Source organism: Acrocarpospora macrocephala, assembly GCF_009687865.1.
Taxonomy (GTDB): domain Bacteria; phylum Actinomycetota; class Actinomycetes; order Streptosporangiales; family Streptosporangiaceae; genus Acrocarpospora; species Acrocarpospora macrocephala.
This window is the reverse complement of record NZ_BLAE01000012.1, coordinates 2502-117844: the sequence shown is the minus strand read 5'-3', so window position 1 is coordinate 117844 and position 115343 is coordinate 2502. Positions and strand designations below refer to the sequence as shown.

General features: G+C 68.1%; 81 protein-coding genes and 1 CRISPR repeat array (1 of these 82 only partly in view). Of the genes, 52 read left to right on the top strand and 29 right to left on the bottom strand.

Annotated elements, in window-relative coordinates:
- Both Amac_RS12050 and Amac_RS54440 read left to right on the top strand, forming a co-directional pair.
- Positions 1-12812: the 3' portion of a hemopexin repeat-containing protein gene (locus tag Amac_RS12050; RefSeq protein ID WP_155354435.1), read on the top strand. It extends 187 nt beyond the left edge of the window; 12812 of the gene's 12999 nt are visible here — the last part of the coding sequence; the start codon falls outside the window, past its left edge; its stop codon occupies positions 12810-12812.
- 717 nt (positions 12813-13529) lie between these two features.
- Entirely contained in the window at positions 13530-14723 is a 1194-nt protein-coding gene (locus Amac_RS54440; RefSeq protein WP_155354434.1) for a T3SS effector HopA1 family protein, read from the top strand.
- 92 nt (positions 14724-14815) lie between these two features.
- On the opposite strand, the gene Amac_RS57270 is transcribed toward Amac_RS54440, so the two are convergent.
- Both Amac_RS57270 and Amac_RS12040 read right to left on the bottom strand, forming a co-directional pair.
- Entirely contained in the window at positions 14816-14947 is a 132-nt protein-coding gene (locus tag Amac_RS57270; RefSeq protein ID WP_281356272.1) for a hypothetical protein, read from the bottom strand.
- 40 nt (positions 14948-14987) lie between these two features.
- Complete coding sequence (locus Amac_RS12040; protein ID WP_281356271.1) at positions 14988-16187, bottom strand: caspase, EACC1-associated type; 1200 nt, start codon at positions 16185-16187, stop codon at positions 14988-14990.
- 470 nt (positions 16188-16657) lie between these two features.
- On the opposite strand from Amac_RS12040, the gene Amac_RS12035 reads away from it, so the two are divergent.
- The 3 genes from Amac_RS12035 (at position 16658) to Amac_RS12025 (ending at position 24884) form a co-directional block, all read left to right on the top strand.
- Positions 16658-18829, top strand: coding sequence for a DEAD/DEAH box helicase (locus tag Amac_RS12035; RefSeq protein ID WP_155354432.1), 2172 nt, complete (start codon positions 16658-16660; stop codon positions 18827-18829).
- Between the two features lie 66 nt (positions 18830-18895).
- Entirely contained in the window at positions 18896-20311 is a 1416-nt protein-coding gene (locus Amac_RS12030; protein WP_155354431.1) for a WGR domain-containing protein, read from the top strand.
- A gap of 235 nt (positions 20312-20546) precedes the next feature.
- Positions 20547-24884, top strand: coding sequence for a galactose-binding domain-containing protein (locus tag Amac_RS12025; RefSeq protein ID WP_246268266.1), 4338 nt, complete (start codon positions 20547-20549; stop codon positions 24882-24884).
- A 100-nt stretch (positions 24885-24984) separates the two neighbouring features.
- Here the strand turns inward: Amac_RS12025 and Amac_RS12020 are convergent, their stop codons facing one another.
- A complete protein-coding gene (locus Amac_RS12020; protein ID WP_155354430.1) occupies positions 24985-25194 on the bottom strand; it encodes a hypothetical protein in 210 nt (69 codons plus the stop codon).
- Positions 25191-25937 (bottom strand): COG4280 domain-containing protein, encoded by a 747-nt coding sequence (locus tag Amac_RS12015; RefSeq protein WP_218041029.1) that lies wholly within the window; start codon positions 25935-25937, stop codon positions 25191-25193. The genes Amac_RS12020 and Amac_RS12015 overlap by 4 nt, the downstream gene beginning before the upstream one ends.
- Positions 25938-26053: 116 nt before the next feature.
- Between Amac_RS12015 and Amac_RS12010 the strand changes: the two genes are divergently transcribed.
- Positions 26054-26614, top strand: coding sequence for a Chromate resistance protein ChrB (locus Amac_RS12010; RefSeq protein ID WP_155354428.1), 561 nt, complete (start codon positions 26054-26056; stop codon positions 26612-26614).
- Between the two features lie 134 nt (positions 26615-26748).
- Here Amac_RS12010 and Amac_RS12005 read toward each other — a convergent pair whose 3' ends face one another.
- A complete protein-coding gene (locus tag Amac_RS12005) occupies positions 26749-27426 on the bottom strand; it encodes a TetR/AcrR family transcriptional regulator (RefSeq protein WP_155354427.1) in 678 nt (225 codons plus the stop codon).
- A 109-nt stretch (positions 27427-27535) separates the two neighbouring features.
- On the opposite strand from Amac_RS12005, the gene Amac_RS12000 reads away from it, so the two are divergent.
- Entirely contained in the window at positions 27536-28468 is a 933-nt protein-coding gene (locus Amac_RS12000) for an ATP-binding cassette domain-containing protein (protein ID WP_155354426.1), read from the top strand.
- Complete coding sequence (locus Amac_RS11995; RefSeq protein ID WP_155354425.1) at positions 28465-29256, top strand: ABC transporter permease; 792 nt, start codon at positions 28465-28467, stop codon at positions 29254-29256. Before Amac_RS12000 ends, Amac_RS11995 begins: the two co-directional genes overlap by 4 nt.
- Positions 29257-29262: 6 nt before the next feature.
- On the opposite strand, the gene Amac_RS58365 is transcribed toward Amac_RS11995, so the two are convergent.
- The 7 genes from Amac_RS58365 to Amac_RS11960 form a co-directional block, all read right to left on the bottom strand.
- Positions 29263-31431, bottom strand: coding sequence for a helicase-associated domain-containing protein (locus Amac_RS58365; protein WP_155354424.1), 2169 nt, complete (start codon positions 31429-31431; stop codon positions 29263-29265).
- 100 nt (positions 31432-31531) lie between these two features.
- Positions 31532-33835: a tetratricopeptide repeat protein gene (locus tag Amac_RS11985; protein WP_155354423.1), complete on the bottom strand. Its 2304-nt coding sequence runs from the start codon at positions 33833-33835 to the stop codon at positions 31532-31534.
- 154 nt (positions 33836-33989) lie between these two features.
- Positions 33990-35210 carry a serine hydrolase domain-containing protein gene (locus tag Amac_RS11980; protein ID WP_170322450.1) on the bottom strand — a complete coding sequence of 407 codons (1221 nt, stop codon included), beginning with the start codon at positions 35208-35210 and terminating at the stop codon, positions 33990-33992.
- Between the two features lie 4 nt (positions 35211-35214).
- Positions 35215-36231: an iron-siderophore ABC transporter substrate-binding protein gene (locus Amac_RS11975; protein ID WP_174900160.1), complete on the bottom strand. Its 1017-nt coding sequence runs from the start codon at positions 36229-36231 to the stop codon at positions 35215-35217.
- Positions 36228-37064: an ABC transporter ATP-binding protein gene (locus tag Amac_RS11970; protein WP_155354421.1), complete on the bottom strand. Its 837-nt coding sequence runs from the start codon at positions 37062-37064 to the stop codon at positions 36228-36230. Before Amac_RS11970 ends, Amac_RS11975 begins: the two co-directional genes overlap by 4 nt.
- A complete protein-coding gene (locus tag Amac_RS11965) occupies positions 37064-38080 on the bottom strand; it encodes a FecCD family ABC transporter permease (RefSeq protein WP_155354420.1) in 1017 nt (338 codons plus the stop codon). Before Amac_RS11965 ends, Amac_RS11970 begins: the two co-directional genes overlap by 1 nt.
- Entirely contained in the window at positions 38080-39102 is a 1023-nt protein-coding gene (locus Amac_RS11960; protein ID WP_155354419.1) for a FecCD family ABC transporter permease, read from the bottom strand. The genes Amac_RS11965 and Amac_RS11960 overlap by 1 nt, the downstream gene beginning before the upstream one ends.
- 211 nt (positions 39103-39313) lie before the next feature.
- Between Amac_RS11960 and Amac_RS11955 the strand changes: the two genes are divergently transcribed.
- The 15 genes from Amac_RS11955 (at position 39314) to Amac_RS11885 (ending at position 56787) form a co-directional block, all read left to right on the top strand.
- Entirely contained in the window at positions 39314-40255 is a 942-nt protein-coding gene (locus Amac_RS11955) for a P1 family peptidase (protein WP_170322449.1), read from the top strand.
- Positions 40252-41331, top strand: coding sequence for a C45 family autoproteolytic acyltransferase/hydrolase (locus Amac_RS11950; RefSeq protein ID WP_155354417.1), 1080 nt, complete (start codon positions 40252-40254; stop codon positions 41329-41331). Before Amac_RS11955 ends, Amac_RS11950 begins: the two co-directional genes overlap by 4 nt.
- Positions 41332-41340: 9 nt before the next feature.
- The gene (locus Amac_RS11945; RefSeq protein ID WP_155354416.1) at positions 41341-42564 is read left to right on the top strand and encodes a serine hydrolase domain-containing protein; all 1224 of its coding nucleotides are present in this window, start codon (positions 41341-41343) and stop codon (positions 42562-42564) included.
- Positions 42565-42579: 15 nt separating this feature from the next.
- On the top strand, positions 42580-43614 hold the full coding sequence (locus Amac_RS11940) for a LacI family DNA-binding transcriptional regulator (RefSeq protein ID WP_155354415.1): 1035 nt from the start codon (positions 42580-42582) through the stop codon (positions 43612-43614).
- 192 nt (positions 43615-43806) lie between these two features.
- Entirely contained in the window at positions 43807-45525 is a 1719-nt protein-coding gene (locus tag Amac_RS11935) for an MOSC domain-containing protein (RefSeq protein ID WP_170322448.1), read from the top strand.
- A gap of 346 nt (positions 45526-45871) precedes the next feature.
- A complete protein-coding gene (locus tag Amac_RS11930; protein WP_155354413.1) occupies positions 45872-46585 on the top strand; it encodes a VIT1/CCC1 transporter family protein in 714 nt (237 codons plus the stop codon).
- Positions 46586-46611: 26 nt separating this feature from the next.
- The gene (locus Amac_RS11925; protein WP_155354412.1) at positions 46612-46986 is read left to right on the top strand and encodes a BlaI/MecI/CopY family transcriptional regulator; all 375 of its coding nucleotides are present in this window, start codon (positions 46612-46614) and stop codon (positions 46984-46986) included.
- Entirely contained in the window at positions 46976-47863 is an 888-nt protein-coding gene (locus Amac_RS11920) for a M56 family metallopeptidase (RefSeq protein ID WP_155354411.1), read from the top strand. The genes Amac_RS11925 and Amac_RS11920 overlap by 11 nt, the downstream gene beginning before the upstream one ends.
- Positions 47864-47975: 112 nt before the next feature.
- A complete protein-coding gene (locus tag Amac_RS11915; RefSeq protein WP_155354410.1) occupies positions 47976-49031 on the top strand; it encodes an iron ABC transporter substrate-binding protein in 1056 nt (351 codons plus the stop codon).
- A gap of 2 nt (positions 49032-49033) precedes the next feature.
- On the top strand, positions 49034-50584 hold the full coding sequence (locus Amac_RS11910; protein WP_218041028.1) for an ABC transporter permease: 1551 nt from the start codon (positions 49034-49036) through the stop codon (positions 50582-50584).
- Positions 50581-51624, top strand: a complete 1044-nt coding sequence (locus Amac_RS11905) for an ABC transporter ATP-binding protein (protein ID WP_155354409.1) — start codon at positions 50581-50583, stop codon at positions 51622-51624. The genes Amac_RS11910 and Amac_RS11905 overlap by 4 nt, the downstream gene beginning before the upstream one ends.
- A gap of 41 nt (positions 51625-51665) precedes the next feature.
- The gene (locus Amac_RS11900) at positions 51666-53375 is read left to right on the top strand and encodes an RNA/DNA-binding domain-containing protein (RefSeq protein ID WP_155354408.1); all 1710 of its coding nucleotides are present in this window, start codon (positions 51666-51668) and stop codon (positions 53373-53375) included.
- 87 nt (positions 53376-53462) lie between these two features.
- Positions 53463-54596, top strand: a complete 1134-nt coding sequence (locus Amac_RS11895; RefSeq protein ID WP_307729722.1) for an amidohydrolase family protein — start codon at positions 53463-53465, stop codon at positions 54594-54596.
- Between the two features lie 14 nt (positions 54597-54610).
- Complete coding sequence (locus Amac_RS11890) at positions 54611-55735, top strand: Gfo/Idh/MocA family protein (RefSeq protein ID WP_218041027.1); 1125 nt, start codon at positions 54611-54613, stop codon at positions 55733-55735.
- Positions 55732-56787 (top strand): Gfo/Idh/MocA family protein, encoded by a 1056-nt coding sequence (locus Amac_RS11885; RefSeq protein ID WP_155354405.1) that lies wholly within the window; start codon positions 55732-55734, stop codon positions 56785-56787. The genes Amac_RS11890 and Amac_RS11885 overlap by 4 nt, the downstream gene beginning before the upstream one ends.
- Positions 56788-57085: 298 nt before the next feature.
- On the opposite strand, the gene Amac_RS11880 is transcribed toward Amac_RS11885, so the two are convergent.
- Positions 57086-58153: an amidohydrolase family protein gene (locus Amac_RS11880; protein ID WP_170322446.1), complete on the bottom strand. Its 1068-nt coding sequence runs from the start codon at positions 58151-58153 to the stop codon at positions 57086-57088.
- On the opposite strand from Amac_RS11880, the gene Amac_RS11875 reads away from it, so the two are divergent.
- Together Amac_RS11875 and Amac_RS11870 are read left to right on the top strand one after the other, a co-directional pair.
- A complete protein-coding gene (locus tag Amac_RS11875) occupies positions 58152-59246 on the top strand; it encodes an Ldh family oxidoreductase (protein ID WP_155354403.1) in 1095 nt (364 codons plus the stop codon). The two genes, Amac_RS11880 and Amac_RS11875, sit on opposite strands and share 2 nt — an antisense overlap.
- Before the next feature lie 10 nt (positions 59247-59256).
- A complete protein-coding gene (locus Amac_RS11870; RefSeq protein WP_155354402.1) occupies positions 59257-60132 on the top strand; it encodes a fumarylacetoacetate hydrolase family protein in 876 nt (291 codons plus the stop codon).
- 253 nt (positions 60133-60385) lie between these two features.
- Positions 60386-60964: a CRISPR direct-repeat array (repeat unit 30 nt; unit sequence AGGGACCATCCCCGCGTGCGCGGGGAGCAT).
- Between the two features lie 243 nt (positions 60965-61207).
- Here the strand turns inward: Amac_RS11870 and Amac_RS11865 are convergent.
- From Amac_RS11865 to Amac_RS11850, 4 genes are read right to left on the bottom strand one after another with little or no spacing between them, the layout of a single operon-like run.
- Positions 61208-61951: an ABC transporter ATP-binding protein gene (locus Amac_RS11865; RefSeq protein WP_155354401.1), complete on the bottom strand. Its 744-nt coding sequence runs from the start codon at positions 61949-61951 to the stop codon at positions 61208-61210.
- Positions 61944-62813 carry an ABC transporter permease gene (locus Amac_RS11860; protein WP_155354400.1) on the bottom strand — a complete coding sequence of 290 codons (870 nt, stop codon included), beginning with the start codon at positions 62811-62813 and terminating at the stop codon, positions 61944-61946. Before Amac_RS11860 ends, Amac_RS11865 begins: the two co-directional genes overlap by 8 nt.
- A 14-nt stretch (positions 62814-62827) precedes the next feature.
- The gene (locus Amac_RS11855) at positions 62828-63667 is read right to left on the bottom strand and encodes an ABC transporter permease (protein WP_155354399.1); all 840 of its coding nucleotides are present in this window, start codon (positions 63665-63667) and stop codon (positions 62828-62830) included.
- A gap of 9 nt (positions 63668-63676) precedes the next feature.
- Entirely contained in the window at positions 63677-64735 is a 1059-nt protein-coding gene (locus Amac_RS11850; protein WP_155354398.1) for a substrate-binding domain-containing protein, read from the bottom strand.
- Positions 64736-65073: 338 nt separating this feature from the next.
- Here Amac_RS11850 and Amac_RS11845 point away from each other — a divergent pair, with 338 nt between their 5' ends.
- Genes Amac_RS11845 through Amac_RS11835 form a run of 3 tightly spaced genes read left to right on the top strand, consistent with a single transcriptional unit; the run spans position 65074 to position 67414 of the window.
- Positions 65074-66174, top strand: a complete 1101-nt coding sequence (locus Amac_RS11845) for an LLM class flavin-dependent oxidoreductase (protein WP_155354397.1) — start codon at positions 65074-65076, stop codon at positions 66172-66174.
- Positions 66171-66719 (top strand): carboxymuconolactone decarboxylase family protein, encoded by a 549-nt coding sequence (locus Amac_RS11840; protein WP_155354396.1) that lies wholly within the window; start codon positions 66171-66173, stop codon positions 66717-66719. Before Amac_RS11845 ends, Amac_RS11840 begins: the two co-directional genes overlap by 4 nt.
- Before the next feature lie 14 nt (positions 66720-66733).
- Positions 66734-67414, top strand: a complete 681-nt coding sequence (locus tag Amac_RS11835) for an alpha/beta fold hydrolase (RefSeq protein WP_170322444.1) — start codon at positions 66734-66736, stop codon at positions 67412-67414.
- Here the strand turns inward: Amac_RS11835 and Amac_RS11830 are convergent.
- Positions 67361-68683 carry a PucR family transcriptional regulator gene (locus Amac_RS11830; RefSeq protein WP_155354394.1) on the bottom strand — a complete coding sequence of 441 codons (1323 nt, stop codon included), beginning with the start codon at positions 68681-68683 and terminating at the stop codon, positions 67361-67363. The two genes, Amac_RS11835 and Amac_RS11830, sit on opposite strands and share 54 nt — an antisense overlap.
- 39 nt (positions 68684-68722) lie before the next feature.
- Positions 68723-69715, bottom strand: a complete 993-nt coding sequence (locus Amac_RS11825) for a Gfo/Idh/MocA family protein (RefSeq protein WP_155354393.1) — start codon at positions 69713-69715, stop codon at positions 68723-68725.
- 216 nt (positions 69716-69931) lie between these two features.
- Here Amac_RS11825 and Amac_RS11820 point away from each other — a divergent pair, with 216 nt between their 5' ends.
- Complete coding sequence (locus Amac_RS11820) at positions 69932-71068, top strand: flavin reductase (protein ID WP_155354392.1); 1137 nt, start codon at positions 69932-69934, stop codon at positions 71066-71068.
- 248 nt (positions 71069-71316) lie between these two features.
- Positions 71317-72438, top strand: coding sequence for an AbrB family transcriptional regulator (locus Amac_RS11815; protein WP_218041026.1), 1122 nt, complete (start codon positions 71317-71319; stop codon positions 72436-72438).
- On the opposite strand, the gene Amac_RS11810 is transcribed toward Amac_RS11815, so the two are convergent.
- Together Amac_RS11810 and Amac_RS11805 are read right to left on the bottom strand one after the other, a co-directional pair.
- Positions 72404-72775 carry a hypothetical protein gene (locus tag Amac_RS11810; protein ID WP_155354391.1) on the bottom strand — a complete coding sequence of 124 codons (372 nt, stop codon included), beginning with the start codon at positions 72773-72775 and terminating at the stop codon, positions 72404-72406. The genes Amac_RS11815 and Amac_RS11810 overlap by 35 nt on opposite strands.
- A 142-nt stretch (positions 72776-72917) precedes the next feature.
- Positions 72918-74111: an epoxide hydrolase family protein gene (locus tag Amac_RS11805; RefSeq protein WP_155354390.1), complete on the bottom strand. Its 1194-nt coding sequence runs from the start codon at positions 74109-74111 to the stop codon at positions 72918-72920.
- Between the two features lie 63 nt (positions 74112-74174).
- On the opposite strand from Amac_RS11805, the gene Amac_RS11800 reads away from it, so the two are divergent.
- On the top strand, positions 74175-75140 hold the full coding sequence (locus tag Amac_RS11800) for a helix-turn-helix transcriptional regulator (RefSeq protein WP_155354389.1): 966 nt from the start codon (positions 74175-74177) through the stop codon (positions 75138-75140).
- Positions 75141-75203: 63 nt separating this feature from the next.
- On the opposite strand, the gene Amac_RS11795 is transcribed toward Amac_RS11800, so the two are convergent.
- A complete protein-coding gene (locus tag Amac_RS11795) occupies positions 75204-75623 on the bottom strand; it encodes a hypothetical protein (protein ID WP_155352125.1) in 420 nt (139 codons plus the stop codon).
- A gap of 227 nt (positions 75624-75850) precedes the next feature.
- On the opposite strand from Amac_RS11795, the gene Amac_RS11790 reads away from it, so the two are divergent.
- From Amac_RS11790 to Amac_RS11770, 5 genes are all read left to right on the top strand, one after another.
- Positions 75851-76579: a helix-turn-helix domain-containing protein gene (locus Amac_RS11790; protein ID WP_155354388.1), complete on the top strand. Its 729-nt coding sequence runs from the start codon at positions 75851-75853 to the stop codon at positions 76577-76579.
- A 108-nt stretch (positions 76580-76687) separates the two neighbouring features.
- Positions 76688-77215 (top strand): cysteine hydrolase family protein, encoded by a 528-nt coding sequence (locus Amac_RS11785; RefSeq protein WP_155354387.1) that lies wholly within the window; start codon positions 76688-76690, stop codon positions 77213-77215.
- On the top strand, positions 77212-78117 hold the full coding sequence (locus Amac_RS11780; RefSeq protein ID WP_155354386.1) for a GlxA family transcriptional regulator: 906 nt from the start codon (positions 77212-77214) through the stop codon (positions 78115-78117). Before Amac_RS11785 ends, Amac_RS11780 begins: the two co-directional genes overlap by 4 nt.
- A gap of 404 nt (positions 78118-78521) precedes the next feature.
- The gene (locus Amac_RS11775; RefSeq protein WP_307729721.1) at positions 78522-79583 is read left to right on the top strand and encodes a multicopper oxidase domain-containing protein; all 1062 of its coding nucleotides are present in this window, start codon (positions 78522-78524) and stop codon (positions 79581-79583) included.
- Between the two features lies 1 nt (position 79584).
- Positions 79585-80733, top strand: coding sequence for a ZIP family metal transporter (locus Amac_RS11770; RefSeq protein ID WP_155354384.1), 1149 nt, complete (start codon positions 79585-79587; stop codon positions 80731-80733).
- A gap of 42 nt (positions 80734-80775) precedes the next feature.
- Here the strand turns inward: Amac_RS11770 and Amac_RS11765 are convergent, their stop codons facing one another.
- Both Amac_RS11765 and Amac_RS11760 read right to left on the bottom strand, forming a co-directional pair.
- Complete coding sequence (locus tag Amac_RS11765; RefSeq protein ID WP_155354383.1) at positions 80776-81933, bottom strand: oxalate decarboxylase family bicupin; 1158 nt, start codon at positions 81931-81933, stop codon at positions 80776-80778.
- Positions 81930-82232 (bottom strand): hypothetical protein, encoded by a 303-nt coding sequence (locus Amac_RS11760; protein WP_155354382.1) that lies wholly within the window; start codon positions 82230-82232, stop codon positions 81930-81932. Before Amac_RS11760 ends, Amac_RS11765 begins: the two co-directional genes overlap by 4 nt.
- A 498-nt stretch (positions 82233-82730) precedes the next feature.
- Here Amac_RS11760 and Amac_RS11755 point away from each other — a divergent pair, with 498 nt between their 5' ends.
- On the top strand, positions 82731-83471 hold the full coding sequence (locus Amac_RS11755) for an isocitrate lyase/PEP mutase family protein (RefSeq protein WP_155354381.1): 741 nt from the start codon (positions 82731-82733) through the stop codon (positions 83469-83471).
- A gap of 231 nt (positions 83472-83702) precedes the next feature.
- On the opposite strand, the gene Amac_RS11750 is transcribed toward Amac_RS11755, so the two are convergent.
- Together Amac_RS11750 and Amac_RS11745 are read right to left on the bottom strand one after the other, a co-directional pair.
- Positions 83703-86249 (bottom strand): DUF7824 domain-containing protein, encoded by a 2547-nt coding sequence (locus Amac_RS11750; protein WP_155354380.1) that lies wholly within the window; start codon positions 86247-86249, stop codon positions 83703-83705.
- A complete protein-coding gene (locus Amac_RS11745) occupies positions 86246-87580 on the bottom strand; it encodes an SWIM zinc finger family protein (protein WP_155354379.1) in 1335 nt (444 codons plus the stop codon). The genes Amac_RS11750 and Amac_RS11745 overlap by 4 nt, the downstream gene beginning before the upstream one ends.
- A 164-nt stretch (positions 87581-87744) precedes the next feature.
- Here Amac_RS11745 and Amac_RS11740 point away from each other — a divergent pair, with 164 nt between their 5' ends.
- From Amac_RS11740 to Amac_RS11730, 3 genes are read left to right on the top strand one after another with little or no spacing between them, the layout of a single operon-like run.
- A complete protein-coding gene (locus tag Amac_RS11740) occupies positions 87745-88056 on the top strand; it encodes a UBP-type zinc finger domain-containing protein (protein ID WP_155354378.1) in 312 nt (103 codons plus the stop codon).
- Positions 88057-88075: 19 nt separating this feature from the next.
- A complete protein-coding gene (locus Amac_RS11735) occupies positions 88076-89050 on the top strand; it encodes an acyl-CoA desaturase (RefSeq protein ID WP_155354377.1) in 975 nt (324 codons plus the stop codon).
- A 32-nt stretch (positions 89051-89082) separates the two neighbouring features.
- Positions 89083-89919 carry an alpha/beta hydrolase gene (locus tag Amac_RS11730; RefSeq protein ID WP_155354376.1) on the top strand — a complete coding sequence of 279 codons (837 nt, stop codon included), beginning with the start codon at positions 89083-89085 and terminating at the stop codon, positions 89917-89919.
- Here the strand turns inward: Amac_RS11730 and Amac_RS11725 are convergent.
- On the bottom strand, positions 89913-90860 hold the full coding sequence (locus Amac_RS11725) for a LysR family transcriptional regulator (RefSeq protein WP_155354375.1): 948 nt from the start codon (positions 90858-90860) through the stop codon (positions 89913-89915). The genes Amac_RS11730 and Amac_RS11725 overlap by 7 nt on opposite strands.
- Before the next feature lie 305 nt (positions 90861-91165).
- Between Amac_RS11725 and Amac_RS11720 the strand changes: the two genes are divergently transcribed.
- The 12 genes from Amac_RS11720 to Amac_RS11670 all read left to right on the top strand — a co-directional run bounded on the left by Amac_RS11720 (position 91166) and on the right by Amac_RS11670 (position 112865).
- Positions 91166-93049 (top strand): hypothetical protein, encoded by a 1884-nt coding sequence (locus Amac_RS11720; protein ID WP_155354374.1) that lies wholly within the window; start codon positions 91166-91168, stop codon positions 93047-93049.
- The gene (locus tag Amac_RS53590; protein ID WP_170322443.1) at positions 93046-93975 is read left to right on the top strand and encodes a TRAFAC clade GTPase domain-containing protein; all 930 of its coding nucleotides are present in this window, start codon (positions 93046-93048) and stop codon (positions 93973-93975) included. The genes Amac_RS11720 and Amac_RS53590 overlap by 4 nt, the downstream gene beginning before the upstream one ends.
- The gene (locus Amac_RS11715; RefSeq protein WP_170322442.1) at positions 93972-95558 is read left to right on the top strand and encodes a vWA domain-containing protein; all 1587 of its coding nucleotides are present in this window, start codon (positions 93972-93974) and stop codon (positions 95556-95558) included. The genes Amac_RS53590 and Amac_RS11715 overlap by 4 nt, the downstream gene beginning before the upstream one ends.
- Complete coding sequence (locus Amac_RS11710; RefSeq protein ID WP_155354372.1) at positions 95558-97021, top strand: GTPase; 1464 nt, start codon at positions 95558-95560, stop codon at positions 97019-97021. Before Amac_RS11715 ends, Amac_RS11710 begins: the two co-directional genes overlap by 1 nt.
- Complete coding sequence (locus Amac_RS11705) at positions 97018-99093, top strand: outer membrane protein assembly factor BamB family protein (protein WP_170322441.1); 2076 nt, start codon at positions 97018-97020, stop codon at positions 99091-99093. The genes Amac_RS11710 and Amac_RS11705 overlap by 4 nt, the downstream gene beginning before the upstream one ends.
- The gene (locus tag Amac_RS11700) at positions 99083-100846 is read left to right on the top strand and encodes a dynamin family protein (RefSeq protein ID WP_155354370.1); all 1764 of its coding nucleotides are present in this window, start codon (positions 99083-99085) and stop codon (positions 100844-100846) included. The genes Amac_RS11705 and Amac_RS11700 overlap by 11 nt, the downstream gene beginning before the upstream one ends.
- Positions 100847-101031: 185 nt before the next feature.
- Complete coding sequence (locus tag Amac_RS11695) at positions 101032-103206, top strand: vWA domain-containing protein (protein WP_170322440.1); 2175 nt, start codon at positions 101032-101034, stop codon at positions 103204-103206.
- A 31-nt stretch (positions 103207-103237) separates the two neighbouring features.
- Positions 103238-106378: a tubulin-like doman-containing protein gene (locus tag Amac_RS11690; protein ID WP_155354368.1), complete on the top strand. Its 3141-nt coding sequence runs from the start codon at positions 103238-103240 to the stop codon at positions 106376-106378.
- On the top strand, positions 106369-108747 hold the full coding sequence (locus Amac_RS11685; RefSeq protein WP_155354367.1) for a hypothetical protein: 2379 nt from the start codon (positions 106369-106371) through the stop codon (positions 108745-108747). The genes Amac_RS11690 and Amac_RS11685 overlap by 10 nt, the downstream gene beginning before the upstream one ends.
- Positions 108740-109861 carry a serine/threonine-protein kinase gene (locus tag Amac_RS11680; RefSeq protein WP_155354366.1) on the top strand — a complete coding sequence of 374 codons (1122 nt, stop codon included), beginning with the start codon at positions 108740-108742 and terminating at the stop codon, positions 109859-109861. Before Amac_RS11685 ends, Amac_RS11680 begins: the two co-directional genes overlap by 8 nt.
- On the top strand, positions 109858-110928 hold the full coding sequence (locus tag Amac_RS11675) for a hypothetical protein (protein WP_155354365.1): 1071 nt from the start codon (positions 109858-109860) through the stop codon (positions 110926-110928). The genes Amac_RS11680 and Amac_RS11675 overlap by 4 nt, the downstream gene beginning before the upstream one ends.
- A 176-nt stretch (positions 110929-111104) precedes the next feature.
- Positions 111105-112865, top strand: coding sequence for a hypothetical protein (locus Amac_RS11670; RefSeq protein ID WP_155354364.1), 1761 nt, complete (start codon positions 111105-111107; stop codon positions 112863-112865).
- Here Amac_RS11670 and Amac_RS11665 read toward each other — a convergent pair.
- Complete coding sequence (locus tag Amac_RS11665) at positions 112854-114602, bottom strand: aminotransferase class V-fold PLP-dependent enzyme (RefSeq protein ID WP_155354363.1); 1749 nt, start codon at positions 114600-114602, stop codon at positions 112854-112856. The genes Amac_RS11670 and Amac_RS11665 overlap by 12 nt on opposite strands.
- Before the next feature lie 56 nt (positions 114603-114658).
- On the bottom strand, positions 114659-115120 hold the full coding sequence (locus Amac_RS11660; RefSeq protein WP_246268276.1) for a GntR family transcriptional regulator: 462 nt from the start codon (positions 115118-115120) through the stop codon (positions 114659-114661).
- Positions 115121-115343: the final 223 nt, after the last annotated feature.

Genomic DNA, 115343 nt, shown 5'->3' with positions numbered 1-115343 from the left:
TGGACGCGGAGAACACCTTCACGCTCACCGCGTACCTGGACATCGTCAACGAGGTGCTGGAGGCGCTCGTCGGCGACGCGCCGTACGAGAAGCTGAACGAACTGAAGCACCCGTTCGGGTTGCCGTTCTCGCTGAAGAACGCGCGGCTGGCCACCTACCTGCGCCACCTGGACATCGACCCTGTCCAGTTCTACCGGCTGTTCGCGGCGCGGGTGGACCGGGACACGGTCGCCCGCGAGTATCTCGGGCTGACGCCGGGGGACGTCGAGGTGGTCACCACCGTACGCGCCGATGACCTCGCGGGGGTCTACGGCCTCGCGCCGGGGGAGACCACGGCCGTGCTCGCCGACGTGGAGCGGTTCCTGGCCGCCACCTCGATGACCGGCGCAGAACTGCGCGAACTGCTCTACCAGGATCCGCTTCTGGAGCGTTCCCCTGCGACGTTCTTCGTGCACCAGGGCGGTCAGGTCGTGACTGTCGCCGCCGACGACCGCACCCTCGTCTGGTCCGGCGGGCCGATCCCGGCCGCGTGGTTCGACCGCGCCAACCGTTTCGTACGGCTGGCCCGCCGCACCGGCCTCTCCTTCACCGACCTGGACCTCATCCTCACCTCCTGCTGCGGCAACACCCTCGACACCGCCGCCCTGCGCGCCGTGGCCGCGGCCGTGCACCTGCACCGCGTTCACGACCTGCCCTTCGACACGATCGCCGCGCTGACCGCCCGCACGCTGCCGGTGACCGTGGACGACCTGCCCATCCCGCCCGGCGACCTCCAGAATCCGGACTATCGGCGTCATTTGGCACGATCCATCGACATGGCCGAGGCCGACATCGCCGAGGTCGTCCGGCGTTTCCGCGACCGCTACGCCGACCCGAACGAGACCAGCCCCTTCGACCGGCAACTCGGCCAGGAGGGGCTCTCGCTGCTGCACCGCGTCGGCCGCCTGGTCGACGCGCTCGGCATCTCGGTATCCGAGCTCTTCGGCGTGCTGGCCGCGCTGGAGGCCGACCCGTCGATCCAGCGCTACACGACCTTCCCCGTCCTGCCGGTGATCGAGCCCGGCACCCACGACTGCCATCGCATTCTGGAGGGCACCGACGCCGCCTCCAGCCTGTGGCTGGCCCAGACCCTGCTGGCCGTTGTCGGCTGGATGCGGACCTGGGGTTTCAGCGGCCAGGAGCTGACCGAGATCCTCGGCGAGCCGGCCAAGGCGGAGGCCGAGGACGAGCAGCTCGCGGTGCTGGCCGGGATCAGGGACCGGTTCGAGACGGCCGCGCTGTCGCCCGAGCTGTTCGTCTCCGACCGGTTCGACGAGCGGGCCGCGCAGGTCATCCACGACGTGCTCATCTCCTACGAGGACGGTGTCGTCTCGCCGCGCGACGCCCGGCTGCTCCGGCTCGACCGGGCGAAGGCGACGGCCGCGGCCTATGACGCGGTCGCCGATCTCGCCGTGCTGACCCGGGAGGACTTCCTGGGGCTGGGCCTCGACGAGCGGCTGGCCACGAAGATCTTCACCAACCTGGTCATCTCCGGGCTTCTGCAGGCGGACGGCCTGCTCACCGTCGACAGCGTGCCCGACGGGCTGGTGCTCTCCAGCGACTTCGACGCGCTGGCAGCCGACCTGTTCGCGGCTCTGGCCGGGCTCGACGGCGGGTTCTACCCCTCCGACCTGGCGACCCTCATGCCCGACCTGTCCGAGGCCGAGCAGGCCGAGCTGTACGACAACCTGATCTACCACGGCTACCTCGACGAATCCGGCGAGATGCTCGACCCGGACTACTTCGCCGACCCCGGCAACATCGAGCTGTTCACCTCCAGCGCCGCCCTCGACGACGTGACGGCCGACGTGCTGGCCGTGCTCCAGGAGCGTATCGACGGCTTCCGGCAGGCCGACATCCCGCTCGACCCGGGGATCTTCGCGGAGCTGCGGCTGACCGAGACCCAGCTGGCCGCGCTGACCGAAAGCCTGCGCTTCAACGGCATCCTGGACCAGCACGACAAGATCGTCATCACGGCGCTGGACGTGGCCGAGATCGGTGTCGCGCTGGAGTTCTACCCGATGCGGCGCCCCATCCTGGACGCGCTGAAAGGCCAGGTCGCGGCCACCAAGGCGGAGCTGTACACGCTAACCCCCGGCGACTTCGCCGCGGTCGCCGACGACGTGATGGGGCAGCGGGTCGCCGCCCGGCTCGACGGCACGGTCACCGAGGGAGGCCGGATCCGCGAGGAGGTCAGGGAGCTCTTCACCGACCCGGAGGGCTGGCTCGACCTCGGCGACGGCTTTACCGCGAACGACGGCACGCTCGTGTACCGGCGGATCGTGTCGATCATGGCCGGGCAGGCGCCGTACCGGCTGGATCTGGCGGCGGTCACCGAGTTGGGCTTCGACGACGAGGAGCGGGCCCTGCTCGTCGGCATGCTCGTGGACGCCGGGCATCTCGACGAGGCGCTGGCCGTGCCGGAGGACCGGCTGGCCTACTTCCGGACCATCACCAACGCGCTCGACTTCACGCTGCCCGGCGTCGAGGACTACAACAAGGATGTCTTCTTCCTGCTGCACGCCGTCGCGAAGGAATTCGCCGCCGGCGTCGCCGAGGTCGTCGACCGGCTCGACGAGCTGGCCGCCCGGCAGCGCCGGGCCGTGCTCGCGGTGCTGCAGGACGTGTTCGGCGTGTCCGCCCCCGCCCTCGAAGCCATCTGTACGGCGGTCACGCCGGACGCCCTCGACATCCTCGTGGCCCCCGCGCTCGCCGAATCCGCCATCGCCGACGACCCGCACTTCCGCCGCTCCTACCGGCGGATCCGCCGATTCGCCCGGCTGGCCGGAAAGTTCGGCCTGGACCCCACCGAGATCCGGGTGGCCTTCCACGATCAGGATCTGGCGGGCAAGTTCCCCGAGCCGCTGGCCCTGCCGCCTGGCGTCGACCGTTTCGACGCCCTGCTGACCGGCTGGGACAGCAAGATCTACCTGTTCCAGGGCCAGAGCTACTGGGTCTACTCGGCGACCACATACGCGCTGGCGGATCCCCGGCCGAAGCCGCTCCTCGAGCTGTCCCCCCGGTTCGCGGGGCTGGCCGGGGTCGATGCCGCATTCGTCCAGCCCGAGGGCGCCGAGTGGATCGTCGGCCGGAGCATCGACGGGATCTCCCGGGCGTTCGTCCGGCTCCCCAAAGAGACCCGCTGGGCGGCCAAGGAGCAGGTCTGGGGCAAGGTCAGGAACAACTTCGCCGAGCCCAAACGGATCGACAGCGCCTTCGTCGACGTCGAAGGCCGGACCTACCTGTTCTGCGGCGACCAGTACCTGCGTTACTCGGGATCGGACTATTCGGTCGCCGACGAGGGGTATCCGCGCGCGATCACCGAGTGGTGGGAGGGCGACACGCCGCTGCCCGACGCGTTCCGCAAGGCGGTGGACGCGTCGTTCCAGGGCCGCGACGGCCGTACCCACCTGTTCACCGGCGAAAGGTGGGTTTCGGTCGGCGACGCCGAGCAGCCCCTGGTCGAGCGGTGGGGAAGGCTGCGGAACACGTTCGCGACCGCGGAACGCATCGACGCGGCCTACGCCGACGGATCGGGTTACCTGCTGTTCGCCGGGAACCAGGTCGTCCGCTACACCGACAGCCTGGAGAACGACGGAGTCCGGGTCGCCGACGGCTACCCGAAGCGGATCGAGGCGTGGCGGCCGGACGTGCCGGTCGAGTTCGAAGGCGCGGTCGAAGCCGCGTTCGCGGACGCTTCCGGGACCGTGCACCTGTTCAAGGACGGCAAGACGGTCGCGCTGGGCGTGACCGGCGGCTCTGTCGGGCCGACCGCCGAGCGGTGGGGAGTGCTCGCGCCCGTTCTGCCGAGCGGCACGGTCGACGCCGCGTTCGTCGGGCTGGACGGTAAGACCTACCTGTTCAGCGGCGACCGCTACCTGCGTTACTCCACGGCCGACTATTCGGTCGTGGATCTCGGCTACCCGCGCGGGATCGCCGGGGACTGGGGCGGCCTCGACCGGGTGGACGCCGCGTTCGTGATGGACGGCGCGACCCACCTGTTCGGCCCGGTCGGCCAGATCCTCGACCTGCCCGCCGACTACGAGGCCGAACTCGCGACAGGGCGGCTGTCGGCCGCGCTGCGCCGCCGCCTCGCCGAGCACGGCGTCACCGTCGCCGCCGACGCGCCCGTGACCGGCCAGTCGCCGCAGTGGCAGGTCACCGCCGACGGGCCGATCCAGCTCACCATCCGCCGCGCCGGCGAGCGCATCAAGGTGTACGGCGACGACACTCCCTTCTACGTGCGCTATTCGACCAGGAACTACACGGTTCCGGACCTGGGGTACCCGAAGCCGCTGGCCGACAACTGGTGGAGCCTGCCGGTGACGCTGGCCGACGACCCCGGCTTCGCCCGGATCGACGCGGTGTTCACCGGCCGCGACAACCAGACGTACCTGTTCTCCGGGGACCGTTTCGTGGTGTTCGACACCCGGCACCGCTGGTGGTCGGAGCCGCGCACGCTGCGGGATCGCTGGGACAGCATCCCGTTCACGAAGGTGGACGCCGCGTTCGTCGGCAAGGACGGCAAGACCTATGTGTTCTCGGGGGAGCGGTATGTCCGCTACTCCACCGCCGACTACACCGAAGTGGATGATCGTTACCCGGCGACCGTGGCCGCGTTCTGGGGCAATGTCGTCAACGCCATCACCAGGACCGGGCGGGTCGACGCGACGCTGGTCATGGACGCGATCGAGCTCGTCGACGGCGTCGAGGTGACCCGGACCTACACGTACCTGTTCTCGGGTGACCAGTATGTCCGTTACCAGGGCCACGACTACACGACCGTCGAGAACGGCTACCCGCGTGCGATCTCGACGCTGTCCGGGGAGCCGAGGATGGCCGCGCTCACGACGCCGCTGGATGGTGTCGACGCGGCGTTCGCGGATCGGCGCAACGTCTACCTGTTCCGTGGCGGGCAGTGGCATGTCGTCTCCGACACGCTTTACCGGAAATATGCCGACCTGGATCTGGCTGGGATCTCGTGTGCGTACGTCGAGAACGGCGCGGTCCTCGTCGAAGGCCCCGGCGGATGGCGCAGGCAGTCCGCGCTGGAAGGGCTCGCCGGGTCCACGCCGGTACGGCCGCTGGCGTTGCGTACGGTGCCCGCCGAGTTCCGGTCCGGCCTGGACGCGGTGCTGACCGGCGCGGACGGCACGACATACCTGTTCAAGGGCCCGTCCTGCTACAACACGCGCATCAACCGCGACTACCCGCTCACCGAGGAGTGGGGCCGACCGCGTAACACGATTTATCAGGACAACGTGGTGGACGCCGCGTTTGTGGGCCGGGATGGGAAGACCTATCTGTTCAGTGGCGACCAGTTCGTCACGTACAGCACAAGCGCCGACACCATCGACGGCGAACCGCGGCCGATCAGCGAGCATTGGGGCGGGCTCGAGAGCGTCACGCTCGCCTACGTCAGAAACGGCGTCACTTACCTCTTCGAGCACGCCGACGAGACCGGCATGATGCGACATGTCGTCTACACCGGCGAAGACGGCCCCTACGTGGAGCCCGACCCCGGCTATCCCGCCGCGGCCGACGAGACGTTCTGGAAGGCCCCCGACGGTTTCCCCACGCCCGACGCCGTGCTGTTCGAGGGCGACACGATGCTCCTGCTCAGCGGCGAACGCTGCGTGCAGTTCAGCGAGGCCACCGGCCAGTGGTCCTACCCGCGCCCGATCGAGCGCATCTGGCGTGGCTTCGGAAGGGGCCTGGAGCCCGGCGACGGCCTGCGCGCCGCGTTCACGGCTCTCGACGGCGCGACGTATTTCTTCTTCGCCGAGCAGTACGCCCGCTACGCCGACCGAGCATTCGGCCCACTAACTCCAATCCGGGAACGCTGGGGCAGGTCCGTTAACCCCTTCGTCCCCGACGACGGCACCGGCACGGTCGACGCCGCGATCGTCTTCGGCGACAACACCACGTTCCTGTTCTCAGGCAGCCAGTACGTCCGATACACCGGCACCGAATACCGCTTCGTGGACCCCGGCTACCCGAAGGCGATCGCGGCCAACCTGCGCGCGGAACCCGCGTTCGCCAACCTGACCGAGGCGTTCGAGGACGCCGTCGCCGACCGGGGCACCGGCAAGGTGCTGGACGCGGCGGTCGCCAACGGCCGCACGGCCTACCTGGTGGTGGGCGGCGCACTCCATGTCGTCTCGCGTACTCCGACGGCGACATACGGGATCGAGATCGTCGGCCGGGTCCGCAACACGATCGCCGACAGCAAGAAAGTCGACGCCGCGCTGGTCCGCGACAAGTACACGTTCCTGTTCTCCGGCGACCAGTACGTGCGGTATTCGGGCACCGAGTACACCTACGTGGACGAGGGTTACCCGCGCACGATCGCCCCTTCCCTGGCGGCCGAACTCGGTCTCACCACATTGCCCGAAGAGTTCGAGGACGGCCTCGACGCGGCCTTCCGCGCCGCCGACGGACGGGTCTACCTGTTCAAAGGCACCCGATTCCTCGTCGGCGATTCCGTCCAACCGGTGACCTCACTCTGGGGAAAGATCCGCAACGAGTTCACCGCAAGCCCCACCATCGACGCCGCCTTCGTCTCCCCCACCGGCGAGCTGTACGCCTTCCGCGCCGGCCAGTACATCCGCTACCGCCCAGGCGTGCTCGACCTAGTCGAAGAGGGATACCCCCGAACCATCAAGGACGACTGGGGCGACCTACCCGCCTCCTTCGAAGCCGGAATCACCGGGGCCTTCGTCCTGGAAGGCGCCACCTACCTCACCAAGGACGATCAGTACGTCCGTTACACCAGCCGCTACGACGTCCTGGACCGGACCTTCCCGCAGGCATTCCGCCACCGCTGGTCCGACACCGCCGACTACCGCCTGAGCGACGTGCACGCGATCGTCCGGTTCGCCGACCTGGCCAGAACCCGGCCAGGGCTGGCCGCTTTGCTCGGGGAGGGCGCCGCGGACCCGTACGAGCGACTGGCCGGCCTCTTCGGCTGGGACGTAAACGAGCTGCGCTGGGTCAAGCGCAACGCGGGGGTGCTCACCGAGTTCCCGCTGGAAGAAGAGCGCTTCGAGATCGAGTTCGTGCTCAAGCTGGTCGAGGTGTTCGCGCTCGCCGCGAAGGCGGGAACCGGGCCATCCCTGCTCTATCCGGATGTGTGGACCCGCGTGTGGTCCCGTACCGACCTGGACGGAGCGGCAGACGCGCTCCTGCGGCTGCTCGAACGCAAACACAGCCCAGAGGACTGGCTGATCGTCTCCAAGACCATCCACGACGAGCTCAACCTGCTCAAACGCGACGCCCTCCTCCCCGCCGCGCTGCACCTGCACCCCGACATCCAAACAGCCAGAGAGCTCTACGAGCACCTGCTCGTCGACGTCGAGATGGGCGCGGTCGCCACCACCTCGCGCGTCCGCGAGGCCATCGCCGCCACCCAGCTCTACCTGCACCGCTACCTGCTCGACCTGGAACAGGTGACCCCGCCGTTCGGCGTGGACGAGGAGGAGATCAGGCAGAAGATCAGAACCTGGTGGTCGTGGCTGAAGAACTACCGGATCTGGGAGGCCAACCGAAAGGTCTTCCTCTACCCCGAAAACTATATTCGCCCCGAACTCCGCGACACCAAGACCCCGGCGTTCGAGGAGCTGGAGAACGACCTGCTCCAGGGCGAGATCAACGCCGAGTCGGTGCAGCGCGCCTACAAGCGTTACCTCGACGAGTACACCGAGGTCTCCCGGCTGGCCATCGCCGGCGCCTACGTCTACAGCGAGGACGGCGCCCCCGCCAACACCCGCCGCCTGGTGCTGTTCGGCCGGACCAGGACCGAGCCGCGCCGCTACTACTACCGGGAAGCCGAGTTCCGCGACGGCGAGCGGCTGTCCGCGACATGGGAGCCGTGGCTGAAGGTCGACACCCAGATCGAGGCCGAGCGGGTCGACCCCGTGCACGCGTTCGGCCGGGTGTTCGCCTTCTGGACCGTCGTCGAGACCATCCCGCCGGAGAACACCGGCGCCACCACCATCGTCACCAAGGTGGACGGCAACAAGCAGAACGTCGCCGCGCCGCCGCCCAAATACCGGGTCCGGATCTCCTACACCTTCTACAACCTGAACCAGGAATGGGTGGCCGCCCAGGTGCTGCCCCTCGGCCCGACGGAGGAAGGACCGATCACCGGCGTACGCCTGTTCGTGCAGGCGTCGGCCACCCTCTCCGGCGACACCCACGACTCCATCGTGGTCACCTGCAGCTACACGGTGACCACCCCGACCGGCCCGGTCCTCCGCCAGGTCGCGTTCGCGCTCACCCCCGAGCTGTACGCGGTGCCGGTGCCCCCCGCCGTCGAACCGCCCAGGATCGTCGAACTGTCGAGGATCTTCAAGGAGCCGGTCGAGGACAAGACCCTGGTCCGCTTCAATACCCCCGCCAAGTCCACCGACGGCCCGTGGTTCAGCGTCGACCACAAGGGCGGCAGCCTGCTCTGCCGGCCGATCCTCGTCAACCCGAACGACGACCCGCCCGTGCTGGAACTGAAGGGCAACAGCCACCGCTTGCCCGCCTGGGAACGCGTCGACGCCGCCTTCGAACTCCCGGACGGCACCCGCTACTTCTTCGACAACCTCGCCCAGCAGTTCCTGGTCACCAAGACCAAGGGCAAGCTGAACACCACCAAGGAGTCCACCCCGGCCCGGTGGGGCGTCCTCAGCAACGCGCTGACCTCGACCGGAATCGTCGACGCGGTACTGGTACGCAAGGACTTCACCTACCTCTTCTCCGGCCACGAGTACTACCGCTACCGGGGACGGCCGTTCGGTCCGGTCGACCCGGGCTACCCGAAGGCCATCGAATCCAACACCGAGGACCTGCCGCGCTGGTCCAGGATCGACGCCGCGTTCACGGCGGCCAACGGCACCGAGTACTTCTTCTCCCACGAACGCGACGGCTACGTCGAGTCGGGCGCGCTCGACCAGCTCAAGCCGGTTAAGGACAAGTGGGCGGTTCCCCCCAAATCCCGCGTCGACGCCGTGCTCGTGCGGCGCAACCAGCTGTTCGTGTTCTTCGGCGAGCACTACCTGCGCTACTCGGCTGAGAACCGCGCCGACGAGGGCTACCCGAAACGGCTCGCCGACAACGAAGACGGGCTGCCACGCTGGCAGCGCATGGGCGCGGCCGTCAACTACCGCAACACTCCTTACTACTTCGACAACTCCGACGGCAGCTACGTCGTGCAGGGGTCCGGCGGTCTCGAACGGCCACAATCAAGCCGCGAGCTCGGCCGCATCCCGACCGCGATCACGCGCACCGGGTCTGTCGACGCCGCCTACCTCTCCAACGGGCACCTCTACCTGACCAGCGGCGAGGAGTATGTCCGCTACACGATCGGCGGCGACGGAGTCATCCCTGACGCCATCGACGGCGGCTATCCCAAGTCACTGACCCGCCGGGTTAAGGCCGTCTTCCAGCGCGGTGACGTCCGGTATGTGTTCAGCGGCGGTCACTACGCGATGCTCGAAGGGTCCCAGGAACTCGACACGCTGAAGCCACAGTCGTTCATCGGCATCGGCGACAACTGGCGGGGACTGCCTCCCGACTTCCTGACCCGCTTCACGGGCGCGCTGGACGCCCCTGGCGAGCTCTACCTGTTCCTCGGCGATCGTTACGTGGCCAACTCCAAGGGCGCGTCGGTCCCCCGGCCATACGAATTCGCCACCCTGCCGCACGAGATCGTGCGGCTCACCTCCAGCACGGCCTTCGAGCTCAACAGGAAGCTGCTCACGCGCGGGGTTCCCGCGCTCCTCGCCCCCGAGACACAGGAGATCAACGAACTGCCCGCGTTCCGGCGGACCGGAGTCGCCGACGCCACCACGATCCTGGTCCAGCCCTGGGTCGCGGACGTCCCCGCCAGCTCCCACCTCGACTTCCAGAGCCCGAGCGGACGCTACTACTGGGAGATCTTCTTCCACGCGCCGCTGTTGATCGCGCAGGCGCTCAACGCGGCGCAGCGCTTCGAGGACGCCCGGCAATGGTACGAGTACGTCTTCGACCCCACCGAGCAGGACAGATACTGGCGCTTCCTGCCGTTCCTCGCGGTCGACGTCCGCGCGCTGGTCGCGGCGTGCAGGGCTGATTTGGAGGCGCTCGGTGGGCAGGCCGCCTCCGTCGCCGGAGTCCTGACCGAGGTGCTGAACGAGGTGGAGGCGGTCGCTCCGGCGTTCGAGCAGGCCCGCCCGCTCACCTCGCAGGAAGCCACGATGCTCGCCACGCTGGCCACGACCAGGCTGAACACCATCGAGGCCCCGCTCGCCGCCCTGCCCGCTTTGCAGGAAAAGGTCAGCATGCTGGGCCGGCTCTACCGGCAGTACGAGCTGATGGGGGACCGGGAGGCGCTGCTCAAGGCGTACCTGGACGATCCGTTCGATCCGCACGCGATCGCCGAGCTGCGGCCGACGGCTTACCGGCGGGCGGTCGTGATGGCCTACATCGACAATCTGCTCGACTGGGGCGACATGCTCTTCCGGCAGTACACGATGGAGAGCATCGACGAGGCGCGGATGCTCTACATCTTCGCCTACGACCTGCTGGGGCAACGCCCGGAGGGCATCGGGACGCGTACGCTGCCCGCCACCCTCACCTACGACGAGCTGTGCCGCTGGGAAGGCGGGGAGAACCCCTACGCGGAACGGGTGAGCGCGGGCGGGACCATGCTCGACGGCATGGGCGCCATCCACGGCAGCGTCGCCAACTCCTACTTCTACATCCCCGACAACACCCTGCTGGAGGACTACTGGACCCGGGTCGAGGACCGGCTGCGCAAGATCAGGCAGTCGCTCAACATCCTGGGTGTCAGCCAGCCGCTGCCGCTGTTCGAGCCGCCGGTGGACGTGATGGCGCTGGTGCGGGGCGCGGCCGCCGGGCTCAGCCCCGACCAGGTCACGGCCGGACTGGCGGTGGCGGTGCCGCACTACCGGTTCTCGTTCCTGCACCGGAAGGCGCAGGACCTGGTCGACCGGCTGCGCCAGTTCGGCAACGATCTGCTCGGCGTGCTGGAACGGCGGGACAACGAGGAGCTCACCCTGCTCCAGAACCGGCAGGAAGGGACGATCTACACGCTGACCCGCGGGATCAGGGAGGCGCAGGTCAAGGTCGCCACCGAGAACCTGGCGGAGGCGGAGACGTCGCTGGAGCAGGCGAAGTCGCGGGCTCGCTACTACGAGGATCTGATCGCGGCCGGGATCACGCCGCTGCAGCAGGCCCAGATCGACACGATGACCGCTGCCGCGATCTCGCACTTCGTCTCCAGCGGCCTCAAGATCGGCTCGGCGATCGCGTTCGCGCTGCCGCAGGTCCTGGCGGGGCCGTTCATCATGGGCACCGAGATCGGCGGCGAGCAGGTGGGCGAGGCGCTCGACAAGGGCGCCGAGGTCGCCGAATCACTCGGTGAGGCGCTCAGCGTCCTGGGTGAGCTGTACGGCGTGCGGGTCGAGCAGGAGCGGCAGGAAGGCGACTGGAAATATCAGCTCATGATGGCCGAGTCCGACATCGTGCAGCTCGGGCATCAGGTCGCCGGGGCCGGACACCAGGTCGCCATCGCGCAGCGCGAACTGGAGATCATCAACCAGGAGATCGCCCACAACAAGGCGGTCGCCTCGTTCCTCACCGACAAGTTCACCAACGCCCAGCTGTATCAGTGGATGTCCGGGCGGTTGTCGGGGCTGTTCTTCCAGTCGTACAACATGGCCCACGAGATGGCGAAGTCCGCCGAACGCGCGTACCAGTACGAGCGGGGTGTCAACGACGCCTTCATCCAGCCGGTCTACTGGGAGAGCCGCCGCAACGGCCTGCTCGCGGGCGAGACCCTCAGCGTCGACCTGGAACGGCTCGGCAAGGCCTACGTCGACAACGACAGCCGGGGACTGGAGATCACCAAGCGGGTGTCGCTGCTGCAACTCGACCCGCTCGCCGTGCTCGCCCTCAGGAACGAGGGCCGCTGCGAGTTCGCGTTCACCGAGGCGCTGTTCGCCCGCGACTTCCCCGGGCACTACCGGCGCAGGATCAGGACCCTGTCGGTCACCTTCGACGGCTACGAAGGACCGCTCGGCGTCAATGCCACCCTCACCCAGCTCGGCCACAAGACGGTCCTGTCGGCCGACCCGAAGGCCGTCAAGTTCCTGCTCGACGCGAAAGGCACCCCACCCGCGTCGGTACGCGCCGACTGGCGGCCCACTCAGCAGATCGCCCTGTCCGACCTGGAGGAAGGCCGGGACAACAACGGGCTGTTCGAACTCCGCTACGACGACGACAGGTATCTGCCGTTCGAAGGAACCGGGGCGGTGTCCACCTGGCGGCTGGAGGCGGCGGGGCGGCATCCCGACCTGTTCGACGTCACCATCGTCGTCAAGTACACGGCGGAGCAGGGGGGCGAGGTGTTCGGGAACGCGGTGAAGGGGATGCTGAAGCCGTACTCGGCGGCGCGGTATGTCGACGTCGCAGGGGAGTTCCCGCAGGAATGGCAGGAGTTCCTCGAAAGCGAGGACGGGATGCTGGTCCTGCCGCTGGTGCCCGAGATGTTCGCCAACATGAGCGGGCGGCAGATCACGGGCATCTACCCGACGTACGAGCTGGTCGAGGGCGGTACGGCCCGGTTCCTGCTCAACGGGGACCAGCGCCTGGCCCTCGACGACGGCAAGCTGCTCCGCACGCCCGGCCTCAGCGTCGGCGGACCGACCTGGGCTCTGGTCGTGGAAGGCGATCGGGAAGCCCTCGTCAATGTCGGCCTGATTCTCCAGTACCGCGCGCAATAGGCGGCCGATATGTATAAACCGAAGCCAAAGCCGAAGTCGAAGCCGGTCGAGAAGACGGACGAAGCGGATACGTCCAAAGAGAAGGACGAGTCCGCGGCGACCACCACAACCACGATTCCGGCGAAGAAGACACCCCCCAAGATCCCGCCGAAGCTCCCCAAGAAGACGGTCTCCACGACGACGGTCCCTCGGATCGCGCCGAAGCTGCCGCCGAAGCCCGTGCAAAAGCAAACGACCGTCCCGCCGAGCGAGGGGACCGGCGTGGCGCGAACGCCCACGCAGTCCAGCTCGACCGTCAAGCCCACGACCGTCGCCGGGTCCACCGCGCCGCCGCCCGGCGCTTCCAAGACGTCGGCGTTGGTGATCCCTCGTAAGCCACTGCCTATCGTGCCTGCTCACACTCAGACGGGGACACTCCCCCGCAAGCCTCTTCCACCCATACCGGCCCCCGCGAAGACTCCGGCCACGACCCTGGTCTCGGCCAAGCTGACGGTCGTCGAACCGCCGGTACCCAAGGGAGATCCGATTCCTCCGGTCAAGGCCACCATTACCGGGGGCACCGTGCTCAAGGCGCCTGCCAAGCTGGACACACCGCCGCCGCTCAGCCGGACACTCGTGCCGAGGATCACGATCCCCACCCAACGATTCACCTCCGATCGGGCGGCCTCTCCGACCGGAGCCTCAGCACTGTCCAAGACCAAACGCGGCCAGGGCTTCGTGGACGACGCGGTGCGCCGCAGGCTCAACGACGAACGCGACATGCTCTTCTTCGTCGATCTCTACAACCGCTGGTACGGCGTTGACGGAAACCTCAAGCCGCCCGACAAGAACAGCACGCGACAGAAAGACATCTACGCCATGATGGGCTTAGGCGGTGTCGGCTATCTGGAGGATGCGATCACGCTCCAGGATTTCCGCCAATTCGTCAACGGGGCCAAAGGAAATTACTCGGTCCGGCAGCAGAGTACAGAAAAGTACCCGCAATGGCGTGACGCGCTGACGGCGGGAGACTACTTCTATGTCGACAACCGGAAGTACCTCCCGAAATGGGATGATCTCGCATGGGTTGAGGGCATCAAGAAGCGGACGCGGCGCCTCATCGTCAATGTGCGGTCGCAGGACGCGGGGCTGCGTGCCGCAGGCGCCCTGACCAGGTTGCTCAGTGACCCGGTCGTCGGTCCCCACTTCTACCAGTTCAAGGTCTTCCTCTCCACCACGTCCCAACCCGAGCGCGACATCAAGAACGACAAGCTGGTGGTCTACTACATTGTCGGCCCCGACAGTGCGGACGGCGCCGACGTCGTGGGCGACCAGCTCGTGGCCGCCATCACCAGCGTGCTCGAGGCAGATGACGCCGACCCGGCCACCAGCCCGTTCTACTCAACGGTGACCACTCCCATCTCCTGGGCGGAGGAGGCGGAGGACTACCTCACTGGCTACACCGGGAAGAGCTTCACCCAAACCCGCTCCATGATCATCGCCGACGTGATCAACAACACCCCTCGCGTCGGCGACGCTGCCGAACTGGCCTATCGCATCCTCCTCGCGTTCGAAGACAAGGGCGTCAGCGCCCCAAGCCGCCACCGCCACACCGGCCGAACCGGCCCCACCGGCCCCACGGGAATCACTGGACTCGGTGAAACCACCGGAACACTGACCATCCCGACCACGGGAAGCTTCGGCACGACGACGTCAGATCCAACCGACACACTCACCACCACAACCACGACGACGCCGCCCCCGAGAACCACCACCACAACGACGACGCCGCCCCCGACAACCACCACCACAACGACGTCGAGCTCCCCGACAACCACCACGACAACCACCACGACCCCGCAGTCCGGCACCGATGTCGCGCCGACGCCGACGCCGACCACGTCCGAAGTTCTGACCGAATCCGGCGTCTGACGTCCAGGCTGACCGGACATGATCGCCTACGCACTGCGCCGGGGCGGCCAGGTTCGGCCGTCCCGGTTAGCCCAGCCCGATGAGGTGGGTGATCATGCGGCGCCAGATGTGGCCGGGGGATCCCGGCCACCGCGGATCATCCTGCCGGGGGGCACGTTGCCCTCGAAGTCGAGGTAGGTGGCCACCCGGGCGAGCAACGTGTTCAGATTGAGGTCGGTGACCACCGAAGCCGATATCACACAGCCGAATCAGGCCGGTCGGTGATTAATCCCGCCACCAATCTGATTCGTTCTGCGGGGTAATTGCCGCCGCCTCGTTCGGCTCTTCGTTGAGTAGCGCGCGCAGCTGCCCCAGATGGTCGGATATGCTGTCGCGCTGGCGGCTCAATTCTTCGACCTGACGTTGCCTCTCCCGGAGCAGATCCTCGGTTTCGGACAGCTGAGCAGATAATTCGGAGCCGGCCTGCTGCTCGGAATCGGCAAGGATGCTTTGGGCCACACTCGCGACCTTGGCAATGTCCGTGCTGGAGATCTGCTCAAGTTCTTTCCGAGCCGTGTACATCTGCTCGGGATCTCCGCTGAGTAACCATCCCGCCAGCACGTTGATGGCGCCGACGCGCACTTCGGGGTACGGATTGGTCAGCGCGGAATACAGCGCGTCCGGCAATTTTATCGGGGTGATGGGAATACCGACAGGATTGCGCGCCAAATAGATCGAGCCTTCGGCTCCGAAAAGCCAGCGCTGCGGTGTCTGCGCGGCACCATGCCGTTGGACATATTTATAGGCATAGTCATAGGAGTCTTCGACCGAAATATAACCATCTTTGTCCTGATCGGCGGAACCAGATCGAATCCCCTCGATCAACCCTGTCGTGAAGACTGATCCGGTAGCCCCCTGGTCGAGTGGTTCGCCTTCGAATGAGTACTCGCCCGCACGGGACGCGGTAAGGACCGCCCTGCCTCGGCCATGGCCCACGAGGTGCCGCCGAAGGTCGATCTCGGTTTCACCTTTGGCCCGCCCGGCGAAGGCGCCGCTGAAGCAGCAGTCCAGAATCAGAACCTGGCGCCGGGCTCGGCATTCGTCCAGCTGGTCGAGCAGCCAGCTTGACTCGATCCCCGTGGACGCCAAATGGCTCTTGTGGGTGTCCGTGGCGGCGAAGTAGAGGCGACCGCGCGCATCGAGAACACCATGGCAGGAGAGGTAGAGCAACAACAAATCATCGAGGCCGCAGCTCGACAAAAGATCATCTATGCTCCGCCGGATGTCTTGAGCGGATCGGTCCACAAGCGAGGAAACAGAAAATCCCCCGATCTCGGGGTCGCCGAGCACGTCGGCCAGGTTGACCGCGTCCTCGGCCGGAGCCCGGAGCCCGCTGAACGCAGGATCCGCATATGTCATCGTCGCGATAGCGAGAGCTCGGCGTGGGCCGGGCGGAAGCTTGGGCGCCGGTTGTATCGCAGACAAGCCAAACCTCGATGATCAGTCCTGGAGAGCCAATGTCGCACTCATTATTTTGCCGGACGAATCATAGATCCCGCATGCCCTGGATACCCATGCCAGCACCTTTCCGTACACGGATTGTCATCCACTCCTGCCCGAATGTCTGGTCGCCCTGGCGTTTCCTGCATTCCACCTGGATCCCGACTGGGAGTTCGACCCCACGTCATTTCGACCGCGGCTCGATCGCCGCCAGTCTCGCCGGGGTCGAACTCACCGAGGCGCTGAGAGCCTCGACCACTCAGCGCCCCACGTCACCGCCGGAGGCTGACCCGGCCCAGTAGTCCTCCTGCGTGCCGATCACGCGGGTCGGGGGAGCGAGACTCCCAGACGTCAAACTTGCCTCATCCTGGGCACCGGCGCGGTTGGCGTTGACTACAATTCACGAATTCTGTGGATATAACGCTGGACGTTGCGGCGCTGGTGAGGGGCGGGACGTGGACGGCTCAGGGGAGGAGGGAGCGGCCTTCACCACCCGGGATGTCAGGGACATTCTCGCCAGGGCGGTGGCCTTACGGGGAATCACTCAGACCTTTCTTGCCGACCATAACCAGGCCCGTGACGATGTCCAGAAGGCGCTGTCGGTGGTTCGCACGGAAGCCGCTCAGCAGGAATTGGGCGCGATTCCGTTAAGCCGGTTGAAGGACGTGACGGAAGGCCGCCTTCGGCTGGGGGCGGTCGAGCAGGCGGGCTACGCGTCGGTGCGGGACGTGCTGCGGGTGACGCCCTACACGTTGCAGCTGATCCCCGGGGTCGGCCAGCGTTCGGCGCGGCAGATCTACGCCGCCGCCCAGCAGATCGAGCGCGCGGTCGCGGACGCTGTCAGCATAAGGATCGACATCGATCGGCAGGACGCGCCCACCACCGACCTGCTCAAGGCGCTGAAACGGCTGGTGAACGCCGGTCCGAGCCTGGAACGCGCGCATCGGCTGGCCGGGTCGACCGAGGCACGACTGGCCGCGGCTCTGCCCGTCGCGCGTCCCGCGCGCAGTCGTCTTCGGATGTGGTTCGCCGGTGCGGAAGGCCGTCGCCGGGCCCGCGAAGCCGTCCACGAGATCTCGTCGCTCCTTTCCGAAGCCACCGCGGCCGACGCGCGCACCCTCTTCGCGCAGGCCTCCGTCGATCTGCTCCGTCCGGTGGCCAGCGATTTCGAAGCCTGGACGGACTATGAGATCCAGTCGCCGGAATATCAGGGTCTGCTCGCCGAGATCGGAGGAATAGAACCCGACCGGCCGGCCGCCGAAGGTTTCCTGTCCGACGACATCGCCGAGCGCGTCAAAGCCCAGGAACTCGACGACACGCACCGGACGGTTTCATTACGCGGATACCAGGCCTTCGGCGCCCGCTACGCGCTGGCCCAGCGCCGCGTGATCATCGGCGATGAGATGGGATTGGGCAAGACGATCGTCGCCATCGCCGCACTCGCTCACCTGAAGGCCGGCGGCGGTAAACATTTCGTCGTCGTCTGCCCCGCCAGCGTCCTCATCAACTGGTTACGGGAGATCGAGCGCCGGAGCACCCTCAAGGCGTACCCCATTCACGGCCGGGACCGCGCCGCCGCCACCGCGGAATGGACCCGCCTCGGGGGCGTCGGGGTGACCACGTTCGCCATGCTCGACCAGCTCGAACTCCCGGCCGAGGTGGCCGTGGAGATGCTCGTGGTGGACGAGGCGCACTACATCAAGAATCCCAGCGCCAAACGTTCGCTGGCCGTCGCCGAGTGGTGCGGGCGCACCGAACGCGTGCTCTTCCTTTCTGGTACGCCCATGGAAAATCGGGTCGAGGAGTTCCGCAACCTGGTCGCGTACCTCCAACCTGAATTGCTTTCCAAGCTTCGGATCGGCGACGGCGTGGCCGGGGCCACCGCGTTCCGCAAGGCGGTCGCGCCCGTCTACCTCCGCAGAAATCAGCGCGACGTTCTGGATGAGCTTCCCCAGATCGTCCACGTCGACGAGTGGGAGGAGATGAGCGAGGCGGACCTGGCCGCCTACCGGAGCGCCGTGCTGGCCGGGAAATGGATGGCCATGCGCCGCGCCGCCTATGCGGTCCCCGCCGAGTCGGCCAAACTCGAACGGCTCACGGAGATTGTCAAAGAAGCCGAGGAAAACGACCTCAAAGTCATCGTCTTCTCCTACTTCAAGGATGTCCTCGCGGCGGTGCGCGAAGCCCTCGGACCACAGATCCACGGCCCGATCACGGGAGGACTCTCGGCGGCACGTCGCCAGAAGGTTGTCGACACATTCTCGTCGGCACCCGGTCATGCGGTCCTGCTCAGCCAGATCGAAGCCGGTGGAACCGGCCTGAACCTCCAGGCCGCGTCGGTCGTGATCATCTGTGAACCCCAGGTCAAGCCGACCATGGAAGCCCAGGCCATCGCCCGCGCCCACCGGATGGGCCAGGTCCGTACGGTTCAGGCGCACCGGCTGCTCACCGTGGACAGCGTCGACGAGCGACTGCTCCACATCCTGGAGGCCAAGGCCGAGCTCTTCGACGCGTACGCCCGGCGGAGCGAGGTCGCCGAAGGCCTGACCGACGCGGTCGACATCTCCGACGCCTCCCTCGCCCGTCAGATCGTCGAAGAGGAGCAACGCCGCCTGGCACTGCTCTGATCTTCGGAAAAATGTCGTTGACCTCCCATACGCTCTCGCCAGTTGATCACAAGACCGGGAGGCGTCATGACATATCTGGAACTGTCCGAGGACAGCGGTAGCGCGCACAAGTACTACGAGGTCATCGTCTCCGGCACCGACGTGTCGATCAGCTACGGCCGGATCGGCGTGCCGGGGCAGACCAAGGTGTCCTCCTTCGCCACGGCCGAGAAAGCCCAGGCCGCCGCCCAGAAGAAGATCGACGAGAAGCTGCGCAAGGGCTACGCCCCGGCCGTCCGCGGCGTACGGCAACGCCGCGCGGTCACCCACCGGCCGACCGTCAGCCGGGCCTCCACCGCCCGCCGGGCCCCGGTGTTATGGCGGTTCGCCAGCGGCTCCGCCGCGTTCGGCATCTTCGTGGACCAGGAGCGCTGCTGGGTCGGCAACCAGCGCGGCGACGTCTACAAGGTGACCCACGACGGCTCGGTGGTCGGCCAGTTCAGGCTGCCCGACGGCGTCAAGTGCATCGTCGCCGACGACTTCTGGATCTACGCGGGCGCCGACGACGGCCGCGTCTACGACCTTTCCGGCAAGGTCCCCCGGGTGGCGTACGAGATCGCCGAAGACGTGGACATCTACTGGCTCGACATCTACGACGGCGTGCTCGGCGTCTCCGACGTGGCCGGGCGGATCACCGCCATCGATCACGAGGACGAGTTCCAGTGGGAGCGCAAGAGCAACGGAAGCTCCGGCTGGATGGTCCGCTGCGACGGCGACGCCGTCTACCACGGCCACTCCGGCGGGGTCGCCCGCTACGACGCCGGCGACGGCACCCCCGTCTGGCAGCGTGGCATTCCCGGCTCGGTCCTGTTCGGCTGGCAGGAGGAACGTTCGGTCTACGCCGGGACCAGCGCCGACCGCGTGGTCCGGCTGGCCAAGTCCGACGGCAGGATCGAAGCCACCTACCACTGCGACGACACGATCTACTCCTGCGCCACCGCCCCCGGCGGCCGCTACGTCTTCGCCGGAGACTCCTCCTCCTCGGTCTACTGCTTCGACGAGGACGGCACCCGCCTGTGGAAACTCGGCACCGGCTGCGGCTCCGCCCTCTCGATGCAGTACCTGGACGAGCGCCTCTACATCGTCACCGGCCAGGGCACGCTGGCCTGCATCGACGCCACCGAACAGGCGATCCTCGCCGCCCAGTCCGGCACCGTCCCGGAGCCGGTCGATGTGAAGGCCGCCGCCGGCCTGGTCGCGGTCGAACCGACCCTCGTCCTGGAAACCGCCACCCACTCCGACGAGGGCATCACGGTGGAATGTTTCACCGAGGGCGACCGCCTCCGGGTCCGCGTCCTGTCCCCCGGCTACGACCAGGGCTGGAACGTGCAGTTTCCCAAGGGCATCCGCGAGGCCGGCGCCCGCTACCTGGTGGAGGGCATCCGGACCGCGACCAGCGGCGGCTTCTACCGCGCGTACGGCGAGATCCGCCGCCTCCGCTGAAATTCACGGCCGCCCTGACATCCGGTGTTTCTCACCCGTTGACGGGACTGTTTCGCCTATGTAACATCCGATCAGCTCTGCGCAAAAATCTTGCAAGCTAGCGTCCGTTTTCTCGCTGTTCCTCGCAACTTCAGGGATGCACTGCGTCCGTGCACCTGCCCCGCATCTACGTGCGGCGAAGGCGCATGCCTTCAGACCCGGTCCAGTCGTGCCTGACGAGAGAAGAAGAACGCGAATGAGGAAGCTGAACATGCCGTTACGGCTGGTGGCGACGGTGGTCGCCGCCGGGCTGCTCGTGTGGGGGTCGGTCGTGCCGGCCTCCGCCGCGGGCGGGCCCAACCTGTCGCTGGGAAAGGCGACCCTGGCCAGTAGCGCCACCGGCGGACACGCGGTGTCGGCCGTCAACGACGGCAACCAGGCCACCTACTGGGAGAGCACCAACAACGTCTTCCCGCAGTGGGCGCGGATCGATCTCGGCGCCGCCACCAGTGTCGACCAGATCGTGCTGAAGGTGCCGGGCGATCCCGCCTGGCAGACGCGTAACCAGACGCTTTCCGTGCAGGGCGGTGCCGACGGGAACACCTTCAGCACGGTCGTGGCCTCGGCGAGCTACACGTTCAACCCGGCGACCGGGAACACGGTCACGATCAACTTCGCGGCCGCGAGTCACCGGTACTGGCGGGTCAACGTCACCGCCAACACCGGCTGGCCCGCCGCGCAGATCTCCGAGTTCGAGATCTACGGCGCCGGCGGCGGTGGCGGCAACCTCGCCTCCGGCCGGACCATGACCGGCAGCAGCGTCTCGCAGAGCTATGTCGCGAGCAACGCCAACGACGGCAACCAGGCCACCTACTGGGAGAGCATCAACAACGTCTTCCCCGAGTGGCTGCAGGTCGACCTCGGCTCGTCGGTGACCGTGAACCGGGTCGTACTCAAGCTGCCGGCGACCGACTGGGCCACCCGTACGCAGACGCTCGCCGTCCAGGGCAGCCAGAACGGCACGACCTTCACCGACATCGTCGGCTCGGCGGGGTACGTGTTCAACCCGGCCAGCGGCAACACGGTGACGATCACCTTCAACCCCGCCTCCACCCGGTACGTCCGGCTGAACATCACCGGCAACACCGGCTGGGCGGCCGGGCAGATCTCCGAATTCGAGGTGTACGCCCCCGCCGGCACCGACACCCAGCCGCCGAGCGTGCCGACCAACCTGGCCTTCACCGAGCCGGGCGGCGACCAGATCCGGCTGACCTGGACCGCCTCCACCGACGACGTGGGCGTGACCGGCTACGACATCTACGCCAACAACCAGCTCCGGGCCAGCGTCGGAAATGTCACGACATACACCGACACTCAGCCGTCCACGGCCACCGTGACGTACTACGTCCGGGCCAAGGACGCGGCGGGCAACCTGTCGGGCAACTCCGCCAGCGTGACCCGCAACGGCACGCCGGGCGGTGACACGCAGAACCCGAGCGTGCCGGGCAACCTGGCGTTCACCCAGCCGGGCGCCGGCCAGATCCGCCTGACCTGGACCGCCTCGACCGACAACGTCGGCGTCACGGGCTACGACATCTACGCCAACAACACCCTCCGCGCCAGCGTCGCCGGAAATATCCTGACGTACACCGACACGCAGCCGGACAGCGCGACCGTGACCTACTTCGTGCGGGCCAAGGACGCGGCGGGCAACCTGTCCGGAAACTCCAACAGCGTGACCCGTAACGGCACCGGCGACCCCGGCTCCAACCTCGCCATCGGCAAGGAAATGGTGGAGTCCGGCCACGTGCACACATTCGTGGCAGCCAACGCCAACGACAACAACACGGCCACCTACTGGGAGGCCAACTCCGGCGCCTTCCCGAACACGCTGACCGTCAAGCTCGGCTCCAACGCCGTGGTCAGCTCGGTCGTGCTGAAGCTCAACCCGGGCACCGAATGGGGCACCCGCACCCAGAACATCCAGGTGCTGGGCCGCGAGCAGAGCGCGACCGGCTACACCAACCTGGTCTCGGCCGCCAACTACACCTTCAACCCGGCCTCCGGCGGCAACTCGGTCACCATCAACCTGAGCGCGACCGTCGCCGACGTACAGCTGAGAATCAACAGCAACACCGGCGCGCCCGGTGGCCAGGTCGCCGAGTTCCAGGTGTTCGGCGTGCCCGCCCCCAACCCCGACCTCACGGTCACGGCCCTGTCCTGGACCCCGCCGACGCCGAACGAGACCAACGCGATCACCCTGTCGGCCACGGTCCGCAACTCCGGCACCGCCGCCTCCGCCGCGGACAGCGTCAACTTCTCCCTCAGTGGCGCGCTGGTCGGCACCGCCGACATCCCCGGCCTGGCCGTCAACGCCACCGCGACGGTGACCGCGAACATCGGCACCCGCGCGATGGGCAGCTACGAGGTCAGCGCCCGGGTGGACGCCGACAACACCGTCTTCGAACAGAACGAGACCAACAACACCTTCGTGGCGCCCACCCCGCTGGTGGTCGCCCAGGCCCCCGGCCCCGACCTGCAGGTCACGGGCATCACCTCCAACCCGCCGAACCCGGCCGTCGGATCTCAGGTCACCTTCACCGTGGCCGTCAACAACCGGGGCACCACCGCGTCGGGCGCGACCACCGTCACCCGGCTGTCGGTGGGCGGCACCACGCTCAACACCAACACCGCGTCGATCGCCGCCGGGGCCACCGTGAACGTGGCCGTCACCGGCAGCTGGACCGCCACCAGCGGCGGCGCCACCATCACCGCCACCGCCGACGCGACCAACGTGGTCGCCGAGACCAACGAGGGCAACAACACGCTCTCGCAGGCCATCGTGGTCGGGCGCGGCGCGGCCGTCCCGTACGTCGAGTACGAGGCCGAATCCGCCAGCTACCAGGGCACCCTGCTGACGGCCGACGCCCTGCGCACCTTCGGGCACACCAACTTCGCCACCGAGTCCTCCGGCCGCCAGTCGGTCCGCCTGAACAGCACCGGCCAGTTCGTCGAGTTCACCTCGACCAACCAGGCCAACTCGATCGTGGTCCGCAACTCCATCCCCGACGCCCCGGGCGGCGGCGGCATGGACGCCACGATCAGCCTCTACATCAACGGAACCTTCGCCCAGAAACTGAACCTGTCCTCGCGCCACAGCTGGCTCTACGGGAACACCGACCAGCCAGAAGGCCTGACGAACACCCCGCAGGCCGACGCCCGGCGGCTGTTCGACGAGTCGCACGCGCTGCTCGCGCAGAGCTACCCGGTCGGCACCAAGTTCCGCCTGCAGCGCGACGGGACCGACAACGCGCCCTTCTACATCATCGACCTGATCGACCTGGAGCAGGTGGCCCCGCCGACCAGCCAGCCGGCCGGCTGCACCTCGATCACGACCTACGGCGCCATCCCCAACGACGGGCTCGACGACACCACCGCCATCCAGCGCGCCGTCACCGACGACCAGAACGGCGTCATCAGCTGCGTCTGGATCCCGCCGGGCCAGTGGCGCCAGGAGAAGAAGATCCTCACCGACGACCCGCTCAACCGGGGCCAGTTCAACCAGGTGGGCATCAGCAACGTCACGATCCGCGGCGCCGGCATGTGGCACTCCCAGCTGTACACGCTGACCGAGCCGCACCTGGCCCAGGGCGGCATCAACCACCCGCACGAGGGCAACTTCGGCTTCGACATCGACAACAACGTGCAGATCTCCGACATCGCCATCTTCGGTTCCGGCCGCATTCGCGGCGGCGACGGCAACGCCGAGGGCGGCGTGGGGCTGAACGGCCGGTTCGGCCTCAACACGAAGATCAGCAATGTCTGGATCGAGCACGCCAACGTGGGTGTCTGGGTCGGCCGCGACTTCGACAACATCCCCGACCTGTGGGGACCGGGCGACGGCCTGGAGTTCACCGGCATGCGGATCCGCAACACCTACGCGGACGGCATCAACTTCACCAACGGCACGCGCAACTCCAAGGTGTTCAACTCCTCGTTCCGTACGACCGGGGACGACTCGCTGGCGGTGTGGGCGAACAAGTTCGTGAAGAACCAGGCGATCGATGTCGCCCACGACAACCAGTTCATCAACAACACGATCCAGCTGCCGTGGCGCGCGAACGGCATCGCGATCTACGGCGGGTTCGGCAACAAGATCGAGAACAACCTCATCTACGACACCATGAACTACCCCGGCATCATGCTGGCGACCGACCATGACCCGCTGCCCTTCTCCGGCCAGACGCTGATCGCCAACAACGCGCTCTACCGCGCGGGCGGCGTCTTCTGGAACGAGGACCAGGAGTTCGGCGCGATCACCCTGTTCGCCCAGAGTCAGCCCATCCCCGGCGTCACGATCCGCGACACCGACATCTTCGACTCCACCTACGACGGCATCCAGTTCAAGACCGGCGGCGGCGAAGTGCCGAACGTCGCCATCACCAACGTCAAGATCGACAAATCCAACAACGGCGCCGGAATCCTGGCCATGAGCGGCGCGCGCGGCAGCGCGACGCTGACCAACGTGGCCATCACCAACTCGGCCACCGGCAACATCGTGATCCAGCCCGGCTCCACCTTCGTGATCAACTAGCCGGCCCGATCGACCGGCCATGCGGGCGCCGCCCCGCATGGCCGGTTTTGTTGTGTCAGCCCAAAGTTCTGATCGCAAGACACCAAGAGATGCCATGGCCTTACTTGCGCACATCGACCACCATGCTCACGACGAAGAACAGGAAGAGCGCGACCGCGCCAACGATGACCAGGATGGAACCGGAGAGCAGCCCGGTCGTCATGGCTATGGCGGTGAGGGCCAGCGCGGTGAGCACCGCTGCCGCGATCTTCCAGTCGTCGCCGATGATGAAGTCGTACCAGAACCGTCCGAAGGCCTTGAGGAATCTCATCGGGCCATCTCCTTTCGCAGCAGGGGCAGGGTGGCGACGAGGAGCCGGGAGAGCAGCAGCCAGCCGGCCAGCAGGACCAGGATGGCCAGGTCGCCGCCGGGCCACTCCAGGCTGTGGTGCTCGGAGCTGAGCACGCCGAGGCCTTCAACCGCCCAGTAGGTGCCGAAGGCGGCCAGCAGCAGGCCCACGCCGTACTTGAGGGTGTTCTCGGGGATCATGGAGAGCGGGCGGTGCAGGACGGCGCCGAGCACGAGCACGAGGGCTCCGGCCGCGACCGCGCCCCACACGGCGCCACCCATGTTGCCGGCGCTCAGGCCGAAGGTGATGACCACGAAGACCACCTCGACGCCTTCCAGGAAGACGCCCTTGAACGAGACGACGAAGGCGAAGGTGTCGATGCCGAAACGCCGGTCGGAACCGGCCGCGCGGGCGGCGGCGGCCTGGTTGGCGAACTCCTCGGTCTCGTCGTGCAACGCCTTCAACCCGCTGGAGCGCAGCGTCGCCTTGCGCAGCCACTGCAAACCGAAGATCAGCAGCAGTGTGCCCACGACCAGTTGGAGCGCCGCCTCTGGAAGCCAGGTGCTCAGCGCGTAACCGGCCGCGAAGGTGAATGCCGTCAGGGCCACCAGCGCGGCGATCGTGCCCGCGATCGCCGATCGCCAGCTCCGGGTGAATCCCATGGCCAGCACGATGGTCAGCGCCTCGACGAACTCCACGAACGACGCGATGAAGGTGGAGCCCACCAGGCCCCAGGTCGTTCCTTGCACTATGCAACGCCCTCTCTAGATGTAACAGAAGTTTCAACGAGACCTTAGTTACATTGTGCTCGGCATGTCAACGGACTGGTAGCCTGCTGGCCATGGCGAAGGAACCCGAGAACGAGCGGCGCTGGCTGCTGCTCGTCTACCGTGTGCCGTCCCAGTCCTCCAAGGCCCGGGTCGCCGTCTGGCGTGATCTCAAGCGGCTCGGCGCGCTCTACCTGCAGCAGGCGGTCTGCGTGCTGCCCGACCGCGAGGAACTGCGGGTCGCGCTGGATCGGGTGCGGGAGCGGATCGCCGAGCTGGAGGGTTCCAGCCACTTCTTCGTCCTGGACGATGTGGACGAGCGCGAGCACCGGCAGATCCTCGAGGGTTTCCGGGCCAACTCGGCCAAGGAGTATGACGAGATCGTCGAGGAGTGCGAGACCAAGTTCTTCAAGGAGATCGAGTTCGAGCGTTACCGGGAGAACTACACCTTCGAGGAGGCCGAGGAGATCCGGCAGGATCTGGAGAAGCTTCGCCGCTGGCTGCGCAAGGTGGAAGGTCGTGACTGGGTCGGGGCTCCCGGCCGGGAGCACGCCCGGGATCGGGTGGCCGAATGCGAGCGCCTGCTGGAGGAGTTCGAGGCCGACGTCGCGGACCGGGTCGGCGAGGCGGGCTGACCGTCAACGCGCGGCCGGTCGGGCTTCGAGCCCACGTCGTGAAATGGGCTGACCGTTAGCGTGCGGCCGATTGGGTGTCGTGAAGTGAGCTGACCGTTTAGCGCGATACCGACGTCGCGAAGTGGGCTGACCCTTTAGCGCGCGGCGAGTTGGGCTTCGAGGCCGTCGAAGATGACCTGGAGGCCGAACTCGAGGCTCTTGTCGGGCGCCTCGCCGTAGCCGGCATCCTGGACGGCCTCGATGCGGGCGTGCAGCCGGGGGAACCGCATCGCGATCTCGCTGGCCTGCGCCATCATCTCCTTCATCTGCTCCTCCGCGTCGCCGCCCTCCCGGCGCAACCGCCTGGTCAGCGTGACCGCGGCCGACTCGCCCAGGGTGATGCCGAGCACGAAGATGAACACCGTGGCCATCGCCCGGTCCGCGTCGGCGCCGACGAACCCGGCCTTCTCGTAGATCGCGAGACCGTGGTCGTCGTGGCGTGACTTCCCCGGGCCGTACATCACATGGGTGCCCATGGCCATCACCAGCCAGGGATGCCTGATGATCATGTCGTAGAGGCTGTGGGCCATGGTCGTGGCCGCCGTGCGCCAGTCGACCGCGTCGAGATCGGGGAGTTCGATCTCGTTCCACACCTCGTCGCCCGCCAGCTTGACGAGGTTGTCCTTGCTCTTGACGTGCCAGTAGACCGCCGTCGCGGCGGAGCCGAGCCGCTCGCCGAGGCTCCGCATGTTCAAGCCTTCCAGACCTTCGGCGTCCAGCAGCTCGATGGCGGTCCGGACGATCCGCTCGGTGGTCAGCGTGTCGCGCGGCATGCGCCCAGGATACGGCATTGCACATTGTTCAAGTAAGGGACTTGCACAGTGTTCAAGTTCGGCTCTAGGCTGCTTCTTGAACATTGTGCAAGTCTTCTTGGGAGGGCAGATGGCCATCACCGCCAGAGGGTTGAGAAAGTCTTACGGAGACCACGTCGTGCTCGACGGCATCGACCTGGACATCGCGGAAGGGACGATCTTCTCCCTGCTCGGGCCCAACGGCGCGGGCAAGACCACCGCAGTCAAGATCCTCACCACGCTCATCAAGGCCGACGGCGGTCAGCTGACCGTCGGCGGGCACGACCTGGCCCGCGAGCCCGACGCGGTCCGCGCCATGATCGGCGTCACCGGCCAGTTCTCGGCCGTCGAAACGCTCCTCAACGGTGAGGAGAACCTCCTGCTCATGGCCGACCTGTGGCATCTGGAGCGGCGTCACGGACGGCGGCGCGCGGCCGAGCTGCTGGAGCGGCTCGACCTGGTGGAGGCGGCGAAGAAGCCGGTCATCACCTATTCGGGCGGGATGCGCCGCCGGTTGGACCTGGCCATGACCCTGGTCGGCTCGCCCCGCGTCATCTTCCTCGACGAGCCCACCACCGGTCTGGACCCGCGCAGCCGCCGGGGGATGTGGCAGCTCATCCGCGATCTCGTCGCCGACGGGGTCACGATCTTCCTCACCACCCAGTACCTGGAGGAAGCCGACCACCTCGCCGACCGGATCGCGGTCCTCGACCACGGCAGGCTCGTCGCCGAAGGCACCGCCGAGGAACTCAAGCGCCGCGTGCCGGGCGGCAGCATCGCCCTGCGCTTCGCCGACGTCGCCGCCATGGACGCCGCCGCCCGCGTCCTGGGCCAGGTGACCCGCCATGACGACGACCTCAGCTTGCACGTCCCCAGCGACGGCGCCGTCGCGACGCTGCGGTCGGTGCTCAACCAGCTCGACAGCGCCTCGGTCGCCGTCGAGAACCTCTCCCTGCACACCCCCGATCTCGACGATGTGTTCCTGGCCCTGACCGGAAATATGGAAAGGAAGGCCTCGGCATGAGCACCAGGTCCTACGCGGTAACCGATTCGATCACGATGCTGCGCCGCGATCTCAAGAAGATCCTGCGCTACCCGACGTCCGTCATCTTCATCGTCGGCTTCCCGCTCCTCTTCCTGCTGCTTTTCGTGTACGTCTTCGGCGGCGCCCTGGGCACGTCCGTCGCCAACCTGGGGAACGGCAGCACCAGCTACGTCGACTACATCGTGCCCGGTCTGGTCGTGATGACCGCCGCCACCGGATCCCTCGGCACGTCCTCGTCGGTCAACGTCGACATGACCGAGGGGATCATCGCCCGATTCCGTACCATGGCGATCTTCCGCCCCTCGATCCTGATCGCGCGCGTCGTCTCCAGCATGATGCAGACCTTGACCAGCATGGCGCTGATCTTCGGGGTGGCACTCCTGATGGGCTTCCGGCCGACCGCGGGAATCGGCGAGTGGATCATGGCGATCGGTCTCCTGGCCTTGGCCACCTTCGCGCTCACCTGGCTGGGCGTGGCGTTCGGCGTCGCGGCCAAGACCCTGGACGCGGCCAGCAACGCGCCCTTCCCGCTGATCATTCTTCCGTTCGTCGGCAGCGGGATCGTGCCCACCGAATCCATGCCCAACGGCGTACGCCAGTTCGCCGAATATCAGCCCTTCACGCCCATCATCGAGACGCTCCGCGGCCTGCTCATGGGCACCCCGATCGGCCACAACGCGGTGATCGCCATCGCTTGGTGCGTCGGGCTCTCGATCGTCGGATTCCTCTGGGCCAGGAAGAACTTCAACCGTGACCGCACCCAGTAGACGCGGTCACGAGAGGTTGGCGCGGCGGGTGGCGGTTCGTTCGACCACCGTCGCGCCCGTCTCGGCTTCGAGCACCGGGGTGTGGCCGGCGGCGCGCAGGGCGGCGAGGGTCTCCGCCTCGCCGACCGAGCTGATCAGCACGGTGGGCGCGATCTTGCGCAGGCCCAGCGCCCGGAGCGCGCGCGTGCCCGCGAGCTCGTCGATGAGAGTCTCGTCGTCGGAACGGATGCAACAGCCCGAGCGGACCACCCGCATCCGTCCGTGGACCCGGCCGACGTCCTTGATCAGGTATTCGAAGGGCTGCGGCAGGGGCGCTTCGGCGACCGCGGCGAGGCGTTCGAGCAGGTCGGTGGCGTCATGACCCAGGTCGAGCGCGTGGCGTACGCTCGCCGGGCTGAACCGCCAGACCACGGCGTGCCCTTCGGACTCGCGTGCCGCCATCCCGTCCAGCAGGTCGGCCAGCGCCGCCTCTGGCGTTCCCCGTACGACAGCGGTCAGGTCGGCCTGGAAGAAGGCGGTGACCTGCGGGGCCGGAAGCATGTCGGCCAGGGCGGCGACGAGCGTTTCCGTCGACGGATCGGAGGTTTCCGGCGCGCGGAGCAGGTCGAGCAGGGCGTGCCCCAGCTGGGTCAGCGCGCCGCGCGCGACGACCCCGAGCAGTTCGGCCTCCCGGAGGGTCGCGGTCAGGCATCCCATCATGTCGGGCATGTCGGCGGCGTGATGGGGCCGGTGCCAGGTGGCGCGAGCGACCAGGTAAGGCAGAGCGTCCTGGCCGCTGCCCTTCCCGGGAGGCAACGCGCCAAGCGCTTCCAGCACCGCATACCGGACGCCGACCGCGTAGGGATGGTCCGGCTCGGTGAGGGCCACGGGCGGCCCGTCCTGATCCGCTGTGTAGGTGAAGATCGCGTCCACGCTCGCCCACCCGACGATGATCCTGACCAGCCGTTCCTCCGTCCGCCCGGTCCGCCACTCGTCGTACGCCGAGGTGGGCAGCAGCGTCACGACCGGCTCCGGAAGCTTGCCGCGATGACCCTTGGGCCGCGGAACCGGCTCGGCGTGCGCGCCAAGCAAACCGGCCTGAACCGTCAGGTCCAGCCAGAACCGGGTGATCTCCTCGGCCAGCCCGAGCGTCTTGGCCAGGCGTTTGGTGTCCCGCACCGCGAGCCCACCGGACTTGCGTACGGAGGGAGGCTGGACGGCGCACGCGGCGATAAGCCGATCGATCTGGGAAACGGCGGCGAGCGCGGCGGCCTGAGCGGAACCATCAGCGCCGGAAATATCCGGCAGCTCCAGCGGCGGCGAGGGCGGCCGCGGATGAAAGCGGGCACGCGGTTCACCGAGCACCGCCGTGGCCACCTCGATCGGCACCTCCGCCACCTCGGGCGCCCCGGCCGGCAGCAGCAGCCCTCGCGCCGCCAGCCACTCCGTGTTCGCGTCAGCCGAGCCCGAAACCCGGAAACTGGACTTGGCGCTGTAGGCATCGGTCTTGAACACATGAGTCCGAACCCGCGCGCCGTTCCGGACAATGTTCGCCAGCCACTCCTGCGCGGCAGCAGGCCCCTCGGCAAGCAGTTCACGCACCCGAGCTTGGTCGGTCAGCACCGCGAGCACGTTCCGCTGCGCGACCTCACGCGTCCCCACCTTGCCCAGTCCAAGCGCACCCGCGATCCGATGCACCTCCGGCGCGTTGAAGTGCGCGCTCATGAGCTCGCCCGCCTGCCGGCCCAGCCCCGCCGCATCGGTCAGGTGCAAGTGCACCGCGTTCGGCACGACCACCGACTTGCCATACGGCGGAAGCACCAGCACCTTGCCGGCCAGCCCGTCCAGCACGGCCTCCGCATCCGCACGCGCCCCGGGCTCGGACCCGGCCAGCAGCCCGACCACATCGGCACGCGGCACCGCACGATCCCCAGGATCATGGCCATGCCAGTAATGGCTAGGCAGATCCCCGTGCCGCCGCGCCGCCAGCCAGGCCACCGCCGCCAGCGCCTCGACCTCGGGAAGCGTGCAGGAGTTGAGAGCGTTCAACGCCACCGGATACTGAAGCAGCAGCCGAGCAAGATCACGCGGCGAAATATCCCCATTGCTGACGTATCCGGCTCCAGCCAAGAGGGCCCGCAATTCGCCCGGAGCTTTGGCCTTCAACCAAGCCGCCAGATGGCGTTCCGTACTCACTGACGCACCCTATCCAGCTTCGTCGATTTTCCGGGAGCCCGATTGTCGTAAGGGTAGGACGAGACGTGAGGTGCGGCTCGGTGAGACAGAGACATCGCGGTCAGCGCGTATGGAGGGCTATCAGATGGTCCGTTTTGAGCGTCTCGGGATGGGCTGGGCCGAGATATCGCTGCTGGAGGTGGAGGACCTGGCGATAGATTCGATCCGCCTGGTGGGAGTGGCCCTGGGCGGTGAGCACGTTGGCGAGATCGCGGCGGGTGGTGAGCAGCCGGGCGTCGGAGTCGCTGAGGACCTGCTCCATGGTGGCCAGGACGTCGCGGAGCATGCTTTCGGCCTCGGCTGTGCGGCCCAGTGCCGCGCGCGTGCGGGCCAGGGTCGCCCTGATGGTCAGCGTCAGCGGATGCTCGGCACCCAGTACGCGAGACACGGCGTCCACGACTTCGGTGCCCATGTCTTCGGCGTCCTGGTGTGCGCCGCCTTCGTTGGTCCAGTGGGCCAGATCCGCCCAGGCATCGAGCGTTCTGGGATGTTCCTCGCCCAGGACGCGGCGGTCGATCTCCAGCGCTCGGCGGCAGAGGCTCGCGGCCTCTTCCGCATCGCCCTGCACACCCACTGACCAGGCGAGATCGACGATGGTCGTCAACGTGTCGTTGTGTTCGGGACCCAGGAACGCCTCCTGGTCGGCGATCAGGTCGCGGTACATCTGTTCGGCTTCGCCGTACCGGCCCTGAGCCAGGATCGCCCCAATGAGCTGATCTCTGGTGAGGAGCGTGCCCGGATCAGCATCGCCCAGTACGCTCCGCCGGTCCTCAAGGGTGGCGCGGAACAGGTCTTCGGCTTCGCGGAAGCGGCCTCGGGAGACCATAGTGACACCAAGAGTGTGTCGGGCTTCGATCACTTCGGGATGCCGGTTTCCGAGCCTGGACACCGCGGCGAGCCGGACGCGTGCCATCTCCGCACCGCCCGCGCCCTCCTTGTTCCCGATCAGCCACAGTGAGTAGACCGCGCTGCCCGCGGCGTCCGACAAGCGCAGCAGCGCCGGTTCGCCCAGATGAGGGGCCGCCCAGAGGAGAAGCGCTTCCACATGGGGGATCAGCCTCTCCCATTGCGGCCAGTCCGCGGGACGTTCGACATCCAGCGCCCCGGCAGCGTCGCTGACCAACCCCACGGCCAGCTCCGGAATCGAGGTGTCCTCCGTCATCCGCGCCCGGCAGGTGTCGGCCACCACCGGATGGAGCGTAAGGTCGGGCAGACCCCCCGGCACCGGAACTGCCTCGATCAACGCTAGCTCGGCCAGAGCGCGCAGGCTGCTCTCCGTCACCGCCGGGCCGAGCAGGGCCATCGGGATCGGCGTGGTCGGCGCGAAGCAGGCCAGCAGGTAGAGCATCTCCCGCGCCCGCTCCACGCCTTGGTCGGCGAGCGCGTCGAGCGAAAGCTCCCAGGTTCGCGAGACCGTCGCCCGCGCGTCGGAACGCGCGGTGGGCAATTCGGCGACCCCCGCCTGACCGCTGTCCAGCGCCCGCCGGTAGTCCGCGAAGGTGTGCCACCGCGCGAACGGAGAGGTCAGATGCACCGCCGCCAGCTGCAGCGCGAGGGGCAGTCCACCCAGACGCCGGGCGAGCTCCAGCGCCTCCCGCCCGTCCGGATCGGGGATGTCCGGAGCGGTTCCCCGAAGCACCGCCGCCGCCGCGACGTCATCGAGAACCTTCAGCGGCACCACCCGCACGCCCCTTCCCCAGACCTGGGGATCGCCCACCCGTGTGGTCACCAGCGTGAAGACGTTCCCGCCTCCCCGTACCCAACCAGCGCCGTCCGCGGGTGTCGACTTGCCGTCGGCGGCCAGCACAGCCGGCACGTCGGCGTTGTCGAACACCAGCAGGGCCTTGCGGCTCCCGGCCGGGCGCTCGGCCAGGAATAACCAGAACCGGTCGGCCGCGGTCGGCTCGGCATCACTCACCTCCCGCAGGAGCGACTCGGGCGCGTCCAGCCGTCGAAGGATCTCCACGATCCCGCCACGCAACGACACCGAATCCGCGACGTTCACCCACCATACGGACCGACCACGCCGACGGAACTCCGCAGCCAGCCACAACGCCACCGTCGACTTACCGACACCCCCCATCCCGGCCAGCACCAAGGCATCGGGAGTACGCCTGCCGCCGCGCCTCAGCGCGCTCCTCAACTCGGCCTTGAGACCGTCACGGCCCAGAACCTCGACCGGAAGGCGACCGTAGGGCGCCGCGACCGGAAGCGCGCCAGTGGAATAGGCGGACGGCGAACGCCCTGGTCCGCTGCGCACACGCCGGGCATCGCGACGATCCAGCACCGCCACCCGAAGCTGCCACGCGCCAACCCCCAGCGCGGCGACCCCGGCAAGCGAGGCCGCGGCAGTCAGCAGATCCATATCCTGACAATAGAACTGCAGCCTGGCTCGGTCATCGCAGCATCTGAGGTCGCGTCCGGCACCGGTTCTCCAGGGCGGAACGACGCGAACTCCTCGGAGATTTCCAAGAACGGCCCAGGCCTGAGGATCTGCCGCAGGTCTGGGCCTTCGCTGGTTACTCCGCTGCGAGTTGGTCGCCGAGGGCGATGAATCCCTGGATTGTCGCCTGGGCGAATTCGTCGATCCAATGTTCGGGCCAGGTCGAGTGCTTCACCACGACCATCCGGGCCGGTTCATGCACCATGATCATTTGGCCGTAGATGCCGGAGGCGTAATAAACGCCGCCTCGCGTGCCTTCGCGGGCCACCCACCACTGGTTCCGGTAGTAGGCGCCATCCAGTGGCAGATAGAAATGGCCGCGCTGGCCGAACACGTCGATGCTGTCCGGATCGGGTGTCACGATGTCGCGTACCCACGAGTCCGGAACGACACGCTCCCCGGTCCCGGACAGGCCACCCCGGCGCATCAGCTCTCCGAAGCGGGCCAGGTCACGCGGGGTCGCCGACAATCCGACGTCGCTGAGCGCGTTTCCGTGCCCGTCGACGGTCATCTCGGCCTCGTGTTCGGCCCCGAGCAGCGACCACAGCCAAGCGGAGAAGAGCTCGCCGTGGCGCATCCCGGCGGCTCGTTCGGCTCCCCATCCGAGCAGGCACGTCAGGAAGGAGCGGTAGTCGTACTCCGAGCCATGCTCTTTGACGTTCGGGAGGCCGGTGTAGACCGGCCAGATGTCCGGGACCAGCGAGGTGTCGGTGATCGGCTGCCAGCCGGTGATCTGCAGCTCCTGGTCGTAGAGCTCGTCACCCAGGCGCGCAGTGCCGGTACGCATGTCCAGCATGTGCCGCCACCGCGCCCCCGCGTAACTCGTGTCACCAAGCTCCGGCAGCGTGTCGGTGACCAGCGCCTCGGGATCGATCAGCCCCTTGCCGACAGCCGCCCCGAACAACGTCGACGTGAGCGATTTGCTGACTGACATGCACAGGTGCTTCGTCGCGCTGTCCATGCCCTGGTAGTACTCCTCCGCGATGATCTCCCCGTCCCGCAGCACGACGAGCGCGTCGGTGTAGGTACGGTCAACGATCTCGCGCACCGAACCCGCCCCGGATCCCAGGACGTCGGCGGGCTTGCTGGGCAACTCCCACACCGGTCCGGTGCCGCGGGAGATCGCCACCGACGGCATGAGCTCGCGTACGTGCTGGAAACTCCACCGGTTGAACGGCGGACGCCGCCAGTTGTCGAGCGTGACCAGCCGGTGCGCGGGCGAGGGCGTGCCCCTCATCAGGTCGGGGGCTCCAACCACGCCGCCATCGGCGACGTGGGGGGCGATCACTGAGGCCATGAGGTCAGCCCGCCTTCTTCGCGGCCGCGGAGAGCGCGGAGACATAGGCGTCCAGACCCCACGTGAGCGAGAGCGCCGTCGGCGGCGAAACCGCCGAGATGAGCTCCGCGCCGACGATCGAGGCGACGGTGCCCCGCTTCACCTGCGACATTGCCTGCGCGTAGTCGGCACGCAGGAACGTGTCGGCCTCGTCCTGGGTGGTCGCGAAGTTGACGAGGATGTCGCTCTCCAGCGAGTCGAGCTTCTCGTAGCTGAGCGTGTAGGTCACCAGGTTCTCGTCGCTGTCGAGCGCGGAAACGGCGGGGGCGTCCGTGAGCCCGAGGTCAAGCCCGAACTCGACCCGCGGGTCCGCCTTCGTGTACACGTAGAACGTTCCCGATGAATCCCACACGAACGCCACCGACTTGCCGGTCAGTTCGGGGTGCGCCTTGGCGGCTTCGGCGACGGCCGTGCCGATGCCGTCGAGCACCTTCTGGGCGTCGTCCTTCTTGCCGATCGCCAGGCCCGCGGTCGTCACGATGTCCTTCCACGGCGTCGACCAGGCTTCGCCCGGGTAGCCGACGGTGGGTGCGATCTTGCTCAGCGTGTCGTACTGCTCCTTGGTGATGCCGGAGTAGGTGGCGAGGATGAGGTCCGGCCGGGCGTTGACGATCTCCTCGTACGGCGGCTCTTCGGAGTTCGACAGGATCGTCGGCGTCGCCGCGCCGAGCTGCTGGAGCTTGTCCTTGATCCAGGGGCGCATGCCCTTCTCGTCCGCGCCGTAGGTGGCGAACGGGATCGCGACCGGGACGACGCCCAGCGCGAGCAGGGCGTCCTCGCTGCCGATGCCGAGCGTCACGACCCGCTCCGGCTGCTTGGCGATCTCGGTCGTGCCGAAGGTGTGGGTGATCGACACAGGGAACGCGCTGGACGTCGCGGGCGCCGCGCTCGCGGGCGCCGCCGTCTCGGGTTCGGCGCCGCACGCGCTCAACGCGAGGGCGAATCCGGTAGCGAACACCAGCAGCCGAAAGGGTTTCATCATGATGCCTCCTGGATTGAGGGGTGAGGACGGCAGTGGAAGCGGCCGATCGGGACGATCAGGGGCGCGGAGGTCGCCGGATCGTCGATGACGAGTGATTCGAGCCCGAACGCCGCGGACAACATCCCCGGCGTCAGGACGTCGCGCGGCATCCCCTCGCCGGCGACGCGCCCGGCGGCCATCACGAGGAGATGGTCGGCGTAGCGCGCGGCGAGGTTGAGGTCATGGAGCACCATGACGACGGTCGTCGAGTAGGTCGTGTTGAGTTCGGTGAGCAGGTCGAGCAGCTCGATCTGGTGGGTGAGGTCGAGATAGGTGGTCGGCTCGTCGAGCAGGAGGATGTCGGGATCCTGCGCGAGCGCCATCGCGATCCACACCCGCTGCCGCTGACCGCCGGAGAGCTGGTCGACCGGCCGATCGGCGAACTCGATCATCGAGGTGGCCCGGAGCGCCGCCGCGACCACGGCGTCGTCGTCATGGTCCCGGCGCCGGATCCAGGTGTGGTGGGGATGCCGACCGCGGCTCACCAGGTCGGCCACCGTGATTCCGTCCGGCGCGGTCGGGTGCTGCGGCAGCAGCCCGATCATCTGGGCCAGCTTCTTGGCGGGCATCGAGTGGATGTCATGGCCGTCGAGGGTGACCGACCCGGACGAGGGCTTGAGCAGCCGCGAGAGCCCGCGAAGGGTGGTGGACTTGCCCGAGCCGTTGGCTCCGACGATCACCGTGATCTTCCCGGCCGGGATCTCGATGTCGATGCCGTGCACGACGAGTTCGCGGTCGTAGCGCAGGTGCAGGCCCTCGGCCTTCAGCTCGCGCGCGTCATGGTGGCGTGACATCAGCTTCTCCTCGACAGGCGGTCCGGCGAACTCAGGAGACGGATCAGGTAGCAGCCGCCGAGCAGCCCGGTGACGACGCCGACGGGAGCCTGCACGGTCTCGGGCAGCACGTGCTGGGCGACGAAGTCGGCGACCAGCACGATGACGGCGCCGACCAGCGCGGACGTGCCGAGGGCGAGCGAGCCGGTGCGCGCCAGCCGCCGCGCGATGGGCGCGGAGACGAACGCCAGGAACGCGATAGGGCCGACGACGGCGGTGGCGACCGCGATGAGCGCCGAGGCCAGGACGACGGTCGCCAGCGTGGTTCGCTCCGGGTTGACGCCCAGCGACGAGGCTGTCTCGTTGCCCAGCTGCAGGATGCGCAGACGTGGCGCGTTCGCGGCGACCAGGACCAGCAGCGGCGCGACGGTCACGGCGAGCAGCAGCACGTCGGTCGCGCTCGCGCCGCCGAGGCTGCCGACCATCCACACCAGCGCCGTCTGCGCCTTCTCCACCTTGCCGCGCGTCAGCAGGTATCCGATGACGCTGTTGGCGATGAACGCGAAACCAATACCTATCAGGACAAATCGGTAGCCGCTGCTGCTGGCCAACAGATAGACGCAGGCGGCGACGACGGCTGCCCCCAGCAGCGCCGCGACCGACACGGCCGGGCCGGTGAGGCCAAGACCGATGATCGCGAACACCGCCGCGGCGCTGGCGCCGCCCGAGATGCCGATGATGTCCGGGCTGGCGAGCGGGTTCCGCAGCACGGTCTGGAAGAGCGCTCCGGCGACCGCGAACGCGACCCCGACGATGAGGGCCACGAGCAGGCGGGGCAGGCGTAGGTCCACGATCACGAACCGATCCATCGTGTCGCCCTGGCCCATGAGGACAGCGAGCACCTCGATCGGGGATCGCGCGTACGCGCCGCTGGCGAGCGAGACGAACGCCGCGGTCACCAGCGACACGGCCAGGGCCGAGTTGACGACGATCGTCCGGTGGCGGAGGTTTCGGCGGGCGGTGTGGACTGGGTTCATCACAGTCCTCCCAGCCGCAGCCGGCGGACGAGGACGATCATCAGGGGCGCGCCGATGAGCGCGACGGCGAGTCCTGCTTCGAGCTCGCCGGGCGGCACTACCAGCCGTCCCGCGACGTCCGCAGCGAGTAGGAGCGCCGGGCCGACGAAGAAGGTGTAGGTCATGATCCAGCGATAGTCCGGTCCGGCGAAATGGCGGGCGATGTGCGGCGCCACCAGCCCGACGAACACGATCGGACCGGCGAGCGCCGTCGCGGCGCCGCTCAGCAGCACCACCGCCGTGAGGCAGATCAGGCGCATGCCCGCCACGCTCTGGCCGAGACCTCGCGCGAGGTCGTCGCCGAGAGCGAGCAGGTTGAGGCCGCGGGCCGACGCGAAGGAGAGCACGATCCCGGCCAGGACGAAGGGCCACAGGATGCGGACCATGCCGAGGTCGCGACCGGCGAGTGAGCCGACCTGCCAGAACCGGAACTGGGCGAGCGAGCCGGTGTTGCTGAGCAGGATCAGCGTGATGAAGGAGCTGACCACGGCGGTGAGGGCAGCCCCCACCAGGGTCAGTTTCAGCGGGCTGCCGCCGTCGATGCCGAACGAGCCGACGCCGTACACGACCCCTGCGGCCAGGACCCCGCCCAGGAAGGCGAACCACACGTAACGCGACGGCGAGGTGACGTCGAACCAGGTGATCGCGACGACCACGGCGAGGGCGGATCCCGCGTTGATGCCGAGCAGTCCAGGATCGGCGATCGGGTTGCGCGAGACCCCTTGCATGAGAGCGCCCGCGAGGCCCAGCGCGACCCCGGCGAGCAGGCCGATCAGCGTGCGCGGCAGCCGAAGCTCACGGATGATGCGCTGGTCGTCCCCCGCCGCCTGCCAATCCAGCAGGTGCGCCAGCGGGATCGAGCGGGATCCCAGCGCCAGGCTCAGCGCGATGGCCACGAGCAGCAGCGCGACCACGAGAAGCAGCTTCGACCAGGCGCGGGAGGGCCCACGCGTGATCGGGCCCGCTTCGGAGAGCTGCGTCATGCGCCGCCTCCTTTCCGGTGCCGTATCGATTCGGCGTGTCGGCGATCCTGCACGACTTGCTTTCGTACGTCAATGCCCCTATCAGGCCCGCCGCGGCGCGGTCGTCGAGACGTGCCCGCAGGTGAGAGCGGGCTTTGACGGTTGTAGGCGAGCGGTGATAGGTATGCCGTATCGATTCGGCATCAGCCGATCGGAAGACGAGGAGGGCTTGATGCCGACCATCAGCCGAGCGGATCGAGCCGCGAGCCTGGCGTTCGACTTTCCAGGCCTGCGGATCGGCACGGCCGAATACGCCGATGGGCCCACCGGGTGCACGGTGCTGCGCTTCGACCGCAAGGCGAGGATGCACGTCGACCCGCGCGGGGGAGCCGTCTGCTACGCCGCGTCGTCCCGCTCGATCGAGGCCCTCGGCTTCGCCGGCGGCTCGGTGTACGGCCTGGACACCCTCGGCGGCATCCGCTCCGCCTTACGCGACGACGGCCGAAACCCCACCGACTGGGCCCAACTCCCGCTGGTCGCCGGTGCCTGCGTGTACGACTTCGTCGGCCGCGCCACCACCACGACCCCCGACCACCTCCTTGGCCGCCAGGCATGCCTTTCGGCCATCGAAGGTCATATCCCCGTAGGCCGTCACGGCGCGGGCGCACATGCCACGGTCGGTGACGCGATCTCCGTCGATCGGGTCGAATGGGGCGGCCAGGGAGCCGCGTTCGCGCAGGTCGGCGACGTCCGGGTGCTCGTCGTCACCATCGTCAACGCGCTCGGCGCGATCACCGACCGCGCCGGGCGGACCGTGCGCGGCAATCGGGACCCCGGCACGGGCGATCGCGCCGACGTCCTCACCGAGATACGCGCATCGCTCGAATCCGGGCGGACAACCCAGCCACCTTCGGGAAACACCACCGTGACCGCCCTGGTCACCAACGTCTCCCTCGACGACCACGAACTGCGCGACCTGGCGCGCGCGGCCCACACGGCGATGGCCCGAGTCATCCGCCCGTTCCACACACCTTTTGATGGCGATGTGCTGTTCGCCCTGTCCACGGCGGAAATCTCCGCTGGCACGCTCGACCCGGTGTCCATGAGCGTGCTCGGGGGCGAGGTCGCCTGCGACGCCGTACTTTCGATCACAGACCAGGCGGTGCCGCGATGACCGTCCGCCATTTGCGCACGGACGCGCTCGATCCGTACATCCGGGGTGAAGAGCTCGGCAGGCGCATGGCAGCTGAGATCGCCACAAACGTCCGCGACTACGAGCGCCTCTTCGAGGCAGTCAAAGTGACCACCGACCTCCCCACGCTCGGCTCCGCAGCGATCGACCAGGTCCTAGCCTGGGCCCCCAGCCTGGTACGCGAATGGGAAGGCCTCGCCGTCGGATCCGGTCTCGACCTGTGGCGGATCGGCGTGCTCAACGCCCGTACCGAGATCCTCGCCACGGTCGAGGCGATCGGCGAGGGTGAGTGCTCCGTCGCCGTGTACGCACCGGGACAGGGTTCGCCCCGGAGCGTACAGACCTGGGACTGGCACGACGCGTTCGAGAGCGAGCGCTTCATGGTCACCCACCCGGTCGAGGGCGGCGCGCGACTGCGCTACTTCACCGAAGCCGGACTCACCGGCAAGATCGGTATCGCGGCCCGCGACCAGGGCACGCTCGGGCTGCACCTCAACATCCTCCACCATTCGAGCGACGGCGACGGCCTCGGCGTCCCGGTCCACGCCGTCCTGCGCCGGATCCTCGAATGCGCCGACTCCTTGGAAAGCGCCGCCGACATCGCCCGCTCGGCCGCGGTCTCGGCCTCCTCGGCGCTCACCGTCGTCGGCTACGAGCAGGGCCGCTCCTGGGCGGCCACCCTGGAGATCTGCCCCGACGGCGTCGCCATCGTGCCCCCCGACGAGGACGGGTTCCTCGTGCACACCAACCACTTCATCGACCCCACCCTGGCCGAAGGCGATCTGATGCCCAAGTCGTCCGACACGTGGGACCGGATGGCGGTGCTCGGGCGGCAGCGCGAGCTGCTTCGCTCCCCGCTCGTGGAGGAACGGTTCGCGTTCCTCCGCCGGCACGCCGCGGATGGCGGCGCCGTCTGCTGCCATCCCAACCCCGAGCTGGCCTTCGAGCACCGCTGGCGCAGCCTCATCACCATCGACCTCGACTACGACCAGCACGTCGTCAGGCACGTCGACGCGGGTCCCTGCCAGCACGACGTACTCGGCCATCGGACCTTCTAGGAGTTTCCCATGATCGAATTTTCCACCAAGCCTGACGCCGCCCGGCTGGGCATCATGCAGGGCACGCCCCCGCCGCCGGACAAGAGGGTGACGCTCGCCAACTGGATGAAGGGTCCGTACAACCAGTGGGGGTTCCAGCACGTGCGCGAGCTGATCCCCACCGCGCCGATCCGGCGCGGTCCCGGGCCGATCTGGGAGCTGCCGCGTGCGCCGCGGGCCCTCCGGGACGTGGACATCGTGGCCGGGCCGTGGGGGCCGATGTCCTTCGGGCGGCTCCTCGACGACACGTTCACCGACGCCATCGCGGTCCTGCACCGGGGGAGTCTCGTCTTTGAGGAGTACCACAACGCGATGACGCCGGGGACGCCGCACATCGCGATGTCCATGTCGAAGTCCGTCACCGCGACCGTGACGGGTGCGGCCATCGACCGGGGGTTCCTGAGTCCGGACAGTCTGGTCACCGACCTCCTTCCCGAGCTCGCGGGCACAAGCTTCGAAGGCTGCACCGTCCGGCACATTCTCGACATGCGCACCGGCACCCGTCAGGACGTGATCACCGACGAGCAGTCCGACAAGTTCCTGGAAATCCTGCTGTGGCAGCCACCGACTCTTCCGCTGCAGACGCGCAACGTCATCGACTTCTTCTACACGCTCCAGAACTACCGTTCCCATGGCACGCACTATGAGTACCGGTCGATCCTGACGAACGTTCTCGCGTGGCTAACCGAACGTGCGGCCGGAGTGCGCTTCAACGAGTTGGCCTCTGAGCTGCTCTGGAAGCCGCTCGGCGCGGAGTTCGACGCGTCGATCACGGTCGACGGCCACGGAAACGTGGCAGCCGAGATCGGCGTCAGCGCGACCCTGCGCGACCTGGCCAGACTCGGCGAAATGCTCCGCCGCGACGGCCTGGCCGATGCCACGCGTGTCGTGTCCGCTGCCTGGGCCGCCGACACGGTGACGCCCGAGCCCGACTCGATCGAGGCGTTCCGGGAGCGAGGCCGGGTCACCCTGCCCAATGATGAGGCCTACTATCGCAACCAATGGTGGGTGGCCCGGTCGCGCGCCGAAGGCGGTGTCTATCTCGCCCTTGGCATCCATGGTCAGATGATTCTGGTCCACGAGGCCGCGGAGGTCGTCGTCGTCAAGTTGTCCTGCTGGCCGGAGCCGTGGCCCGAGGATCTCGTGCACCCTTCCATCCAGGGTGCGATAAACCTTGCCGAACGCCTCGCCTGACCACGGGAGACTCTGATGGCACCCCCCAAGTCCCGCGTCACGATCAAAGATGTGGCCTCCGCCGCCGGTGTGTCGCCGACCACCGTGTCCGACATCGTCAACGTCAAGGGCCGCGTCGACCCCGAGACACGCGCCCGGGTGTTGAAGGTCGTGGCGGATCTCGGCTGGCGGCCGCTGCGGTCGGCGCGGGGACTGCGCACCGGCCGTCGCGGGATCATCGCGTTGTGCCTGCCCCGGCGGCCGCGGTCGGGCGATTCGTGGGTGCTCACCTCCGATTACGACATGCGTCTCACCATCGGGGCGGTGAGCGCGGCCATGGATCAGGGACAGCTGCTGCTGATGGCGCCGACCCCCGCCAACGATGAGGACGTGGCGCGGCTGGAGGTGGACGGGGTGGTGCTCGTCGACCCGGAAGAGGGCGACCTCAGCCGCCTCGCCCTGCGGCGCAACGGCATGCCGGTGGTCACGGTGGACCGTGAGCTGGGCAGCGACGATCCCTGGTGGGTGGGGGTCGACAACAAGGCCGCCGTGTCGAACATGCTCGACCACCTGCTGGATCAGGGCGCGCAGCGGGTCGCGATGCTCACCGCCGACTCACCCTGGGCGTGGTTCGAGGACACCCAGGCGGCGTACGCATCCTGGTGCGCCAAACACGGATTCGAGAAACTGACCGCACTGGTCGACCGCGCCAACCCGGAGTCGACCGCCGCCGAAGCGTCCACGGTCATGTTGTCATCGGACACGCCACCGGACGCCGTGATAACCGATGTGTACGGCGCTGCTCTCGGTGTCCTGAGGGCGGCCCGTGACCTGGGTTTGCGGGTCCCACAGGATCTCATGATCGGCTCCGCCGTCGACGGCCACGTGCTGGAAACGGCTTCCCCACCGATCACCGCGCTCGACCTGCAGCCAATGGACGTGGCACGTGCGGCGGTGCTGTTGCTCGAACGCCGCATCAATGGCGACGACAACCCCGCACCGGTCATCGTGGGCGAAGGGTACCTGCGCATCCGCACGTCCACGCAGCGGACCTCCGCGGTGAGATCGTGACGGTTGCCGCACCCTCGACAGGGCTCGATAACGCCCGTGATTTCGTGCGCGATCGGTACCGGTTCGCGGCTGCCGAACTCGGCGTCCTCAGCAATGGCTGGTAACGCATCCATAGCTGGACTCGCCACTTACCCGGTGAAAGGGTTCCCCGCAGCATCCCTCGACCAAGTAGAACTCGCCCCTAGCACTGGCATGCCCTACGACCGGCTGCTCGCCGTCCGCAACGGCTCGCCCATCGAAAATGCGACCGGCTGGACCGACAGCGAGCGCTTCCACCGCCTCATGACCACCGAACGCCTGGCCTCGATCGACCTCCGCCTCACCTCCGGCACGCTCGATCTCCGCTTGGGTGAGGATCGCGTCGCACTCGACCTCGAAGGTGATCTGCCGGTACAGGCTCACGGGGCAGCCATCCGGGCCTGGCTCGGCGTGTCGGACCGGGCGGTGGAATTCGTCGCGCGTGGAGCCCATCTGTGGGACCACCGGGATGCCCCGATCTCCATCATCAACCTCGACACCGTCGACGCGCTGAGCAAGGTGATCGGACGTCCGGTGGACTTCCGTCGCTTTCGCGCGAACATCTACCTCCGTGGGCTCGAAGCCTGGACGGAATGGAGCCTCGTCGGAACGACCCTCCGAATCGGCGAAGCCTCCCTCCGGATCATGCGCCCGACCGAACGCTGCCGAGCCACGACGGTCAACCCCGACATCGCACAACGAGACCTCAACATCCCGGCGGCACTCGCCTCTCGCCTCGGACACCTCTACTTCGGCCTGTACGCCGAGGTCGAATCCGGCGGAACCGTCCGCCTGGGAGATCCGGTCCACTTTGACCCGCCGAGCCCGGACGGTGTTTCGCTTGCGACCCCGGACGTGGACGAGGTGTCGTTTAACACCCCAGGCGCGGATGGCTCGGTTCCGTCGATCTCCTGGCCCCGGCCGGTACGGATCGTGAAACGTTGCGCGGAGGACGAGCGCGTAACGAGCTTCTGGCTTGAAGGCAGCCTCCCGCGACCTCTTCCTGGCCAGCACGTTCGCGTACATCTAGAGGATGAATCCGTCACGACATGGCGCTGCTACACGATCTCGGACGTGGAGCGCGACCGATGGCGAATCAGCGTCAAGCGTGAAAAGTCCGGACTTGTCTCGCGTTACCTGCACGATCACGTACAAGTAGGCGACACGCTGACCGTCACCGGCCCCTTCGGCGAGGCGACCGTCGACGGCGATACACCTATTACCCTCATCACAGCTGGCATCGGAATCACCCCTGCGGCAGCGATTGTCGCCGCGATGGCTCGATCCGTTGCCCGTCCTCGCATACAAATCCTCCACACAGCGACAGACTCCACAGCCCTCGGCCTCTGGGCAGAAGTCCGCGACGGTGTCAGATCGCTCGGTGGTCGGTCCACGCTGTATCTCACGCGCGCCGACGCCGAGGAATGCGCCACAGTCGGCGCCGAGCACGGCAGACCGTCGGCCGACGATTTCGCCGAAGCAGCCGCGGCCGGTGGAGTTACCTACATCTGTGGGCCGAACTCGTTCATGCGCACGGTCAGAGACGTTCTGGTCGCCGCCGGAATACCCGCGAACCGAATAGTGACAGAGACGTTCTATTCACCCGCGAATGTGGACCTCGACCCAAGAACCCCCACAAGCACGGGCCCGTTCACCGTCCTCGTCAAAGGCAGATCGCTGACCTGGACACCAGCGGACGGCACACTCCTCGACCTCGTCGAGGGAGCCGGAATCGCCACCCCCTCCGGCTGCCGCGCAGCCGCCTGCGGAACCTGCCTCCAACCGATCACCGGCACCATCGAGTACCTCCTCGACCCTGTCGAGGAACCCCCACCCGGATCCGCACTGCTGTGCTGCACAGTCCCCACCTCCAACCTGATCGTCGGCACCTGACCAAAAGAGCGACGCCCAGGCCTTTCCACTGAACTAAGAGATCACCACGCACTCCCGGCGATCGCCTTGATCGGCATTCCCTCGGCCCGGTGCAGCCGACGGATCTCAGCCCAGTCCTCCACCTTGATCACCCTCCAGAGGATGGAGGGGGCCAATATTCGCGCGCCCTCAGGGGGTCAGTTTTGCCAGCCCAGCACCGGCCCGCACCGGCGTGACGTCGGCCGTCTCAATGACCGAAATTTCGCGAATTGCCTCTCATTCCCCCGCGTCGTATATTCATAACGTAACAAGTGCTACATAGAAACTTATGTTACCCTCACCTAACTTTATCCGGATAGGAAGCCCGATGACCTCTCTTGTCGCACCTCCTGAGTTGCATCATTCGCACCGCGACGTGACCGGCGGCTGGCTGCGACCGGCCACCTTCGGCGTGATGGACGGCCTCGTGTCCAACTTCGCGCTGGTCGCGGGCATTGTCGGTGGCGGCGGGACCGGCTCTGCCGTACTGCTGGCTGGTTTCGCCGGTCTTGTCGCCGGCGCCTGCTCGATGGCGACCGGCGAATACACCTCGGTGTCGTCCCAGACCGAACTCATGCGCGCCGAGATCGCGATCGAACGCCGCGAACTGGAACGCAACCCCGAGGAGGAACTACGCGAACTCACCCTCGTCTACGAGGCCAAAGGACTGCGCCCCGAACTCGCCGCCGAGGTGGCCCGCGAACTCCACCGCCGCCCCGAGGTGGCCTGGCGCGTCCACGTACGCGAGGAACTCGGCGTCGACCCCGACGACCTGCCCTCCCCCTGGACTGCGGCCGCCTCCTCCTTCCTCGCCTTCGCGCTCGGCGCGCTCATCCCGCTGGTGCCCTTCCTCTTCGGCGAAACCAGCCTGGTCCCCGCCCTCATCGCCAGCGCCGTCGCCCTCGCCGTGACCGGCGGGATGGTGGCCCGGCTCACCGCCCGGCCGATGTGGTTCGGCGGCGGCAGGCAACTCCTCCTCGGCGGCCTCTCCGCCGCCGTCACCTACGCCATCGGCCTCCTGGTCGGCGTGGGAATCTCGTAACAGCGCCGGTCCATTACCTTCGTGGTATGAGTCCACGTCGGGCACCGGGAAGCCTGGAGTCGGAGATCCTCGCCATCCTCCACGCCGCTGGCAGGGCAATGTCGCCGGGTGAGGTCCGTGAGGCGCTGGTGGAAGGCGGGAGCGAGCTTTCGTACAGCGCGATCGTCACCACGTTGTCGCGGCTCCACGGCAAGGGCGTGGTGACACGTCAGCGTGCTGGACGCGCGTATCGGTATGCCGCGCCCGCTGATTCCTCGGGTCTGGTGGCATGGCGGATGCGGCGGCTGCTGGACGCCGAAGACGATCACGCGCCGGTGCTGATGCATTTCATCTCCGGCCTGTCGCCGGGGGATGAGGACCTGATCCGCCGGCTTCTTCACGGAGAATCCGATGATGCTTGACCATCTGCTCATCTCAACCGTGACGGCGCCGCTGGCCCTGGTGGCGTCGGTGCTGTTCCTGGCCGACCGGCTCCGGCCCGCCGTAGCCGTGATCGTGTTCACCGGCGCGGCGGTCACGGCGGCGGCGTCCAGCATGGTGTCGGTCGCCGCGATCATCGCCTACGCCGGCGTCGCCGCCGTCCGAGGCGATCGTTTCACCTGGACGACGTGGGTCGCGCTGGGCTTCCTGACCGTGATCGCGATCCTGCTGGTACGGCGGGCGGTGCGGGAACGGCGCTCCTACCGGGCGGCCCGCGAGCTGGCCGCCGCGCTTCCCGGCGACGACCCGGTGGTGTTCGCTCCGGGCGAGGTGGCGGAGGCGTACAGCGTTCCGGGCCGTCCTGGCCGGATCGTCGTGAGCGAGGCGATGCTGCGGGCGCTGAGCGACGAGGACCGGGCGGCCGTGGTCGAGCACGAGCGCGCGCACCTGGCCAAGGGGCATCACATCTGGCTGGCGGCGAGCCGGCTGGCGATCTCGGCCCATCCGTTGTTGTGGCCGGTCCGGCCGGTGATCGCGTACGTGGTGGAGCGCTGGGCGGACGAGCGGGCGGCCACCCGGCTGGGCAACCGCGTCCAGGTCGCCCGGGCGATCGGCGCCGCGGCCCTGGTCGGGTCGCCCGCATCGCCGGGGAACGGTTTTCTGGGCGGTCGCAGGGGCGTTCCCCAGCGGATCTCGGCTTTGCTGGCTCCCTTGCCGCCGATGGGCTATGCGGCATTCCTCATCATTCCCGCGTTCTGTACGGCGGGTTCGCTGGCATGGACAGGTGAGGTGCTGATCGACCTGTCAGAGCTCATCCGGGCCAAACCAGGTGATCCGAAGTGTGGCCCAACAGGGTAAGCGGATCCGGGACGAGGAGGGCGGCGACTAGCCGCCCTCTTTTGTTTAGGTTAGGCTTAGCTAACTTCTACATCCGTGTAGAAGCTGTCTTGCCTATGGAAGGAATCCCCTCGTGCCTCACGCCCCGCGCACGCTGCCCGCGCTTCTGGCCGGTGTGCTGCTCCTGTCCCTGGCCGCCTGCGGTGGTGAGCAGAGCACCAGCACGGCCCCCTCCAGCGCCGCGGCCACCAAGAAGATCACCGTTTACAGCGGCCGCAGCGAGGAGCTGGTCAAGCCGCTGCTGGACAAATTCACCCAGGCCAGCGGAATCACGGTCGACGTGCGGTACGCCGCGACGGCTGCCATGGCCGCCCAGCTGCTGGAGGAGGGGGAGCGCTCGCCCGCGGACGTCTTCTTCGCCCAGGACGCCGGGGCGCTGGGCGCGGTGGCGAAGAAGGGGCTGTTCGCGCCGCTGCCCGCGGACGTCACCTCGCGCGTTCCGGAGACCTACCGCGCCAGAAGCGGCGAATGGGTGGGCGTCACGGCGCGCGCTCGCGTTCTGGTCTACAACCCCGGCAAGGCCCCCGAGCAGGAGCTGCCGGCGTCGGTCTTCGAGCTGACCGACCCGAAGTGGAAGGGGAAAGTGGGCGTCGCCCCCACCAACGCGTCGTTCCAGGCGTTCGTCACCGCTCTGCGCGTACAGCACGGGGAGGACAGGGCCAAGGAGTTCCTGGCCGGTCTGCAGGCCAACGAGCCGCAGATCCGCGACGGCAACGGCCCCATCCTGGAAGAAGTCGACGCCGGGACGATCACGGTCGGCCTGATCAACCACTACTACCTGGGCGAACTGGCCAAGGAACGCGGAGTCACGCCGGACCAGCTCACCGCAAAGCTGCACTTCTTCCCCGGTGGGGACACCGGCGCTCTCGTCAACGTGGCCGGGGTCGGCCTGCTGAAGAAGGCCGCGGCCAACGCCGACGCCAAGGCGTTCGTCGACTACCTCCTCGGGGCTGAGGCACAGGCGTACTTCGCCGAGCAGACCTTCGAGTATCCGGTCGTCGCCGGGGTGACGGGACCTGCGGGGGTGCCCGCGCTCGGCGAACTCCAGGCACCCGACGTCGACCTGAACGACCTCGACGAACTGGAGACCACCATCACCCTGATCAAGGACTCGGGCCTCGTCCCCTGACCATGAGAAAACGCGCCATCCGGCTCCGGCCGGTGATGCTGACGATGGCGGTGCTGGCCGTGGCCGTCGCGCTGCTGCCTGTCGGGTATCTGGCCATTCGGACCGCCGAGGCGGGCTGGGACAAGATCGCGGCCGAGCTGTTCACCGTACGGATCGTGCGGCTCGCTGTCACCACCGTGTCGCTGACGGCGGTGGTGACAGCCGGGTGTCTGGTCCTGGCGGTCGGATCGGCCTTCCTGGTCGTGCGCAGCGACCTGCCCGCCCGGCGGCTGTTCGCCGTGCTGGCCGTACTGCCGCTGGCCATCCCGACCTATGTGGCGGGGTTCGCGTGGCGGTCCACTTTTGATGGGTTCGAAGGGTTCTGGGCGGCCGCGCTGGTGCTGGTGCTCTGCTCGTATCCGTACGCCTTCCTGCCGGTGGCGGCGGCGCTGGTGAACGCCGATCCGGCGCAGGAGGAGGTGTCGCTGGCCCTGGGGCGGACGCCGTGGCAGACGTTCACCGGGGTGACCCTGGGCCAGATCCGGCCCGCGATCGCCGGTGGCGGGCTGCTGGTGGCGCTGTACGTGCTGTCGGACTTCGGCGCGGTCTCCACGCTGCGCGCCGACACCTTCACCCGCGCCGTGTTCGTCGCCTTCGACCTCGGGTTCGACCGTACCGGTGCGCTGGTGCTGTCCACCGCTCTGCTGCTGCTGGCCCTGGTCGTGCTGGTGGCCGAGAACGCCACCCGTACCGTGGGCGCCCGGCATGCGTCGCTGCGGGGCAGCCGCCGCCCGCCGACGCTGATCGGCCTCGGCCGGGCGCGCTGGCCGGTCGCGGTCCTGCTGACCGCGACGGCCTGCCTGTCGCTGGGCGTGACGGCCGTCAGTCTCGTCCGGCGCTTCGCCGAGGGCGTCTCCCGGCCGCGTGGCTGGGCTGAGGTGGCGGAGGCGCTCGGGAACTCGGTGGTCCTGTCGGCCGCCGGAACCGTCCTGACGATGGGGCTGGCCCTGCCCATCGGCCTGCTCGTCGCCCGCGGGCCCGGCCGCACGGCCCGGTTGCTGGACCGGCTCACCTATATCAGCCACGCCCTTCCGGGCCTGGTGGTCGGTCTGTCCCTGGTCTTCTTCGGGATCAATGTCGCGTACCCGATCTATCAGACACCCTGGCTCCTCGCGCTCGGCTACGCGGCGCTGTTCCTGCCGCTGGGCGTGGCGGCCACCGCCGCAGCGGCCGCTCAGTCCCCGCCCGTGCTCGAACAGGTCGCGGCATCGCTGGGACGTTCCCCGCTCACCGTGCTGCGAACGGTGACAATCCCGCTCCTGGCACCCGGCCTGGGCGCGGGCGCCGCCCTCGTATTCCTGGCGTGCATGAAGGAACTCCCCGCCACGCTGCTGCTGCGTCCCACCGGAACCGACACCCTCGCCACCTCGCTGTGGCGCAGCACCTCGGTGGCCGCCTACGCCGCGGCCGCCCCGTACGCCGGCCTGCTGGTCGCCCTGTCGACGATCCCCCCTCTCGTCCTGGCCGCCCGCGCAGGCGTCCTGCAAAAGCCCAGAAAACGGAATCGCTCATGAACGCCCTGGAGATCTCCGCAGCCGTGAAACGCTTCGGGCCGGTCACCGCCCTGGCGGGAGTCGACCTCGCGGTGCCGCCGGGCACGCTGACCGCCGTCCTGGGACCATCCGGCTGCGGCAAGACCACCTTGCTGCGCTGTCTCGCGGGCTTTGAACGCCTCGACACCGGCGACATCCGGCTCAACGGCGCACCCGTCGACGGTCCACGCACGTTCACCTCCCCCCACCGCAGGCGCGTCGCGATCGTCCCGCAGGAGGGCGCGCTCTTCCCGCACCTGTCCGTCGCCGGCAACATCGCGTACGGCCTGCCCCGCGACCACCACCGCACCACCCGAGTCCAGGACCTGCTCACCCTCATGGGCCTGGACGGGATGGAAAACCGATTCCCCCACCACCTGTCCGGCGGCCAGCAGCAACGCGTCGCCGTGGCCAGAGCCCTCGCCCCCCGCCCCGCGCTCATCCTGCTCGACGAGGCATTCAGCGCCCTGGACGCCGGACTACGCGCCGACCTCCGCGACGACGTACGCGCGGCCCTACGCGCGGACGGCGCCACCGCCCTCCTGGTCACCCACGACCAGGCCGAAGCCCTCTCCACAGCCGACCAGATCGCCGTCATGCGAGCCGGCTCGATCCTCCAAGCCGCCCCACCAGAAACCGTCTACCAGGCCCCCGCCACCCCATGGATCGCATCCTTCGTCGGCGGCGCCATGCTCCTACCCGGCCACTGGACCACCCCAACCACGGTCACCACCGCCCTGGGCACCCTCCCCGCGACCGGCATCCACACCACCGCCCCCGTGACCGTAATGATCCGCCCCGAACAGATCACCCTCTCCGACCCCACACCCCCACCCATCCCCGCCAAGGTCATCGACCGCACCTACCTCGGCCATTCAGCCCTGATCCGCCTCGAACTCCCAGACGCGACACCAATCTCAGCCCGAGTCCCCCCAAACCACCTCATCGACCTCGGCTCCCAGGTAGGCCTGACCGTAACCGGCCCATGCCGCGCCTGGCCTGCCTCACTGAGAGACAACTGAGAAGCGTGCTGAATTGACCACTTCTCAGTTATCGTCAAAGCATGGAACGCCCTGAGGTAGACGTGGCGCTGCAGGCGGTGGGCAACAACGGGGTCACCGCCGACTCGCTGGAGTCGGAGACCTTGGAGTTCAAACTGGTCGCGGAATCGGCGAAAACCACCTACACGCTGCTCGCGGATGCGCTCGTCTGCTTCGTCAATGCCGGTGGCGGCACCGTGGTGCTCGGCGTTGACGACAAAGCCACCACGCGGACGGCGGCACTGCGAGGTGTGCCCGCGAGCTACAACCTCGATCAGATCCGCAAGGGCATCTTTGATCGGACACAACCACCCATCACACCTTTCGTGACTGAGAAGACCGTGGACGGCGTTCGTTTGGTCGCCGTGTCGGTTCCCCAGGGGGTGCTGCCGCACTGCAACCGCGCGGGGCTCGCGACCAGGAGGCTGGGGAAGGAATGCCTGCCTTTTCCTCCCGATCAGCAACGCGAAGTGATGATCGCTCGCGGTCAGGTGGACTGGTCGGCTGAATCGTCCGGAGCCCGCATCAGTGATCTGAGCCCGGTGGAAATGGGCAGGCTGCGTCGGCTCCTCGACACCAGCGGTCGTGACCATCTTGTCGAACTCAGTGACAGCGCTCTTATGGACGCGCTCAGGCTGCTCGTATCCGACGGGACGGTCACCAACGCGGGCGTGATCCTGCTCGGGGAGGAGACAATCCTCCAGAAAACCGTTCCCGGATATGGCTACTCCTATCAGTTCCGCCCCACCACGGGCAGTGAAGCCACGCGACGGCTGCGCGGCACGCGCCCGCTCCTGGCGGCCATCGAGACTGTCGTCGAAGCCGTGGCCATCAGGCAGGAGGTTCATCCCCTCAATATTTCCGGCGGTGTTCAACTGCAACTGACGGACTATCCGCATGACGCCGTACGAGAGCTCATCGTCAACGCCTTCATCCACCGCTCGTACGAGACGACGGGAACGGTGGACATCGAGCACTCACCGGAGCGGCTTATCATCATCAGTCCTGGCGGCTTGGTGGCGGGGGTGACCCCGCAGAACATCCTGACCCACCCGTCCACTCCTCGAAACCGCCTCCTCACCGAGACGATCTCGATTCTTCAACTCGCGGAACGTACTGGTCAGGGCATTGACCGCGCGTACCGGGAGATGCTGCGCGTCGGCAAGGAGCCACCGGCTATCGAGGACACCGGCACCATTGTCCGCGCGACCCTGACCGGCGGAATGGGCAACGACGCGTTCGTTCGGTTTATCAACGAGCTTCCCCCCAAGGCCGGACGCGATGTCAATGTGTTGCTGACGCTGACTCACCTCCGTACGAGCAGCAGCATCGACGCCCCGCGCCTGGGCGCGGTCATTCAGCGTCCTCCAGCCGAGGCACAAGAAGTCCTGTCGGCAATGTCAGCGGAGTATCACCTCATAGAACCGACAAGGCGAACGGCGGGAAAGCCGTTTCCGTCGTACCGGCTCCTGTCCGCGACCGTGGCCGCGATGTCGCGTGCGATCACGTACGCCAGGAGGGACGCCGACGAAATCGACCAAAAGATCATCGACCACATCAACGAGTACGGCTACGTGACCAACCGCACGATTCAACGTCTTTTCGACATCCATATCTACGCCGCGCGAGACATCCTCAACAAACTGCAGAAGCGACAGGTTCTAGTGAAACTGAGCGACGCGCGAGGCGGTATCGGAATCCGCTACGGCCGTGGCCCTCAGTTTCCCCAGTGAACTCGCACATGGCGACTCCTGCCCGCGGACGATGGTCACCGGGCGGCCCCGGACGGCAGTGTGGAGCAGCCGTTCGAGCTGGTGGGAATGCGCGGTCCGGCATCTTTCGCCGGCCAGATTGCCGGAAACCCACATTGTCGTGACGGGTGGGCCTCCCTAACGTCGGCACCAGCAGAGACCTGGACGACGGAAGGAACGACCGCGATGACGAGGGCGCATCGGCGTGACGGGCCGGTAATCGACATTCATTGTCATCGTGAGTGTGCTGCGGCCGCTGCCTTGATGGAGGATGCCGCCCGCGCGGCCGGCAAGGTGGCCCTCGGTCATGGGAACGCCACCACGCAGGCGGTGAACCGGCGGCAGCTCGCGGAGATCAGGCCGAAGATGGACATCCTGGATGTTCGGATCGGTGACATGGATCGGATGGGTGTGGACATCCAGGCCGTGGCCGTCGCCGTCTACCAGTACTACTACTGGGCTGACGCTGAGCTCGGCGCCAAGGTGGCGCGGCTGATGAACGAGGAGTTCGTCGAGTCGACCGCGAAGCACTCCGGGCGGTTTCTGCCGCTGGGTACGGTTCCGCTCCAGGACACCGAGGCGGCCATCGGGGAGTTGCGCTACCTGGCGACCGAGCTGGGTATGCGCGGGATCGAGATCGGCACCCACATCGAGGGTGAGGAGATCTCGGCGGCCAGGTTGGATCCGTTCTGGGCCGAGGTTGAGCGGCTCGGTGTCGTCGTGGTGATCCACACCCAGGGGCACACCCACCCGCAGCGGCTGCAGGGCCACAACTTCGTGAACATCATCGGGCATGCCTTCGAGGCGACGCTCGCCACCGCTCACCTGATCTTCGATGGGGTGATCGAGCGCCATCCCGGGTTGAAGATCGTTGTAGTGCACGGTGGCGGCTACCTGCCCGCCTATCCCGGCCGGATCGATCACGGCTGGCGTGCCCGCGCCGATGTCAGCGAGAACGTGCCCGGCCTGCCGGGCGACTACCTGCGCAAGTTCTACTTCGACACCATGGTGTTCGACCCCGGCCAGCTGAAGTTCCTGGTCGATCGTTATGGCGCGGAACATGTCCTGCTCGGCACCGACTATCCGTACGACATGGGAGACGACGACCCGCTCGCACTGATCGGGGCCACGCCCGGCCTCGATCAGCGGCAGGTCGACCTGATCAGCGGCGGCAACGCGGCGCGACTGCTAGGTCTCGCGTAGGAATGAGAGAACAGATGATTGGACTGGCCGTTATCGGATGCGGCACGGTCGGGCGGATTCGCGCGGTGCTGGCCCGGGAGTATCCGGGCGTGACCTGGCTCGGGCTGTGTGACATCGACGCGTCGACGTTGAAGGAACTCGCCGACGACACCCGGGCCGACTTCGTCACCACGGACGCGGCCGAGCTGCTCGACCGTCCCGAGGTCACTGCGGTGATTGTGGCGACCGACGAGAGCCGGCACGTCGACCCGATCCTGTGGTCGGTGGCGCGCGGGTTCCCGCTGTTCATCGAGAAGCCGCTGGCGACCGATCCGGTCGAGTCGGCGCGGGTGCTCGCCGCGGTCGAGGAGAGCGGCGTCGACGCCGTGGTCGGCTACACGCAGCGTTTCCGGCGGCGCTTCCTCGCCGTCAAGCAACGCCTCCGGGACGGCCAGATCGGCCAAGTGACCTCGGTGGTCACCCGCGCCTTCATGAACCGCATGGTCCCCGACGCCACCCTGGGCAAGGTCACCGACACGACCAACCTGACGCCGATGGTGGTCTCCGGAACCCACAGCCTGGACATGAGCATGTGGCTGCTGGAAGGCAGAACCCCCGTCGAGGTGTACGCCCGGTCCACCGACGTGGTTCTCGGCGCCTCCGGCACCAAGGACGGCACCTTCGGCATCTTCACCATGGACGACGGAACCCTGTTCAGCATGAACATCAACTGGGCGCTCCCGTCGATCTGGCCCGGCTCGGTGTACGGCCTGGAGATCGGCATCGTGGGGACCAACGGGGTGATCGACATCGAGGACACCCACCGGGACGTCATCGTCGCCTCCGAACAGCCCCAGCCCGCCGGTTACCGCAGCCGCGGCTTCGAGGCCCCGGCGCCCCGGCACGTCGATTTCCTGGGCAGTTACCCGCCGGGCGATCTGTCGGACGGACTGCTGTGGGGGCCGATGCGCGAGGAGACCATGTCCTGGTTCAGCAGGCTCAGCATGGGAGTCAGGACGCCGCACGCGACCGCGCGGGAGGGCCACGCCAACCTGATGCACACGATGGCGATGGATCTGTCCGCCCGCCGGGGTCAACCCGTCCGCCTGCCGATCAGCCCTGAGGAACTGCGGGACGGCCTGCGAGAGGAAGCGTCATGAATGTCAGCGTCATCGGCACCGGCTGGTGCGGCGGAATCCGGGCTGTCGCCGCGGCCCGCAGCGCTCTGGTGGCCGAACTGCACCTGGCGGAAATCGACCCCGACCGGCTGCGCGAGGTGGCCGAACTGACCATGCCCGCCAGCACCACCACCGACTGGATGGAAATAATCGCCAACGACCGGATCAGCGCGGTCATGGTGTCGGCCACCCCGGAGACCCTGCACTACCCCATGGCCAAGGCCGCGCTCGAAGCCGGCAAACACGTCCTCCTCGAAAAGCCGATGGCGCTGACCCTGGACGAGGCCGACGACCTGATCGCCCTCGCGGAGGCGCGCGGCCTGAAGTTCACCATCGGCTACTCCCAGCGCTTCAACGCCAAGCAGGCGCTGATCAAACGAGCGATCGACGACGGCACCCTCGGCACGGTCACCAGCGTCCTGATCAGCCGCCACATCACCAGATCGCTCGGCGCCAAGATCAGCTCGCGTACCAAACTGTCGCCCGCCGCGATGGAGGCCACCCACGACCTGGACTTCGCCTTCTGGTGCCTCCAGCCACGGCGGCCCGTGCGGGTCTACTCACAGAACGCCTGGGGTGTACGCGCGGCGACCCACGGTTCGCCCGACACGCAATACCTGATCGTCACGATGGACGACGGCACGGTCGTCACTGTCGGCGCTGGCATGTCGCTTCCGCCGGGGTACCCCAACCAGTCGACTACCTGGATGGAAGTCCTGGGCACCGAGGGAGCGATTCTCGCCGACGCCAGCCACCGCGACATCGTGCTGAACACAGTCGGGCAGGGCGTGCAGTTCCCGCTCTCGACCATGCCGGGCGAGTACGTCGGCGAGGTGTATGCGGGTCCCATGGAACGGGAGACGACCCACTTCCTGGAGGCCGTCGCCTACGACCGGCCGGTCATGGTCGATCCCCGGCTGGCTCGCGTGACGATGGAGGTCTACCTGGCCGCCGACCTGTCCGCAGACCGGCACGAGGTGGTCGGCCTGCCACTGACGCCGGATCAGATCGAGGCGGCGCTGAAGATCGCCTAACAGAATGAGCAGGTCACCGCGTTACTCGCCGTTATCCGGCGCCGTTCACGCAGGTGACGGTTCTCGCCGCACCGGCGCCAAGAGCGGCAGCGGCGTTCTGTTGGGCGTTCGAAGGCTGGTCGAGTCTGAGCGGGCGGGTGGTGTTGGCGTCGAGCGCCAGGGGTCTGGCGTTCTAAGGCTGGTCGAGCTTGAGCGGGCGTGTGGTGTTGGCGCTGAGCGCCAGGGGTCTGGCGTTCTAAGGCTGGTCGAGCTTGAGCGGGCGTGTGGTGTTGGCGTCGAGCGCCAGGGGTCTGGCGTTCTAAGGCTGGTCGAGTCTGAGCAGGCGGGTGGTGTTGCCGCCGAGCACCAGCCGACGCTCGTGGTCGTTGAGGTCGACGCGCTCGATGAAGGCGAGTGGGTCCACGGTGCCCATGTCGAACGGGTAGTCGGTGCCGAGGAGTACGTGCTCGGCGCCGAACTCGGTCACCAGGTGGCGGACCATGTCCGGGTCGAAGACGTTCGTGTCGAAGTACAGCTTGCGCAGGTAGTCGCTTGGCCGATGGTCGATGTGTTTGCGCAGTTCGGGGCGTACCTCGAAGGCGTGGTCGGTGCGGGCGAAGTAGAACGGGAGGTAGCCGCCGCCGTGGACGACGATCATCTGGAAGTCGGGGTGCCGGCGCCACACGCCGCCCAGGATCATTCTGGTGGTGGCCAGGGTCGAGGCCAGGGGCATGCACATGACGTTGATCAGGTAGTAGTCGGTCATCCGCTGGCCGTGGGTGAACCCTTGCGGATGCATGATCGCCACCATCTCCAGTTCGGCGGCTGCCTCCCACACGACGTCGAACCGAGGATGGTCGAGGTCCAGCCCAAGCACGTCGGCGCTCAGTTCGAAGCCGTTGAATCCCAGGTCGCGCTTGGCCTCGCGGAGGACCTCGACCGCCAGCTCGGGATGGTTCATCGGCGGGTTCGCCACGGCCGCGAATCGGTGCGGGTGCCGAGCGACGATCTCGGCGAACCGTTCGTGCTGCACCCGGCTGGCCTGGACGGCGTGCGGCTCGTCGAGCCAGTAGAAGTACTCGGTCGGCGGCACCGCAAGCACCTGCAGGTCGACGCCCTGCTTGTCCATGTCGGCCAGTCGGGCTTCGGCGTCCTCGAACTGCGCGGTCTGCCGGGCGCTCGCGCGGTACTCCCGGTTGTAGCGCAGGGTCTCGGCCGAGGAGTACAGGCTGCGCGGCTCGTACTCCGGTTTGAAGAAAGGTCTCGCAATTTCCGCGGCAGCGAGGACCGAAAAGTGCGTGTGCACGTCGACAACGCGGTAGGACGGTTTCTCCGCGACGGTCTGTGTCACTTTCGGCGCCAGTTCGGGCCACCACTCCTCAGTCATGTCGTTCATTCTCGCAATTCGGGCCGCGAACCACCAGGAGTTTTCTGGTATGCGTTATTCTTTTGATGAACTTGTATCATTCTCCACGGAATTGTTTTGTGCTGCCGGAATTCGGGACGAGCATGCGTTGGTGACGGCGCAGCGGCTTACCGAGGCCGATCTCCGGGGCCGTTCCGGGCATGGGCTGATCCGCGTTTCGCCGTACCTGGAGCGGATCAGAGCCGGAGGGATCAACACGCGCGCCGAGCCCCGGATCACGCGCGAGACGGCGGCGAGCGCGCAGATCGACGCCGAGAACGGGCTCGGCCAGGTCGCCATGACCATGGCGACGGAACTGGCCGTCGCCAAGGCCGCGGACGCCGGCATCGCGGTCGTGGGCACCGTCAACTCCAACCACGCGGGAGCCGCGGGGCTGTATCCCGCGATGGCCGCCAGGCACGGAATGGCAGGGGTTTACCTCGCGGTCGCCAACGCCAACGGCATGCCGCCGTGGGGCGGGAACTCCCCGGTGCTGGGCCCCAACCCGATCTCCATCGCGGTCCCCGCCGAACACGGGCCGCCGTTCCTGCTGGACATCGCCACCACGGCCGCCTCCCACGGCGCGATCAAGGTCGCCAGGCAGGCGGGGAGACCACTTCCGGTCGGCTGGGTGGCCGACCGCGAAGGACGGCCGATCACCGACCCGGATCACGCGGACGACGGCTTCCTGCTGCCCATCGGCGGCTACAAAGGATCGGGTCTCACCGTCGCCGCAGGCCTGTTGGCAGGCGTGCTCAACGGCGCGGCCTTCGGCCACGAGGTCGTCGACCATCGTGTGGACAAGGTCACGCCGACGAACACCGGGCAACTGTTCATCGCGCTCCGCGCGGACGTGTTCCGCCCATTGGAGGCCGTCCTGGGAGATGTGACCCGGCACCTGCGGCTCCTGCGCGAATCGGGAAGCCCGTCCGGCGACCCGCTCCGCCTCCCGGGCGACCACGCCGCACGACTGGAGCACGAATATTCGCGCGACGGGCTGCCGATCTCCCCGGCGGTACGCGACGCGCTCAATGCCGAGGCGGCACGCGCGGGGATTCCCCGGCGCCTCCAATAGAAAGGCAGAAATGAAACTAGTGACCTTCGACACCGACTCCGGCACGAGCATCGGGGCATTGCGCGAGAACGGAGACGTCGTCGATTTCGCGACCGATCCCGCATTGCCGCGAACCATGGCGGAATTCGTCGCAGGCGGACGACCCGCCCTCGACCGCGCCGCCCGACTGCTCGCGTCGGCGGCTCCCATTCCGGCGGGCGAGGTGACGCTCCGGGCGCCGATCCGGCCGCGCAACAACGTGATGTGCGTCGGCAAGAACTACCTCGACCACGCCAAGGAGTTCGCGGGAAGCGGCTTCGACGCTTCGCAGCGGCAGACCGTACCCGACGCCCCGGTCGTGTTCTCCAAGGCGCTGTCGTCGATCGTCGGCCCGGGTGAGGACGTCACGGTCTCCGCCGACGCCACGGGCACCAGCGACTACGAGGGAGAGCTCGCCGTCGTCATCGGCGAGGGCGGTTCGCGGATCCCGGCCGCCGAGGCATGGCGGCACGTGTACGGCTACACGATCGTCAACGACCTGACCGTACGCGAGCTGCAGAAACGACATGTGCAGTTCTTCATCGGCAAGAGCGCCGCGACCTATTGCCCGATGGGGCCATGCCTGGTCACCAAGGACGAGATCCCCGACGTCACCGCGCTCTGGGTGCGCACCTCGGTCAACGGCGAACCGCGCCAGGCAGCCCCGCTCGCCGACCTCATCTTCCCCATCCCTACCCTTATCGAGGCGATCTCCGCAGCGGTGACCCTCGAACCAGGCGACGTGATCGCCACCGGCACCCCCTCCGGCGTCGGCATCGGCTTCGACCCACCGCGCTTGCTCGCCCCCGGCGACCTCATCGAGGTGTCCATCGACGGAATCGGCACCCTGACCAACCGTGCCGTGTGAGGAACGACCGTGCCCTACGTGATGTCGTTTTCCTGCCCGTCGACGGCGGCATCGAGCAGTCTGCGGTGACTTGGATTCCTGGGTTTACTGGACTCACAGCTTTGGCGGGTTGAGGCGAGAACTTCGCTCAGTTCTCTGACAGCAAAGTTGTTTCGTTGGCCCATGGGAACGGCTCGCAACACCATGCGTCCGGTCTCCAGTACGGGCTGGCTGCGATCGGCTCCCTCGTTGAGCGTGGTTCGTCCATTGAGCAAGGGACCATCCCCGCATGCGCGGGGAGCATCTCAAGCACGAACGCTTGGGCCAGGCCGGGGCGGGACCATCCCCGCGTGCGCGGGGAACATACCGAAGTCGGCAGGGCGGTTGCCGTGTGACAGGGACCATCCCCGCGTGCGCGGGGAGCATTCGGCCGAGATCAACCAGAGCTTCGCGGACAAGGGACCATCCCCGCGTGCGCGGGGAGCATGCCGCTAGGTCCTGAGCCCCCTCCAGGGAGTGGGGACCATCCCCGCGTGCGCGGGGAGCATGTGCTCGTCAGGCCGGAGAGCAAGGCCGCAGAGGGACCATCCCCGCGTGCGCGGGGAGCATAACGGGATGACCAAGGCAGACCTGATCGAGAAGGGACCATCCCCGCGTGCGCGGGGAGCATCCCGAGGCGGCCGAGCTCGTCGTCAACACCCAGGGACCATCCCCGCGTGCGCGGGGAGCATAGGCCGCCTTCCATCGCCTGGAACGCTTTGGTGGGACCATCCCCGCGTGCGCGGGGAGCATCGTCGCACCGGGCACATGGGGAGTGCGGACGTGGGACCATCCCCGCGTGCGCGGGGAGCATACTGTCTGACCTGCGTTGTTCTCGGCTGCGGGCAGTGATTTTGAGTACTTTTGAAGGATCGGGCATTTCGGGCGGGCTCTCGCTGGTTCATGACGAACCCATTGTTGTGCAGATGGCCGCAGGCGACGGTGCGGGCGTCGAAACGCAGGTGCCAGTCGGCCGTCGATGACTAGGCAGCCGGTGGTAACCGCAGGTGAGGGCGGAGTGAATGTGGGGCCCTGCTTGTCAGGAACGGTCGTCTGGTCAGCGGACGGTCAGCGCGCCGATGCGTTCGAAGGTGCGGAACACCTCCGCCTTGGCCAGCGCCACGTCGGGGTCGGCCGACTCGCGGGGGAAGGGCAGGTCCATGGGGATGTCCTCGGCGAGGCGGCCGCCCTTGGCGAAGACCAGGATGCGGTTGGAGAGTTCGACCGCCTCGCTGACGTCGTGGGTTACGAAGACGACGGTCTTGCCGGTCTCCTGCCACATGTGGTGCAGTTCGGCGCGGAGCGAGCGGGCGGTGATGGCGTCCAGGTGGCTGAACGGCTCGTCCATGAATAGCACGTCCGGCTCGGTGGAGAAGGCGCGCGCGATGCCCACCCGCTGCTGCATGCCGCCGGACAGCTCGCCGGGGAACTTCTTGCCCTTGTCTCCCAGCTGGACCATGTCCAGGTAGCGCTGACAGCGCTGCCTGGTCGGCTCCGACCTGTCCTCCTGCACAAACAGCAGGTTGTCCATGACGGTCCGCCAGGGCAGCAGCCGCGCGGACTGGAAGACGTAACCGGCCCGGGCGGGCCCGCCCTCCTGGGTGATCGTGACCTGGCCGTTGGTCGGTGTCTCGATTCCGCTCAGGATGTTCAACAGGGTCGATTTGCCGCAGCCGGACGCGCCGACCACCGACACGAACACATGCCCGCCGAGCTCCAGGTTCACGTCGTCGAGCGCGACCACTTTGTCGGCGCCCGCCCCGAATTCCTTGTGCAAATTCACGATCTTGATGTCAGCCATGCTGGGGGGTCCTCTGCGGCTCGGTGGTGACGGCGGGCGGCTGGTCGAACGCCTCTTCGGCGACGCTCGCCTCGGGACGCCACCGGAAGATCCGCCGGGAGAGCTTGTCGAACAGGAACTTCTCGAAGAACAGGGCGAAGATGACGAACAGCAGCGCGTAGCCGATCACTCCGTAGGCGCGGTGTGCGTCGTACCAGAACTTGATGGTCCAGCCGGCGCCGTCCTGGCCGCCGAAGACCTCGGCGACCACCAGGCCCTTCCAGCCGAGCGCGAAGGCGTACCGGCCGGCTGCGAACAGGAACGGCATCAGCGAGGGGATAAGCACGTGCCGGATCGCCCGCTCGCGGGGCACGCCGAACGCCCGGGCCATGTCGTAGAGATCGCTCGGCGCGTTCCTGACGCCTTCCCTCACGTTGATGATGACGTACGGCACGCCGGTCAGCACCACCGCGATGATCGGACCGGTGTCGCCGAAGCCGAAGGCCAGGCTGCAGAACAGCGCCCACGCCAGGTTCGGCATCGCCAGGATCGCGACCACCCAGTCGTTGAAGAAGGCGTTCACGGACTTGGACAGGCCCATGGCCAGGCCGACGACCCCGCCCACGACCATCGCGATCAGCATGCCGGCGCCCAGGCGCTGCAGCGAGATCCAGAAGGTCTGGTACACGTTGTGCGGGGCCAGCGTGTTCCCGGTGATCTCGTCCCACATGAACCCGGCGACCTGCCACGGCGTTGGCAGCACGTCCACCGCGAACGGCCAGATCGAGGCGACCAGCTCGATGGTGAGTAACCACACGCCCAGGCACACCAGCGGAAAGGTGAGCCGGCCCGACAGCGGGCCCTTCAGCGCCCTGAAAAGCATGACGACAATTCCCTTCAGGCCTTGAGGCTCGTACGCCAGCTAAAGAAGCGGCGCTCGATGACTTCGAGCACGACCTTCTCCAGGAAGAGGGCGAGGATGTAGAACGCCAGGATCCAGGTCAGGAACTCCGGCAGCCGGAACAACTGGGTCGCCGTCCGCATCTCGAACCCGATCCCGCTGGAGGAGGAGAACACCTCGGTCAGGACGGTCACCTTCCAGGCGATGGAGAACCCGAAGCGGACCCCGGTGAACAGGAACGGCGCCAGGTGCGGCAGCACGATGTGCCGGTTGCGTTTGAGCACGCCGACGCCGAACGACTTGGCCATGTCGATCAGGTCCTTGGGCAACGACTTGATGCCCTCCGACACGTTGACCGTGATGACCGCGAAGGTGGTCAGCACGATCGCCAGCAGCGGGCCCGCCTCGCGGTTGCCGAAGATGATCGCGGTGATCAGCGCCCAGATCAGCCCGGGCGTGGTGATCCCGATGGTGACGGCGTCCCGGAAGAAGCCGTTCAGCCAGCGGTTCTGCATCAGCATTCCGACCAGGACGCCGACCACGAACGCCAGGAAGAAGCCGATCCCGATGCGGGTCAGCGTGGTGGCGAACGCGCTCGGCACCTCGCCTGTCGCCCACAGGTCGGCGAAGGTGGCGAACACCGCGCTCGGTCCTGGGAGCAGGTTCTCGTCCATGAGCCGTCCGGACGAGAACTCCCAGAGGCCGAGGAAGAACAGGTAGCCGGCCAGCCGCCAGCCCCACGTCCTGAGGCGGTCCGCGCGCTCGGTCTTCCTGGCCAGGTCCTCGGCACTGGCGCGGCGCGGCGGACTGGTGGACGGTGCGGTGACGGTCGACACAGGGACTCCTCAGTTGCTCGGCGTGAGCGCGACGAATCGGGGCTTCGGCGCGTCGGCCGCCAGGAAGTTGTGGTTGTCGGGGTGCAGGCCCTTCATCAGGTCCCAGATCTCGGTCTCCACCTTGATCCAGTCCTCCTTCAGGAAGACGTTGTCGACGAACCAGTCCTTGTCCCCGCTGACGAACTCGGTGATGTACGCGATGTCCTCGTCGGTCTCGACGGAGAAGTGCTGCGGGAACTTCTTGACGGTCTCGGCCTTCTGCTGCTTCCACATCTCGACGCCGCTCTGCCACAGCTCCAGGAATTTCACCGCCAGATCCTGGTTCGCGTCGAACCACTTCTCGGTGGCCACGAAGTTGTTGCCCGAGACGTGCAGCTGGCCGTCGTTGCTGGGGGCGAACTCCTGGTAGAGCTGGAAGGGCAGCTTGCCGTCGTACATGATCTCCAGTTCGCCCTTGCGCATCTGGGGGACCGCGGCCTCGGGGATGATCGCCGCGGCCTCGCAGTCGCCCCTGAGCAGGTTGGTGGGGTTCACGAAGTGGTCGTTGACGACCAGGTTGAAGTCGCCGCCGCCGACCCGGTAGTCGAGGTTGTGCATGCGCTTGGCGGCGAGCGTCCAGAACCCGGTGTTCGACGTCGGCCCGGACACGCAGATCTTGGACCCCTTGGGGATGTCGGCGAGCGTCTTGTACGGATCTCCCGCCCGCCGGTACAGCGGAACCCGCTGGTAGTTGTACTTGCCGAACGTCACCGTCTTGATCTTCGTCTCGGCCTCCAGCACCGGGGTCTCCTGGGTGGCCATCGACACGATGTCGCCGTGCCCGCCGGCGAAGTAGGTGAACTCATCCCAGGTCGTGCTGGTCTCGATGCGGACGTTGTTCTCCTGCTCCCACTTCTGGATGGTGCCTGCCTGCTTCATCAGGTCCCAGACGGGGTCGGGGGCGAACGCGAAGCGGATGACCTTGGCGCCCTCGGCGGTCCCGCCCCCGCCGCCGCTTCCGCAGCCTGCCGCGATCATCGCCACCGTCGCGGCGACTGCGATGGTCTTGAGTCCGTTGGTGATTTTCACGGGTGCCTACCCTTCTCGCGGGCCGTTGCGGCCTCGGCGTCACCGGGGAGTGCACGGGTGGCCGACCTGTGACGCGTGTCACCGATTAGACTGAGGTGCTCTTCTGGACGCACTGACAGTTCGCGTGATTTTTGGCCGGAGACGGTGCCGCAGACTGTAACGCGGGGGTTAACGGTCACCCTGGGGTGATCGTCTGATGTTGTGAAATTGTTGCTAGTTGGGGGCTAATGACGCCTCTCGTCACCTCCGGGGGGTGGAATTCACAGGCGTCGCCACTGTGTGCGTACGAGCTGCCGCGTTGACTCTGACTTTGCGCAGACGCAGACAAGGGAGACGCGATGAGACTCGGCTATTTCTCGATGCCGCTGCACCCGCTCGGCCGGACCTGGCGCGAGACGCTGACCGAGGACAGGGACGCGGTCATCCTCGCCGACCGGCTGGGATTCCACGACGCGTTCATCGGGGAGCATCTCACCGACCGGCACGAGAACATCACCAGCAGCCTGCTGTTCCTGGCGACGCTGATCTCCGACACCGAGCAGATCCGGCTGGCCACGGGGACCACCAACCTGTCCCATCAGCATCCGGTGCTGGTGGCGGCGCACTCCGCGATGTTCGACCATCTGGCGGGCGGGCGGTTCATTCTGGGTGTCAGTCCGGGGGCGTTGCCGTCGGACGCCGAGGTGCTGGGCATTCTGGCGGAGGATCGCAATCAGATCTTCGCGGAGGCGATCGATGTCATCACCGCTATCTGGGAGTCGGAGCCGCCGTACGGGATCGATCTGCCGGGGAACAGGTTCGCGGTGACCACGGAGTCCACCATGGATCTGGAGTTGGGGGTCGGCGTGCTGCCGAAGCCGCTGCAGGTGCCGCGTCCGGAGATTGTGGGGACGGTTGTCGCGCCGTACTCGAAGGGGGTCATCGCGATGGGGCAGCGGGACTTCCATCCGTTGTCGGCCAACTTCCTGCTGGGGCAGTGGGTGGCGACCCATTGGCCCAACTACGTGCAGGGCAAGGAGGCTGCCGGAGCGTCGGCGGATGTGGCCGACTGGCGGATCGCTCGTACGATCTTCGTCGCGGACGATCCGAAGGTGGCGGAGAGCTATGGGCGGGCGGACGTGGGCAGCCCGTATCGCTTCTACTACTCGCAGATGCTCACCAAGATGCGGAAGATCGGGCGATTGGGCCTGTTCAAGTCCGATCGCGACCAGCCGGACGACGAGATCACGCTCGATTACGTGCTGGACCGGCTGGTCATCACTGGCACGCCGGAATCGGTCGCCGAGCAGATCCTCGCCTTCCGGGCCGAGACCGGGGACTTCGGCGAGCTGGTCTACGCCGGGCTCGACTGGGTGGAACCGCGGCTGGCCCGGCGCTCCATGGAGCTGATGGCGCAGAAGGTCATGCCGGCGGTCAACGCCGCGATCGGGACCCGATGAGTGACCGCTTGCCGCTCCCGGCGGAACTGACCGCCGCGCAGCGTGACGCCGTGGACCGCATCACGGCGGGGCCGCGTGGTGAGATCTCCGGTCCCTTCGTCCCGCTGTTGCGCAGCCCTGAGTTGATGACGCGACTGCAACTGGTCGGGGAGCACATCCGGTTCGGCGGCGTCCTGGACGACGATCTCCGGGAACTGGTGATCCTCACCGTGGCCCGGCATTGGGACCAGGGTTATGAGTGGGCTTTCCATCACCCGATCGCGGTCGCGAAGGGTGTCCCGCTGGAGGTCATCGAGAGCGTCGGCCAAGGCAATCGTCCGCACACGGGCAGGCCGGAGCTGTGCCTGGTGTGGGACCTGGTCGATGAGCTCCAGCGAACCGGGGGAGTCGGTGATGAGGTGTACACGGCAGCGGTCAAGGCGCTGGGGGAAGAACAGGTCGTCGCGGCGGTGGCCACTGCGGGCTACTACACCACCCTGGCGATGGTCATGAACGTCGCGCGAACCCCACCACCGCCGGGCGGCGCGCGCCTGCCCAGCCGGTGAGCGGGGCCCGGCGGGTGCTTCTGCTGCATCCACTCGGTGCCGATGGCCGGTTCTGGGACGACGTGCTGCCCCACCTCGACGGCATCGAGACAATCACCCCCGATCTGCCGGGCCACGGGGCTGCTCCCTGCCTGCCCGCCGGAGCCGGGATCGGCGACTTCGCCGACGCCGTGGCTGGGGAGCGTGCCCACGTGGTCGGTCTGTCACTCGGTGGTCTGATCGCGCAGGAACTCGCGGCCAGGCGCCCTGACCTGGTCGACCGCCTCGTCCTGGTCGCTTCCGTCGCCGTCTACCCGGAGCCGATGCGGGAGATGTGGCGGCACCGGGCGCGGGTCGCCCGCGAGGGCGCCCTGGCCGAGCTGGCCGAGCCGATGGCGGACATGTGGTTCACCGAGCCGTCTCGCCCGACGCCCGCGCGGATTCGCGAGCGGTTCGTGGCGATGGACCCCGAAGGCTACGCGCGCGCGTGCGAGGCACTGGAAACCGCGGACACCACCCGGCTCGCTCCCGCGATCAGCTCGCCGACACTGATCGCCTGTGGTTCGTCCGACTTGCCGCCCTTCATCCAGGCCGCGCACTGGCTGCACGAGCACATCGCGGAATCGGAACTGACCTGGCTGACCGGCAAACACGCCGCGGCCTTAGAGCGACCTGCCGAGTTTGCCGCCGCCCTGCGGAGTTTCCTGGCGCGCTGAGTCGTCACCCAGCAGGCGTACCAGCCGGATCGCCACCTGCAGTTCGGTGCGGCGGTCCTGCAGCGAATGGCCGAGCAGCTGCTCGGCCTTCTGCAGCCGGTTGCGCACGGTGTGCTCGTGCAGTTGCAGATGCTCGGCCGCGGCCACGTGACTGCCGAACCGGAACGAGGCCTCCAGCGTCTCGCGCAGCCGGATCGCCTCGGTGGTGTTCACGGCCAGCGCGCCCAGTTCGCTGTCGACGAAGGTCCGGGCCAGCGCGTCGTTCTGGAGCAGCAGGACCTCCAGACCGGCGTCGGCGTACCTGATCACCGGTGGCGCGTTCAGCGGCCCCCACGCGGCCCGGACCCGCTCCACCTCCTCGGCCTGCCGCAGCGCGGCACGGAACCCGTCCATGCCCTGCTGCGGATCACTGACCGACGCCGTCACGCCGACCTCCGCCAGGACCCGGCACAGCTCGCTCAGACCGGGCACCCCCCACGGCTCCAACCGGCACAGCCACACGACCGTGCTGCTCAGCGCGAGCGGGTACGACATCGTCTGGTACGCCTTCGCCGTCATTCGCAAGCCGTCGGCGAGCTGCGTCGCGGCCCCCTCGGTCATGGCCGGCAGCAGCACGGCGACATGGTGACCATCGATCTGGTAGGCCAGGATCGCCATGTCGGACGCGGTCAGCCTGGCCTCCTCCCCGCGCAGGATGTCCCGCACCAGGTTCTGCCGCACGTGCGCGCGCGAGCGGCTGAGCGCCTCGTAGTCACGGGTGTAGGTCTCGGCGACCTGCGAGGCGACATGATCCTGGTAGGTCAGGATGACCCGGGTGAGGTGCGCCAGCGCGTCGGCCGCCGCGTCCCTGTCGAGATCCTCCCGCTCGATCCGCCGCCGCAGATGCGCGGTCCACATCTCCCACTGGGTGAGAAAACTCACCCGGTACGAGCGCTGCATGGACTTCTGCGGAATGCGCAGCTGCGCCTGGACGGTCGCGAAGGACAGCACCTGATCCAGCCGCACATCCTCCAGCTCCACCCGCCCCGCGAGCACGTCCCGCAGCGCGTACGCATTCTGGGCGACGCTGGCGCGAAGCCGTTCCAGGAACGCCTCGTCGCGGCGGTGGCTGGTGAACACGACCGTGCTGCACCGTTCGACGACCACGTCCACCATCGTCGGCACGTCGAAGTCGATCGCGGAATCACGCACCGACATCGGCAGCGGCCGGCTGTCGAAGATGCCGTCACGCGGCTCGGTGATGCGGTTCACCAGCACGTCGTCTCCCATCGTAGGAACTCTAGGGCGGACGCGGTCGGCCGTACATCGTCAGCCCACCGGCTCGACTCGACCTGATCTGGCCGACCGGGTGATGGCCTCGAAGGTCCGTACGTTCGAGAGCATCTCGTCGAAAGTGACCGGATAGCTGGTTTCGCCCGATGCGGCGCGGGCGAACTGCTCGATGTTGTCGCGCACCGACGGGTGTGGCGGGTAGAAGGTGGAGATCGGGTCCTCGCCGCGCTGTACGGTCGTCACGTCCCAGCCGCGCGGCAGTTCCGGGTGGTTCCGGTCGCGGATCTCCACCCACCCCCGCGAGCCGAGCACGGTGACCCGCCCGGCGAACGGGGTGGTGAGGATCGCGGTGATCAACGCTGTCTGGCCGTGCTCGAACCCGATGGTCACGGTGAGCGTGTCGCCGTTGGCGAACGCGGTGGCGAGGGTCGACAGCCGGGCCCAGACCTCGACCGGGCGGCCGAACAAGGCGATCGCGAGATCGACCAGGTGGATGCCGGTCGCCGACAGCGGTCCCACCGGTGCGTCGGTGTCGGACAGGCGCCAGTTGTCCGGGGGCAGGGTGAGGAACTTGTCCTGGCTGAAGTTGCCCTCGAACACCAGGGGCGTACCCAGATCTCCGGCTCGGCACTGGTCACGCAGGCGCATGACCGCCGGCTCGAACCGGCGCTCGTGGCCGATGCCGAGCTGGACCCCGGCGGCGGCCACGGCCTCGATGGCCGTCCTCGCCTCGGCGCTCGTCGTCGTGAGGGGCTTCTCGCAGAAGACGTGTTTGCCCATTTTCGCCGCGGCGACGATCTGCTCGGCGTGGAACTTGTGCGGGGTGCACAGGATCACCGCGTCCAGCGAGCCGTCCCCCAGCGCGTGCTCGAACGAGTCGGCGGTCCGGACGCCCTGCGCCTCGGCCAGCTCGCGGCCGTCCTGGCTGGGGTCGATGCCCAGACCCACCTGGACGTGCGCGCTGTGCCGGAGGTCGTGGATGATTTTCTGGCCCCACCAGCCGAGGCCGACGACTGCTGCCCTGATCACCTGCGCAGTCAATCGCGTGCCCGGGCCGGACGCGGTGGTCAGCGGCGTGATTTTTCCGCCTTTAGTTGCCGGATCCCGTCATTTCCGCACGGCGTAACGTCCTCCGGCACCGGGCTTGCGGCAATTTCACGGTGAGCGCCACTGTGGTGCACTCCCCGCCCTCTGTTCAATGAGCCCATGACTCGGGGCATCAGCGAACTCCACGGAGGTGGGGGCATGGAACAGGTCTCGGAGGGAGTCGACGCCCTGCTGTTCCGCCACGTCGTCGGCCACCTCGCCAGCGGCGTGACCGTGCTGACGACGGCCCACGGCCACCAGCGTTTCGGCATGACGGCCAGTTCCGTGACATCCCTGTCCGTGAACCCGCCCACCATGCTGGCCTGCGTCAACAACGCCGTCCCCACGGCGGCGGCGGTGGCCCGCGCCGGGAAGTACGTGGTCAACGTGCTGGGGGAGGACCAAGGCCGGCTGGCCCATCAGTTCGCCATGCCGGACGACGACAAGTTCCGCGACGTTCGCGTCCACACCGGAAAGCTGGGCCTGCCCGTGCTGAGCGACGCGCTGGCGCACCTCGAATGCGAGGTGACCGAGCAGGTCGACGGCGGCACCCATTCGGTCTTCATCGGCCGCGTCCGCTCGGCCGTCGCCGGCCAGGGCCAGCCGCTGACCTACTTCCGCGGCGACTTCGGCCGCTTCGAGTTCGCCCGCGACGACCGGGTGTACAAGAAGGCCAGGCATCAGGTGCTCAGCCGGGTCTACCTGGCCAACGAGGTCATCCTGCTGGAGGATCTCGCCGGTGAACTGGGCGTGGATCAGTCGTCGGCCTTCTACGCCCTGACCCGCCTGGCCGCCGACGGCCTCGTTAGCCGCGACCCCGACCGCGGCTATGTCGTCGCCCAGTTCGACGTGGCCACCTCCGACGCGACGTTCGACGCCCGGCTCGCCATCGAACTCGGCGTGATCGAACTGAGCGTCGGCCAGGCGTCCCCCGCCGAACTGGCCGAACTCCGCGCCAGGTTCGAGCGGATGGCGGTCCTGCTGGTGGGCGACCGGTTCGTGGATTTCGACGACTATCTCGACGCCAATTACGCCTTTCATGAATGGCTGGTGGGCTTGGCGCACAATCCACTGCTGACGGCGACTTTCGGCGGGCTCAGCATCAAAAGCGTGATGACCCGGAGTTTCGGGTCCACGCCGATGACCTCGCAGAAGTTCATCGACGTGCAACGTGAGCTCACCGAGGCGTTCGAACGCGCTGACCGGCGTGCCGCCCGCGAGTCCGCGCGCGCCTACTGCACCCTGGCCAAGCAGCGGGTACGGGAGATCCTCGCCCACACGGGCGGACGCCTCTGACCTAGCACTGCCCGGGCGGTGATACGTTGAATGGAAATTGGCCATTTAGCTGATCGTTGGGCCTATTTGACCATTCTTGCGCGCTTTCGCGCCGGAGGGATTGGATCCGGGTTGGTGGGTGCGGGTATTGCTCGCTCCCGTCGCGAGTAGCGCGCTCGTTCGCCATCATGATCTTGATTGTTGCCATATACCTGACCTTCATGACGAGCAACCATCGCGGGGGGCGGTAGGGCTTGGAAGCGTCATCTGTGCGGTCAGTCCGCGGCATCAGGCGGGCCGGCAAGGTCGCCGCGTGGCTGGTGATCTTGCCGGTCATGGGGATGGCCGGTGAGCTGGGCGAGCCGGCTGTGCCATCGCCGCACATGCTGATTCCGCTCGTGCTCGGGCTGCTGATCGCCCTGACCGGGCTGGTACGCCACCAGCCGCCCGCCATGCTCAACCGCGGCTCGCAGGTGCTGCTCGGCGTGCTGATGGGGAGCTACCTGGACCTGCCCGCGCTGAGCCACGTGGCCGGCTCGATCGCGCCGCTGGCCGTGGTGACCCTGGCCACGCTCCTGCTCTGCCAGGTGGCCGCGTTCGCCATGGTCCGTTTCGGTGGATTGGACCGTGCCACGGCCACCCTCGGCATGATCGCCGGAGGATCGGCCGCCGCGGTCGCGTCCGCAGAAGACCTCAAGGCCGACGGGCGCATGGTGGCGTTCATGCAGTACCTGCGGCTGGGCTTCGTCGTGGCCAGCACGCCGCTGCTGCTGAGCTTCATCGCGCTCCCACCGGCGGCGATAGGAGGCGCCGGTGCTCCTGATGGCGGTCCCTGGCACCTGGTCAGCGGTCCTGACCAGGTACGCGGGCTGATCGTTCTCGCGGTTGTCGCAGGGGTCGGCATGCTGCTGGGCCCCCGGCTCAGGCTGCCTAGCCCAGCCATGATGGGCCCCATGCTGGTGTCTGGCGTCGTCACCGCGACCGGCCTCGCGCCGGGATTCGCGCCCAGCGGGATCCTGCGGACCCTGCTGTTCACCATGATCGGACTCGACGTGGGCCTGCGGTTCTCCCGGCGGACCATGGGCCACCTACGCCGGATCCTGCCCGCGGCGCTGGCCTGCACCCTGGCCATCAGCGCCGGGTGCGGAGCCCTGGCATGGATACTCTCCGTCCTCACTCACATCCCGTTCGGCGACACCTTTCTCGCCACCACACCCGGCGGGATCAACGCGGTCCTGGCGACGGCCACCTCCACCCACGCGAACCTGCCCCTGATCTCCAGCGTGCAGAGCCTGCGACTCTTCGAGATGGCCTTCCTGGCACCCATTCTGATCCGCTTGACCACAGCGCGGACGGTCAGGAGTGGACGGCGCGGATCTCCGTCACCGTGAACTCCTCGACGATGTGGCGGTTCTGCAGGAGGAAACCCACCATCGCGGCCACCGCTTCCGCGCCCAGGGCGGTCCGCACCTGACCGCTCAGGATGTAGACCAAAGGCGTTGAAGGCTGGTCGAGGGTGAAGCGGCGGCCGTGGCGGTGGACGTCCTGCAGGGCTCTGATCGGGATCGGCCACACCGTGGTGAACCACACCGCGACATCCCACAGCGGCAGCGCCGGATCGGCGTCGGCCGAGGCCTGGTAGCAGGGGACGCAGCCGTGCCGGGCGTGCTGGGCGTGCGGGCAGGTCCACTGCCGGACATCGGCGGGGCTCTGGGGCTGGTTGCTCAAGATCGCCGCCTCCGTCACGCGGCGACGCACGGGCCGAGTCGGTTCCGGAGGCAGGTAATCGCTGACTATGATCGGATCCTTTCGCGCCCACGTTACGCCGGGTCCGAGCTTAGTCGCGCGCGAGCACCCTACGACCAGCCTCTCAGCGCAGCTTGCCGAAGAATTCGCGCACGTCGGCGATCAGCAGGTCGGGTGCCTCCATGGCGAGGAAGTGGCCGCCGCGGTCGAGTTCCGTCCAACGTACGACATTGTGGTCGCGTTCCGCCCAGCGGCGGATGGTCACGTCGTGGACGGAGACGAGCACTCCGGTTGGCACCGTTCCGCGCTGAGGCGTCCAGCCGGCCGCGTCTTCGGTCGAGTCGGTGCCCTCGCTCCAGTCGGTGGTCTCGGTCCAGGTGTTGGCGGAGATCTCTTCGTAGTAGATCTGTGCGGCGGATCCGGTCGTGCCGGTCAGCCAGTACAGCGAGACGTCGGTCAGGATGCGGTCGCGGTCGATGCTGTCCTCGGGCAGGCCGTCTTCCGGGTCGGTGAGTTCCTTGAATTTCTCCACGATCCAGGCAAGTTGGCCGACGGGCGAGTCGTGCAGGCCGTATGTCACCGTTTGCGGTCGTTTGGAGTTGCACTGGAGGTAGCCGTCGTTGAAGTTCTGCATCGCCCGCCAGCGCCGTTGCTCGACCTCGGTCAGGCCGTCCATTTCGCCTTCCGCCCCGATGGGGAAGGTGAGCAGGGCGTTGACGTGGATGCCGGTGATGTGGTCGGGGTCGTGTTTGCCCATGTGGGGGGCGACCCATGCGCCGGTGTCGTAGCCCTGGACGCCGTACCGGTCGTAGCCGAGCAGGGACATCAGCTGGGTGAGCACCTCGGCCATTCGCGCGGTGCCCATGCCCGGACCGGCCAGCGGTGTGGAGAATCCGAAACCGGGCAATGACGGGATCACCAGGTGGAATGCGGGGGCCGGGTCGTTGCGGGGATTCGACAGCGGGCCGATGACGTCGAGGAAGTCCACGACTCCGCCCGGCCAGCCGTGCAGCAGCATCAGGGGGGTGGCGTCCGGCTCGGGTGAGCGTACATGTAGGAAATGGATGTTCTGCCCGTCGATGGTGGTGACGTACTGCGGGTGCTGGTTGAGCGCCGCCTCGTGCGCGCGCCAGTCGTAGCCGGTGCGCCAGTATTCGGCGAGATTCTTCAGGTATTCCAGCGGTACGCCCCTGCTCCAGCCGACACCGGGCAGTTCGTCCGGCCAGCGGGTGTTGGCCAGGCGCGCGCTCAGATCGTCGAGTTGAGCTTGCGGGATATCGAGGCGGAAAGGGCGAATGTCCTGCTGGGTGGTCGTCATGAACGCGACGTTATGAGCCGCTTAGGTAAGGATCGGTCCTAAGGGTCCGGCATTCTTGGCGGCATGGTGGAAACCTCCGCGCGGCTGCTGAAACTGCTGTCGCTCCTGCAGACCCATCGCGACTGGTCCGGCGCCGAGCTCGCCGAGCGGCTGAGCGTCACCACGCGGACGATCCGCAGGGATGTGGAGCGACTGCGCGAACTCGGCTATCCGGTGCACGCCACCCAGGGCACCGCCGGTTACCGGCTGGGGGCGGGCGCGTCGCTGCCGCCGCTGCTGCTCGACGACGACGAGGCGGTCGCGGTGGCGGTCGGGCTGCGTACGGCGGCGGGCGGTTCGGTCACCGGGATCGAGGAGACCTCGCTACGTGCCCTCACCAAACTGGAGCAAGTGCTGCCATCCCGGTTGCGGCATCAGGTGAACACGCTGCACATGGCGACCGTCCGGGTCGGCCGCACCGGGCCCACCGTGAGCCCGGACACGCTGATGGCCATCGCCGCTGCCTGCCGCCGCCATGAACGCCTGCGTTTCGACTACACCAGCCCCCGTGGCGGCGACACGATTCGTTCCGTCGAGCCGCACAGCCTGGTCAGTTTCGACCGGCACTGGTATCTGGTCGCCTGGGACATCGACCGCGAGGACTGGCGCACCTTCCGGGCGGACCGGCTCCGGCCGCGTACGCCTACCGGCCCCAGGTTCGCGCCCAGACAGCCACCCGACGGCGACGTCGCGACCTACCTGGCGCACCGGCTGTCATCGCGGGCGTGGTCGGTTCAGGCGACCGTCACCCTGCACGAATCCGCCGAAACCGTCGCTCAACGGATCTGGCCGGGGATGGGCGTGGTCGAGGCAGTGGACGATCACAGCTGCCTGTTGTATGTCGGTGCCGATACCCCATGGGCACTGGTCTGGATGATCACCTCGGTGGACACCGACTTCACCCTCACCAGCGGCCCACCCGCTCTCGCCGACGCCCTCCAAGCCCAGGCCACTCGCTGCCGGCGCGCCATCCAGAAGTTCATCCGCTAGAGGTGATCAAACGCGGCGAGGGCCGCTGCCGGCAGCGGCCCTCGTGTCACGTGTTCATGGTGATCAGTCGGTGTCCTTGTACCAGCCCGTGCAGAAGCTCGCCCCGTTGAAGCGAGCGCACGCTCGCATGTGGTTGCCGAGGTTGTTCAGGTCGTTCGAGAACTGGGAGTTGAACGGGCCGCACTGCGTCCAGTTCTTGCCCCCGTCGTACGAACGGTCCACCCACGTCTGGTCCCCGGACCGGTAGTTGCTTCTGATGGCGGCGAATGAGTGATCGCTGAGTCGCTGGTTCACCAGAGCGATCTTGATGGTACGGCCGCCGTGGGTCACGGTCAGGGTCTTGACGTCGTGATCGGCGATGCCGTTTCCGGGCCAGCTTCCGCAGTTGGTGTCTGCGGAGGCCGACGTCCCCGTGAGGAGGACGAGAGGGAGGGCGAGCAGTCCTGCGCTGATAACGGCCCCCGCGTGCCGGCGTAGGTTCATTGCGCGTTCTCTCTTTCTGGTTGACGTGCTGACAGAGATCCGGTCGTGCGTCGTTCGGCACCGCTCTTTCGTTCCACCCGGGCGCTTACGGTGCCGAGTCAGCGACGACATTGACGGTGATCATCATGATCCGCAAGGGATTAGAGTGAAATGGGATGCTGGGATGGTTTCAGCCCATGTGACCTGCGAACTCTGTTGACCTGCTGGGATATGACTGGGATGGACTCATGACGCTGTCCGCGGAAGCGGATGAACTGGCCGCGCGGCTTCGTGCCCTCAAGGAGCGTGCCGGGGTCAGCTTCGAGGAGCTCGCCGGACGTACCGGGATCAGCCGGTCGAGCCTGCACCGTTATGCGGCCGGGACGAAGATCCCGGCGGACTTCGCGGTGGTGCACACCTTCGCGAAGGGGTGTGGTGCGAGCGGCGAGGAGACCCGCGATCTGCACCGGCTGTGGGTGCTCGCCGACGCCGCCCGGAGGGGCGAGTCATCGCCGCCTCTCGATGAGCCGGAGGAACCGCGGCGCGAGCGCGGCCGTACACCGTGGATCATCACGATCGCCGCGTCGGCCGCCGCCGTGGCGTCAGCGGCCGTCGCGCTCGTGCTGGTGTTCCGCGAGGACGAGCCGGCGGGGTTCGCGAAGACGGTTCCGGTCAAGGTGTTCAATGTGGAGGTTCCCTGCCAGAACCGCACCGACCGGCCGCCGGCGTGCAGCATGGGCCTGGCTATCGACCCCCGCGCGAAATACGACGCCAACAACGTCGTGAGTCACCGGGTGTGGCACAACGACGTGCTGGCGTCCGACTGCGTCCTGTACGACGGCGACCTCGTCAGCGACGAGACCGGCGTTTTCACCAAGCGGTGGTATCGGGTGCGGCTCGACGACGTGCCCGGCGGAGTGGCCTGGCTGCCTGCGGTTCGTACCCAGGATTACCCGAAGATTCCGACCTGCGCCTGAACCGGCGGCGCCGCGCAGCCGGTCGTCCCAGGTGGATGACCGGATCGTTCCGGTAACGGGCTGGATCGGGCCTGTTCTGGAGGTGGTTGCGCTGGTCAGACTGATGGTATGAACCGAGCTCTGATTGTGATCGATGTCCAGGAGTCCTTCCGGGCGCAGCCGAACTGGGCGCAGATAGGGAACCCGAAGATCGCCGAACCGGTCAACCGGCTGGTGCGTGCCGCTCGGGCCAAGGGGGATCTTGTGGTCTGGGTGCTGCACTCCGAACCCGGCAGCGGCGGTGCGTTCGATCCTGCCAACGGGCACGTTCGGCTGATGGACGAGGTGGGGCCGCCGCTGCCGGAAGAGCCGACGCTGCGCAAGACCTCGCACAATGCTTTCACCACCACCAACCTGCAGCAGTTGCTCACTGAGGCGGGGGTGCGCGAGGTGGTGCTGTGTGGGATCCGGACCGAGCAGTGCGTGGAGACCACGGCCAGGATCGGTAGCGATCTCGGATATCAGGTGCTCTTCGTCACCGATGCCACCACGACCGGGCCGGTTGGCGGGTTCAGCGTGGAGGAGATCACCGCGCGGACCGAGGCGGTGCTTCGGGATAGGTTCGCCGCGATTGTCAGCGTGGCTGAACTGGAATGAGCCAAGTCGTTTTCGTGCTCCTGCCGGGGGTGCATCTGCTGGATCTGGCCGGGCCCGCGCAGGCTTTTCATTCCGCTGCCATGCTAGGGCAGCCGTACCGGCTGTGTTACGTGGCCGAGCGGGAGCAGGTGCCCAGCGCGCAGGGGTTGCCGCTGGCGGCGGAGACGCGATGGCCCGAGTTGGGGCGGGATGACCTGGTCGTGGTGCCGGGGTGGCGAGGGCCGACGCTTCGGGGTGGGCCGCGCCCGCGGGCGGAAGATCTGGCGCGTTTGCGGGCGCATCATGCCGCTGGGGGTACGGTGGCCAGCGTGTGCGCCGGAGCGGAGGCGCTCGGCCAGGCGGGGCTGCTGGACGGTCGCCGGTGCACCACCCACCACGATCTCCAGGATGAGCTGGCGGCCCGCTACCCACGCGCCACGGTGGTCCGCGACGTCCTGTTCACCGTCGACGACCGGGTGGTGACCTCGGCCGGCATCGCCAGCGGCATCGACCTGGCCCTGCACCTTTTGTCGGTACGGCACGGGCCCGCGGTCGCCGCCAAGGTCGCCCGTGACATGGTCGTCTACGCTCGTCGCAACGGGCACGAACCCCAGGCGAGCGCCATGCTCCGGTATCGCTCCCACGTGGACGACACCGTGCACCGCGTCCAGGATCTGATCGACAGCAGGTTCGCGGAGCCGCTGCCGCTGGCGTATCTGGCCGCGCGCGCCGGTGTCAGCGAGCGCACCCTGACCCGCGCGTTCACCCGCGCCACCGGCGGGCTCACCCCGTTGCGCTACCAGCAGGCCCTTCGCCTGGAGCGGGCTCAGCATCTGATCAGCCATGGGACCGTGGTCGAGTCCGCGGCCCGGGAGGTCGGGTTCGAGGACGCCCGCATGCTGCGCCGGCTGCGCGCGCGTTGACCGTGATCACCAGGCATCCACCGGGGTCGGCGGCAGTTGGACGCTGTCGCAGCCTTCGACGATGAATCTGGGGGCCTGCTCCAATGTCGTCGAGGGTTGTCCGGTGATTTCCACGCACACTTGACCTAGCGACGCCGAAGAGTGCCAGCGGCCAATTCCGGTGCGCCGACAGCGCGGCGACCGGACGCAGCGCCGACGGCAACTGTCCTGTCTGCGCACAGGGCGGCAACGCAGCTCAGTCCCTGTCGGTGCTAAATGGGATATTCACGGATTTGTCGACTCGCATGCTGTGCCAGTAGGAATCGCGCTCGATTCCCTCGCAAACGAATCCCGATTTATGTCAGCATAATCGGGCAAACGTGGATCTAATTTGCGCATTGAAATAGCGGCTTTGGCCACTTACCGTGTTTCGTGTGTCAGACATCTCTCGACGTAGCGCAATTGTCGCACTGGTTCCCTCCGTCGGTGCCGCTGTGGCGCACCTGACCGGAAGGCCGGCGATCCCCTCCTCCGATCCAGGTGGCCACCAGCATGGTCCGGCACACACGGCAGGGTCCGCGCACGCCGGCTTCCGGTCGGGGACCCATGTGGACAACGGCAAGAACGGGTTTCACCCGACGACGCTCATCAGGGATTTCGACCGGGGAAAAACCTCTCTCCTCGCCGACGGGAGAACACTTCGAGAATGGACCCTGGTGGCCCGGGAAAAGGAAATCGAGGTGGCTCCTGGAGTCACCTTTCCCGCCTGGACCTACAATGGCAGGATTCCCGGGCCCACGCTTCGCGCGACCGAAGGTGAGCGCCTGCGAATCACCCTGGTCAACCATTCGGCGCACGCGCACACGATTCACTTTCACGGCCTGCACGCGGCCCAGGTCGACGGGACCGCGGGAATAGGCCTGAGCCTGGTCCAGCCGGGCGGCCAGACGGTATACGAGTTCGACGCGGAGCCGTTCGGCCTGCACCTGTACCACTGCCACGTGACCCCGCTCGCCCACCACATCGCCAAAGGCTTATACGGCGTCTTCCTCATCGACCCGAAGGAAGCACGCCCCGAGGCCGACGAACTCGTGATGGTCATGAACGGCTTCGACACCAATTTCGACCGCGCGAACGAGCTGTACGCGGTCAACACCATCCCCTTCGTCTACATGAGCGACCCGGTGCGGGTGACCGTCGGCGAGCTGGTACGGATCTACCTGGTCAACGTCCTCGAATACGACCTCGTCAACTCCTTCCACGTCCACGGAAACTTCTTCGACTGGTATCCCACCGGCACGTCCATGAGCCCGGCGGAGCACACCGACACGGTGATGTTGTGCCAGGGTCAGCGCGGAATCCTCGAAATCACGTTCCCCCGCGAAGGCCGCTTCATGTTCCACGCACACCAGTCGGAGTTCGCCGAGCTCGGCTGGATGGGCTTCTTCGAGGCCGGTTGTGGCCCCGCCTGCGAAAAGAGCGGTTGATATGGAGAGCCGCCTGAACACATGGGTGCTCGGCCTTCTGCCGTTGTGCGTCATCGCCGTGGCGGTGGTGGGCTTCGCCGTACTCGACGGGCCTGGCCTGACCGCGCGCAACGGTCCTCCGGCTGAGGAACTCGTCGTGGAGCGGACGGTACTCGGCGCGGGTTCCATCGAATTGGTCGTGCGCAACGCGGGCCCCGATCCGGTCACGCTCGCCCAGGTCGCGGTCAATGACGCGTTCGCCGACTTTCGGATGAGCGAACCGGAGATCGGCCGTCTCGGCTCGGCCAACGTGCGGATCACCTATCCATGGGTCGACGGAGAGGCCTACGAGGTGGCGCTTCTCACCTCTACCGGCGGAATCGTCGCCCACGAGATCCCCGTGGCCGTGCTGACGCCGGACCCATCTGGATTTATCGGCCTGATGGCGCTCTTGGGGACATATGTCGGTGTGATCCCCGTAGCCATAGGAATGCTCTGGCTCCCCTGGCTGCGGCGGGTGCCTCCGGGCTGGATCCGGGCCCTGATGGCGCTGACCATCGGGCTGCTCGCCTGGCTGGCCATCGACGCGGCACTCGAAGGAATGGAGGTCGCCAACGCCGGCGCGGGCGCGCTCGGTGGCGCCGGACTTGTCGGGATCGGTGCCATCGCCGCCTACCTGGTGCTGTCCGGCGTGCAGAACTGGATGTCCGCACGACCAGGACAAACAGGCGGCTATCGCCTGTCGCTGCTGGTGTCCGTCGGCATCGGCCTGCACAACCTCGGTGAAGGACTCGCGATCGGCTCGGCCTACGCCGTCGGCGCGCTCGCCCTGGGCGCGACGCTGGTCGCGGGCTTCGCCATCCACAACACCACCGAGGGCCTCGCCATCGTCGCACCCGTCAGCGAAGAGCGCACCACACCGTTCCGGCTGATCTTCCTGGGCCTCGTCGCCGGCGGCCCCGCCATCCTCGGCGCCTGGCTCGGCGCCGCCACGACACAGCCCGCGCTCGCCGCGCTGCTACTCGGCCTCGGCGTCGGCGCGATCGCGCAGGTCATCCTCCAGCTCACCCCGTCGGTACGCGACGGCGGGGGACGGTTCCTGCATCCCGTCAGCATCACCGGCATCCTCACCGGAATGCTCCTGATGTACGCCACCGGACTCCTGACCTGAACGAGAAACCCCGGGCCGCTGGATCGCGGCCCGGGGGACTGGTCAGCGGTTCAGGGAGACCACGGGCCGCTTGTCCTTCGGCAGCGCCTCGATCATCGACCGGGGCATGTTGATCGTGTCCGCGCTGACCTGGGGCGGCAGGTTGGCCATCCACTGTGTGGCCGAGATGTCCTCGAACCGCGGGTTGCGGAACATCTCCAGGAAGACGAGCGGCTCATTCCCCAGGTTCTCGACATAGTGGCCGTACGCGAACGGCACATACCCAACGTCCCCCGCGCGGAAGTCGAACGTACGAGCCAGGCCTGAGCTGGCGAACACGCCCATCCGCCCGAAACCGGAAATGTAGTACTGCCACTCGTCGTCGGTCGGGTGCCAGTGCAGCTCGCGTATGCCACCCGGCTGGATCTCCACCAGCGCGGCGGAGATGGTGCTGGACGCCTTGAATGTGGTGGAGTCGACGATCCGTACGGTCCCGCCGGAGAACCGTTGCGGCTCCTGCGCGAGCATCCGGTGGGTGAACCAGTTCGGCACGTCGCCGGTGGGACTGATGATCCGGTCGGATTCCAAGGGGGGCGGCACCTGGCCCTGGAAGATGTACTTCTCCTTCTCCGGCATGTTGGCCATCTGGTCCGGCGTCCAGCCGAAGTTCTTCGCCAGGACGCTCTTGGGGGTGCGCGAGAAGAAATCGCTCATCATGAAGGTCGAGTTCTCCGAGAACTGGCCGTCGTCGAAGACCAGCAGGAATTCCACCCCTTCCTCCAGCGCCTGGATGTAGTGAGGGATGCCCTTGGGGAAGAACCACAGGTCGCCCTTGCGCACGTCGTCCAGGAAGTTGCGGCCCTCCTGGTCGACCGCGCCGATCCGGCAGCTTCCCTCAAGCACGTATGCCCATTCGGCCTCCTTGTGCCAGTGCAGCTCGCGGTAGGCCCCCGGGTTGAGCTTCATGTCCACACCGGCCAGCGTGGTGGCGATCGGCAGCTCCCGCTGGGTGATCTCGCGGGTCCAGCCGCCTTCTTCGAGCCGGGTGTGCGCCATGGAGAAGGAGAACTTCATGTTGGGCACGGTGCCGTGGTCGGTCTCCGGCGGCGTGAGCATGTCGGGATTCTGCAGGTCCAGCTCGATATTCCGGGGGCCGGTGTCGGTGCCGCCCTGGCCGTTGCGTTGCGGGTGCGGGATGCGCTGCTGCTTGGGCTCTTTCATATGAGATCGTCCTTCCGGATCGTGATAGGTGGAACAGGCCGGGGCGGCAGCAGGAAAAGTTCGCGGACGAATTCCGCGCCGCCCAGCACAAATAGGGCAAGCGGGATGGCGGCACCGGTGAGGATCAGGACCGCAGTCAGCCATTCCGGCGAATCGGAAATGTACGACAAGACAGCCAGCAGGACGAAGGCGAGCAACTTGATACGCGTCCGCGACATGGAGATCGGTATGGCAATTCCGTCGTCGGCCGGGGGGACGGCGGCGGGTTGCGTACCGTCAAGGTCGTCCTGCGCGCGCATCGGGGGGTCTCCTCGGTCGTGGGAACGGTCAGAAGAGCTGCGTGTCGCCATCCGCGGTCGGGTCTCGATAGGAACGATCTTCCCCAAAATCGCCCCCAATACGATAAATCTGAATATTCCAGGCTTGTCGCGCCAGAGCGGCGATACGCGGTTAGGAATACCCTCGCAAAAAGGTGCACGAAACGTCGACCATGTCACAACTTCAAGGGGAGAAACTTATGGCGAAGGATGCCGATTAATCAGCACAGAGAGTTTCTGGTACGCATTTAGCGCAAACGGGATGTTCTCCACCATCAGGCGGGACGGGGATCCGACCGGATTGCCGGTCCTTTGGCGTGCGGGGATCCGGCCGGACGGTTGGTCGCGCAGCCTGCGGGGATTTGCTGGGCAAGATCCCCACGAGGCGGCTCGTTGTGCTGCGTGTCACATCACGACATGTCACGAAATAGGGGTCCGCTCGGTCATGACAGTGACGCTTTCGAAAGGTGAGGGAAGATCATGCCGAATGCCCAGACTGACACGCTCCGTGACCTCCACAAGCCAGGCGACCCGCTGATTCTCCCTAACGTGTGGGACGCGGCCAGCGCCACCATCGTGGCCGAGGCGGGTTACCCCGCCCTCGCCACCGCCAGCGCGTCGATCTCCGCCATGCTGGGATACAGCGACCACGAGGGCGCGCCCGTCGAGGAAATGCTCGACATCGCCGCCAGAATCATCCGCGCCGTGAACGTCCCGGTCACCGTGGACGCCGAGGCCGGATACGGCCTACCACCCGAGGAACTAATCCAGCGGCTCACCGCCATCGGAGCAGCCGGATACAACTACGAGGAAACCGACCACCAGACCGGCGGGATCCACGACATCGACACACAGACATCGCGTATCGCCGCACTCCGGGCGGCGAACGCGGACCTGGTGATCAACGCCCGGATCGACCTGTTCCTGACCGGCACCCCCTCGGTCGAGGAGGTCGCCGAACGCGGCCGCCGCTACCTGGAGGCGGGCGCCGACTGCATCTTCCCGATCCTGGCCCCGTCCGAAGAAGTGATCGCCGAACTCGTCAAAGCCATCCCCGGACCCATCAACGTCACCTTCCTCCCCGGCATGGATCTACGCAGGCTGGCCGCCCTCGGTGTCGCCCGCGTCTCCTTCGGCCCGATGACATACCTGACCGCACTGGACGCCCTCAAGTCCATGGCCACCCGAATCCAGTCGGGCCAGGATCCCTACGGCACCTGACAACCCGGACACCTTGGACCGGGAACGCCTGTCGGCGGCATGGGCTCGTGCACTCGGCGTCGCTGGCGACTCGCTGCCCGACTAATCCGGATTCCCACCCTCCTCCCGGCAGAGTTCGTCCGGATCCTCTGGTTCGGCAGAGCTCGCCTGGACCCTCGCCTTTGTCCGGCAGAGAGCTTGACCGTCGCCCCAGGGGCGACCTCCGGCAGCGAGGTCGCCCCCGGGGACAGGTCAGCCGAGCTGATCGCGTAGGCGTGCGCATTCACGCGCGAACCTGCTACCCCGCCCGCTGCCGGCATGCGCCGACACGGCCGGAATCTCCCCGCGAGCCCCCACCCACACCGCCAGGTCGGCGGCGAGCGCCACGATCTCGGAATGGGTGATGGTCGGCCGCTCGTCCTTCCCCGGGAGCAGCGCCGGCAGCGCGATCTGAAGAATCTCCCAAACCTGCGCGTGCGCCCCCTGCTGGGCGGCTTCGGTGAGTGAGGCCAGCACCGGCCGCTTTTCCAGCTTCTCCCGCCGGACGAGCCACGAAAGCCACCGCCCGACCGCCTCAGCGGGCAGATCCCCCGTGGCCGCCATCCGCAGCAACGTCGGTACCGCGTTCTCGCTATGGTCGGCCAGCAGAAACGCGAGCAGGAGCGCGGTCGCTTCCCCCACCGGCCCGTCGGTCAACGACGCCAGATGGCTCGCACAGAAATACGAGTGGTGCCTCTTGAACTCCACATAGGGCAGAAAGTTCACCGACACGACCTCGCGGTGGGACGGCAGGATCGACCGCCACCAGTCCATGGAGCGAGCGTGATCGCTTCGCGGCGACGGCGACGGTGCCACCAGCAGCTGGTCGATCAGCTCATGCCCGGTCGGCTCCGCGCGCAGCACCGGAACCAAGCGCCCACGTTCCTCGAGCACCCCCGTCTCCGGATCCTTCAGACCACCCCCGGCCATCCACGCCGCGACTGCTGAGGCCGCCGGCGAGCCCAGCCGCGCCGCGCGTTCAGCAGCGGCGGGGTGACTTCCCCGGGGCAGCCGCAACAACGCCTGCTGCAGGTCGGCGGCCAGCGGTTCGACGCCCGCCGCCGCGCACGCCTCCAGCCGCTCCAGCAGCACCTCGGGGTCGACATGGCCGCTCCTGAGCGTGGGCGTCGCCAGCAGCACGGGAGGCAGCGCCTCCTCCCGCAGCGCGACGTAGATCTCATGGAACCGCCGCACCAGGAACATGAACGGCGCCGAAACCTGCGAGGGTTCCGGCAACCGACGGGAATCGGCACGCGGACTGATTATTTCGCCGGCCAGCGAGCTGATCCAGTCGGACGTCTCCTTCCAGCCGCCCCGCTGGGGATAGGGCCAGTGGAACTCGGCCTGCAGCTTCTCCCGCAGGGCCGCGCGGTCACGCCCGGCCTCCTCGACGAAAGCCGCGAGCCACAGCTCACCCGCCGTCCACTCATGCAGCATGTACGACGGCCACATCACCCCGTCGGGAAAGGGCTCGGGCTTCGCCGGGTCAGGCAGTGCCGTCGGCGTGAACGTCGTCGGCGTCGGGTGCGTCGCGATGTCACCTCCGAACTTCGCGGCCACCTGCTCGCCAAGGTCCGCGGGCAGCTGCGGAACAGCCTCCGCGATCAGCGCGGAACTCGCCTGGAAGGCCGCCGCATGCTTGAGCGCCAGCGTGACCGCCCGGCACTGAACCTCGTAGGAGCTGTGCGCGAACGCCGTCGCCAGCCCGGGCGCCAGCTCTTCCGCGCTCGCGGGCGCCCGCCGTACCTGCTCATCCAGCCAGGTCAGACCCGCGCGGGCCAGCTTGGCCTCGGCGCGGAAGGCCAGCGCGTCAACCGCCTCGCCGACGTCGGCGCTGTCATGCGGCCCCGTACGGCGCAGCTGGGCCAGCGCGAGTTCCGCCACCGGCCCTGGCGCGGCGGGAAGCAGCCGAAGATAGTCACGCGCCCGCTCGGCGCCCTCCTGCGGCGTCGGTTCGATCATCTCGTGCAGCCGGACGAAGAAGCGCAGGCCGTTGGCGTCGCCGCCGCGCAGGAAACGGCTCACGCAGCCGTCGAGGAGCTCCGCCCGCGACACTCGCCCCGCCCCGAGCAGCTCCCGCAGGCGGGCCAGCCACCGGGTGGGCGTGGGCGTCAGGCGTTCCTCGCGCAACGCGCGCCCGACCCCTTCCGCCTCGAAGATGCGGGGAAGCAGCCGCCCGAGCAGCGGATCGTCGTCCACCTCCTCGGCGGCCAGCCAGGCGACCACGAGCGGATCGTGGCGGGGCGGTTCGATCGCCGACACCCGGAACAGCCCGAGCACCAGGGGAGCGAGGCGGTCGCCCGCCGTACGGATCTTCTCGGCGAGCCGGGTGGCCACCTCGTCCTGCCAGTCGGCGGGACGGCTGGTCACCACGCGAAGCATTTCGGGCGAGAGCGGCCGCGACCCCCAGGCCGGGTCGAAATCGCGGCGGGCCAGCCAGGCGGCCGCGGTGGCGGGACCGGAGATCGTTCCCGCACCCGCGATGCGCAGCGCCGTCCCGAAGCTGACGATCGACGTCTCCGACGTCTGACGCCGCAACCACGCCTGCGCCCACGGGCTGTCCTGCAGGTCGGCGCCGTGCTCCGCTATCCACTTTTCACGGGCTAGGTCCGCTGCGGAGACCCGCCTCTCCTTGAGAAACCCGGGCAGCTGTTTCGCCACCTCGGCCCGCTCGGCCTCGGTCAGCTCGAGCACCCGGTCGGCCAGCGCCTTGTCCCCCCGCTGGATGATCAGTTCACGGATCTCCTGCCAGACGCTCACCCGGCCACCTCCACCGCGCTACGGGCGACGATCCTGGCGGCCAGCACGTGCTTGCACGGCCCGCGCGAACCGCGGTGATCCCACCACCAGGGACAGGTGCACGACCCGTCGGCCAGTCCGACCTCCCGCAGGCCGCCGTCGGTCCGCACCCGTGCCGAGTCGCCGTCGAGCTCCACGGCGCCGGCCTCGACCAAGGCTTTGGCCGAGGTCAGCCGGGGGTTGAGGTGCTCGACGTGCTCCCGGTCATACGGTAGTTCGCGGTGGAAGTGCGCTGCTTCGGACAGGTCGTAGCCGACCCGGCCGGCCGTACCGAGCTGGGTGAGGGCGGCGCGGACCCGCGCGACGGACAGGTTCGCGCGGTCGGTGAGCAGGCCGATCTCCACCTCGGGCTCGAAGTTGAGCAGCATGCCCACCACGTCGGCGTCGGCTTCGGCCTGATCGGTCGCGAGGTCGGCCAGCACCGCGCCCTCCCCGGAAAAGCCACGCCAGCGTTCCGGCGACAGGGCGAGCGTGTAGCGCATGCCGGGCAGTTCGAGCTCCCAGGCGCTTGACGCCTTGCCGGTGTCGGCGGGGCCGTACACCTTGAGGCTCTTGGCGAAGCGGAGCAGCGGCAGCAGCGTCGCCAGCCGCCCGACGCCGGACAGGCACACCGCGCCTGGGCTCGGCCGGTCGCTGACCCGCAGGTCACGCCCGGCGGGGACGGCCCACAGGTCGGCGGTCGCCTTCTTGGGCAGGGACCGCAGGAAGCGCACCGCGATCATGCCGGGCAGTTCGGCCCGCAGGTCCATGCCCGCCGCGATCACCTGCACCTCGGCGAACCCGCGCAGCCACCGCTCGGGCAGCGGCACCTTCTTCTCCACGACCGCGCCGTCGAGCGTGGTCACCGTCAGCGCGTCGGCGCCGACGCCGAGATGGAGGGGATCACGCGCGCCCACCCGGGCCAGCGCCTCCCGCAGCGGCCCGTTGACGTCGACGTTGGTCGTCCCCCGGTCGAACACCTCGCCGTCCAGGGCGCCGCTGAGCAGGTCGAGCCGCGCGTAGACACCGCCGCAGGCGGAGAACGACTCGAACCGCAGCCGGTCACCGCCGCAGGTCACGACCGGGTCCCGGGTCCACCCCGGACGCGGCTGGTGGTATCGGGTGAGGGCCACGTCGGCCACGCCCAGCAGGGCCGCCGCGGCGGGCGCCGCCTGCGTCACCAGGCCACTGAAGAACCTGGGCGCGAGCGCGGGCCCGCTGAGCGCCCGGCCACCGGAGGTCGCCAGCCCGAGATGCCCGTCCACCAGGCTGGACGGCGCGGCGTAGGTGTACGCCTGTGTCGCACTTGTCATGCCCCGGAGACTAGAGATCATCTCCGACAAATTCGGCGAGTCGCTATCGCTGCCGGTGATAGGCCTTGCTGGAGTTGAGCGTTTCCGCCGGCCGGTCGATCGTCTTGACTGGGACGTGATCAGTCGGCGCATCTGGCGTCACTGTCGCCATGAGGGGGTCCGCGATGACCCTGGACGCTGAAGTTGCGCACGTCACCGTACGCGTAGGTCTGAACGGTCAGGTCCCGCGCTGCCAGCACCTGGACCTGCTTGTGGCCGTGAAGCACGGGCTACCGGAATGCAAGCAATGTCTGGCTCTCGGCTGGGTCTGGGCCCGGCTGCTCGTCTGCCTGAGCTGCGGTTGGGTCGCTTGTTCCGACGATTCGCCCGGCGGTCACGCCAAGGGGCACTACGAGGAAACCGACCATCCCGTGGTCGCCGAGCTGGATCCGGGGTCGACCTGGCGCTGGTGTTACGTGCACGGCCGGACGGTCTGAACGAACGAAGAGGGAGATCATGACAGTTTCCGAACGCCCGGTGAAACGCCGGCAGGACTACGACGGGGTGTCCTCGTTCCCCAGCGCGACAGAGCCCGCGCTGGCGAGCAGGCTCCAGGTCGGCGTGACCGCGACGATCGTGGTGCTGCCGTTCATCGCGCTCGGCGTCGCGATCTTCCTGGCCTGGGGGCAGGGCATCGTGCTCACCGACCTGCTCCTGGCGGCGGCCCTCTTCGTAGTGACCGGGCTCGGGGTGACCGTCGGGTTCCACCGGCTGTTCACCCACGGGTCCTTCACCGCCCGGCCATGGCTGCGGGTGGCGCTCGCCATGGCCGGGTCGATGAGCTTCCAGGGCAACCTCATCGACTGGGTGGCGGTCCATCGCCGGCATCACGCCTTCACCGACCAGCCAGGCGACCCGCACTCCCCCTATCGGTACGGCACCAGCCTGCGCGGGCAACTCCTGGGACTCGCCCACGCCCACCTGGGCTGGATGTTCACCGGCAACCAGTCCCCACCCGAACGCTACGCTCCCGACCTGGTGAACGATCCGGCCATGGCACGCGTGGCGCGCGCCTTCCCGGCGCTGTGCGCGGTCTCGCTGGCGCTGCCGTTCCTGGCCGGCTGGCGCATCAGCGGCACCCTGCACGGTGGGCTGACCGCCCTCCTGTGGGCCGGGCTGATCCGCATCGCCCTGCTGCAACACATCACCTGGAGCGTCAACTCCCTGTGCCATGTGATCGGCAGCAGGCCCTTCAAGACTCGACGCCATGATCGCTCGACCAACCTGTGGCCGCTGGCCCTGCTGTCGTTCGGGGAGAGCTGGCACAACGGCCACCACAGCGAACCCACGTGCGCCCGCCACGGCCTGGACCGCGGCCAGATCGACCCGTCCGCCGGGGTGATCCGCCTGTTCGAGCGGCTGGGCTGGGCCACCGACGTGCACTGGCCCGACCCCGACCGCATCCAGCACCGCCGGACGGACATCTCGTAACCGCCAGCACCCCCGCCTTCAGGAGAGACGTCATGAGCAGACCGGAAAGCCCTGAGACCAGGCCCGCGATCGTTCTCATCCACGGACTGTGGCTGACGCCTCGCGCCTGGGAACACTGGATCGAGCGTTACACCCAGCGCGGCCATCATGTCCTCGCGCCGGCGTGGCCGGGCATGCAGATCGAGGTCGAAGCCCTGCGCAAGAACCCGGAGGTGATGAACGGCCTGGGCGTCACCGAACTCGCCGACCACTACGAGGCGATCATTCGCGAGCTACCCCACCCTCCCATCATCATCGGCCACTCCTTCGGCGGACTGATCACCCAGATCCTGCTGGACCGCGGCCTTGGCGTGGCCGGAGTCGCGATCCACCCTGCCCCGATCAAGGGTGTGCTCCGGCTGCCGCTCAGCAGCCTGCGCTCGGCATTTCCGGTCCTGGGCAATCCGGTCAACCGCGGCAGGACCGTGGCGCTCTCCCCCAAGCAGTTCCACTACGGGTTCACCAACACGCTGACGGAACAGGAGTCAGAGGTGATCTACCAGCGCTACCACGTGCCCGCCCCCGGCCGCCCGCTGTTCCAGGCCGCGACCGCCAATGTGCGGCGGCGCCCCGCCACGACCGTCAACGTGCGGAACCACACCCGCGCCCCGCTGCTGCTGATCGCCGGTGGCGCCGACCACACCGTGCCCGCCTCGCTGGTCCGCGCGACCTACCGGCGTTACCGCAATTCCCGTGCGGTGACCGACTACCACGAGTTCGCCCGTCGGCCGCACTTCACCCTCGGCGCCCCACAGTGGGAGAGAGTCGCCGACCACGCCGTCGAATGGGCCACGCGTCAGACCACGTTGCGCGCCCGCAAGACTTACTGAGGATGTCCTTTCGCCGGGTCTGGGGATTCCAGCCAGCCGAGCTGGCGGGCGAGCCGCCTGGCGCTCTCGATGACGGCGGCGACCTGCGCCGACGGTTCTCCCGCGGGCCACAGGAGCGACCACGGGTAGTGCGCGGCAGGCTGGATCAGCGGGCGCCACACGGTGCCCGGCCGGCTGGACGAGCGGAACGACGAGGGGACGCAGAGCAGGCAGCGATTCTGCAGGACGAGATCGGTGGCGGCGCGCGTGCTCTCGACGGTTCCCTCGTACACGGTGGGCGTGAATCCAGCCGCTCGGCACAGCTCGATGACGAACTGGTTCAGCTCGGGCGTCTGGCTGTCCTCGCCGAGCAGGAGCGGTTTGTCGGCGAGCGAGGCCACGGGCACGCCCTCCAGGGCGGCGAACGGATGGCTGTCATGGACCAGCACGCCGAGCGGATCTAGGCGGATCAGTTCCGAGGCGACTTCGGGCGGAGTCTGGGAGGCCCGGCCGATCCCGATGTCCAGCCGCCTGTCGGCCAGCTGCCGGTACTGCTCGGGAGTGCTGGCCTCGACCTGGTGGATCTTCAGGTCCGGCAGACGACTCTGGACCTCGCGCAGGATCTGCGGCATGGAGTCGAACCCGGCGTCGATGATGCCGACCCGGAGCGCGGGCGGGGACGAGGCGGCGGTCCGCGCGGCCTGGGTCGCTCGGGCCACGTGTTCGAGGATCTGGCGCGCCTCGGTGAGAAAGGCGGCCCCGGCCGGGGTGAGCTCGACATAGTGCGTGGTGCGGTTCATCAGCCGCACGCCGAGCTCGCGTTCGAGCCGCTGGATCTGCTGGCTCAGCGCCGACTGCACGATGTGCTCGCGGGCCGCCGCCCGGCCGAAATGCAACTCTTCGGCCAAGGTCACGAAGTACCGGAGCTGGCGCAACTCCACGCCGCCACCCCTTTCCCGCACGGCGCCCCCCTCACTGTACGGCGGGTATCCGCCAGACGGGCGCGAAGACCACGGCCCTCGGGGTCAAAGGAAGACTTAAGCTGACTACACCGATCGAAGTTAGCTTAGTTTGGGCTATGACCGTAATAGTGGTTTTGTCACACAAGAACGAGATCTTGCCCAAACTTGTTTGATTCTTCATACTATTGTCCTCCTTACGGTGGGGTCAGCTAAGGCACGGGGGCCTTGCCGACTGCGCCCTCCCATGGACGATTGGTCGAGCCATGTCCGCTCTGTGTTTGGTGTGCTACGAGACGTGGCCGGTGATGGACGAGACACGATGCCCCGACTGCGGCTGGATCGTGGCTGATGGGAACGATCCAGATTCGGAGCAGCTCGATCGCGCCAGGCACCTCCGCGACGTGCGCGCCGCGATCCGGGCCGCGCGCAAGTCCGGCTGGCCCACCCCAGCGGATCTGAAGGCGTTCAACCGTCTCCTCCGGGGCACCCTCAGCACCGAATCGCACGAGGCGCAGAAGGAACTGGACGCCGCCAACGCCGAGGCCGACCGGGTGCAACAGACGGACTGGCGGGCGTACGTCCGAGCGAGCGACGCGCTGGCCGAGGCCTTCACCTTGTTCGCGGATACCGCATCGACGCTCCGGCACCATCTGTTCATCGTGCGCCTCACCCGGGACGGCATGGCCGCCCAGGAATATGTCCTGAACCCTGGTACGGGCCGACCGGAGCCCTCAGGCGACGACACGCGGATCCCGTGGCAGGCGCTGATCTCCGGCCTGTCGGCCACGTCGCAGATCCGGCTGTTCCAGCTGGCCGGGGGCGTGGGGGTGCGGCCACAGCACCTGTTCGTGAACGGGATCGGCAGCCCGACGCTGGCGAAGACACTCCGCGGCGCCGTGCCCTGGGATCCGAATGGCGAGAGATGGACTCAGGTGGTCGTCCTCAACTTCGTGTCGGGCTGGCCGCTGATCGACCGGATCGCCGGCCTCCTGGAGAAGGATCTGGCCGCCACCATCTTCACGATCCCTCCCCAAGGCGTGTCCGAGCAGGAGGTCATCGCCGAGATCCTGGCGCGCATCCCGCTGGTGACCTCCTACTACCTCCTGCTGGCCGAGATCAACCTGACGACGTCGGAACTGACCCGCCGGGAGGAACCCCTTTTCGAGAAGGGCACCGTGGCCGGGCTGCAGGATGAGGTGACGGTCACGGTGACCATTCCGGGGGCAGCCAAGGGCGGCGTCTACCTCCCGGTGATGACCCGGCCCGAGCCGCTCGAGGAGGGCTTCGAACCCGAACCCTGCACCGTCGGCGGCATCAGCCTGACCACCAGCAAACCCAACGTGCCGATCCGTGTCACCGCGAAGCTCGAAGGCGCCGGACACGTGTCCCTCACCCCGTCGGCACCGGGGCGGGGATCGGGCGGTCCTGATGAGGTCCCCGACGCGGCCGAGCTGACGGAACGCTGGCAGGCGTGGCAGGACCACACCGATTCGATCGACGTCAAGTTCCTCATCGAACTGAGCGCCGCGGACTGGAAGGCGTTCAAGGCCCGCTGGGACCTGGTCGGCAAGCTGATGCAGGCGGCCCGGATGACGCTCATCGGCGAGGAGAAACGCCTGCGGCTGCAGGTGGTCGGCTACGGGCAGCACGGCACCCAGCCGGAACTCGTGGACGCCAACCTGTTCGGCCGTCCCGCGGCGCGTGGGGCGAGCTGGTCGGGGCCGACGAAAGACCCGGTCTCCACGGGACTTGAGCACGCCTTCCGATACGTGGCGGAGAACACCACGTGGGAGGCGCCGACCAAACGATTCCTGGTGACCGTGGGCAGCCGGGTCCCCTGTGTCACGGACCAGCTGAGCGAACACGCGGCATACGCGGACCGGTGTCCGGACAACCTGAACTGGCGAGACGAGCTGGCCAAGATCAAGGCCGACAGTGTCACCTGCCTGGCCGTGACCTTCCCCCGGGAGCTCCCGCTGCACGAGTTCCAGGAGAAGTTCCAGCGCAGGCACGACGACCATATCTGGCAACAGATCGGCTCAGGCGGGGTCTTTTCCGCACCCGATTCGGATATTTCAAACAAGCTGCTCACCGCGCTGGGCATCCACCTGGACGCGCCGTTCCCCTTCGCCGTCTACAGCCCGACCGAGCCCGGGGCCAACGGCGTGTCCAAGCGGAGAACCAGATGAGTCCTGACCGCAAGATCGGCGGCGCAGCGCAGAATCCGGCCCTCAAGATCGGCCTGATCGGCGCGCCGAACAGTGGGAAGCTCACGTTTCTCAGCGCCCTGACGACCGCGTTCGTGTCCCGTGGAGCCCCCAAGGGCTGGGTGGTCAACCCCGAACGCGACGCGCTCGCGTTCGACGAATCCGCCAAGGAGATCCTGGCCCTCCAGAGCTTTCCCAGCCGGACCGAGGTGGAGAACTCGGAAAAGCTCTGGCTGCGGTTCGGCTTCTCCTGGGAGAAGAAGGGCGAGCCGTCCCGGACGTTCGTGGTGGAGATCCTCAATCGACCTGGGCAGGCGTTCTCCAGGAGGTCTCCGGAGGGCAAGGCCGTAGCCGAGGAACTGGCGAGGTGCGACGGATACCTCCTGCTGATCGACCCGCTCCGGGAACGATGGCTCGGGGACAACTCCGACTATTTCAGTCACCTTCCGGCCAGGATCGTGGACAGCTCGACGGACATGACGATGAGCGAGCTCCGGAAGAGGGCCCTCGCCGTCTGCGTGAGCAAATACGACGACGCCCAGGTGTTCCCGCCCTCGCTGAGCGGGAACTACGGCACCCAGCGGACCACGGCACCGAAGTTTCCGACGGTGGAGAGCGCGGACGCGAAAGGCTACTTCGCGTGGGCGTGCGCGTATTTCGCGGACCATTCCGCGCGTCCGGGGAACGACAGCGCCGAGCGCCTGCACCACCAGATCGAGAGGATGTTCGACCCCGATCTGACCGCGTACTTCGTGACCTCCTCGGTCGGCTTCCGGCGGAGCCCGAAGGGCTTCGACCTCAAGGAGTTCGTCAACGTTCAAGGGTCCAGGATCCTGAGCTCGGTCAACCCGATCAACGTGCTCGAACCGATCATCAGGCTCGCCGAGTTGTCGGGGCGGCTCTCGTGAGACGGACCGTCACCAGCGTGCTGGGTTGCCTGATCACCCTGCTCGTCACGCTCCAGGGCAGCGCCGCGGCCGACGACGACCTGTCGCCGATCTACCACGCGCTCAAGCTGGACGATCGTGTCACCACCTACCTCGTCCTGGTGGACATCTCCGGCAGCGTCAATGACCGGTTCCCCTACATCCGGCAGCAGTTGAGAGACCTGCTGCGCGAGAACCCCCGAGACAAGATCAGATTGATCCCGTTCGCGGAGCGGGTGCAGACGGGCATCCCCATCAATAGCGAGGCGGACCTCGACGATCTCCCCAAGGCGACCGGCCAGCACACCGATCTCGGGGTCGCGCTGGAGTTCGCGATCAGCGAGCTGGAGCTGGGCCAGGCGGCCGGCACCGTTCAAGACGCCTCGATCATGGTGCTGTCCGACCGGATTCACGAACCGCCCCCCGGCAGCCACTACCCGAACAAGCGGACGGAGAGCTGGAAGGAGCTGAAGCGGCGGGCCGACCGGTTGCAGAAGCTGCTGCCGGGGATGAGCCTCTATATCGTCCCGATCACCAAGGGCATCCGGCTCGACCGGGAGCGGGGCAACGCCGTGGACTGGGTGTTCCCGATGAACGTGATCCACGATCCGGACGGCAGGGCCACCGATCTCCGGGCGGCCAAGGAAGAGAGGCTGCGGCAGGAGGCCACCCGCCTGCTCTGGCCCGACCGGGAGCTGACCCTGATCGGCAAGGTCATCGGGCCCGGCACCATCGACGCGATGAGGGGAACCGCGAGGGCCACCGTCGAATTCGTGTCACCGGCGGTCTGGACCCCCGTCGAGATTTCCACGATCCGGTCGGCCACCCGGGGTGTCACGGTGACACCGGTCGATCGCGGACCATGGGCACTGGCGCCGTCGAAACGCTCGGTCAGCATCATGGTGGACGTCAGCTGGCGAACGCCGGGCCGGAGATTCCTCGACCACGACGCTCCGCTGCCCCTGAGAGTGAAGGTGGTCGCCGACGTCACGACTTCTTGGCGGCCCGGACTCGACAAGTTGAAGTTCAACGGTCCCGTCCCGCTCGCGGAAACGGGAGAGTTCCCCCTGTTCCGGGACGGTGGGATCCATGTCCCCGGCACCTGGCCGAGGTGGCTCGTCGTCGCGGGCGCGGTCCTGCTGATCGTGGCAGCGATGCTGTTCGTCCGGTGGTTCCGGAACCAGCGGAGAATGTCGGGATATCTGTGCCTGCTGGTCGCCTACGGTGGCGACGACGGGATCCGGCAAGAACGGCTGGGCCCGTACGAGCTGGCCCGGCACCGGGACCTGGACATCCACTTCGACCGGCCGACCCGCCAGGAACTCGGCCGCACCGCCACCGCGACAACAGAGAAAGCCCAGGCCAAAGTCTCCAGGACACCGGGCCTGCGCCGCTCCCAGCGGGGACTGATCGTCAGCTACTCCGCCGACGGATCCCCCGCGACGCCGCAGAGGGTCCCCTACAACGATCATTTCCTGATCCACGGCGTCGACTTCATCCACCACGACCACTACCACGACACGGACGTCACCAGCTGTGACGCGCCCGTCGAGAGCGAGTCGTGATGACCACCGGGACCCCTCTCTGCGACCTCGTGGTGCAGCTCTGCGACGAGATCCTGTCGAGGCGGGCGGTCAGCGGGCCGCTGTTCGCCGAGGCTCAGGAGGTGGCCGCGCGGCTCACCACGTGCCACCGGCTCAGGATCGCGGTGGGCGGGCGCCAGCAGGACGGCAAGACCACCTTGGTCAACGCCCTGCTGCGCGCCCGGCTGGCGACGGGGGACGGGACCGAGGGAGCGCGGGTGGTGACCCGCTACTTTCCTTCGCATACCGACCAGGTGACCGTGCGGCTGCTGGACGGCTCCTCCCATGAGATCAGGCCGGGGCCCCGCGGCGGGTTGCCCCTGTCCCTCGGGTGGCCGACCGCCAAGATCAAGTACGTCGACGTCGGCTTCCCCGGGACCACCCCCTGCGATGGCATGCTCATCGACACGCCGGGACTGGACCGGCCAGACGGTGGCCGGAAGATCTCGCTGGACGCCTGCGCCGACGCCGACGCCCTGCTGTTCGTCGTCAACTACGAGGGCCAGATCGACAGCGAGGCGTTGCGGTGGTTACGCCGGGCCGCCCCCTTCGGTCTGGTCGGTGAGGTGGGCGCCATCGGCGTGGTCACCGGGATCCAGAACCTGGAGTCCCGGCCGGAGACGAATCCGTGGCCGTCGGCGCGGCTCCGGGCCAGCGTGTGCAGGCGGCAGCTGGGCGATCTGCTGCTCCGCGTGGTGCCCGTGCTGGATCTGCTCGCCCAGACCTCACTCGGCGCCGACTTCACCGAGTCGGACGCCCGGGCCCTCGCCACCCTGGCCGCCTTCGGGGACCGGAAGGCCGTCCTCGCCGCGCTGTACGACCACGACGAATTCCTCACCTGGGAGAGCGGTCCGCTCGACCGCACCACCCGGCATCGCCTGCTCGACATGCTCGGCATCTACGGCATCCACCTCTGCCTGGACCGCGTCGGGGCCATGGCGAGCGCCCACACGGTACGCCAGGAGCTGCGCGCCGCGTCCGGGATCGACGAGCTCATCCGGGAGATGGAATCGGCCCTGCTCCCGCAGTCCGATCTGCTCCGTGCCTCGTCCGCGCTGAATCGCCTGCTCACCGCCGCTTCCCGACGGGAAGACGAGAACGGGGGAGTGGACGAGATGTGGGTCTTCGAGGCGGCCCGCCGGATCGAGAACTCCCCCGACTTCGGGCGGGTACGGCTCCTGCGAGCGCTGCGCGAACTCGACGACGGCCGGTTCCACCTCAACCAGGCGGACGCGGAGGCCTTGCGTGCGCTGGTCGAGGGGATGACGCCCGCCGAATGCCTCGGCGAGCCCAGGGGCACCCGGGGCGGCGCCCTGTCCGCGGCGGCCGAGCGCGAGACGATCCGGTGGCGCACGCTGGAGAACACCATGGTGCCGCCCATCCGCACCTACGCGCGGATCGCCTGGACCATCTGCCAGACCTTCATCGAGGGGCGGCCGACATGACCGGCGGGTGGGGCCTGGCAATCGATCTCGGGACCTGTTGCGTCACCGCGGCCACCCGGTACGACGGGGAGGTCGCGGTCCTGCCGCTCGACCCCGGGCGAGGCGATCACTCGATTCCGGCGCTGGTCCTGGTGGACGGCGACGAACTCGTCGTCGGGCGCGAGATCGTGGACCAGGTCACCCGATTCCCCGAGCGGATCATCCGCTCGCCCAGGCACCTGCTCTGGGCCGACACCGCGCTCTACGTCGAAGGCCGGTGGATCGACCCCGTCGACCCGGTCGCCGCGCTCCTCCGGGTCGTGTCGGCCGCCGCTCGGCACAGGTTCCCCGACGAACCGGACTCTACTTTCCTGACATATCCGGCTCGGTGGGATGAACCGGCGCAGCGGCGGCTCCGCGAGGCGGCTCATCGGGCCGGGCTCGGTGAGGTGGTCCTGCTGCCGGAGCCGATCGCCGCCGCCCGCTGGTACGCCACCAGGAAACCGAGCACCAGGGGCGCCGTGGTGGCCGTCTACGACCTGGGCGGCGGCAGCTTCGACACCGCGGCGTTGCGCCGTACCGAGACGGGCTTCGAACTGGCCGGAGCGGCCGGTGGCCTGGACGAGGTCGGCGGTGAGGAGTTCGACCGGGCGCTGCTCCACGTGGTGCAGCGGCACGCCCGCCTCATCGACCCCGACGCCGCGGCCAAAATCTGGGACGCGGCCGACCGCCCGGCCGTCATGACCCAGTATCGCTGGGCCGTGGAGGCGCGCGAGGCCAAGAAGACGCTGTCCCGCCGGAACCCCTGCCTGGTGGGCGGGGAGCCCCCGTTCTCCCCCGGCATCCAGGTCACGCCCGACGAGTTCGAGGAGGCGATCGGCCTCGCGGTGCGCAGGACCGTGACCGAGCTGGGCCGGACCATCCGCGCCGCCGGACTCGTCATGGACGAGCTGGACGCCGTCTATCTGACCGGCGGGTCGAGCGCGATTCCGCTGGTCAGCCAGACCATCGCCGGTCGGCTCCAGGACTGGGTGGCCGTGGAGATCGCGGCGGACCCGAAGCACGCGGTGGTGCTGGGCGCGCTCACCGACGTGCCGCCACCGGACGACGGCGCCCGGCCGGCCCGGCCCTGGCGGCAGCGGGTGGCCGGCCGGCCGACCGCGCCGGCGCTCTCCGGTTCGTCCCTCTTCACCGGCACCGACCAGGGCCGCCTGTACGCCTTCGACCTGGCCACCGGGGGACGCCGCTGGCAGACCTGCGGCTACGCGCCGATCACGGGAGCGGCCGCGACCGAAGAACTGGTCGTCATCGGGGACACCGACGGCCGGGTCAGCGCCTATAGCTCGGCCACCGGAGACCGGCGCTGGTGGCGCCAGCTGGACGGACCGCTCGCCACCGGGCCGCGCGTCCACGGCGAGCACGTCTATGTGGCGTTCGAGCAGTCCGGACTGCACTGCCTGGCCCTGGCCGACGGCGCCACCACCTGGCAGTGCAGGGCGGCCCAGGCGAAGGGATCGCCGCCCACGGTGGCCGACGGGCTGGTCTACCTCGGTGGCCGCAAGGGCATGCTGTTCGCCGTCGCGGGGAGACAGCCGGAGTGGCGGGTCCGGCTCTCCTCCGCTCCGGTCGCCGGCCCGATCGAGGTCACCGGCAGCATGATCTTCGCCGCCACCGAGGACGGTCAGCTCCACGCCGTGCCCCGGCACGGTCTCGGTGGGGTCAGGTGGCAGCAGCCCGCGGGGGTCAGCCCGGGAACCGGCCCGCGTTACCACCGAGGCCGCGTCTACGCCGCCACCGGCGACGGGCGGATCGCCGTGTTCGACGCCGAGAACGGCCGTCCTGAGCCGATGCTCCGGGCGGGCGCCCCGGTGACCGCCCTGGTTCCGCACGGGGACGCGCTCTACGTGGCCGCCGGCTCCGCGCTCTCCGTGGCGAGCGTCGCGGACGGGACGGTCCGGCGCGTCCACGGCATCGACTGGCCGGTCGAGGCGGCCCCGGCGTTCGCCGGCGGCTTCGTCTTCCTGTGCGGCACCGGCGGCCAGGTCGCCGCCGTACGGCTCGAATCAGCGAGGAGTGGTGACGATGACCGATGAGATGCGGTTCCTGGAAGACGTCCGGGACGTCCTGCGCGATCAGGGCAATCCGCTTCCCGCGGACGCGGTCGGCCGGCTGATCGAACGGGTCACGGCCGAGACCGCGACCGTGGTCGTGGTGGGCGAGCAGAAACGGGGGAAGAGCTCGCTCATCAACGCGCTGATCGAGCGGGACGCGCTGCTCCCGGTGGAAACCGAGATCGCCACCAGCGTGCACCTGGCCGTGCAGTACCGCGCGAAGGCCGGGGCCGTCGCCTTCGACGACGAACATCCCGGCGGACGTGAGATCGGCCTTGCCGAGATACGCGAGTACGCCGCCCTGGACCCGGCGACGCAGAAACCGATCCGGTCGGGGGTCCGGTGCGTCGACGTGTTCCTGCCGTCCCGGCTGCTGAGTGAAGGGCTCACGCTGGTGGACACGCCCGGTGTCGGCGGTCTGGTGGCGGGTCACACCTCGATCACCCTGGCCACCCTGGCCAGAGCGGACATCCTGCTGTTCGTGGTCGACGCGTCCCGGGCGATGACCGAATCCGAGCTGCAGTTCCTGACCCGTGCGGCGGAGCGCATCCCGCAGGTCGTCTTCGCGCTTACCAAGATCGACCTGTTCAAGGACTCGGCGACCGTCAAGCAGGAGAATCAGGCCCGGATCCGGGCGTACGCGCCGCGCTTCGCGGCCGCGTCCTGGTTCTCGGTCAGCAGCAGGCGGCGGCAGGACGCCATCGCGGCGGCGGCCGCCGGTGACGCCGAACTGGCCCGGCGCCGGTACACCACCAGCGGTTTCGGCCAGCTGGAGGAGGCGCTCCTGGCGACCGTGGCCGAACGGGCCAGGGAGGTCAGGCGCGAGGCGGTGGAGCAGGCCAGGATCCTGATCTCCGGGGCGATCACCGACGTCACCAATCACCTGCGCGCCTACCAGGAGGACCAGTCGCTCGTCGGCGACCTGGAACGGCAGCGCGACCGGCTGAAGCAGGTGGTCTGGCGGGCCGAGCTGGAGCGCGCGCACCGGGAGGAGGCCGTCGGCCTCCTGGATCGGATGACGGCCCGCCTGAACCAGGTACGGCACGCGATGGAAGAACTGATCGGCCGGGGCGGCCCCGACCTGCGCACCGAGATCAAGGCCCACCTGGACACGGCGACCCAGGGCCTGCTCATCGAGCTCGAAGACGACCTGGTGGCGCGGCTGGCCGCGATCGCGGGCCGGACCACCGGCGGGGTCATGGCCGACGTGGGCGACCTCCCGCTCGGCGAACTCGTGCTGCCGAAGGTGAGCCACGTCCCGATGGACGTCACCGAGGCGCCGCCGGGACTCATGGGCATCCTGTCCCGGACGCGCAAGTTCGCCGATCTGGGTTCGATGGCCGTCACGGTGGCCGCGTTCCTCAATCCGCTGGTCGCGTCCATCGTCGGCGTGGCGATGCTCGCGTTCATGGAGCGGCTGGGCAAGCACGAGCAGAACCGGCAACTCGCCCAGGTGGACGCCCGCCGCTATCTGGATCGCCGCCTCGATGTCCTGAACCAGCAATTCGGTCAATTCATAAAGGAGGCGATCACCGCCAGCGAGAATGGCCTGATAACCCATATGGAGAAGAGCCTGGGCCAGGCCGATTCGCAGCTGACCGAATTAATCAGGGAGCGGGGGGACGCCGGCCGGATGACCGAGCAAACCCTGCTGGGCAAGCGGCAGGAAGCCGAAAAGCGGCTGGCCGAACTGAACGCGCTCCGCGCGCGCGGCGATTCTCTGGCCGACGAATGATCAGATTCCTGGGTGCAATGGAACCGTTCTTCACCGCCGGACGTTGGCTGGTCAACATCGGCGGAAATTTCCGTACGAGCATCGGAAACGCACCGCCGGTCTCCACGCGAAGGGGCAACGCGGATATGGTCGTCAGTTCTGTTTCCCGTCGGCTAGCCATGCTCATGTCCCTCGGCGTCGTGTTCATGACGGCAGTGCCGGCCGAGGCCGTGCCCATTCCACCCATCGAGGTGCAGCCGATCGACGTGGTCATCCTGGTCGACGAGTCCGGCAGCCTGTCCGCGAGCGCCGTGAGCCAGGAGCGCGCGGCCGCCTCACTGCTGGCCGTCGGCGAGTTCTCGTCCAAGTCCCGGGTCGAGGTGGTCGGCTTCGGCAGCAAGAACACCCCCGACCAGGACGCGCTGGACATGGTCTGCCCGCTCACCCCGCTGGGCAGCAGGGAGGACCGCGAGGCCATCCTGAAATGCGTCCAGGAGCTGCATCCCCGGACCGCGGCGGAGGGCAACGACACCGACCACGCGGCAGCGCTCGGACGTGCGCTCGCCACCCTGCGCGACTCCGATGACGACCAGCGCCAGAAGATCGTCTTCCTGCTCACCGACGGCATCCTGGACGTCCAGCGCAGCCTGAACTACGGCGACAGCCCCGCCGTACGGCAGGCCGCCGCCGCCGACTACATCCAGGCCCACCTGACCGAGGCCACCAAGCTCGGAATCCAGGTGTGGCCGCTGGGGTTCGGCCAGGCCGACCCGGCGCAGCTGCGCGGCTTCGCGGTCGGCAAGCCGTGCAACAACATGGGCGACTCCAAGCCCAGAGCACAGCTGATCAAGGACGAGCGCGAGGTCTTCGCGGCCATGGTCCGGGCCTACGCCGCCGCCAGGTGCGCGGGCTCGGAGGTGGCCGAATCGCAGACCGTGCCCAGCGGCGGCTCCCGCGAATACCAGCTGCGCATCCCCGTCATCGCCACCGACGCCTCGATCACCGTCTCCAAGCGCAACCCGCGCTTCAAGGTCACCTACATCGACCCCAACGGCAAGACCGTCCCCAAGTCCGGCGCGTTCGACGGCTCGACCTTCCAGGTCAACGGCGAGGACACCCCGGTGGAGGGCCTGCAGATCCGGCTGCCCCGCCCGGGCACCTGGAAGGTCAGGGTGGAGGCCGCCCAGGACGCCGAGCCCGAGGAAGTGGTGGCGGCCGTGACCTGGCAGGGCGCCGTGCACTCCTCCATCACGCTGGACTCGCCCAACCCCGACCCGGGCAAGGAGGTCGTGGTCCGGTCCCGGCTGCAGACCAGGAAGGGCGTGGTCGTCGCCGACGACGACCTGTCCGCGCTCAGGTTCAGCGTGGACATGACCGGCGACGGGGTGCCGGGCACCGTGCACGCGGAGCTCAACGACTCGGGCACCGGCCCCGACCGCAAGGCCGGGGACGGCGAGTTCGCGGGCGCGCTGACCATCCCGCCGGGAGCCTCGGGCGGGCTCGAGTTCGTCGGGATCGTGGACGCGACCGGGGTGCAGGGCGACCGCATTCCGTACCAGACCACGGTCGCGAAGCCCGGCGAGCAGGTCAGGACCGTGGTCGACATCCCGCAGCAGACCATCGCCCCGGGCGACGCCGCCACCGGCACGGTGACCGCCAGCAACGAGACCGGGAAGCCGATCAGCGCCACGCTCGTCCTGGCAGACCTGCGGGAGGGCGACCACATCGAGGTGGTGGACCCCGACGTGCGGCTGGCGGTCGGCCAGTCCTCCACCGATGTCACGCTGACGCTGGCCGCCGACTCGGCCGAAGGCGACGTGCCCGGGATGCTGATCCTGCGCGACGCCGCCGACCCCGCCAAGGTGTACGGCCAGGGCTTCCTCAAGCTGCGGGTGGCGCAGCCGCCCTCGCCGGTGCCGTGGATCCTGGCCGCGCTCACGCTGCTCGCCGTGATCACGGTGACCTACCTGACCAGCCGGATCCGGGCGGCCCGGGTGCGCGGCGACGTCCAGGATCTCACCCTGGTGCTCTACCAGGGCGACCGGGAGATGGGCCCCTGGCGGGCGCCGATCGGCCGCAACCGCAGGCTGACGTTCGTCATCCGGGACACCCACACCGACCACCCCTACCTGGACCGCCCGAACCAGGGCGACCTCACCTACGAGGTGGTCCGGGCGGGCCGCGGCGCGGGTCTGGTCCTGCGAGGTCCCGGCGGCGAGCAGTACCCGGTCCGGCCGGGGGTTCCGCAGGCGGTCGGGGACGGGGTGGCGATCGCCGTACGGGACGGCAGGCTCGACCGGCGGCCCGAGCCGGCCGCCGGCGCCTACGGATCCGATCCGTTCGACCAGCCCAGCCATTACTCCAACGACCCCCTGATGTGATGCGGGCTTCGGTGCAGAAAGCGAGCCGTGGATGAGGATCTATCAGCCGATGTTGTTCGTCGGGTTGGGCGGCACCGGCTGCCTGATCGGAGCCGAACTGGAACGCCGGCTCCGGGACGAGCTGTGCGGCCCGGACGGGCGGGAGCTGCTGGACCGCATGCCGGGCCAGAACTTCCTGCCCTACCAGCTGCCGTCGTGCATGCAGTTCGTGTACGCCGACCTGAACGAGGCCGAACTGCTGCGCCTGAAGACCAGGGCGGTGCCCGGCTCCGATCATGTGGCGGCGGGGATGCGCACCAGGAACCTGGTGCCGGATCTGGTGCCGCGGTTCGACACCTACCCGGAGGTGGCGCGCAGCCTGCGTACCAACATTCAGCCGTTGGTGACCGACTGGCTGCCGCCTTCCAGCGGTGAGCCCCGGGTGGCGCCGCTGGTGCGCGGCGCGGGGCAGCTGCCCACGGTCGGCCGGGCGGCTCTGTTCGAGACGCTCCGGCACGGCGTGCGGCCGGCCATGCTGCCGGTGGCCAACGCGGTCGGCAGCATCAGCACCTCCGGTGGCGAGCTGGCCCAGCTGGGCGGCAGGCTGAGCTCCTCCTGCGACGTGTTCATCGCGTTCTCGGTGGCGGGCGGCACCGGCAGCGGGATCTTCTACGACTACCTGCATCTGGTCGGGCACGCGCTGGAGCAGGCCGGCCTGCGGGCGCAGATCTACCCGCTGGTCCTGCTGCCGTCCGCCTTCGACGAGGGGCTCGGCGGCGGGCGGCGGGCCACCCTGAACGCGGGCCGCGCGCTGCTCGACCTGTTCCGGCTGGTCGACGACCAGAACGGGCACGCGGCGGGCACCGAGCTGAGCAACGTGGGGATCACCGGCGACCTGTTCGTCCGCTACCCGGTCGAGGGGGAGATCCGGCTGCGCGCCTCGACCGTGCAGACCGCGTTCCTGTTCGGCCGCACCTCGGGCGTGGACCGGGAGGACCTGCACCGCTCGATCGTGTCGCTGGTCATGTCGCTGGTCGGCACCGACATCGACCAGGGCGAGGAGGAGGGCGCGCGGGTCTTCGACCGGGTCTACCAGTCCTTCGCCGACGACTTCATCAACCGGGGCGTGGAGCGCGAGACCATCGCGGTGTCCGGGATCGGCAACCGGGGGGTCTCCACCAGCCTGGTCGCGTCCATGACCGTGCCGGTGGACGACCTGGCCGACCTGGTCGCCTCGCGCATCCTGGCCCGGGCCGTCGCCGAGCTGGCGGCGCCGCCGCCCGGCCGGGCCGAGAACAACCGGGACGCGGTGGAGCGCATGTTCGGCGCGACCAACCTCGACCCGCTGCGGACCCGGGCGCCGCTGACGTTCACCGAACTCCAGGCGACCGACGGGGCCAACGCCATCTACCGCATGCTGGCCACCCGGATGCGCGGCATGGAGGACAACCTCAAGGCGCTGGAGGCCAGCCTGCGCACGGTGGTGCCGCAGATGGTGCAGGACTTCGATCCCCGGCGCGGGGTCGAGCAGATGCTCGGCGACTACGACCCGCTCCGGCTGCGGCGGATCCTGAACGGCCACCCCAACCTGATCGAGGAGGTCGACAAGCTGGGCTTCCGCGGCCTGCTCGAACTGCGGCGCAGCGAGCCGCCCGCGCCCGCGGGGCTGGCCACCCAGCCGTCGCTGCCCCAGCTGCGGGACCGGCTGCTCGGGGTGCGGAAGGCGCGCTGGGGCGACCCGGTGGTGCAGCGGGTGATCCAGGAGCAGGACGCCTGGTACCACTGGCGGGCCAGGGCGATCTGGCACTCCGCGTGGGGGGACCAGACCGCGCGGTGGGAGCACAAGCTGGGCCGTACCAGCCGGGACCTGACCGATCTCACCGACGAGCTGATCGGCCACGCCCAGGAGGACGACGCGCGGTTCGCCCGCCGGGCCCGTGACCTCTACCGGGCCAGGGTCGGCGTGACCTACCTGCTGCCGCCGCGCGGGGAGGACCTGGAAAGCTTCTACGAGCAGGTACGGAACCGGGCGATCAGCCACTATGTCGGGCGGGGCAGGCTGCGCCCGAACGCCAGCGAGGCCGACCTGCTCAACGAGATCATCGACACCGACGGCTGGCGCCGGGTGTTCCAGATCAGTACGGAGGACGGCCCCGCCTACGCCAAGGCACACCTGCGGGACCGGCTCAAACAGGAGGTCAAGCGGCTGTTCCGGCACCGCGAGCACGGCGAGCGGCCGCTGCTGCCGCCGATGGCCGACCTGGTCGCCCAGGCGGCGGGCAAGGACGGCGCGCTGGTGGAGGAGGAGGACCTGCTCCAGTTCCGGCAGAAACTGGCCGCGCTGGTGCCGAGCGGATTCTCGCCGCAGGGCACCGGGGAGATGAAGGTGCTGATCTCCTACCCCGCCGCGGCCCGGGACGCGGGCGTCGAGAACTACCTGCGCGGCACCATCAACCTGCCCAAGCACGGGCCCGCCCCCGAGTTCCGGTCGCTGGACGCCGACGCCATCGTGGTGGTGCAGTTCCGGACCTCGATGGGCGTGACCGAGGTGCCGGAGCTGCGGGAGGTGCTGAACTTCTGGGGCCAAGCCCTCCGCAACGAGCAGGATCAGGACTTCCTGCGCTGGCGGCAGCGGCTCGGCTACGACTTCGGCTACCTGATGACCACGCACGAACACCGGGTCCGGATCCTGCAGCGGTTCCTGATCGCGATGTGGAACGGCCAGGTCCAGATCGAGGACGGCGGGCCCGACTCCCCGGAGCGGATCAGGATCGTGCTCGACCAGGGGGCCGACGCCATGTCGATGACCCTGGCGCTGACCACGTTCGCGGGGGCGTCGTCGTGGGGGAGCCTGGTCCGGGCGTACGAGGAGTGGACGCTCAGCGACGACGAGTCGATCCGGCGGGACTTCGCGGCCCGGCTGATGCGGCTGCTCCCGATCGGCCTGGAGGCCACGCCGATCCCGCCCGATCCGATGTTCGAGCATTTCATCCGGGTCGCCGAGGAACAGCTCAAACTGCTGGAGATCCGGATGCCGACCCTCTCGGAGGCGGGCCGCCGCCAGGCGGAACGGCTGGCCGAGCTGTGGGGCGGCACGCTGCGGGACGCGCTGCGCCTGCCGTTCACCGGGGTGTCCAACCCCGTGCACAACAACCTTGAGGATCTCGCCGAGGTGGTCAACCGGTGGCTGTGACAGACGGGCTCGAACCGGATGTCCTGGTCCTGGACATCCGGGACCGCGACGTCGGCGACGAGGGCTGGTCGGCGCTGGGCCGGGTCGCCGACCGCGGCCGGGTGCTGGTCGTGGACCGGGTCGAATCGCTGGCCGCCCGGCAGATCTTCTACGAGGACATCCTCGGCACCCGGGCGGTGCAGGCGGTGCTGTGCATCGCGGTCGGATCGCCGCGCCGCGGCTCGGACGCGCTGCTGACCATCTCGCCCGCGATGGCCACCTCCGAAGTCACCGCCACGCTCTGGGTGGGCGACGGGACGAGTGTCGAATGGGACATGGATCGGGGCCGGGCGTTCCCGCCCGCGGAGGATCCGGACCGGACGCTGGCCTCCCTGACGGACGTGCTCAGCCTGCCCGAGGTCTTCGACGCGGTGGTGGCCCGGATGCGGGACATCCCCTACCGGCTGGCGTCGGCCGGGATCACGATGACGTCCGGCAGCTTCGGCGACGAGTTGCTCGCCGACGCGCTCGCCGGCGGCCTCGACCGGCTCACCGGCGGTGCCGAGGTGTCCAGGATGACCCAGAGCGGGGCCGCCGACCTGGCCGCCGCCGACCGCTCGCCCACCCGGATCCTGCGGCTGCTCCTCAACGACAACCCCGTGGACGTGGCGGATCCGCTGGTGCCGAGGGAACGCATGAGCAGCCTGCGCGACCAGGCCAAACACCGCGCGGAAGAGGTCAGCCAGCTGGTCGCGGAGCTGGAGACGGTCGGCGCGCTCACCGGCAATCCGCGGCCCGGCGCCACCGCCGTGAGCCGGGTCCGCGCGTCCGGATCCGCGCTGCGGGCCCTGCGGCAGACCGCCGACACGCTGTTCGAGGAGGCGGACGGTTTCGACGGGACCGACCACTCGATCAAGGATCGGCTGGCCAGGGAAGGTGTCCGGACTGACCTGGCCATCGGTCCTGGCAGCCCCTCTGACGCCCTGCGGGTGACCATCAAGGCCGAGTTCACCCGCAGGGTCTCCCTGCAGACCCTGGCCGTGCGCCTGCGCGCCTACGCCGCGCAGGTCGCACCCGGGGGGAGCGGGGCCTTCCGCGATCACCTGCACCGTGCCTGCCCGGACGCGCTGCTCAACGATCTCGACAGCCCCCGGCCGTTCCCGCTGGACGCCATGCGGAGCGCGCTGCTGGTCGGCGCCCTGGCCTTCGGCGCGGTGCTCGGCATCGCGGTGGGGCCGCTGGCCGGGACCCCGCTGGCCTCCGGGGTCCGGCTGGCCGGGGTCGGCCTGATCGCGGCGATGGTCTGGGTGCTCGGCGTGACGCTGCTGATGGCGCGCGTGCCGGAACCGGAGGGCGAGCACGGCTGGCGGGACCTGCCGGCCGCCCAGCTGTTCCTGCACGGCGCCCTCATGCTGGCGGGGGTGGCCGCCGGGCACTTCATCTGGTGGCTGCCGTTCGCGGACGGCCAGCTCGGGCCGCCGATCGAGATCACCCTGGTGGTGGTGCTCGCCGTGCTGGTCGCCATGGGCTTCGTGCTGTACGCGTCGTGGCGGAAGATGGTCGACCAGTGGTGCCGCAGCCTGCCGGGACCGGCCGCCGAGGACGCCGCCACCCGGCTGGCCGAGGTGGTCCGGCGGGTGGCGGTCCGGGAGTGGGCGCTGGCCGAACGCCGCCGGGACGCGGCCGACGCGGCGAAGACGTACGCCTCGGTGCTGCAGGATCTGACGCTCGCGCTGCACCGGGGCGTGGCCGAGCACCGCACGAAGCTCCTGGACCGGAGCGGCCCGCTCGGCCCGGTGCGCAAGGGCTTCGTCGGCTCGCCCGAGTACGGTGCCGAGTTCGCCCAGCTGGTCGCCGATGACCTGGTCGACCTGGCCGCGCACATCCTCGACCCGCTCTGGAACCACCTGTACGGCACCGCCCTGCGCGAGGTGACCTGGCGGATCGAGGACAGTGCGCAGCGCGGGCTCACCGAATACTGGGACCATCTGCGCCGGCGCGGCGTGCACGAGCGCCCGTCGTTCGGCACCGACAACGTGCGCCGAACCGAGCTGGCCGAGACGGTCTGGCGGCGCTCGTCCGGCGTCGCGGAACTGGTCAGGATGCCGGTCGGGGGGCGGATGATCCAGCTGTGCGACCAGGACGACCTGCACCTGCTCCAGTCCACGTCGGGCGGGCAGGCCGTGCGGTTCGTGCCCCGGGTGGCGCAGCCGCCGGTGGGCGGGCGCGACGGATACGGCGACGGCGGCGCGCACTTCCCCAGCGACGTGGTGTGGACGGCGGCCAGCCAGTTCGCCGGGGTGGTCCGGCTGGTGCCGCTGCGCACCGGCATCGTGTCGGCGCACTGGACGATGGGCGCGCAGACGGGTCCGGGCGGTGGCAGTGGCTGATCAATTCGGCACTCAGCTCGATTACACCGACGCCGAGGGCACGCAGCGGCAAGGAAAGATCATCCATCAGGGTCCTGGCCGGACCAAGCCGGGATCCGAGCTGGTCATCAGCGACATCCAGGTCGAGGTGGACGGCGTCACCGGCTGGCTGGTCAAGAAGTCGCTGCACCAGGCCGCGGCCAAGCACGACCCGCAGCTCTACGCCCGGATGGAGAACGAGGTCAGGACCGGCCTGATGCTCCGGCGCCGCTTCGGCGGCCCCGCCTATCCGGCCGAACTCGCCCGCCTGGCCGGTTACGACGTCGACTGCGAGGAACCTTTCGTCCTGTACGAGCGACTCCACGGCAGTGGCTTCGCCGCGGACGTCGCCGGCCGGTTGCTCCTGGAGGAGCAGAAGCAGTTCCAGATCACCCTGCTCCGCGGGGTGCGCATCCTCGAACAGGTCGGGATCGTGCACCGGGGCATCACGCCGTACAGCGTGTGGTGGGACGGCCATGTGGCCCAGCTGACCGATTTCGAGCTGGCGATCAAGGCGCAGCGCTGGCGGACCCCTGTCGGCGAGCGGCCGTGGGCCTCGCCCCAGCAGCGGCTCGGGGTCGGCGGCACCTGCGCCCGCGACGACGTCTGGAGCGCCGGAATGGTGATTTACCACGTGGCGGCGGGCACCCGGTCCACCGCCGCGCTCAACGGGCCGGTGTCGCTGAACGCCGTGGAGCCCAGAACCCGGGAGCTCCTGGCCGGGGTGTTCGCCGAGAAGGCGAAGCACCGCCCGCACCCGCTCGACCTGCTCATCCGGCTGCGCGAGACCGACCCGATCGCACCGCAGGAAGAGGCCGCCGACGGAGCGTTCGAGCGCGGCGGCCTCCGCTACGACGAGATGATGCGGCAGAAATGGGGGTCCACCTGGCGCCGCCCGCCGGTGGCCAGGGACCCGATGGTCGAGGACGACGACGAGGACGAGGCCGCGCCGGCTCCTGCCGCACCGCCGCCGGAATATCACGCCCCGCCGCCCACGCCGGTGGTGCGCGCGGGGGGTGGCGGAATGGTGCTCGCCGTGGTCGTCGCCATCGTGGTGCTCGCGATCGCGCTGTGGTTGATCGGAGGGATGCTGTGAGCGAGAAACCCGCCCCCATCCGCTGTCCCGTCTGCCTGGATTCCTTCCCTTGGAACACCGACGGCGCGGACCTGTACGAGCTGGACAGCGAAACCCTGCAGTACCGCCTGATCAACATGGCCAACCTGCGCGACCCGCACAAACGCGACTACCGCCTCCGCTCGGCCTTCATCCGCTGCCCCAACCCCTCCCAGGACACCGGCACGCACTTCCTCCCGGTCCTCTACGGCCGGTACGGGCGTCCCCTGGTCATCGGTTTCGTGGGCGCCAGCAGGACCGGCAAGACCCACCTGCTGGCGGCGATGATCGGCGAGATCGAAGCCGGCAACCTGCAACGCTACGGCCTGTCCGCGGTTCCCCTCGATCAGATCCGGCACCGGGACTTCCTGCGCGAGAAGGTGCACCCGCTCTATGACGGCGAGCGACTGGCCTACACCGCGCCGAGCGACCTGCCCGAATTCGTGGACGCGATGGTCTTCAGCCGGACCGGGGACACCGGAGGTCATCCGGTGGCGTTCTTCGACCTCTCCGGCGAGCAGCTGACCCGGGTCGGCCGCGGCGAACGTTTCCTCGCGGCCGCCGACGCGCTGATCTTCGTGGTCGACCCCGAGAAGTCGCTCCGGCTGCCCGGGTTCGCCACCAAGCCCAGCGACCTCGGCGACCTCGCCTTCGGCAACGTGCTCGACCAGCTCTTCCGGCAGGACGCCATCCTGGACATCCCCGCCGTGATCGTGGTGAGCAAGAGCGACGTCCTGCGCTTCATGCATCCCGTCGATCGGTGGCTGGCCCAGACCAACCCCGGCGGAGCGCTGGACGCCGAACTCCTCCGGATGGAGAGCAGGGACGTGTACGCGTTCCTGCACCAGCACGGCGCGCAGGGCTGGCTGCTGCCGACCGCCCGCTGCCGCCGCTGCACGCTGCACTTCGCGTCCGCCACCGGCGGCAGGCACACCAACGGCCGCTATTTACGGCAGGTACGGCCCCAGCGGGTGCTGGAGCCCCTGGTGGCGGTGCTCGCCATGACCGGTGTCATCACCGGGCCGGAAGCCGAGGCGGTGGGACGGTGAACACGAGTACGGAGGTCCACTGGCTGGTCTTCTCCTGGGAGGACGACCAGGACGGGCTGGCGCTACGGCGATCGTCGCTCCCGGCCGGGGAATGGCTGAGCTGGGGCCGGCGGCTGCTCAGCCGCGTCGAACTCCAGCGCAAACCCGACGCCACCGCCAGTTCGAGTGTCTGCCGGTTGGATGTGGACGGCCAGATCGTCGCCCTCCATCGGCATCCCACCGCGGAAGTCGATCCGCGCAAGCGCATCAGGACGTACGCCTACCTGAACAAGCAGGCGCCGCTGGGCGCCCGCGACGTGCTCGGCCGGGGGGAGGACTGGCACGTACGGGTACCCGTGAACCTGTCCTCCGGACCCCCGTTGCCCGCGGAGCTGCTGCCGAAGCTCACCGAAGAGCAGGCGAGCGCGTACACCGAGCGGGTCCGGGGCACGAACCGGGACGCGCTTCGCAAGCTCGTCACCGAGGTGCTGCGCAACATCGATTCCAGTTTCTCCTGCCGGATCGACGCCCGGATAGATCCCCGCCTGGTGATGTGGGGTCTCATGGACCTTCTCGACGGAGTCGTCGGAGTCGGTGATCCTCGCTACTGGACCTTTTCCACGGATGAAAGCGACGACCTCGGCCGCGATCTTCCGCGTTTCGTTTTTCTGGACCAGTGGAAGATCAGTTCGCTGGAATCCGCGCATAAACGCATCGACCTCACCAATATCACCAGATTTGCCGATGACTTGCATACGCAAGCGGCCAGCCATCTCGTCGAGGCGTACTGGGCCGGCGGCACCGAGGGCGTGGCCAAGCTTCGCAAGGCCGCGGGGGTCAAGGACACCGGCCGGGACGATCGCCGGGTCGCGGCGTTGCGCGCTTATGCCCAGAAGGTCACTGTTATCCCCACGACGGAGGAGACGACATCCCGTGACATGACACCCAGGTCATGGGAGGAACCGTACGAGGTGGTCGAAGAACGGGCCCTGACGGTTGGGGGCGACATACTCGACTATGAGCCCCAGTTCACAGCCGAACAGTCGGAGCACGCCCAGGTGGACGTGCCGGTCAGCGAGGTCAGGGAGCAAGACCCGACGGTCGCGATGCGGCGCGATGACCCGCGGCATCGGATCTACGAGCCGGGCGAACGGGACGAAACAGATGATTCTCCGCACTCGCCCTATGCGGCAGGTGGCACGCTCCGTGAGGTGTTCACCGAACGCCCTCCCTCATTCAGGTGGGGACAGATCGGGGACAGCCCTCCCTCCGAACCCACCACCCCGGCGCCGCACTCCCGATCCGGACGCCCGCCCGTCCCCGCCGCCAAGCGCGCGCCGGTGCCCGGCGGGAACGCGCTGCCCCCGATCCATGCCATCTCCAGCCTCGCCCAAGGTCTACTCCAGGTGAAAGACGCAAGGACGGTGGAGCAGTACGTGCATGCCATGGCGACATCGGCGCACCATGGGGTGGGCCATCGCCAGGACTTGCGGAACGCCCTCATCGAACACAGGTGTTTCCACGGCTTCTTCTCGAAGATCGATGGAGTAGATGTCGAAACCGAAATCGAAAGACTCGTCGAATCGGCATTCTTGGCGGATGATTTCATGTCCGACAAGTCGGCGGTCAAGAAGGCGGCCAGGATCGCCGCCATGACCGGCATGCCAGACGTTGTCATCGCATCCTTGGCGAAATTAACGGGACAGGCAGGATTCGGTCACGCCCGGATCTGGCTCGACCTCGTGGTGGAAATGAGATCCGAGCAAGCCCGGACGACCTTCTGGTCCAGGAGGAAGTCGCGGAAACAAGGCACGGCACAGAGCCCCAAGACGTCCGGTGGCAGCTCCCTGAGCCGTGGGGAGAAAACGCAATCAATCCTGGAAAGAGTCGCCCTTATCGCCTTCCTCACCATCGCCTTTGCGCTTGCGATCGGCGTAGCCATCTTCTTACTCAGATGACAACGTCGACAGGCAGGCGGCCGGCAGGAGAAACGTGCGCAAGCCCTCGAAGTCATCGGGAAAGCCCATATCGATCGCGTCAGGCCGGGACTCCATGAGCATCTTCGCCGCCTCCAGATAGCCCGCCAGCACGTCCTCATCGGCCTGCCGGCGCGAGCGCGGATACCAGACGATTCCATCGGCCCGGTATCGCAGATCGGAGAGGCGCAGCGGCGGCTCGGCCGCTCCCCGGCGATGCCGCCACAGGCCCGTACGGGGATCGAAGTGGTAATCGGCAAGCAACCGGTGGCCGGATGCGGCGAGCAGGTCGACGGCGTCGATGAGGTAGTCGCCGACGGTGTCGGAGATGAAGTAGTTGAAATTCACGCGCACCCAGCCAGGTCTGACGCCCTCACACCCCTGCTCGATCTTGTCCCGCAGCGCGTGGGACCACGCCTGGTCGATGCCCAGCAGCCGGTGGCCGTACGGGCCCGCGCAGGAGCACCCGCCGCGAGACTGGATGCCGAACACGTCGTTCAGCAGCGCGACCACGTAATTGTGGTGCAGGTAGAGCGAACCCGCCCGGACGCGGAGCGAGACGATCGACAGGCGTCGGGAACGATGGCTGCCGAGTATCTCGATGTTCGGGTTGTGCTGCCACCGGTCGAGCGCGCGGCGCCAGAACCGCTCCTCCCGCGCCTGGATCAGCTCGGTGCCCACGGCCTGCTTCAGGCGGAAGACCAGCCCCGCGCGGATGGACTCGACGATGGCCGGCGTGCCGCCCTCTTCCCGGGCGACCGGGTCATCCAGGTAACGATGCCCGGTCGGGTCCACGAAGGCGACGGTCCCGCCGCCGGGCGCCGTCGGCACCTGGTTGCGCACCAGCTCGCGCCGGACCACCAGGACGCCGGGGGTCTGCGGCCCGCCGATGAATTTGTGCGGCGACAGGAAGATCGCGTCCTTGTGATCCGGCCGCCCGGGCGCGGTGGCTTGCATGCGTATCGGCACGTACGGCCCTGCTGCGGCGTAATCCCAGAACGACAGGGCACCATGGGCGTGCAGCAACTCGGCGATCCGCTCGGTGTCGGACAGGATTCCGGTCACATTGGAGGCCGCCGAGAAGCTGCCGATGAGCAGCGGCCGATCGGCGTGCCGCAGGAGTTGCGCTTCGAGGTCGCCCAAGTCGATGTGCCCATGGCAGTCCTCCTTGATGACGACGACCTCGGCGATGGACTCCCGCCAGGGCAACTCGTTGGAATGATGCTCGTAGGGTCCGATGAACACCACCGGCCGCGGCAGCGGAATGTACAGACCGGGAATGCGTAGTTCCAGGATGCCGATGAGCTTGTTGACCGCGGCGGTCGCGCCGGAACCACAGAAGATGACCAGGTCGTCGCCCCCACCGCCCACCGCGTCGTGGATGATCTCGCGAGCCTCCTCACGCAACCGGGTCGTCTGCAGCCCCGTGGCCGAGCTTTCCGTGTGGGTGTTGGCGTAGCGAGGCAGCACCTGATCCCGGATGAAGTCCTCGATGAAGTCGAGGGACCTGCCCGAGGCGGTGTAGTCGGCGTAGGTGATGCGACGCGGCCCGTACGGACCGTCGAGCACCTCGTCGTCCCCCAGGATGCCGCGGCGAATCCGCTCCAGCAGCGGCGATGTCGTCGGCCCGTCCGAAAGCCGGTACAGAGCGCCGGACGGCTCACCGGGCGCGTACCTGGCGATGACGCCCGTGGAACCCGGGTTCGGATCCTCGGTCATACATGGATTTTTCAGGACACCGCTTGACGCCCGTTTGCAGCTGGCTTATCCGGGTTTCAGGACTCTTCCGACTCGTCAGGCTCTTGGGGCCATGAGTCGGGGTCGGAGACGTATGTGCCCTTGCGGGATTTGGTGTAGACCCAGCCCTGATCGCGCAGCACTCCGACCGCCTTGCGTACGGTTTTCGTGGTGACCTCGTAGCGTTGGGTGAGGTGGGCCTCGCTGGGGATCGGGCGGGTTGGCTGGTAGGTGCCTATCCTGATCTCGTTCGCGAGATCTGCGGCGATCTCTCGATACCTGCTGTCCGTCTGGACCTGTCTGGGCACGCTCGGCGGTCCGACGAACGTTCCGAGGCCCTTCTCGTTGTAGACGGTCCCGTCCTTGCGTAACTCCTTCAACACGCGGCGTGCGGTGTCCCGGGAGATGCCGAAGTCCCGCATGAGCGTTTTCTCGCTCGGCACGGGAGAACCCGCCGGTAACTCTCCGGCGGAGATTCGCTCGCGAATCTTCCTCTCCACCTGCTGATACAGCGGGGTAGATCCAGATCGGTCCAGCACGCTGGCACGCTAGGGCCACCCTCGCTTGCCCTTAGTATGCCATACCTCCCCGGGGATGAATGAATACAGGCATTGCACCTCTCCATACCTGTGCCTGGATGTATGCTCTGATCTGTCTGGCGATTAATGCTTAAATCGGCGAGGGCGGCACTAGAGTGGTGGTAGACCTCTACCCGAGCGGCGG

Coding starts and splice junctions, on each gene's coding strand:
- Amac_RS12030 (WP_155354431.1), top strand. CDS start 18,896: ATGACATATCTGGAACTGTCCGAGGACAGCGGTAGCGCGCACAAGTAC.
- Amac_RS12025 (WP_246268266.1), top strand. CDS start 20,547: ATGAGGAAGCTGAACATGCCGTTACGGCTGGTGGCGACGGTGGTCGCC.
- Amac_RS12020 (WP_155354430.1), bottom strand. CDS start 25,194: ATGAGATTCCTCAAGGCCTTCGGACGGTTCTGGTACGACTTCATCATC.
- Amac_RS12010 (WP_155354428.1), top strand. CDS start 26,054: ATGGCGAAGGAACCCGAGAACGAGCGGCGCTGGCTGCTGCTCGTCTAC.
- Amac_RS12005 (WP_155354427.1), bottom strand. CDS start 27,426: ATGCCGCGCGACACGCTGACCACCGAGCGGATCGTCCGGACCGCCATC.
- Amac_RS12000 (WP_155354426.1), top strand. CDS start 27,536: ATGGCCATCACCGCCAGAGGGTTGAGAAAGTCTTACGGAGACCACGTC.
- Amac_RS11995 (WP_155354425.1), top strand. CDS start 28,465: ATGAGCACCAGGTCCTACGCGGTAACCGATTCGATCACGATGCTGCGC.
- Amac_RS11985 (WP_155354423.1), bottom strand. CDS start 33,835: ATGGATCTGCTGACTGCCGCGGCCTCGCTTGCCGGGGTCGCCGCGCTG.
- Amac_RS11980 (WP_170322450.1), bottom strand. CDS start 35,210: ATGGCCTCAGTGATCGCCCCCCACGTCGCCGATGGCGGCGTGGTTGGA.
- Amac_RS11975 (WP_174900160.1), bottom strand. CDS start 36,231: ATGATGAAACCCTTTCGGCTGCTGGTGTTCGCTACCGGATTCGCCCTC.
- Amac_RS11970 (WP_155354421.1), bottom strand. CDS start 37,064: ATGTCACGCCACCATGACGCGCGCGAGCTGAAGGCCGAGGGCCTGCAC.
- Amac_RS11965 (WP_155354420.1), bottom strand. CDS start 38,080: ATGAACCCAGTCCACACCGCCCGCCGAAACCTCCGCCACCGGACGATC.
- Amac_RS11960 (WP_155354419.1), bottom strand. CDS start 39,102: ATGACGCAGCTCTCCGAAGCGGGCCCGATCACGCGTGGGCCCTCCCGC.
- Amac_RS11955 (WP_170322449.1), top strand. CDS start 39,314: ATGCCGACCATCAGCCGAGCGGATCGAGCCGCGAGCCTGGCGTTCGAC.
- Amac_RS11950 (WP_155354417.1), top strand. CDS start 40,252: ATGACCGTCCGCCATTTGCGCACGGACGCGCTCGATCCGTACATCCGG.
- Amac_RS11945 (WP_155354416.1), top strand. CDS start 41,341: ATGATCGAATTTTCCACCAAGCCTGACGCCGCCCGGCTGGGCATCATG.
- Amac_RS11940 (WP_155354415.1), top strand. CDS start 42,580: ATGGCACCCCCCAAGTCCCGCGTCACGATCAAAGATGTGGCCTCCGCC.
- Amac_RS11935 (WP_170322448.1), top strand. CDS start 43,807: ATGCCCTACGACCGGCTGCTCGCCGTCCGCAACGGCTCGCCCATCGAA.
- Amac_RS11930 (WP_155354413.1), top strand. CDS start 45,872: ATGACCTCTCTTGTCGCACCTCCTGAGTTGCATCATTCGCACCGCGAC.
- Amac_RS11925 (WP_155354412.1), top strand. CDS start 46,612: ATGAGTCCACGTCGGGCACCGGGAAGCCTGGAGTCGGAGATCCTCGCC.
- Amac_RS11920 (WP_155354411.1), top strand. CDS start 46,976: ATGATGCTTGACCATCTGCTCATCTCAACCGTGACGGCGCCGCTGGCC.
- Amac_RS11910 (WP_218041028.1), top strand. CDS start 49,034: ATGAGAAAACGCGCCATCCGGCTCCGGCCGGTGATGCTGACGATGGCG.
- Amac_RS11905 (WP_155354409.1), top strand. CDS start 50,581: ATGAACGCCCTGGAGATCTCCGCAGCCGTGAAACGCTTCGGGCCGGTC.
- Amac_RS11900 (WP_155354408.1), top strand. CDS start 51,666: ATGGAACGCCCTGAGGTAGACGTGGCGCTGCAGGCGGTGGGCAACAAC.
- Amac_RS11895 (WP_307729722.1), top strand. CDS start 53,463: ATGCGCGGTCCGGCATCTTTCGCCGGCCAGATTGCCGGAAACCCACAT.
- Amac_RS11890 (WP_218041027.1), top strand. CDS start 54,611: ATGATTGGACTGGCCGTTATCGGATGCGGCACGGTCGGGCGGATTCGC.
- Amac_RS11885 (WP_155354405.1), top strand. CDS start 55,732: ATGAATGTCAGCGTCATCGGCACCGGCTGGTGCGGCGGAATCCGGGCT.
- Amac_RS11875 (WP_155354403.1), top strand. CDS start 58,152: ATGTCGTTCATTCTCGCAATTCGGGCCGCGAACCACCAGGAGTTTTCT.
- Amac_RS11880 (WP_170322446.1), bottom strand. CDS start 58,153: ATGACTGAGGAGTGGTGGCCCGAACTGGCGCCGAAAGTGACACAGACC.
- Amac_RS11870 (WP_155354402.1), top strand. CDS start 59,257: ATGAAACTAGTGACCTTCGACACCGACTCCGGCACGAGCATCGGGGCA.
- Amac_RS11865 (WP_155354401.1), bottom strand. CDS start 61,951: ATGGCTGACATCAAGATCGTGAATTTGCACAAGGAATTCGGGGCGGGC.
- Amac_RS11860 (WP_155354400.1), bottom strand. CDS start 62,813: ATGCTTTTCAGGGCGCTGAAGGGCCCGCTGTCGGGCCGGCTCACCTTT.
- Amac_RS11845 (WP_155354397.1), top strand. CDS start 65,074: ATGAGACTCGGCTATTTCTCGATGCCGCTGCACCCGCTCGGCCGGACC.
- Amac_RS11840 (WP_155354396.1), top strand. CDS start 66,171: ATGAGTGACCGCTTGCCGCTCCCGGCGGAACTGACCGCCGCGCAGCGT.
- Amac_RS11830 (WP_155354394.1), bottom strand. CDS start 68,683: ATGGGAGACGACGTGCTGGTGAACCGCATCACCGAGCCGCGTGACGGC.
- Amac_RS11820 (WP_155354392.1), top strand. CDS start 69,932: ATGGAACAGGTCTCGGAGGGAGTCGACGCCCTGCTGTTCCGCCACGTC.
- Amac_RS11805 (WP_155354390.1), bottom strand. CDS start 74,111: ATGACGACCACCCAGCAGGACATTCGCCCTTTCCGCCTCGATATCCCG.
- Amac_RS11800 (WP_155354389.1), top strand. CDS start 74,175: ATGGTGGAAACCTCCGCGCGGCTGCTGAAACTGCTGTCGCTCCTGCAG.
- Amac_RS11795 (WP_155352125.1), bottom strand. CDS start 75,623: ATGAACCTACGCCGGCACGCGGGGGCCGTTATCAGCGCAGGACTGCTC.
- Amac_RS11790 (WP_155354388.1), top strand. CDS start 75,851: ATGACGCTGTCCGCGGAAGCGGATGAACTGGCCGCGCGGCTTCGTGCC.
- Amac_RS11785 (WP_155354387.1), top strand. CDS start 76,688: ATGAACCGAGCTCTGATTGTGATCGATGTCCAGGAGTCCTTCCGGGCG.
- Amac_RS11780 (WP_155354386.1), top strand. CDS start 77,212: ATGAGCCAAGTCGTTTTCGTGCTCCTGCCGGGGGTGCATCTGCTGGAT.
- Amac_RS11770 (WP_155354384.1), top strand. CDS start 79,585: ATGGAGAGCCGCCTGAACACATGGGTGCTCGGCCTTCTGCCGTTGTGC.
- Amac_RS11765 (WP_155354383.1), bottom strand. CDS start 81,933: ATGAAAGAGCCCAAGCAGCAGCGCATCCCGCACCCGCAACGCAACGGC.
- Amac_RS11760 (WP_155354382.1), bottom strand. CDS start 82,232: ATGCGCGCGCAGGACGACCTTGACGGTACGCAACCCGCCGCCGTCCCC.
- Amac_RS11755 (WP_155354381.1), top strand. CDS start 82,731: ATGCCGAATGCCCAGACTGACACGCTCCGTGACCTCCACAAGCCAGGC.
- Amac_RS11745 (WP_155354379.1), bottom strand. CDS start 87,580: ATGACAAGTGCGACACAGGCGTACACCTACGCCGCGCCGTCCAGCCTG.
- Amac_RS11740 (WP_155354378.1), top strand. CDS start 87,745: ATGACCCTGGACGCTGAAGTTGCGCACGTCACCGTACGCGTAGGTCTG.
- Amac_RS11735 (WP_155354377.1), top strand. CDS start 88,076: ATGACAGTTTCCGAACGCCCGGTGAAACGCCGGCAGGACTACGACGGG.
- Amac_RS11730 (WP_155354376.1), top strand. CDS start 89,083: ATGAGCAGACCGGAAAGCCCTGAGACCAGGCCCGCGATCGTTCTCATC.
- Amac_RS11720 (WP_155354374.1), top strand. CDS start 91,166: ATGGACGAGACACGATGCCCCGACTGCGGCTGGATCGTGGCTGATGGG.
- Amac_RS53590 (WP_170322443.1), top strand. CDS start 93,046: ATGAGTCCTGACCGCAAGATCGGCGGCGCAGCGCAGAATCCGGCCCTC.
- Amac_RS11710 (WP_155354372.1), top strand. CDS start 95,558: ATGACCACCGGGACCCCTCTCTGCGACCTCGTGGTGCAGCTCTGCGAC.
- Amac_RS11705 (WP_170322441.1), top strand. CDS start 97,018: ATGACCGGCGGGTGGGGCCTGGCAATCGATCTCGGGACCTGTTGCGTC.
- Amac_RS11700 (WP_155354370.1), top strand. CDS start 99,083: ATGACCGATGAGATGCGGTTCCTGGAAGACGTCCGGGACGTCCTGCGC.
- Amac_RS11695 (WP_170322440.1), top strand. CDS start 101,032: ATGACGGCAGTGCCGGCCGAGGCCGTGCCCATTCCACCCATCGAGGTG.
- Amac_RS11690 (WP_155354368.1), top strand. CDS start 103,238: ATGAGGATCTATCAGCCGATGTTGTTCGTCGGGTTGGGCGGCACCGGC.
- Amac_RS11665 (WP_155354363.1), bottom strand. CDS start 114,602: ATGACCGAGGATCCGAACCCGGGTTCCACGGGCGTCATCGCCAGGTAC.